This is a genomic window from Olleya sp. AS48, from assembly GCF_038900355.1.
GTDB lineage: Bacteria > Bacteroidota > Bacteroidia > Flavobacteriales > Flavobacteriaceae > Olleya.
The window spans coordinates 115,344-205,976 of the sequence record NZ_JBBMRD010000007.1; the positions used below are offsets into that span (position 1 = coordinate 115,344).

A 90,633-nucleotide genomic window follows, 5' to 3' on the forward strand; every position below is an offset into this window, starting at 1 on the left:
TGCAAGATGTTTTTTAAAAACTGAGCTTTAATGTCTTTTGGCATATCATCGTCATCATCCATTAATAGTTCGGTTGCAGCTCTAATACCTGTAATTGGAGTTTTAAGCTCATGTGCAACTGTATCTAAAAACTCGTCTTTTTGTTTGTCTTTGCTAATTAATTCTTGATTTGCATCTTTTAATTTTGAAGACAGTTGAGACAATTCGTTAGATTTTTCTAGAAGTACCTTGTTGCTAACAATGTTTTCTTTAGACTCTTCCAAAATCTTCAATACTTCTACTAAGCTAATTTGTTCTTCTTTTACAACGCTGGCAATTAATATTTTAGCTGAAGCCGAACCAATACTTCCTGTTAACAGTTTTTCTGAAAAATTAATTAATCTTGCATCTGCCAATTGGGTGTCTTGAGGCAACTTATATTTTGTGAAGAAAATGTTTAATGCTCGAGTGGCTCTTTTTTCACCTAAAAAACGAATTAATACATTTTTAATATCTGCGACATGTGCTTCACCTTTCCAGACCAAAGCACTATCCTGAAGTGTTGTAAAATTATTACTATCCACAAACATCTCAGCATAATTACGTTCTCTATAATTTCCTTTAGACGTTAATGAAAACACCAAGTAACTCATAATATTAAATGTCATACTCCAGAAAAACGCATGTGCTGGTGGACTTAAAAAATCGATACCAAATAAAGCATAAGGTTTTAAAGCTGAAATACCGAATAAACCTAACTGAGTAAAATCATCCGTACCTGTATACGCTTGTAATGTAAACGGTAAGACTAAAGTATAAATTGCTATAAAAAAACCAAGAAGTATACCTGTAATTGCTGCTTTAGATGCTCCTCTATTCCAATATAATCCTATAAAAAATGAAGGTGCTAACTGTGATATTATTACAAATGAAATTAACCCTATGGAGTACAACGATAATTCTTTTGAAAAAGAAACATAAAAGAAATAAGCCGAAATTATAATAGTAAAAATAGAAATACGACGAATGTTCTTAATGTATTTGGAATTTCGTTCCGGTTGATTTTTAATAAACTTATCTAAAAAACCATAAGGAATAATCAAGTTGTTACTCACCATTGTAGACAATGCCAAGGTTGATACAATAACCATTGATATTACAGCCGAAAAACCACCTAAAAAAACTAGTGTTGCTAGAAAAGAATTTCCGTTTTCTAATGGTATTAACAGTGAGTAATACTCTGCATTTTGAGTATCACCAAAAGTTAATTTTCCTGCCCAAGCAATAAAAACAACAAACAGATTAAATAACAATAAATACAATGGAAACAGCCAAATCGCTTTTTTAAGATGTTTTTCTCTATTGTTTTCTAAAACTGAAACCTGAAATTGTCTTGGTAATAAAAATATAGCCATAAAGGATAAGCCTATCAAGAAAAACCAATTAAAACCATCTTCTATTCCACTAAGTGTGGTGAGCTGTTTAAAGTTTTCGGTTACTGAAATTTTCTCGTAAATATCTGTTGTTCCATCAAATAGATAAAACGTGACATAAACACCGATTGCTAAAAAGAAGACTAGTTTTAAAACCGACTCAAAAGCTACTGTAGCAATAATACCTTTATGTTTTTCGGAAGCATCCGCATTTTGAGTCCCAAAAAAAGTAGCGAATATTGCTAATAATAAAGCGACGTAAAAAGTAGAATCGTCAATTACTGCGGTTGATACATAACTGGTATCATCAGACATGATTTCAAACGTTTCTGAAACTGCTTTTAATTGTAGTGAAATGTATGGCAAGGTTCCGAATAAGCAAATAATAGTTACTAAAGCACCAAGAAATCGACTATTACCATAACGTAATGAAATAAAATCTGCAATAGATGATATTTTATGTTGTTTAGAAATCCTAATAATCTTTCTAAGCACTACAATCCACAAAGGTGCTGCTATAACAGGTCCTAAATAAATTGGTAAAAAATTGATTCCTGAATTTGCTGCGATACCAACACTTCCGTAATACGTCCATGCCGAACAATAGACTGCTAATGATAACGTATACACATAGGGATTATTAACCCATTTGCTCTGTCGTTTTTTTTCAGCAAGAAAAGCAATGTAAAATAACACTGCTAAATAGATGATAATTATGGCTATTAATGCGTAATTATTCATAGTGACGTTTTAATACGATATATGAAATAACAATAGATACTAACCAAATTGAAAATATTGAAAAATATAAGGTTGGGATTCCAAAAAGGGCACCTTCAAAATTGAAAACTAAAATAAACGGAATATTAAAAATTAAACACAATGCTATTGATAATACCACTAGCTTTTGTTCGTGTCTTTTTTTCATTTGGTTAATTGGTTTTGCTTTCCGCGAAAGCGAAAAAATTATGATGTTACTAATATAAGAAAATCAGCACTACAATTTGTAATGCTGACTTTCTAACTAACTAAATTAAAATTAAGCTCAATATATTTTCGCTTTCGCGGAAAAATACTCAGACAGAACTCAACATTTTAATGATCTTGAGCTTCTCCAGCTCCTGAAGGGATTCTAATACTTTCAACCATATCTTGTACATCTTGAGGTGGTGCAGGTGTTAATCTAGAAACCACTAATGATATTACTACATTTACACACATTGCAATTGTACCAAATCCTTCTGGAGATGTATCAAACCACCAATCTGCACTTGTACCACCACCAAACATATTTAGTTTAAATTTCATCATATAAAATAGCATTAAAACAATACCTACAACCATACCGGAAATGGCACCTTGACTATTCATACGTTTATCAAATATTCCTAAAATAATAGCAGGAAAAAAGGAGGCTGCTGCAAGACCAAATGCCAGCGCGACGACTGCAGCTACAAAGCCTGGCGGATTAATACCAAAGTAACCTGCAATTAAAATAGCTATAAAAATAGCTATTCTAGCCACTTTTAATTCGTCTTTATCAGAAATATCTGGTTTTAATTGCTTTTTAACTAAATCATGAGACACAGATGTAGAAATTACCAGTAATAATCCTGCTGCTGTAGATAATGCTGCTGCCAAACCTCCTGCTGCCACTAAACCAATAACCCAATTAGGCAGGTTTGCAATCTCTGGGTTTGCCAATACCATAATATCTCTATCTACATATAGCTCGTTTGAAGCATCACTTACATTAGCTACTATACGCTCTCCACTTGCGCCTCGTGCATCTGTATATTCTGGTTTTTTACCTGATAAAGCATCTCCAGCAACATATTGAATTTTTCCATCTCCATTTTTATCAGACCATGCTATCAATCCTGTATTCTCCCAATTTTTAAACCATTCTGGGATTTCTTTATATTCTTTATTACTAACCGTTTCTATTAAATTAGTTCTAGAAAACACTGCAATTGCAGGTGCTGTAGTATATAAAATAGCGATTAAAAATAATGCATAACCTGCAGATTTACGTGCATCTTTTACTTTTGGTACTGTAAAAAAACGCACAATTACGTGTGGTAATCCTGCAGTACCTGTCATTAATGCCAGTGTAATTGCAAACACATCCCAAGTAGATTTTGTTCCGCTGGTGTATTCGTTAAAACCTAGTTGTGTGTGTAAAGTGTCTAATTTATCTAATAAAAATGCACCACCTTCTACCTTACTTCCCATACCTATTTGCGGAATAATATTTCCGGTCATTTGCATTGATATAAAAAAGGCAGGCACCATAAAAGCAAATATTAACACACAATATTGTGCGACTTGTGTATAGGTTATACCTTTCATTCCTCCTAATAAAGCAAAGGTTAAAACCACTGCCATACCAATAGCAACTCCAATATTAATATCCACTTGTAAAAACTGAGAAAATACAATACCAACACCTCGCATTTGTCCTGCAACGTAAGTAAATGATACAATTAATGCACAAATTACCGCTACCGTTCTTGCTGTGTTTGAGTAATATCTATCTCCAATAAAATCTGGCACTGTAAACTTACCAAACTTACGCAAATATGGTGCTAATAATAAAGCTAAAAGCACATATCCACCTGTCCAACCCATTAAGTAAACAGAACCATCATAACCTGAAAAGGAAATAATACCAGCCATACTAATAAAAGAGGCTGCACTCATCCAATCGGCTGCTGTTGCCATACCATTTGCTAACGGAGAAACACCTCCACCAGCAACATAAAATTCTTTAGTTGAGCCTGCTCTTGCCCAAATTGCGATTCCAAAATATAAGGCAAAAGTAAGTCCTACTAATAACCATGTCCAAAATTGTACACTCATAATATTATAGTTTTAAGTTATTAGTTTAGACTACTCGTCAAAACCGTATTTTTTATCTAGTTTATTCATTAATCTTACATACACGAAAATTAAAATTACGAATACATAAATGGATCCTTGTTGGGCAAACCAAAAGCCTAGTTTAAAGCCTCCTAGTCTAAATTGGTCTAATTCTTCTCTAAATAAAATGCCACATCCAAAGGACACTACAAACCATATGACAAGCAATATTGCTAGGTATTTAATGTTTTCTTTCCAGTACGCTGACGCGTGTTTTTGTTTATCACTCATAGTTGTTAGTTTTTATAGATAAATCATTGCTTGAAGCGAAATAGTATTTGCATCTAATGCTCCAAATTCTTGATTTGTATATTCTAAAGTTAATTTTGAATTATGTCCACTCATATACGCATTTACACCAATACCTAAAGTAGATCTATTATCACTTACAGCATCATAACTATGTGTACCGTAACTTACATAAGGTTGAAACCTTGTTTTTGCAACATCACCTTTAAATACATAACCAACATGACCGTAAATCATGCTTCCTGTACCATAAGCACTGTATAAATAATCTTTACCATAATCACTGTTTTGATATACTGCATAAGCAGTAATTGCGCTTCCGTTATCACCAAGAGGCGCATCATAAAAAGCATCTACTGCAAAGATGGAAACATCCTCACCTTCTAAGTTAGGTGTTAATGCTGTACCTGTGTCTATTACTGATCCTTTTGGATGCAAGAAAAACCCTGCTCCGACATTAAAAATCTTTTTTCCGCCTAAATAACTTCCCACTTTATAAGGCAGAAAATTAGACTCTTGATCTAAGAAATTATAATCAAAATAACCTGCATATGTTTTACCTGCATCTTTAGAACCTAAAGTAGCACGACCATTATAAACTGCTTCGCCACCTGCAACAGCAGTACGCGCATCTAACGATGATACAGAAGCATCATTAATAGCTACGCGATATTGAAGTTTATCAAATTTACCTTTTGCAAAAACACCCAAATGACGTGCAAATTGATCTGACAAGCCAATAGTTGCCCATGATTGTCGGTTGTTATCCAAGGTCATCATGTTAAGCGTGCTTTGATTATTTAATCTAGAAATCCCATTAAAATAGTGTAAACCTCCACCAACTGTATGGTCTTTGCCTAAATTGTATTGTGCCCAAACATCATGAAAAAAGAGTTGAGAACCATCTCCTTTTCCAGTAGGACTTAATGTAGAACTTGTTAAACTGTTTAATCCGAAGTGTGTTACGATTAAAAAGTCTTTATTAATTTGTGCAAACATTAAAATACGAGCACGACGCAAATTAAAATTTAATTTACTGTTCTCGTTTCCGTTAGCATCAAAAGTGTCATCTGTGTTATAATTAGCTTGGACTTGCGCCCAAGAAATAAGCCGAAGATATTTAGAACCATCTTCGTTAAACTTAAACTTAAGACCTCCATCGTAATCGGGAGAGCCTTGAGCTGTCATTAATTGAAAGGACATTAAAAAGAGTCCTACCAATAATACGGTTGTTTTTTTCATTGTTTTAAGGATTAATTAGTAGTTAATTGGTTTTGTGTGCACTACTAAGCTCTTAAAAACAATGTGTTAACAAAAAATTAATATATTTTTTTGTTAATTTATTATACTAATCTTTAAAGCGTTCCCATTTAATCAACATGAATTTATCTCCTAACTCAGTAACTACAACGCCTGCACCTTTTATATTTTTTGAATCACTAAAATAAATAGCTAACTCTGATGCGTTTAAAATCTTATATGTTGGGTGGTAATTGGAATTGTATGGGCGTTTTATGTTGTACTTTTTTACCCAATTCATGATGCTTACATGAGAAATTCCTAAAATGCGTTCAATTTCCCGATAGGTTAAGCCTTCTAAGTATAACTGTAACGATTTATTAACGTAGTAGTCGTCTATCTTCTTACCTATTTTATTAACAGAGAAGAAATAGTTACATTTTTTGCACTTATAACGTTGCCTATCATTAACAATTCCGCTTTTAATGTAATGGTCTGATCCACAATTTGGGCACAAATCTACTGTCATATATATTAATTTAGCATAAATATATCAATTTAGCAATATAATATACACGCATTCGTTAATTATTTAAATATTACCCATAAAAAAAGCTTTAAAATAGCGAATAACACTAATTTTTAAAGCTTAAAATATTAAAATGATAATAGAACTAATTTACAGTATTACTTATTAAAAAACGCGTCTTCAGTTTTAGTTAATAATCTTGAATGAATTAAAAATCGTAAACCTAACGGAATCTCCAAAGAGAAACTAGCTCCTCGACCTTCTGTTATATCCACCGTTAAATGCGTGTGTTTCCAATATTCAAATTGGTCTTGATTCATATAAAAATTAACACCATTTAAAGTTCCTAAAAGGATATCGCTTTCATCTAAATACAAATCGCCTTTTTCGAATAACATAGGTGCAGAACCATCACAACAGCCTCCACTTTGATGAAAAATTAAATCACCATGTTTTGTTTTCAATTGTTCTAATACTTTTGCTGCCTCTTCTGTGATTACTACTCTTTCCATAATTTAAAGTTATTAAAAAAGGCTGAATTATAATATAAATCAGCCTTTATGCTATTAATTTATTTCTACTAAAAGAAACCTAATTTGTTTTTATCGTAAGAGATTAACATATTTTTAGTTTGACGATAGTAATTAAGCATCATCACATGGTTTTCTCTACCAAATCCAGATTTTTTATAACCTCCAAATGGTGCATGTGCTGGGTAGGCGTGGTAACAATTTACCCAAACACGACCAGCTTTAATCGCTCTTGGTATTTGGTATAATTGGTGTGCATCTCTAGTCCACACTCCTGCTCCCAGCCCATAAAGTGTATCGTTAGCAATTTCTATTGCTTCTGCTTCATCTTTAAATTTTGTAACGCAAGCTACAGGACCAAAAATTTCTTCTTGAAAAACTCTCATTTTATTATGTCCTTCTAAAATAGTTGGCTGAATATAAAATCCATTTGCCAAATCTCCTTCTAATTTTTTGGCGTCACCTCCTGTTAATACTTTTGCTCCTTCGTCTTTACCAATTTTAAAATAAGATTGTATTTTTTGGTATTGATCGTTAGATGCTTGTGCACCAACCATTGTATTAACATCGTAAGGATTATCTTGTACAATTGCATTTGTGCGCTCAATAACACGCTCCATAAACGCATCATAAATATCTTCTTGTACTAAAATTCTAGAAGGACAAGTACAAACTTCACCTTGATTAAAGGCAAACAAAACTGCACCTTCAATAGCTTTGTCTAAATACGCATCGTCTGCGTCCATTACAGAATTAAAAAATACATTTGGTGATTTACCTCCTAATTCCATAGTTACAGGGTTTAAGTTTTTAGAGGCGTATTGCATAATTAATTGACCTGTTGTGGTTTCTCCTGTAAAAGCAACCTTATCTACTTTAGGGCTTGATGCTAAAGGTTTACCAGCTTCTGGTCCAAAACCATGTACAATATTTACAACTCCTGGAGGAAATACATCTGCAATTTTCTCCATTAATAAAGTTGCAGAAGATGGTGTTTGTTCGGCTGGTTTTAAAACCACACAGTTACCAGTTACTAAAGCTGGAGGTAACTTCCAGGATAGCATTAATAATGGAAAGTTCCATGGTATAATTTGTCCAACCACACCTAATGGTTCTTTAATATTCATGGATAGTGTGTGTTGGTCTAACTCGGTTGCACTTCCTTCTTCCGATCTAATACACGCTGCAAAATAACGCCAATGGTCTGCTGCCAAAGGTATGTCTGCATTTAAAGTTTCTCTTATTGGTTTTCCGTTATCGCAAGTTTCAACTAAAGCAAATTCTTCTAAATTGGCTTCAATAATATCTGCTACTTTATTTAACATAGTTGCTCTTTCTGTAGCTGAAGTATTTCCCCAAGCTTCTTTTGCTGCATTAGCTGCATCCAAAGCCATTTCGACATCTTCTTTTTGAGATCTTGGATATTTAGCAATTAAACTATTATCTATTGGAGACGTGTTTTCAAAATATTGACCATCTAACGGTTCTACAAATTTTCCGTTTATAAAATTGCCATATTTCTCTTTAAATTCAGGTTTAGAATAACTCATATAATTTCATGTTAAATTAGTAAATAGATAATTTATTAGTTTAAAAAATAGATTATCTTTAGTTTTGATAAAGTTATTTTATCATATTCTAATTTAATTGAACAGAATTATCATAATCTTGAACATATCTATTATTAACAAATTTATGTTCAAATTTTATTGTAGTATTGAATATGCAGTCCTTATTAAATAACCATAAAAGCAACAGAAAACTGACCACTTTAGTGGAAAACAGAACAACGTATAATGCAGATTATGCCGAGCTTAATATTTTTGAAACTCACGCCTTCGCGGAAAAAGTCTCGTTGACGTTTAACTTCCCGATTATTGCAAGTATGCTAACTGGACAGAAAATTATGCATTTAGATGGTTTTGAAGCTTTTGATTTTTTTCCAGGTGAATCTGTAGTGATGCCAACCAATAAAGAAATGATAATTGATTTTCCGATTGCCACAAAAGAACAACCAACACAATGTTTAGCCTTAGGTATTGATGCTTTTAAAATTAATGAGGTTGTAGAAAAATTTAACCAACAAGTGGCTATTGAAAATGAAAATAATAGTTGGGATTTAAATGAAACCACTTCGCATTTAATAAACAATACAGATGTTAATCATTTAATTGAAAGACTAACCTACACGTTTACTAACAACAACAAATCTAAAGATGTTTTATTAGATTTAATGATACAAGAATTGATTGTTAGGCTACTTCAAACTAAAGCAAAATCTTTAATTATAAACGATCCTAATCAGATTTTTAACGATACTAGAATTGGAACGGTTATTAAATTTATTAAAGACAATTTAACCAATAAAGATATCAGCGTAGACTTATTGGCAAAAAAAGCATACATGAGTACGTCTCACTTCCATAAACAGTTTAAAAACACCTTAGGCATCTCTCCTATTGATTATATAAATTCAGAAAAAATTAAATTTTCTAAAAAACTGATTAAAGAATCTAAAGATTTTAGAATGTCCGAAATTGCATTTAAATCTGGATTTAATAACACCAGTTATTTTAACCGACAGTTTAAAAAAATGGAACTAATGACGCCACAGCAATTTAAGGCTTCAGTAAATAAAATCTAAATGTTTAAGTATATAAAAACCTAGGATGTATTGAATACTATCCTAGGTGAATTTTTAATTTCATAGTTCGTATTAATTAATAAAATATGAGTATATAAATTCTCTACTTTAATAAATAACTAGATTTTGTTTTAGTTTTGGATATTGTAAGAATTTAATTTTTTTATCATCACTGGTGTAGATGAACTAGCATAAACACAAGTTTGTTGTACCAACCCTACCCCTTCGGAATAATGAATTTTACTAACACCATCAAGTGTAGTACCATCTTCAGTTACAATATAATTTTGCATCTCAATACAATTAAAACTTCCTGTGTTAGAGTTAATTATTACTGGTTCCTCAATTGTTTTTCTGTATAAATTTAAGGACGTATTATCACTATTAACTAAATGCTCTGAAAATTCGTTATTAACAAAAAGAACATCGTTATTATCATTAATTAAAGTTCCGTCTACTTCTCGTAAATAGTCAATTTCTTCACCATTTTGAAGATAAAATAAATTAAAACCATCTACTCCACTTGTAGTTGTTTTAATCTTAAAGTATTGCTGTCCAGAAACCTCTTCTGTATCCTCTATGATAACATTTTGGACAATTAAAGTTTCATCGTAATCTTCTGTATCTGAGTTATACTTATAAAATTTATATGTATAAGAATTACCTACTGTTAGTCCGTAAAAATTAAGTTCTAGATTATTCTCTTGAACATCATCTGATGTAGAACAAGAAAAAATAAGTGTAAAAAAGCATGTACATAATAGCAAACGTTTCATAAAATTTAATTTTGGTTAAAGTTAGAAAGTAGTTTTGCTTTATATGCGTATTAATCTTGTGGTTATAAAAGTTAAAACGTAATTTATATTTATTTATTTTAATTTGTAATCTAAATCTCTTTCATCCTTTTAAAATATGATTTAGCTTCTTTTAAAACTTTAGGAGCCAATATTAAAGTTGCTGTCATAGTTGGAATTGCCATTAAAGCAAAAACACCATCAATCAAATTAATCATTAGCGCAAGTGATGTTGTTGCTCCGAGAATTATACTTAAAATGTAAAAATAGTTGTAATAATGTTTGTGTTTATCTCCTATTAAAAACGATAGACATTTTCCGCCATAATAGGCATAAGAAAACAATGATGACACACTAAATATTACAATACAAAGCAATAGTAAATAGCGTCCAAAAGTTGGCATTGCTGCTCCAAAAGCATTAGCTGTTAGGCTAACACCATTAGCTTCTGTAGTTTGCCAAACACCTGTTACTAAAATTGCCAAAGCAGTAAGCGTACAAACTATTAAAGTATCTATTGCTGGTCCTAACATAGCAACTAAACCTTCACGAATAGGCTCGTTGGTTTTTGCAGCTCCATGTGCTAAAGGTGCTGTACCTATACCAGCTTCGTTTGAAAATGCTCCACGTCGGATTCCTAAAACTATCAATCCTCCTAAAAGACCTCCTAAAAAGGCGTCTCCTTTATAATTTTCTGCTGCAAAAGCATCTGTAAATATTAATTTAAAATAAGTTGGCACGACTTCCGCATTAGCGAACAAAATAATAAGTATCAACACAAAATATAACAACACCATACTTGGTACTAATTTGGATGCAACTTTACTTATTCGGTTTAAACCGCCTAAAATTACGATAGATGTTATGATTACTAAAATCACACCAATAATTAAATTAGAGGTAAAATCTACTGTAATTCCATTGGGTTTTAATACAATATCATTTATTGCTTGCGTTAATTGGTTAACGTTAAATACTGGTAATGCTCCAATTAAACCACAAAAACTAAATAAAATTGCTAATGGCTTCCAGTGTTTACCAAGACCTTCCATTATAAAATACATTGGACCACCTTGTGTATTACCTGCACTGTCTTTACCTCTGTACATTATGGCTAAACTAGAGGTGAAAAATTTGGTAGACATACCTACAACTGCACTAATCCACATCCAAAATACTGCTCCTGGTCCTCCAATTGAGATGGCTACTGCAACGCCTGCAATATTTCCCATACCAATGGTAGATGACAATGCTGTGGTTAAGGCTTGAAAATGTGTGATTTCGCCTTCGTCATCCTGATTATCATACTTACCACGTAATATTTGTATGGCATGACCTAAATATCTAAACGGTAAAAACTTAGACAAAATTAGCAGGTATAATCCACCTCCAATTAATAAAATTAGTAGTGGTAAACCCCAAACAAAAGAGGCAAAATCTGCTATAAAGTCATTTATTTTATCATACATATAACTACAAAGTTTTAGACTTTAAATATAACTATTATCTTTACAACCCTAACAAAAATACCATTTGAAACCAACCAGACTTTTTTTTCTTGATGCTGTCAGAGCTTTTGCTATACTAATGATGTTACAAGGTCATTTTATAGACTCGCTTTTAAACCCAATTTATCGGGACACTTCCAATACTATTTATAATATTTGGGCTTATTTTAGAGGGATTACAGCTCCAACCTTTTTTACCATTACAGGTTTAGTATTTGTATTTTTATTATTAAAAGCTAAAGAAAAAGGTACAGAACAAGAGCGAATTAAAAAAGGAATAAATCGAGGCTTACTGCTAATTGTACTAGGTTATGCCTTGCGCTTTTCGTTTATTAGTTTAATGTATGGGCAAGTTAACATGAATTTTTTACAAGTAGATGTCTTACAATGCATAGGTTTATCCTTATTAATTTTAATTTTTTTATTTAAAATAAGTTTTAAAAATGAATGGGTTTTAGCCGCATTATTTTTAATAATAGGCTTTAGTATTTTTGTATCAGAGCCATTATACCGAACCTTAAAAATTGAAAACGCTCCAATATTATTCTCTAATTACTTGAGCATACAACATGGATCGGTATTTACTATAATCCCATGGTTTGGCTACGTTGCTTTTGGTGGTTTTATTGCTGTACTATTTGCTAAATTTGGACATAAAAACAACTACAAACCTATTAAAATTGCTGCCTTTTTAATTATTGGTGTGTTTATGATTTATTATTCTAGTCCAACTTTAAAACTACTAGATAACCTATTTAATTTACCTTTATTTACCAGAAGTGCTAACTACAATTATTTGTTTAGTAGACTTGGAAATGTATTAGTAATCTTTGGGATATTTTACACTTTTGAAACTTATCTTAAACAAGCTATAATTACTAAAATTGGACAGAAAACGTTGTCTATTTATGTGATTCATTTTATGATTATTTATGGTAGTTTTACAGGTTTAAGCTTAAAACACTTTTTTTATAAAAGTTTAAATCCAACCCAAGCTATCCTTGGTGCTATTGTTTTTATGGTGGTTGTGTGCTTTATTTCTTTTTATTATGTGCAAACTAATACCTATTTGTATCATAAGATTCGTAAGCTTTATTTAAAGCTTAAAAACTAAAAAAATGTTAAAAGTTTTTTTATTACTAACCAATCGTTTAGTTTTGTCCTGTAATTAGAAGTTACCGTTTACACGGAAATTAAAAATGGCAAGAACAAAACAATATAACGAAACTGAAGTAGTCGAAAAAGCAATGCATCTTTTTTGGAAAAATGGCTATGAAACTACTTCTATGCAAATGCTTGAGAAAGAAATGGGCATCAACAAGTTTTCAATATATTCTAGTTTTGGTAATAAACATGGTTTGTTTCTGGAAAGTTTAAAGCTATACCGTTCTAATGTCAGTCAGGTTTTGGATAAACTTAAAAAAGGAACACAAGGCGTTGAAGATATTAAACAATTTTTTTACGACTCTGTAAGTTCTAGTTTTAAAAGCGACAACATTAAAGGTTGTTTTGTGACTAATACTTATAATGAGTTTTCTGAAAAAGAAGATGAATGCATTCAGAAGCAAATGAATAGTTTTATGGATAGCTTAAAATCCATTATTATTCAAAAACTTAAGTTGGATACTTCAAAAAACGAAGAAACTATAGCAAAACAAGCTAACTATTTATTACTAGCTAAACACGGGTTAGCAGCAGCATCTAGAGTTAACACAAAAGAAGAAATTGAGGATTATATAGAAATGGTCTTCAAAAATTTATAAACATTTTTTTTACACAATAACTAAACGAACGTTTAGAAAAGATTAACAGAATATTAAAATAAAAACAAAAATTTATGACAACTTTAAAAATTCACAACATCGAAACTGCTCCAGAAGGTAGCAAAGCTTTATTAGAAAACTCTCAAAAAGCATACGGAATGATTCCTGGTTTACATGGTGTTTTAGCAGCTTCTCCTGAATTATTAAAAGCATACCAAGAGTTACACCAATTATTTACAGAAACATCTTTTAATAACGACGAGCTTACTGTGGTATGGCAAACCATTAACGTAGAACATGCTTGTCATTACTGTGTGCCAGCACATACAGGTATTGCTAAAATGATGAAAGTTGATGATGCAATTATTGACGCTTTACGTAATGAAACGCCTCTTGCAGATGCAAAATTAGAAGCACTACGTACTCTAACATTATCTATAACACGTAATCGTGGAAATGTGTCGCAAGCAGATTTAGAAGCTTTTTACGCAGCTGGATATGGTGAGCAACAAGTATTAGAAATAATTTTAGGATTATCTCAAAAAGTAATTAGTAATTACACAAACCACATTGCAAATACACCTGTTGATGAGGCTTTTCAAAAATTTGCTTGGTCAAAAAAATAATCTAGTTTTAAAATTAAAAAACTATAGGTTGATTAATAACTGTAAACCTTCCTCCTTTTTTGAGGAAGGTTTATTAATTTTATAAAAAACAGAATATGATAAAAGTATCCGTAATGTATCCAAACAGTAAAGATGTACAGTTTGATGCAGACTATTATAAAAACACGCACTTACCAATGGTGTCAAAATTAGTTGGTAGCGCTTTAAAAGATTTAGAATTAGACTTAGGCATAGCTAGCAGAGTTCCTGGAGAACTTGCGCCTTACGTAGCTATTGCGCATTTAAAGTTTGACAGTGTGAAGGCTTTTCAAGAGTCCTTTGGACCTCATGCAGAAACTTTTGCTGCAGATGTAAAAAATTATACTAATATTCAGGCTGAACTTCAAATTAGTGAACTAATAACATTTTAATTATGGCAAATAAATTAAAAATAGATATCGTATCTGACGTTGTATGTCCTTGGTGTACCATTGGATACAAGCGTTTAGAAAAAGCAATAAAAGAACTTGGTGTTGAAGATCAATTAGAAATTGAATGGCAGCCATTTGAATTAAATCCAAATATGCCAGCCGAAGGTCAAAATGTTATTGAACATATAGCCGAAAAGTATGGTTCTACATTAGACCAACAAAGAGAATCGCAACAAATGATGACTGATGCTGGTGAAGAACTAGGGTTTAAATTCGATTATTTTGATGAGATGCGAATGGCTAACACCTTTGATGCTCATGTTTTATTAGAATATGCTAAAGACTTCGGAAAGCAAACCGAATTAAAAATGACTTTAACTAAAGCCTTTTTTAGCGATAGAAAAGATGTATCTAAAAGAGATGTTTTAAAAGAAGCCCTTTTAGAAGTTGGTTTAAATGCAGATAAAGCTTTAGCGAAATTAGATAGCGATGAAGCAAAATTGGAAGTAAGAAACAAACAAAACTATTGGAAAAACATGGGTGTAAATTCTGTGCCAACTATTGTTTTTAATCGTAAAAGTGCAGTAACAGGAGCACAACCTGTAGATACTTTTAAACAAGTATTAACGGAGTTAATTGCTGAACAATAAGCGGTTTAATTTTATATTTTTTTAAAAGAAACATATGAGTTCAAATAATAAAGGTGACTTAGATGTATTGTTAGATGAAGTCCGTCAAGCAAGTGCATCTAAATTTACAGACGAAAAGAAAAAAATATATGCAGATGGAATTTCTAGTGTAGCAAACTCTGGAGTATTAGATTCTGCTTTAAAAGTTGGAGACAAAGCGCATAATTTCACTTTAAAAAATGCCTTAAACGAATCGGTTACTTTATACAACGAATTAAAAAACGGACCAGTAGTTTTAACATGGTACAGAGGTGGTTGGTGTCCATATTGCAATATTACTTTGCACGCTTTACAAGAAAAATTACCTGAATTTAAAAAAGAAGGTGCTACACTTTTGGCTTTGACTCCAGAATTGCCAGATAATTCTTTAAGTACTTCAGAAAAAAACAATCTTGAATTTACCGTTTTAAGTGATTTAGAAAACACTATTGGTAAAGCATATGGTGTGGTTTACACTCTAACAGATGATGTTGCTACTATTTATAACGCTGGTTTTGGACTAAACAAAGTTAATGGAGATATTAGTAATACCTTACCTTTAGCTGCAACTTATGTTATAGATACCAACGGAATAATTACTTATGCCTTTTTAGACGCAGATTATACACAGCGTGCAGAACCATCGGAAATATTATCAGCTTTAAAACAATTGAAATAAAAAACGACACTAATGACAACTAAACCTAAAGTATTATTCTTTGATGTAAACGAAACACTTTTAGATCTAACCGTAATGAAAAAACAGGTTGGAGATGCTTTAGGCGGTAAATCCGATTTATTGTCTTTATGGTTTACTACAATGTTACAGTATTCATTAGTGGTATCTGCAAGTGGACAATATAAACCGTTTGGACACATTGGTGCTGCTGCTTTACAAATGGTTGCAGCCAATAATAACATTGTAATTTCTGAAGAAGAAGCTAGAGATATTGTTGTAAAATCGATGCAAAATTTACCGCCTCATCCGGAAGTAAAAGACGCTTTAAACACGTTAAAAACTGAAGGTTTTACTCTTGTAGCTTTAACCAATTCTAACGATGAAAGCCTTAAAATTAAAATTGAAAATGCTGGTTTGACCCAATATTTTGATGATTTGTTAAGTATTGAATCGGTTGGAAAATTTAAACCTTTTAATGATGTTTATAATTGGGCTTCTAATAAAATGAACATAAAACCAGAAGACTGTATGCTTATTGCTGCGCATGGTTGGGATGTTGCTGGTGCACTTTGGGCTGGTTGGCGTGCTGCTTTTGTTGGTAGGCCAGGACAACAGACATTTCCGTTAGCACCAAAAACGGAGATTAATGAAAGTGATTTACAAAAAGTAGCAGATATTTTGGTGACTTATAAGTAGTGATTTTTAAAACCAACTATAAATTAACATTTTGAACGTAGATTTTACAACTATTGAATACTTAAAACACGGAAATAAGAAACAGAAAATTGCGTATTTAGACTTAAAAAAACATACTGTTTTAGACAAGTTATTACCTTTTAATCCCATTTTAACAGGCACTATACCAATTGATATAGATATACCTAATAGTGATTTAGATATTATTTGCGAGTGTAAAAACCATGATACCTTTCCTTTATTTTTAAAACAGCAATTTTCAGGATATCAAGACTTTAAAGTCTACCAAACCATACAAAATACAATACCGTCAACCATTGCTACTTTCAAAACTGATCAGTTTTTATATGAAATTTTTGGTCAAGCTATTCCTTCAAAACAACAAAATGCATACAGACATATGCTTATTGAAAATGAAATTTTAAAACAAAAAGGACATCAGTTTAAAAAAGATATCATTTCGTTAAAATTAAAAGGTTTTAAAACCGAACCTGCTTTTGCTAAACTACTTGGTTTAAAAGGCAATCCATACTTAGCTTTACTAGCGTTGGAAGATAAGTATCTTAAAAATTAATTCAACTATTTTATAAATAAAAGAGCTTGCAATTGCAAGCTCTTTTATTATTTCAAAAATAAATTATATTTTATTTTAAATATGCTAAAACATTAGCTTCAATACGTTCTTGAATGTTTGACACATCTGCTTTTACAAATGGTTCTCCCATAATATTCTCGTATAATTCAATATAACGTTCTGATACGGTTTCAATATAGTCGTCAGACATAACTGGTACAGTTTGTCCCTCTAAACCTTGAAAATTATTAGCAATTAACCACTGTCTTACAAACTCTTTAGACAATTGTTTTTGTGCTTCGTTATTATCTTGACGGTCTTGATAGCCTTCAGCATAAAAATATCGCGAAGAATCTGGTGTATGGATTTCGTCAATTAAAACAATTTTCCCATCCTTAGTTTTACCAAATTCATATTTAGTATCCACCAAAATTAAGCCACGTGAAGCAGCTATTTCTGTCCCTCTTTTAAATAATTTACGCGTATAGTCTTCTAAAACAATGTAGTCTGCTTCGCTAACTATTCCTTTTTTAAGGATGTCTTCTCTTGAGATATCTTCGTCATGATCACCCATTTCTGCTTTAGTTGCAGGCGTAATAATAGGCTCCGGAAACTTATCGTTTTCCTTCATCCCTTCTGGCATTACAACACCACAAAGCATGCGTTTTCCAGCTTTATACTCACGCGCTGCATGACCAGACATGTAACCACGTATAACCATTTCTACTTTAAAAGGCTCGCATAAATGTCCAACCGCAACGTTTGGATCTGGAGTTGCTGTTAACCAATTTGGCACAACATCTTCGGTAGCTTTCATCATGCTAGTGGCAATCTGATTAAGGATTTGTCCTTTATATGGGATTCCTTTTGGCATAACCACATCAAAAGCGCTTAAACGGTCTGTTGCAATCATTACCAATTCTTCATCATTAATATTGTAAACTGCTCTTACTTTTCCTTTGTATAGACTTTTTTGATTAGGAAATTTAAAATTAGTGTCTATAATAGTATTACTCATTAGTTGTATTGTTGTTGTTGTTGTTGTTGTTGTTGTTGTTGTTGTTGTTGTAATATAAATTTACTCTCTGTTTTCAATGTTTTTATAAGCTTCGATAATTTTTTTGACTAGTTTATGTCTAACAACATCCTTGTCATCCAGAAAAATCATTCCTACACCTTCTACTCCTTTTAAAATAAGTAAAGCTTCTTTTAAACCAGAAATAGTACGACGAGGCAAATCAATTTGACCTGGATCACCTGTTAATAAAAATTTAGCGCTTTTACCCATTCTGGTTAAAAACATCTTCATTTGTGCATGCGTTGTATTTTGACCTTCATCTAAAATAACAAAAGCATGATCTAATGTACGACCACGCATAAATGCTAAAGGTGCAATTTGTATGGTACCATTTTCAATATACTGCGCTAATTTTTCCGCAGGAATCATATCTCTTAATGCGTCATATAATGGTTGCATATAAGGATCTAATTTTTCTTTTAAATCTCCAGGTAAAAAACCTAGATTTTCACCTGCTTCCACTGCTGGACGTGTCAAAATAATACGTTTTACCTCTTTATTTTTTAATGCTTTAACTGCTAACGCTACTCCTGTATACGTTTTACCTGTTCCTGCTGGTCCAATAGCAAATACCATATCGTTTTTACGCATTAGCTCGACCATTTTACGTTGGTTAGCAGTAATAGCCTTAATAGGTTTACCATTGGCACCATGTACTAAGACTTCGCCACTTTTTTCAGAAGTGCTGTAATCATCACTACTTTGGCTAGTTAAAACACGCTCGATTACATTTTCGTCTAATTTATTGTATTTAGAAAAATGCTTTAATAGCATGGTCATTCTGCGATCAAACTCATCCAATAATTCTTCGTCTCCAAAAGCCTTAATGGTATTTCCTCTAGCTACAATCTTGAGTTTTGGAAAGTATTTTTTTAGTAGCGTAATATTCTCATTTCCGGTTCCAAAAAACTCTTTTGGAGAGATCTCCTGTAGTTCAATAATTATTTCGTTCAAAAGCGCTGATTTATTAAATTAATCTGTACAATTTTATTAGTTTTGTGTATCTAACAAATTTACACATTTTTTGTGTGTTCTAGGTTAAAAAAATATCAACAATAATTCATGCCAATTATAACGCTTACCACAGATTTTGGAGAGAAAGATCACTTTGCTGGCGCAATAAAAGGCGCTATTTACAGCGAATTGCCAGAAGTTAAAATTGTTGATATCTCTCATAGTATCTCTCCTTTTAATATTGCTGAGGCAGCCTATATTATACAAAATGCCTATAGTAGTTTTCCTAAAGGTACAATCCATGTCATTGGTATTGACTCCGAAATTAATCCAGAAAACAAGCATATTGCGGTAGAGTTAGACGATCATTACTTTATCTGTGCCAATAACGGAATTATGAGCATGATAGCTAATGAGATTGCACATTCTAAATTAGTAGAAATTAATATACATGATAAAATAGAAACCAGTTTTCCTGTTTTAGATGTCTTTGTAAAAGTAGCATGCCACATAGCACGTGGTGGAACATTAGAAGTTATAGGCAAAGCTATTGATAAAATAAAACCAATTAAAAATCTAGTGCCTTACGTTAATGAGGAGCAAACGCAAATAATTGGCAGCATAATCTACATTGACAATTATGGTAATGTCGTTACTAATATTAGAAAAAACTTTTTTGAAACGCTGCAAAAAGGACGTTCTTACGAAGTGTCTGCAAGAAATTATAAGTTCAAAAAAATACAATCCAAATATAGCGATATTGTTAACTTTGACACACCAGAAGACAAACGTAATGACGAAGGACGTGGTTTAGTCGTCTTTAACAGTTCCAACTATCTAGAAATAGCCATATATAAAAGTAATAACCAAACGGTTGGTAGTGCAAGTAGCCTAATGGGATTAGGACTGCGAGATACAGTAACCATTAATTTTTTTAAATAAATAAAAGTATCGCTTTCGCGGAAACTCATTAAAACCCAAGTCATGTTTGTAAGAATTGTTAAATTAAGTTTTGCCGAAGAAAATATAGCCACCTTTTTAGCTAATTTTGAAACCGTAAAATTTAAAATAAGAAACTTTAAAGGCAACCAATTGTTAGAATTGTATCAGGACAAAACCAATCCCAATATATTTTTTACTTACAGTTATTGGGATAATGAAAGTGATTTAGAAAACTATCGCAATTCAGACCTTTTTAAAGGCGTTTGGGCTAAAACTAAACCACTGTTTAATGCAAAACCAGAAGCTTGGAGTGTTGACAAATTAGCTTCGTTAAAATAAATTATAAATAACATTAATAAATAAAGCATGCTAGCCATACTTAAAAAAGAAATAAACTCATTTTTTGCTTCGCCAATAGGCTACTTAGTTATTGCTATATTTTTATTATTAAACGGTCTTTTTTTATGGGTATTTAAAGGCGAGTTTAATATCCTTGATAACGGATTTGCAGATCTGTCAACGTTTTTTTTATTGGCACCATGGATTTTAATATTCTTAATTCCAGCGGTTACCATGCGTAGTTTTAGCGACGAGAAAAAACAAGGCACTTTAGAGCTACTTTTAACTAAACCAATAACCACATTACAATTAGTATTAGGTAAATATTTTGGAGCCTTATTACTAATAATAATAGCGCTAATACCAACGCTATTATACGTTTATACCGTTTATCAATTAGGTAACCCATTAGGTAATTTAGATTTTGGAAGCACATTAGGATCCTATTTTGGCTTACTATTTTTAGTAGCAGCCTATACTGCAATTGGTATTTTTGCATCAACCATATCAGACAATCAAATAGTTGCTTTTATAATTGCTGTGTTTTTATGTCTATTTTTTTATATTGGTTTTGAAGGCATTGCAGATGTAATATCTAGTAATACTGTGGAGCAATTGGGTATGAATGCACATTATAAAAGTATGAGTCGCGGTGTTCTGGATACTAGAGACCTAATATACTTTTTAAGTATTACTATTTTGTTTATTGCGCTAACCAAATTCAACATTAAAAAACAATAGTATGGTAATTACACCCATTTTAATAATATCGTTTATAGTTGTATTTATCTTAGCATGGCTATTTATAAAAACCATTGGAGACAATAAATGGATAAGCTTATTACTTACAGTAATAGCAACACCTCTACTCTATTTTTACTTATTTTATCCAATAGTTAATATCTTTTCTAGTTACCATCACCAAAAACATTTTAATGCTGATAATTGGGCTGAATACCCAGAACTTAGGTTTGAAATGATGGATCAATTAAATGATAATAACCAATTAATTGGCAAAACTAAAGCTGAAATTAAAACAGATTTTGGTACAGCAGAATGGTATGGTTGGGATGATAGTATTAAAGCCAACTCTAAAGATCAATGGAATTATAATATGGGCTTTAAACCTGGTGCTTTTACTAAAGACCAAGAATGTATTGAACTTCAATTTAAAAACGATACTGTTGTTGCAGTAAAAACCTATCAACTTGAGAAAAAATTTGAATAAGTCTATCAAAAATATCGCATTTGTAGTTATTGGGTTAATTGTAATTAATGTAATAGCCAATACTTTTTATAAACGATTTGATTTAACGACAGATCAACGCTACACTTTAAATCCTTCGGTTTTAACCATATTAGAAAAGGTAGAATCTCCTATTTTGGTTGATGTATTTTTAGAAGGTGATGATTTTCCTTCAGAATTTAGAAAATTACAATCTGAAACCAGACAATTATTAGAAGAGTTAGTGGCTTATAATAATAACATTAGTTTCAATTTTATAAATCCAATAGAGGACGAAGCTACTAGAGATCAAAATATCCAGCAATTAAATGCAAGAGGGTTAACACCAATGCAATTAAACGTTCAAGAAAACGGAAAAACTAGTCAAGCTGTTATTTTTCCATGGGCTTTGGCAAGTTATAATGATCAAACGGTAAAAATCCCGTTAGTAAAAAACACCCTTGGAGCGACTCAACAACAATTAGTTAATAATTCTGTACAACAATTGGAATATGCTTTTGCAGATGGTATTAGCAAATTAGTTAATCCTAAACGACGTAAAATAGCAGTTTTAAAAGGTAATGGACAGCTAGAAAACAAATACATTGCAGACTATATTAAAAGTATAAGAGACTATTATTTTATTGCTCCATTTACATTAGATAGCGTTTCTAATTACGCAGAAAGTACTCTAAAAAAATTACAGGAATACGATTTAATTATTTCGGCTAAGCCAACAGAAGCATTTTCAGAAAAAGAAAAATTTGTTTTAGATCAGTATACCATGAATGGTGGTAAAAGCCTATGGTTACTAGAGCAAGTTGCAATGGATAAAGATAGTCTTTATAACGATTATGGTAAAAATATTGCTATCCCTTTAGATTTAAATTTAACCGATTTTTTCTTTAAATATGGTATACGTATTAATCCACTTATAGTAAGCTCTATGTACTCTGCACCTATAACTTTAGCGTCAGGAGAAGGTAGTGATAGTCAATTTCAAAGCTATCCTTGGACCTATTCGCCTTTAGCAAAAGGAAACAGCAATCATCCTATTGTCAATAATTTAGATTTCTTAAAATTTGATTTTGCCAATCCTATGGATACTATTAAAAGTAGTACCAAAAAAACAATATTGCTCCAAACTGCGCCTTTAACTAAATTAGAAGGCACGCCTCGCGAAATCAGCTTGGATATGGTCAATAATAAGTTAGAGCCTAAAACCTTTAATAAAGGTCCACAAACATTAGCTGTGTTACTAGAAGGCACCTTTACGTCGGCATATAATAACCGAGTAAAACCTTTTGCTATTTCAAACTCTAAAAACAGCAGTATACCAACCAAAATGGTAGTCATATCTGATGGTGACGTCATTAAAAACGAAGTTGGAAGATTAGGTCCCGAAGAACTAGGTTTTGACAAATACACAGGACAAACCTTTGGTAATAAAGAATTTTTGTCAAATGTGGCTAATTATCTTTTAGATGACACAGGACTTATAAACATTAGATCCAAAGAAATTGCAGTTGCCTTTTTAAATCCTGAAAAAATTACAGAAGAAAAAACAAAATGGCAACTACTAAACCTCTTATTACCATTGGTTTTATTAGGTGTTTTTGGTTTAATATTTAACTACCTTCGTAAGAAAAAATATGCCAAGTAAGTGTTAATAAGTTTGTTTCTTATTTTAACACATTAGCAATATATTTGTAAGACAAATTATTAATAGTATTAATTTACACATATAGATGAAATTTATCGTATCAAGCACATACTTACTAAAACAATTACAGGTTTTAGGAGGTGTAATTAACAGTTCAAATACATTACCTATTTTAGATAATTTTTTATTTGAATTAAATGAATCTAAATTAACTGTATCTGCAAGCGATTTAGAAACAACCATGTCTGCTGTTTTAGATGTAGATAGTGACAATGAAGGAAGCGTAGCTATTCCTGCACGTTTACTTTTAGATACTTTAAAAACATTTCCAGAACAACCATTAACGTTTGTTATTGAAGAAAATAATACCGTTGAAATTAGCTCAAATCATGGTAAATATGCTTTAGCTTATGCAGACGGAAACGAGTTTCCAAAAGCCATTAGCCTAGAGGATCCAAGCAGTACAAAAATGCCAGGTCATATTTTAGCAACAGCTATTAACAAAACTATTTTTGCAGCAGGAAATGACGATTTAAGACCTGTTATGAGTGGTGTATTCTTTCAGTTTTCTACTGAAGGTTTAACCTTTGTTGCTACAGATGCTCATAAATTAGTTAAATACTCTAGAGAAGATGTTAAAGCCTCTCAGGTAGCTGAGTTTATTATGCCTAAAAAGCCTTTAAACTTATTAAAAGGAATACTTGGTGCAAGTGACGAGGAAATTACTATTGAATATAATGACTCTAACGCTAAGTTTACTTTTGAAAACACAATATTAATCTGTCGTTTAATTGACGGTAAATATCCTAATTACGAAGCGGTAATACCAAAAGAAAATCCAAACAAACTAACAATAGACAGAACACAGTTTTTAAACTCTGTACGTCGTGTTAGTATTTTCTCTAACAAAACAACACACCAAATTAGATTAAAAATTGCTGGAGCAGAATTAAATATATCTGCAGAAGATATTGACTACTCTAACAAAGCAGAAGAACGTTTGACTTGTGATTATCAAGGAGACGACATGCAAATTGGTTTTAACTCTCGTTTTTTAACAGAGATGTTAAACAACTTAGGATCTAACGACGTACAATTAGAGCTAAGCATGCCTAACAGAGCAGGTATCTTAACGCCTATTGATGATTTAGAGGTTGGAGAACAAGTAACTATGTTAGTGATGCCTGTAATGTTAAACAGCTAATAACTTAAACCTATATCATAAAAAAAGCAACTCTATTGAGTTGCTTTTTTTGTTATAATAAATATTATATTCCCTTAATTTTAATACTTTTACAACGCAATAATCTAAGTTACCCTCAATATTAAATAACTTAGCAATTGATTAAACAATTAATCTAGAATATGAAGTACAGTTTTAAATTATTCTTTTTATTAATAACTAGTATCGCTCTATTATCTTGTAATAATAATGACGATGCTTCTAACGTAAATAATACCACTACCAATCCCATTATTGGTGATTGGCTTCGCGAAGATGCTACTGACTCTTTTGAATATCACATTCACTTTGAAAGTGAAAACTTTGGTAAAATAGTAACTATGGTAATAACAGAGGACAATGTAATATCAAGTGCAAATCCTTTTGAATGGACTATTCATAATGAAATACTTACTATTATTGATAATGAAGATTTTGAGCATAACACGACCGTAGAATATACTGATGAAGGTCATCTAAAAATTGAAGGTTTTTCTGACTTAGAATTTACAAAACAATAATTCTAAACACCTTTCATGTAATCACATAACAAAAAACGCAACCCTTACAGGTTGCGTTTTTCTTCTTTATCAATGTAATGTAAACTAACTAATAAAATTAAAAGATAAAGGGTAATGCGGTTCTTCGCCATTACTAACCTTAATGGCATTTATTACTGGGTAAATTATAGATACTAATCCTAAAACAAACCAGCCTAATAGTCCTAAACCAAAAAGTAAAATTAAAGGTACACATACAATATATAAAACCACTATACTTAATTGAAAGTTAACAATGGTTTTACCATGAGCGTCCATTTGATATATTTTATCTTTTTGTGTTAACCATATTATTAGTGGTAAAATTAAGCTACCACAACCTATAATTAAAGACACTAATTGACTTAAATGGGTTAATACTAATAACTGTCTGTCTGTTTTCATTTTTACTTTAATTCGCTTTAAGATTTATACTTATATGACGTATAATTTGTAAAAATGTTACAGATTTTAAAAATAAAATGTAATTAATGTGGTAATTTATCTTTTAATACACCATATAAAAACGTCCCTAAAGCAGCAGATAAAAACACTATAACTATAGGCAAATAACCTGCACCTACCAGTACAAATATAGGTCCTGGACATGCGCCAACTAATGCCCAACCTAACCCGAAAATAATACCTCCAAGCAAGTATTTAGAAAACGATTTTTCTTTTGGTTCTATTATAATTGGATGACAATCAAACGATTTTACGTTATACCTTTTAATAATCTGAACAAACAAAATTCCAAAAGCTAAAGCAGTACCTATAATTCCGTACATATGAAACGCTTCAAAACGGAACATCTCATAAATTCTAAACCATGAAGCAGCTTCAGATTTAAACATAATAATTCCGAAGAAAAACCCAATTAATATAAAAAGTATTTGTTTCATCATTAAAAAATTAAAGGGAATAATAAATGTACCATTACTAATCCTCCTACAAAGAACCCAATAACAGCAATTAACGACGGTAATTGTAAATTACTTAATCCAGAAATAGCATGACCAGACGTACAACCTCCTGCGTAACGTGCTCCAAATCCAACTAAAAGTCCACCAATAACTAAAATTACGATAGTTTTTATATCGCTTAAAGCGGAAATTGAAAATAGCTCGACAGGTAAGTATTGGTTTTCAGTCGAAATATTTATACTAGACAACGATGCTTTTGTAGCATCACTAATGGCAAGCATATCTGCAGCAGATAAATAATGAGATGCCACAAAACCACCAAGCATTGCTCCAAAAACAACCAGTAGGTTCCATTGGTCAGACTTCCAATCAAATCTAAAAAAAGCACTAGCTTTTCCTGCTCCACAAGCAGCACAAAATGTTCTTAAATTTGAAGACATTCCAAATCGCTTTCCCATTAATAATAAAATTAGCATTGTTAGTGCTATCAAAAAACCAGAGACAAACCAATGCCAAGGTTGAAATAAAAAATCCATAAATTAAATTTGCGCAAAAATACGTGCTACAAATCAATTTATGGACTTTTAGTCTACTAATTTTATAGGAATTAACCTATTATAAAACTAATGCTATTTAACGCTACAACCTGCGCTTTCTTTCCTCACACCTAACTTTACTAATATAGTTTCTAACAAACACCATTTTGTAAAAGCTGATTGTATTAAGTTTACGCCAATAAATACAGTAAACCACATCCATTTTGGGCTTACATAAACCGAAAGCACCACACTTAATAATACCATCACACCAACAATTACTCTAAAATATGTATTCAACATTTTTCTTCTTTTTTAAAATTTAATACTTAATATTCAAGTCATTCTGAACCTATTTCAGAACCTATTTATTCACAACTCAACTTTCTTTTTATTACCCAATCTTATCTGCAAACCGCTCGTCATTCTGAATTCATTTCAGAATCTCATTATTAACAACACAGAATCCCATTATTTATAGTTCTTCTTCTCTATCATATAATAAACAAGAGGTACAACCAGTAAAGTCAATACTGTAGACACAATAGTCCCTCCCATTAATGATATTGCCAATCCTTGAAAAATCGGATCAAACAGGATCACAAATGCTCCAATAACAACCGTTCCTGCTGTTAATAAAATTGGTGTTGTACGCACTGCTCCTGCTTCAATACATGCTTCTTTAAGAGGTACACCTTCCGCTGTTCTTAAATTTATAAAGTCAATAAGTAAAACTGAATTCCTAACCATAATTCCTGCTAACGCAATCATACCAATAAAAGAAGTTGCTGTAAAGAATGCTCCCATAATCCAGTGACCTAAAATAATTCCGATTAACGATAATGGTATTGCCACCATCATAACAATTGGTGCTTTAAAGTTTTGAAACCAGCCTACAATCAAAATGTATATTAAGATAATGGCTCCTAAAAAGGCAATACCTAAATCTCTAAAAACTTCCAAAGTAATTTGCCATTCTCCATCCCATTTTACAGTATAATTGTCTTCAAAGTCTGGCTGACCTAAATACATTTCGTTTAACTCGTAGCCTTTTGGCAACGGAATCTCTTTTAACTTTTCTTCCATTCCAAGAATAGCATACGCAGGACTTTCTAATTCTCCAGCCATATCTGCCATAACATAAACGACACGTTTTTGATTTTTACGGTAAATGCTTTTTGCTGCTATGGTTTCGGTAATAGTTACCAAATCTGCAATAGGCACCATATTACCTTGTTTAGATTTCACCTTTAATTGCGAAATATCAGTAATTGTAGATTTTTCTTTTTCATCCAAAGCCAATATCAAACCTACTTGGGTAACCGCATCTTCATCATATAAATTAGTGATAGCTCTATTTGACAATGCCATATTCATGGTATACGCAATTTGTTGTGGTGCAACACCATACAACATGGCTTTTTCTTTATTAATATCAAATTGATATTCGGTTTGATCCGCTTCCACCATCCAATCAATATCCACCACATCTGTTGTGTTTTTTAAAATCTCTTGAACACCATTTGCTATTTTAATTTGCTCATTATAATCAGGTCCATACACTTCTGCAACAATCGTTGACAATACTGGAGGTCCTGGTGGCACTTCTACCAATTTAATATTGGCATTATACTTTGCAGCAATTTTTTGAATGTCTGGACGCATTAATTTAGCAATACCGTGACTTTGAATATCACGTTCGCCTTTATCAATTAAATTTACCTGTATATCTGCCATATTAGATCCACCACGTAAATCGTAATGACGTACCAAACCGTTAAACGTAATTGGTGCAGATGTACCCACGTAATTTTGATAATTAACCACTTCTGGTCGTGTTGACAAGTATTGCGACACTTCTTGTGCTACAACTCCTGTACGTTCTAGTGTGGTACCTTCAGGCATATCAATAACCACCTGAAACTCATTCTTGTTATCAAAAGGTAACATTTTTACAGCAACCGATTTGGTAAAAAACAACACCATTGTTAACATTAAACCCATAAAAGTCAATCCTAAAAACAACCAACGTTTGCTCTTACTTTCTAATAAAGGACGTTCAAACTTGTTGTAAACCTTATAAATAAGTGTGTCTTCAACTGGTTTTTCCGGTTTCTCTTCTGCGCCTTTTTCATCTTTTTCTCTTAAGAAAATATAACCTAAATATGGTGTAATAGTTAAAGCTACAAATAAGGATAATATCATAGCAATGGATGCTCCTATTGGCATTGGTGCCATATATGGACCCATTAATCCTGATACAAAAGCCATAGGTAAAACTGATGCTATTACAGTAAATGTTGCTAAAATGGTTGGGTTTCCAATTTCATTTATTGCATACAAAGCAGCCTCTTTAAATGGCAAACGTTTCATCTTAAAATGTCGGTGCATATTTTCGGCAATAATAATGGAATCATCCACCACAATTCCTGTTACAAATACTAACGCGAATAAGGTAATTCGGTTTAGCGTGTAATCCATCATGTAGTAACTTAGTAAGGTCAATGCAAACGTAATTGGAACCGATAAAAACACGACCAATCCACCACGCCAACCCATGGCTAACATCACAACAAGTGTAACCGCAAAGATAGATCCAATAAGGTGCCATAGTAATTCTGACACTTTATGAGACGCTGTTTCACCATAATTTCTAGTAATTTCTACATGTACATCATCCGGAATTAAAGTGCTACGTAAGTGATCTACTTTATCAATTATCACATCTGCAATTTTCATGGCATCTGCACCTTTACGTTTAGCAACAGAAATAGTTACTGCAGGATATTCCGATTTATAATCTGCCGATTTTACACTTCCTTTTCCGTAACCTAAACTCACATAATTTTGTGGTACTTCTGGTCCATCAATAATTTTAGCGACTTGCTTTAAATAAATAGGCTGATTTTGTTGCACACCAACCACCAGATTTTCAACATCAGTAACCGAAGCTAAAAATTTACCTGTATTTACTAAAAACTCAGTATCATTCTTATCAAAACTACCAGCACTTAATTGGCTGTTATTTGCTTTAATCATTTCCGAAACCGACAAGAAATCTAAACCACTTGCAGCCAATTTATCTTTATCTAAAACCACACGTAATTGACGATCTCTACCACCAATTTTATGCGTTATAGCCACATCGTTTATCTTCTTAATTTCAGCTTCCAACTCTTGAGCCATCTGGTTTAACTGGTAATCGTCATAATTTTCGCTCCACAACGTTAAACCTAACATTGGCACATCATCAATCGCACGCGTTTTTACTAATGGAAACGTAACACCTTCAGGCATTTGGTCCATATGCTTGTTAATTTCGTTGTATAATTTTACGAAACTACGCTCAATATCTTCGCCAACATAAAACTGTACGATGACCATTCCTTGCTCTTTCATGGACGTAGAATACACATATTCTACACCTTTAATATTCGAAATTAATTGCTCTAAAGGTTTTATTACACGCGACTCCACTTCGGTAGGACTTGCTCCAGGATACCCCACAAAAATGTCTGCCATAGGCACATCAATTTGCGGTTCTTCTTCACGCGGAATTAAAAACGAACTGTACACACCAACTACCATAAATACAATCATTAAAAGCACTGTAAGCTTCGACTGCATAAAGACTTTGGCAATTTTACCTGCGATTCCTTCTTTCATTTGAATTTTTATTTTGGGCGTTTTAACAGGCTATCCGTTGCAATCTTTTTACTTGTTCTCGATACAAATTTGCTTAGGCAAATTCACTCGAACTGACGTAAAAAGGATTTCCACTTCTATCCTTAACGCGACTTATTAGTTATTGAATTGAAATTTTAGCGCCATTAAATAATTTCCCTTCAGCAGAAACAATGTATGCTTCGTCTGCATTTAAACCAGATAGCACTTCCACTTGATCTCCAAAAGTTCTACCTAAACGCAACCATCGTAATAATGCTGTATTGCTTTGGCTTACTGTATAAACTCCAGATAATTGTCCGTTTGTGACAATAGCTTCAGTAGGTATTAAAACCATTGATGACGTTGCTTTTCTCTCTACAGGAAATTGCACTGTTGTAAACATGCCTGATAAAATATTAGCCCCTGTTTTATATAAATCAATTTTTACTAAATACTGTCCTCCAGTATTTTTGGCTGATGTACTTACTTCTTTTACTTTTCCTTTTAAAGTTTTATTAATCGATTTAACCAAAACATCTACTGTAGTTCCTGATTTAATCTCTGAAATTTCAGTTTCTGGTACCATTGCCATCACTTCAAAATTTCCAGGTGTTTCTATACTTATTAATGGCACACCAGGATTTGCCATATTACCAGCTTCTACATTTTTACTAGTTACGGTTCCGCTAAAAGGTGCAGTAATATTACTGTAAGCAAACTGTGCGTTAATCTCGTTTTTCATTTGATTGGCACCTTCCACTCTAGCCTTAGCCATTTCGTAATTTGCAGTCATATCATCCATTTCTTTTTGAGAGGCACTATTGTCTGCAAATAAGTTATTAAAACGGTTGTAATCTTTTTGCGCATTATTTAAAGCTGCATTAGCTTCTGTAATTCCTGCATTAACCTGAGCTCTTTTAGCTTGTAAATCGCTATTATTAATAGAGACTAATAATTGTCCTTTACGTACTTTATCGCCAACGTTGACATGTACTTTATTAACATAACCCATCATTCTAGTGCTTAAATCTGCACTATTTGTAGCTTGAATTTTTCCGCTAACCGATAAAAAAGGACTATTGGTATTTGCTGCAACCTGACTAGTTTTTACACTAATTTCTGGTGAATTATCTACCACTGGTTTTTTGTCTTCGCTACCACAACTGGCTACAAATAGCGCTATAGAAAGTGTAAGGATTGTATATATTTTTTTCATGGTTATTATTTTTTATTTAAGACACTTCGACTGCGCTTAGTGTGACATTTTTATAATTAAGAACTCTTGGAAATCAATCTTGATTCTTGGTTCTATATTCTTGTATCTTTTTTATTCTTTAGTTAAAAATTGTAAATATGCTTGTGTGTAATTGTATTCAAAAATGGTTTGGTAATATTCCAATTGCTTTTGTGCATATTGCGTTTCGGCAATTAATAAATCAGACGTTTTTTCTAGACCTTCTTTAAATCTGTTAGTTCTAATACGTAAAGATTCTTCTGACTGTTGCAATGCTAAAGTTGTTAATTTCAACTTATTATCAGCATCTATAAAGGCGCGTTTAGCTTTGTTTAATTCTAAATTACTTTTAGATACATATTGCTTGTATTCTAATTTAGATTTTTCGAATTCTGATTTACTTTTTTGAGCTTTACCAATACGTTTAGACCCTTGAAATATATCCCAACTTAATTGTGCTCCGAAAAGGTACCCATTAGCACTTCCTTGGAAAATTTGATCGTCATACAACTCATAACTTCCAAACGCATTTAGACGTGGTAAAAAAGCCATTTTATCAGCTTTATTTATCGCTTCATAAGCATTGGTTGCTAATTGCATGGCTTTAATGTCAGAACGATTTTCTGAAACCTTTTTATCGTCCAAAGTAAACGTTGCAATGGACAATTCATCACTTGGCATATACACAACATAAGTATCATCATTCATTAAAAAAGACAAATAATTAGACGCATTTTGCACATTACTTTTAGCTGTTTGTAATTGATTTTGAACTTCAGTCACACGTACTTCAACATTCAGCACATCTGCACGTTGTAAATACCCTTGTTTAAAACTGTCCTCTGCTAATTTTTTATTAGCATTTGCTGCTTCTAATGCTTTTTCTAACACGTCTACCGCTTTATAGGCTAATTGTAATTGCATGTAAGCTTTATCCACTTCAAAAGCTAAGTAATCTTGCGTGCGTTTTGTCTTTAAAGACATGGCTTCCATTTTTGACTTAGCAGCTTTACGTTGGTAAATACCATCCAAATTAATTAATGGTTGCTGAATTTCGAATTTAGTAGCATAGTTTTCAATCTGCGAAGGATCATTTAATAACGCAGGATTAAAATCGTTTGAGCTTAAAATCTCCTGATTTAATTTAGAACCAAAAGCCATTAAAGGGTTAGTCGTCGCCATTGCAGTGTGACTTGCTGTAATGTTTGGCAAAAACACTGCATTGGTTTGTCGGTAATCTGCTTTGGCTGCATTAAAATCTTGTTCAGAAATTTTTATACTAGTATTATTCTCAGATACCTTTGACAAAACATCAGATTTTGCAATTGGAACCACTTGTTGCGCATGAACCGAAAGTGTTAACCCTAACAGTAATAATGGTATATAAATGTGTTTTTTCATCAATAATTAATTTACAATACAAATGTACATTACATAAATAGCTTGGTCGGTAACATAAGTTACCAAGCAAAATGCAACATAAAACCGAAGTCTTGTTATAAATAAATTAGTATCTCTTACTTTTGCATGCTATATGGATTCATTAACACAAATAGTATTAGGAGCAGCTGTAGGAGAAGCTGTTTTAGGTAGAAAAGTTGGAAACAAGGCCATGCTTTATGGTGCTATTGCAGGAACCATTCCGGATTTAGATGTTTTAGCCTCTTTTTTTACGGACAATGTTACAGCACTTTATGTACATCGTGGGTTTACGCACTCTATTGTGTTTTCTGTGCTGTTTGCCCCTATTTTAGCTTGGATTGTCACGAGATACGAAACCTATAAAAACTTTAAAAACTGGACTTGGCTATTCTTTTTAGCTTTTGTAACTCATCCTATATTAGATGCACACACCACTTGGGGAACACAACTGTTTTGGCCTTTTGATTTACGATTAGCTTTTAAAAACATATTTGTAGTTGACCCTTTGTACACAGTCCCTTTTCTGATATTTTTAATTTTAGCGATGCGTCAAAAACGGACCACTGCAAAACGACGATTTTATAACAATATGGGATTAATAATAAGTACGACGTACTTAGCCATTACGCTACTTTTAAAATGGGCAGCTTACACAAAATTTGAATCTGCTTTAAAAGAACAAAACATTGCTTATTTAGATATTGACACTAGACCATCTGCATTAAACACGATACTTTGGAGTGCTAATGTGCAAACTAATGATGCTTATTTATTGGGGAATTATTCGTTTTTTGACAGCCAACCTATCACTTTTGAAAGCTATCCAAAAAACCACGACTTACTAGGTAGTCTTGTTGAAGATAAAAGTGTAAAGCAAATGATTACCATTACGGAAGGTTGGTACACAATTACTAAAACAGAAAACACCCTTTATTTTAACGATTTACGTTTTGGATTATTAAGTTTAAAACCAAAATCAGACAGTTTTGTTTTTAAATACAAATTAGACGTTGATCCTTCTGGTAAAGTTTCATTTATTGAAGCTCCAAAAGATTCTAATGACGGTAAAAAGCTGTTATCAGAACTTTGGCAACGTGTGAAAGGGAATTAATTTCGGTTTAAAACCACTATTTAATTTCATCTAGACTAATTATTAAATACTATTAATTTCTTTAGAATTTGAGAATGGAAATCTTTCAAATTTTGAATACCTTGTAAACTAAACTTATAAATTTATGGACATTACTGCAGCATATACGGATCTATATCAAATTACAATGGCGCAAGTCTATTTTGTTACTAAACCAAATGGTAAAGCTGTATTTGACTATTATTACCGTCGTAATCCTTTTGATAATGGGTATGCCATATTTGCAGGATTGGAAGATGTTTTAGATATATTGGAGTCGCTTAAATTCTCAGAGTCTGATATTTCTTATTTAAAGCAAAAAGGATTTGAGAACGAGTTTTTAGAGTATTTGAAAAACTTTAGCTTTAAAGGAAGTATTCGTTCTAGTAAAGAAGGTGATGTTGTTTTTCCTAACCGTCCCATTTTACAGGTTGAAGCCAATATTATAGAAGCACAAATTATAGAAACCCTTTTACTAAATATTCTTAATTTTCAAACCTTAATTGCAACTAAAGCCAGCAGAATACGCTATAGTGCAAAAGATGCCATTTTATTAGATATGGGATTACGTCGCGCACATGCTACAGGTGGTTATTATGCGTCTAGAGCTGCTGCTATTGGAGGTTTTGATAGTACTAGTAATGTGAAAGCTGCAGAAGATTACAACATCGCATCTACAGGAACAATGGCACATTCGTTTATCCAAAGTTATGATAATGAATTAGACGCATTTCGTGATTTTGCGCAAGTACGACCTAAAAACTGTGTGCTTTTAATTGATACTTATAATACCCTAAAATTAGGACTTCCAAATGCGATTACAGTTGCCAAAGAAATGGAAGAAAAAGGTGAGAAACTTTTTGGAATCCGATTGGACAGTGGTGATTTAGCCTATTTATCTAAAAAAGCGAGAGCCATTTTGGATGCTGCTGATTTAAGTTATGTGAAAATTGTAGTCTCTAATCAGTTAGATGAATATGTTATAAAAAGTTTAAAAGAACAACAGGCACCTATTGACGTTTTTGGTGTAGGTACTAATTTGGTTACAGGACGACCAGACGCTGCGTTAGATGGTGTATATAAATTATCTGAATACAATGGTGACCCAAGAATTAAACTCTCTGAAAACATTATAAAAGTATCACTACCGTTTAAAAAACAAGTGTATCGCATGATTGATAACGATGGACAATTTTATGGTGCAGATGCTGTCGCGATTTATACCGAAGGTGAGATTGATCAAATGGAACACCCTTTTGATATTACCAAGCAAATAAATATTAAGGCGTTAAAAAAAGAGCCATTATTAGAGCTAGTAATGGAAGATGGTAAGCGTGTAATACCTGCAAGAACGGTTAACGAAATTGCTGAATATTCGCAATCGCGTTTAGCTCAACTTCCGGATGAATATAAACGTTTTCAAAATCCGCATACCTATAAAATTGGATTAAGTAGTCAACTTAAAAAGGAACGAAATGATCTAATTAACAAACATAAAAACTAAAGTAACACTGCAGATGGTTAGATAAATCAGAGTCTAATTTATTAAAAAATAGTCAAACTATGAAAACACTTTTAGTCATTGATGTACAAAACGATTTTATTCCTGGAGGATCACTTCCTGTTCCCAACGGTAATAATATTGTACATGTAATAAATAGCATACAAGATAAATTCGACTTGATTGTAGCTACACAAGATTGGCACCCAAAAGCGCATTCTAGCTTTGCTGTAAATCACGAAGGGAAATCTGATTTTGAGAGTATTGATTGGCGTGGACAAATGCAAACCTTGTGGCCAGAACATTGTGTACAAGGCAGTAAAGGAGCCGAATTACATCCAGAATTAGACATTACAAAATACGAAGCTATTTTTAGAAAAGGAACCGATATTAATATTGATAGTTATAGCGCCTTTTATGACAACAACCATTTAAAAGCAACAGGATTAACAGGTTATCTAAAAGAAAAGGAGGTCACAAAACTCTATTTTTGTGGTCTAGCATCTGATATTTGTGTTTACTTTTCTATTCGCGATGCTATTCAAGAAGGTTTTGAATGCTATTTTATTGAAGATGCTTCTAAACCTTTAGATCTAGAAGCATTTGAAATTATTAAAATTAAGATGGTTGCTATGGGTGTGCATATTATAACTTCAGAATCTATTTAAAAGAGACCAGCTATTACTTCTGATTAGCTTCTGGTACCTCCATGTCCTCCTGCTACCACGACCATTATTTTTATACTTAAATAAATGAATTTAAAAAACTGAATGATTGGATTCATCATTTTAAATCTTTGATATTTTGATATTCTTTCTGTCATTTTGATACTTATTAAATTCTTGTAAAATTTTCATGAGATTGTGAATACTTCTTTTGATCTTTCAGAATGAGCAATATTCAGCAATTAAAAAATTGGCCACTCCAACTATTCTAGAATCAACCTGTTTTAATTTGATTCCTATTCCGGAATCAACCTGTTTTAATTTGATTCCTATTCCGGAATCAACCTGTTTTAATTTGATTCCTATACTGGAATCAACCTGTTTTAATTTGATTCCTATTCCGGAATCAACCTGTTTTAATTTGATTCCTATTCCGGAATCAACCACCAAAAAGGTTTCATTTTTGCTTTATAGATAAACGCATAATGCAACGCTAGTTTTAACCAATGTCCTGCTAAACCAATTTCTCCAAAGGTTTTTCCTAATTGTCTACCTTGTGTTTTTGGATATTTTTCGTAGTCAGGAACAATAGGATACGTGGTAATACTAACACCACTTCCCTTTGTCATACCATAACCAGCGGAAGCAATACAAGCTGCCCCCATGTTACCCATAGATCCTTTATGATTTAACGATTCTTTTCCTGTTTTTATAGAGTCAATAATATTATCTGCGACCAATTTGGCAGTAATACCAGAGGGCATTCCAGTACGTGGAGGTGCTGGCGAAATAACTGTTCCGTTTTTGCTAGTTCTTGGCTTAGAAATGGCGTGTGGAGGCGCAAATGCAATTCCTGGAGCAAAAATATTTTTATAACTTGGGTTTTGATACGTTTCTGGCCAATCTTTTACAGACCATTCTTCGTATGGTTTTGTTGTATAATCCGCATCTACAATCATAAACCCTTTAAATAGTTTTTCTGTGATGTCGTTTTCATTTTTATCAAAAGCTTTAAAACCATGACCAGAAAATGATGGAATTAACATTGCAAAATCATAAGTTTCAGTCTTATATTCTCCTTCCAAGTTTTCATAATGTGCAATGCCATCTTCAATTTTGTTTACACCTGCTCCCAATATCCACTTGATGCCTCTATCTTCAAAAATCATTTCGACCATTTCATGAGATTTCATGGTTATGCTTCCGTAGCTTAACAACATACCATCCATCCCAAAATCGCCTAATTGGTATTCGTTAGAAATCCAAGTGACTTCTGCCATATTGCGTACATTGTGCTTACGCAACTCCTGTTCTACATTTAAAATATACTCAAACGCAGCACCTTGGCAAGTTGATTTTGCGTGACCTGTACCAATCAATATTTTAGCTTTTTTACCAGCTTTCATTTGCTGAATAACTTCATTTAAACCTTCCCAAGCATGGTCTGCATGTGTATAAGTACAAACAGAATAGGTTTTATTTTGTCCAGGAATTAAGCCTTCTGTCGCTTCAAAATTTAATTTTGGTCCAGTAGCATTAATTAAATAATCGTAAGTTATTTTTTCTTGTTGACCTTTATTAGCTCCTGCGACATACTCTGATAAAACATATGGTTTATCCTCATTTTTATCGCCTTCAGGAAAAAACGAAATTGCTTTAGCTTGTTTATAACCTATTCCTTTCTTTTTGTATAAAGGTGCTAATGGGAATAAGATTTTTTTTGATTTCATTCTACCAATTCCAACCCAAATATTGGAAGGAATCCATTGGTAATTACTGTTAGGAGATACCACAATAACTTCGTGATCTTTAGATAGTTTTCTTCTTATATGAGAAGCTGCTACATGACCAGAAATTCCGGCTCCTAAAATGACGATTTTAGACATAATCTGTGAATTTTTAATAAAGATATTATATACTTAAAACCTGCACAGCTACTTATGTTACATAACTAGTAACTAGTATCGTCCAATTTTACTTTACCATGAAAAGTTTTATATAAAAACAAGAAATAACCAGCTAATAATGGTGCTCCAATAGCCACAATAGTTAACATAATACCCAGTGACTTTTGCGAAGACGCTGCATTGTATATAGTTACGCTGTATTTAGGGTCTATAGTCGAAGGTAATAATACTGGATATAATTGAAAAGCAACTAACATTAATAAAAAAGCCATAGTTAAAGATGAAAAAACTAAAGCATTAGCATATTTTTTCTTAGACACTAATCTAGGTACATTAGCTACCGCTAAAAAAGCTAGAATAGGTAATGCAAAAAACACAGGGTTTTCTTTAAATTTATCTGTAACTCCGTGTAAAAAAGTCAAAGTATATAATGATGTTACTGCAAAACTTATTATAAAGAAAATCATTCCTTTTTTTAGCAAAAACGTTAATCTAGCATGCAAACGACCTTCCGTTTTTAGTAATAAAAAAATTGCACCTTGTGTCATAAAAATAGATAATGTTGTAAATCCAACCATAATAGCATAAGGACTTAAAAATGAGAAGAAAACACCACCTTGATAGGTCAAGTTTTCTCCTAATTCAAAACCTTGCAAAACATTACCTAAGACAACACCTAATAAAAAAGCTATTAACGTGTTGGAAACAAAATAAATAATATCCCATGTTTTTCGCCACCAAGTCATGTCTTCAGCACTTCTAAATTTTATTGCAGAAGATCTTAACACTAATAGCATTAAAAATAACATGAAAGGAATATACATGGCGGACAACATCGTAGCATACATAACCGGAAAACCAGCAAATAATGCGCCTCCACCAATAATTAACCAGACTTGATTTGCATCCCATAATGGACCAATTGCATTAATTGCAATACGACGACTTAAGTCTTTTTTTAAAAATAAATGCCATGCTCCTGCGCCATAATCGAAGCCTTCTAAGATGGCGTAACCAGAAAATAATAAACCCACAACTAAATACCAAAGTGTTGGATAATCTATACCTAATATTGTTTCCATAATTTTGTATTAAACGTATTTTAAAAATTCATCTGGGTTTTTAGCTTCATCATAAGGACCATGCTTTATCTTTTTATTTACAGAATAAAGGAATAATAAAAACAATATAGTATAGACTACTAAAAATAAAATTAAAGAGAATAAAATTTGATTAGAAGACACTTCTTGCGAAAATCCTTCGTTAGTTCTTAAATGTCCATAAACAATCCATGGTTGACGTCCCATCTCTGCAGCAAACCATCCGACTTGATTTGCTATTTGTGGCAGTAAGACTGAAAATGCAAAGATTTTTAATAACCATCGTTTTTTAAATAAAGTTCCTTTCCACCATAAAAACGAAGCATACAATGTTAATCCAATTAAAAACATACCAATAGAAATCATAATGTGATAAAATTGAAACACTGCATTTACTTGACCTGGTCTATCCTCTTCTGGAAAAGCATTTAATCCAGTAATTGGAGCTTCAAAATCTTGATGTACCAAAAAAGACAAACCTCCTGGTATACCAATACCTGTCACTTCTTGCGTTTTATCATTTACCCAACCAAACAAGTATAAATCAGCAGGTGCAGATTTGTCATAATGCCCTTCCATTGCTGCTAATTTTGCTGGCTGATTTACAGCCACACCATCTGCCGAACTATGCCCTGAAAGTAATTGAGTTAATGATATAATAGTTGCCAAACCTAAAGCAATTTTAAATGCTTTTTTTGAAATTTCAACATATCGACCTTTAAGTAAATAGTAAGCATGCACACTTAAAACTAAAAACGCACCTGCTAAAAATGCACCTTGCCAAACATGAATAATCCTATCTACACTAGAAGGATTAAAAACCATTGCCCAAAAATCTGTCACTTCTGCTCTAGCATTAAATCCTTCGCCAACTATATGATAACCAGCTGGTGTTTGTTGCCAACTATTAGCTACAACAATCCAAACTGCCGAAAACATGGAACCAAGAAAAACACCAATTGTAGATATAAAATGTACTCTAGGAGATACACGATTCCATCCAAAAATTAACACTCCCAAAAAGGCACTTTCTAATCCAAATGCAAATAAACCTTCGGCTGCTAAAGCGCTTCCAAAAATATCACCAACATATCTTGAATATACTGCCCAATTGGTACCAAACTCAAACTCCATAATAATACCAGTTGCGACACCAATACCAAAAGTTATAGCAAAGATTTTTAACCAAAAGCGAGTTAATACTTCATAATGCTTATTTCCTGTTTTAAGATATAGTCCTTCCATAATAACCATGATCAAACCTATACCAATACTTAATGGAGGATAGATATAATGAAAGGCAATGGTGAAGGCAAATTGAATTCTGGCTAAAATTTCGGTATCCATAGCTTATTTATTTTAATACAAAAATACGACACAACGCTTAATTATTATGTAACTTATATTACAAAAAAGAGCCTTAATAAAAGGCTCTTTTTAAATGTAATTGACTTACTTTTTTAAGATTGAATCCAATACTAAATCTTTATCTAATTTTTTAGTACAGAAAAACCAGTCTTTACAATCTAGATCTTCTGTTGAAGTCATTCTTTCTTCAGCAACACCACAAGAACCTGCTGGTGATACAATAACATCATCTCCAGGATTCCAATCTGCAGGAGTAGCTACATTAAACTTGTCTGAGGTTTGCATAGCTATTAATGCTCTGTAAAGCTCATCAAAGTTACGTCCTAAGCTTAATGGATAATAAATGATAGCTCTAACAGTTTCATTTGGATCTACAAAAAAGACTGCTCTAACCGCTTGCGTTTTACTTTCTCCTGGTTGAATCATTCCGTATTTTTTAGCAACTTCCATGGAGATATCTTCTATTAAAGGAAACTTAACTTCAATGTTTTTCATTCCGTTAAATTCAATTTTATCTTTAATGGTTCTTAACCAAGCAATATGACTGTACAGACCGTCAATAGACAATCCTATTAAACTACAATTTGCTTTTTCAAATTTTTCTTCTAAATGCGCAAATGTCATAAACTCAGATGTGCAAACTGGTGTGAAATCCGCTGGATGACTAAATAGTATAGACCATTTTCCTTTATAATCCGATGGGTAATTAATATCTCCTTGAGTTGTTACTGCTTTAAATTCTGGTGCTTTGTCACCAATTCTTGGCATTGCAAAAACCTCTTGTTGTGTTATTTCTAATGTGTTCATAGTAAATATATTTTAATTTATTGATACTGTAAAATTACTTTAGAAGGCTGTGGCTATGTGTAACATTTGTCACTTAAACAATATCTTAAGCTTATATTAAAATAAGATTTAGCTATCAACTAAAATCTGCTGTAATGTAACAAATGTCACCTTTTATGACACACTGTTATTTTATTTTTACACTAATGAAAATGAGTACTTATATATTCACTTTAAGTGTAACCACTCTTATACTATTTAATAGTACAAGAGTCTCCTTAACTTATGCCTATTATAAACTAGATCCTATAGGTTTTATTGAAGCTTTATGTGTTAATAAAGATAAACCTGAGTTACAATGTAATGGTAAATGTCATTTAAAAAAGGTTTCAAAATCATTAGATAAAGAGCAAAATACATCAGAAAATATAGTCGATTTTAAAGAGCTTCTTTTATTTACGCTAACCACAGAAAAATTAGCATTCAAACACAAAAACGATCTAAAAAAACAAAATACTTCGATTTACAAAAACCTGTATTCGTTTAGCAGTATTAACGATTGTTTCCATCCTCCACAGGTATAATTTATCTTTTAGTATAGGTAGTTGATCTACCCCAAACACAGAAGTTAAATATAATACTACTATAAATGAAAAAAATATATAGTGTGCTTTTATGCATGCTAATTACAGCTATGTCTTTTAGTCAAGATCAAAACGAAACTAAAAAAGACACTACAAATCAAAAAGTACACAAATTAGACGAAGTTATTGTTACTGGAAAATTAAACACAGATCCTGTATTAACAATTGTTTCTAATAATTATGAAAAAGACATTGTACAACCTAAAAACGTTGCTGATTTGTTTAACAACATCAATGGGTTTTCGGTAATTAAAAGAGGTAACTATGCTATAGACCCATCTTTTAGAGCATCTCAATATGAGCAATTAAACATCCAATATGATGGTGGTACCAAAGCAATGCATGCTTGTCCAAATAGAATGGATCCCATTACAACACATATTATTCCTGAAGAAATTTCTAAAATTGAAATTATAAAAGGACCTTATACTGTGCGTTATGGTGCTACATTTGGAGGTGTTGTTAATCTAGTAACACAAAAACCAGATTATGAAGATTATGGCATACACGGAAAAGTATCTGGTGGTTATGAAAGCAACGGAAGCTCATTAGTCAATTTAGCACAATTACAATACATTCAAGAAAAATATGATATTGTAGCTAATGCTGGTTACAGAGATTTTGGAAATTATGAAGACGGTAATGGAACAGAAATCCCCTCGTCCTTTAAAAGTACAGATTACGGCATCAAATTAGGGTATAATTTTACTGAAGACCAACGTTTACAAGCACATTGGAGACAGTCTTTTGGTCGTGATGTCTTACACGCAGCTTTACCAATGGATACTGACTTTGATAACAGCAGTATTTTATCTTTAGACTATAAATTGGATAACATTGGTAACGTCCTTAAATCTTTTACTGCAAAAGGATATTATAGCTATGTTGATCACTTAATGACAAACAATAACAGACCGTCCTTTATGATGATGGAAGCGTCGTCTGCGGTAGATGCAACAACTATTGGTGGTAAATTAGAATTAAATTGGAAACCGCTTGAAAAACTAAATATCTTTTCTGGACTAGATGCTATGCATGTTGCTAGAGATGGTGGCAGAACTAGAATTATTAAAATTATGAATGGGAATATGCTAGCTACTCCAATAACGTTTAACGATAAGGTTTGGCAAGATTCGTACATTACAGATTTGGGTGTTTTTACAGAAGCTAAGTATTCAATTAACCCTAAAACCATTATTACAGCAGGTTTACGTTATGACAATGTAACTTCAGACATACAAGATCCAGAAGCCGATTTTGAAGCTTTATACGACTTAAAAAAACGAACAGAACACAATGTTAGCGGAACCATTTCAATTAAAAAAAGAGTAACCAATAATTTTACACTGGAAGCTGCTTATGGACGTGGTGTGCGATCTGCCAATATGATTGAGCGTTTTATTAACCATTTTACTGTTGGTCAAGACCCTTATGAATATGTAGGAAATCCTAATTTAAAATCTGAAGTAAATAATCAATTTGAAATTGGCTTTAAAGGAAAACAACCATTAAAAAATGGATTTAATAGCTTTAAATACGAAACATCATTTTATTATTCGTTTTTTGAAAACTATATTGTTGGTGTTATTGATCCAACATTAACAAGAAAGTTTAATCCTACTTCAGACCCAACCAATGTAAAAGTATTTAAAAATATAAATGAAGCTTATAAAACGGGGTTTGAAGCTATGGCTGAAATCGATTTTTTAGACGATTATTACTTCAAAACTGAATTTGCTTATGTCTATGCTAAAAACAAAGATTTAGCAGAGTCATTGCCTTTAACGCCTCCTTTTAATACCAAATTAGTTTTAGGATTTCAGAAAGAAAAATTTTGGGGAAATGCACAATATAACATCGTATCCAAACAAGATAATATTTCTAGAAGTTTTGGAGAAACCGAAACGGATGGTTATCAAACTTTAGACATCCGTTTTGGCGTTAAACCCGTTAAGAATATTACTTTAGGTGTTGCTGTAATTAATGCTTTAGATGAAGCTTATAATAATCATTTAAACTTCTCTTTTACTAATCAAGAAGATTTTGGACGTACACCAATAACAGAGCCTGGACGTAACTTTTCTGCGTTTTTACAGTATAAGTTTTAAAACTAAAAAAGTGTAGATAAAAAAGAAGGAGCCCATTTAATATGTGCTCCTTCTTTTTATTTAAATATAACTAGACCTTATCTTTCTTTTGCTTCGTCATCTTTTCTGTCACTACTAGACATTGATTTTACTAAAAAACCAATAAGCAGTAAACAAATTACTGCAAAAATAGCAATCATTACTACTCCGTTACTCCAACTATATAATGCGATGTTTTGAGAAATCATAATTTTAAAATTTTAGTGTTTATCGTAAAACACAAATTTACTGTTGTTGGTTAATATTTAATATGACAATTATCAGTTTTAAATAAGCTTTCTAATTTTTATATTTTTTGGATAATAAAAAACAATTCTCTTCCGGCTCTTGGCTTTATGGAGTTATACGAAGCATCCATTATCTTAATATCAAAATAAGGTATAAAATAGCCTAAATACTCCTTTTTACTACCTCCAAAAGGTGGATGTGTTGTATTTAAAGTCGCATCAAACAATAAACCTGCAACTTTACCATCTACATTTAAAATGTCTGAAGCTTTTTTAGCATAATCAGCTCTCAAGCTAGGATTAATAGCACAAAAAAAAGTTTGCTCTATAATTAGATCAAACGTCTGATCTAAATCAAAAAAATTATTTAAAATTAAATTTGATGACGGAAAATCGGGCACTCTATTTTTTAAATTATCTAAAGCGGTTTGAGATAAATCGACTACATATACATTTTTAAAACCTTTATCAAAAAGGTATTCTGCCTCATAACTATTACCACCACCAGGAATTAAAATTTTTAAATCCAAATTGGTTAACTGATCAAAATAAGCTTTTAATGGTGGAGAAATAGTACCTAAATCCCAACCAATATCATTAGATTGGTATCTATTATCCCAAAAATTTGCGCTTAAGTCCATTAGTACGTTGCAGTAATAACATCAATTAATTCGTTTTTTTGTAGCACGCCAGATTGTCTCCAAACTTGTTTACCTTTTTTGAATAACAATAACGTTGGCACACCTCTAACTTGATATTTAGATGCTAGTTCTTGATTTTTATCTACATCAATTTTAATAATAGACACACGGTCTTTTAAATTATCTTTTACGTCTTTTAAAATAGGACTCATAGTTTTACAAGGTCCACACCACTCTGCATAAAAATCCACCAAAACTGGTGAATCTTGATTAATTATTTCTGAAAATTTACTCATTTTATTTTTATTTATTTATCAAAAACAATAGTCCAAATACCTCTTACTTGATTTATATTATAACCTGTAGCTTTATCTTCAGGATATAATTTAGCAAGCCTAGTTAACGTAGGTTTTTCAATATCCTGATTAGGTTTACCATGACATTGCAAGCACATTGCATTGGTTGTAATTGGATAATATACTTGTACTTTATCGTCTAATAAATCAACTATTGGTTGAGGTTCTTTATTATTTTTAATATCGTTTTTAAAAGAATTAATATACGTCAATTCTTTTTTATTTGCTAAATTATTTTGATTTCTTGGTTTATCAGACACCCTTTTAATAGAGGCATTATGTACCACTGACATACTATCTGTTAACGGATAGGCCTTTTCATTACAAAACGCTAAAGCACCCAAAGTTCCTTTTTTTTGGATAGAACCCATTAGATTTTTTCCTAATACCGCTTTTGTTGCTAATGCATACTTTAGGCCACGTTCCGCATAAGGTAAATCATGATAGTTTATTTCTGCTTGTTGTTGCTTAGTCTCTTCTTGTTGGCTTTTTCCAAACCCTTTACCATGTCCTTTTTCTTCATTATAATGCTTTTCAAACCAGTCAGGTTGATCAATATTATAATCAAACATATAATCTGCTATTTTAGCAATTGTCTCTTCTGGAAATGATTGTTTTGGCATAACACCAAAACGTTTTACTGCTCCAAACATTTTTGCATCTTGTGCATTTGGATTTTTAATCCATGATTGCATATTTTCTACAAATTGTGCTTTTGTAGTGTTTTCATCAATGTAATGCCTTTTAATAGCAACCATTGGTGGTCCAATCCTATCCGACTGACTTGCAGATGGACTGTGACACGTATAGCAGTTAATTTCCATTAACTTTTTTCCTGGATGCTTATTGGCTTCCATTTGTAAATCAAAAGCAGAAAGCTTTTTATTGTTGGTATTATTACAGCTCAATATAAGCAAGCTTAAAGCAATAAGTAGATAGGATTTTTTCATAATCTATTTTTTTATTTTGAAAGCTTGCCAGTAGCACAACTTACAAAAGATTTAGCTTTGGACACCAAGTTATTATCATCATCTACTGATGGATAACCTAATGTTTTAAGGCGTTCTTTTACTGCTATAACTTCCGCTTGATTATTATGACTAAATGCTACTACACTATTGTCAACATCTATTGAAATCTCTGAGATATTTTCTAGTTCTGCTAATTTTGTAGTTATGGTGTTTGCACAACCACCACATTTTAAATTTTGTACTGTTATTGAAGTGTTCATTTATAATATTATTTTAAATTTTGGTAAAATATGTTCGCTAAAATGCTGGGTTCATTTTTAATATAAGTTTGAGGTTTTGTAAAACTATTTCGCCGTAAGGCAAACTTTTATATTAATAGATAAAGTTACCACAATATATATACCTAAACGGTAACTAATGTTACACAAAAAAAGCGCGTATTACAATAATGCAATACGCGCTTTTACTAATAAAATTAATTATAATATTATTTTAATGTTGTAGGACAAACAAAATCTGTTCTTGGTATATCTGTTTTTTTAATGGCACCATAACCACCTGCTACATCTATTAAATTGTGGATACCTCTGCTTTTTAATATTGATGCTGCAATTACAGATCTGTAACCACCAGCACAATGAATATAAAACGGTTTATCTTCTGGAAACTCGTTTAAATGACTATTAATATTATCTAACGCAGTATGTTTAGCTCCATCGACATGTTCGGCAGTAAATTCGCCATCTTTTCTAACATCAAAAATCACGTCTTTATTGTCTTCGTATCGTTTTGCAAACTCTTCTGCAGAGATTGATGTTAAGGTGTCGTAGTCCATTCCTGCGCTTTTCCAAGCCTCAAAACTACCGTCTAAATACCCAATTACATTATCAAATCCAACACGTGACAAACGTGTGATTACCTCTTCTTCTCTTCCTTCTGGAATGACCAATAAAATTGGTTGACTAACATCTGCAATTAATGCACCAACCCAAGGAGCAAATCCACCATCAATACCAATAAATATAGAACGTGGAATATGTCCTTTTACAAATTCTGATTGATTACGTACGTCTAAAACAATAGCTTCAGTCTCGTTAGCTGCTGCTTCAAAAGCCTTTGGTGTTAATGGTTTTTGAGATTTAGTCATTACTTTATCAAAGCTTTCATAACCTTTAATATTCATCATAACGTTTTGAGGAAAGTACGCTGGTGGCTCTGATAAACCATCTAATAATTCAGCAATAAATTCGTCTTTAGTCATGTCTGCACGTAAAGCGTAATTGACTTTTTTCTGATTTCCTAAAGTATCTGTAGTTTCTTTACTCATGTTTTTTCCACAAGCAGAACCTGCACCATGATTAGGATACACTATTAAGTCGTCACTTAATGGCATTATCTTATTACGAAGTGAATCGAATAAATAACCTGCCAGTTTTTCTTGTGTTAAATCCGAAGCTATTTTTTGTGCTAAATCAGGACGACCAACATCGCCTATAAAAAGCGTATCTCCTGTAACTATACCATGTTCTTTACCATTTTGATCAATAACAAGGTATGTTGTACTCTCCATTGTATGTCCTGGAGTGTGGATAGCTTTAATCTTGTAGTCTCCAACTTCAAATACTTGACCATCTGTTGCAATTAATGCATCATAAGAAGGTTTAGCAGTAGGTCCAAATACGATTTGAGCACCTGTTTTTTCTTTTAAATCCAAATGTCCAGACACAAAATCTGCATGAAAATGAGTTTCAAAAATGTACTTTATTTTTGCGTTGTCTTTTTGTGCTCTTTTAATGTATGGTTGCACTTCCCTTAATGGATCGATAATTGCTGCTTCTCCATTACTTTCTATATAATATGCTGCATGTGCTAAGCAACCTGTATAAATCTGCTCTATCTTCATTTTCAATTCTATTTTATATTTTGGTAAAATGTGTTCGCCTTGATGGCTCGGTTCATTTTCAATTCTATTTTTTTTTACTAAAAGAAATTCGCCGTAAGGCTAAAAAATCTTATTTAATTATTCAAATTTACTAATGTTTTTAAATTTTTATAGCAACTTAAGTTACATAATTAAAAAACTAACTCTTTTAATATAATATAAATGGACATTACCAATACAAACCATCCAAAACTTTTTTTAAGTTTTTTACTAGAAATATATTTAGAAAAATAGCCTCCTACTAAAATACCAATTATTGTTAGAGCGGTAAATGATAATAGAAATACCCAATCAATATCTAGGGTTTGCATATCTCCAGAAAAACCTATTAGCGAGTTTATTGCGACTATAATTAGGGATGTACCTACTGCTTTTTTCATGTCTAATCCAGCCCACAATACTAGTGCTGGAACATATAAAAATCCTCCTCCTGCACCAATTAATCCTGTAATAACACCAATTATCACACCTTGCATAAATGTCTTATAATAAGGTTGTGAGGTCGCTGTTGATTTTGTGTTTTGTTTAGTTTTAATCATTGAAAAAGCTGCCAAAAACATGATTATTGCAAAAAATATCATGATGGCCATATCCTTGGTCAAACTAAATGTGCCAATAGATAGTATAGTTTCTGGTATTGCTGGTACTACAAAACGTCTAGAAATATAAACAGCAATAAATGATGGAAATGAAAACGCTAAACCTGTTTTAAAATCTACTAATCCTTCGCGATGTTTTTGAAAAACACCAACTAATGACGACGATCCAACGACAAACAAGGAATATGCTGTAGCAATAACTGGATTATAAGCCAAAAAATAAACTAATAATGGAACAGTTAAAATAGATCCACCTCCTCCAATTAGTCCTAATACTGCTCCAATTAAAAAAGCTGCTAAATATGTTATTACTTGTATAAAATCCATAATTTAATAATCTTATACAAACTTAAAGTTTATATAGGAGATGGTTTGTAACAGTTGTTACGCTTATAAATCTAAAACCTTAATGTTGTTTCTGTGCAATTCAATTTTACCATCAATTTCAAGTGTTTTTAGTAATCTTGAAATTACTACACGCGACGTATGCAAATCTCTAGCAATTTGTTGATGTGTTACATGGATTAACTCGTTATGATTAACCATTGCTTTGTCTTTTAGGTATTTAAATAAACGCTCGTCCATTTTTAAAAAAGCAATAGTGTCTATAGCTTCTAGCAACTCTGACATACGATTATGATAACTTTGTAAGACAAATTTTTGCCAAGTCTTATATTTACCTAACCACTCTTCCATTTTAGCAACAGGTATCATAATTAACTTGGTATCTGTTTCTGCTATGGCTCTGATTTCGCTTTTAGAATTTCCTAAACAACAAGATAATGTCATTGCACACGTATCTCCTTGCTCGATAAAATAAAGGATTAATTCATCGCCATCTTCATCTTCTCTTAAAATTTTAATCGCTCCACTAACTAAAAGTGGCATTGTTTTTATATAGTCACCAATTTCAATTAATTTAAATCCTTCAGGAATATCTTTATAAGTACCAACATTATTAATTTCTTGAATTAATTCATCTTCAAATAAATATCCGTAATGCTGTTGTAACTCTTCTAACATGGTTTGTTTTTTTCAATTGTAAAGTTAACTAATTTGAATTAATTTAACTTTGTTTTGGTTGTTGAAAACATAACGACAACATATTATATAACTCAGGATGCTTTTGTTTGAATAACTTAGGACGTTCAAAAAAATACTCGGAAGCTACAGCAAAAAACTCGGCTTGACTTGTACCTCCATACTTTCTAATATCAGAAGTATCGTTATTAATGTTTTCCATTTCGGTATGCATTAACTCTAACCAAGGTTGTATATATTCTTTGCCTAAAAAATACTCAGGTACACCATCCGTTTCTCCATCCATTTTATCCAGTAAATGGACAAATTCATGGACAGGTGTATTATGCTTATCTGTTTTATTATTAAAGGCTAAACGAATTGCTTTTTTGGATAAAATCATTTGTTTTTCATACCTACCTGTACCTACCATCCCTAAAATTTTTCTGTTTTTATCGATATCAGAAAATTGCAAATCTTCATTAAAACTGTCTGGATAGACTACAATACCTGATAGATTATTATAACTCCATTCTTTAAATCCAAAAACAGGAATAATAGCACTAGACGCGATTAGTAACTTATCAGTTTCATCAATTGTAGTATTTACACCATCAATATTTATTTCGGTTAAAAAAAGCGCTATCCGTTTTTTAAACACGTCTTGATTTGCTTTAGATAACTTTTTATAAAATAAAACCTTTTCTAATAGTATGGCGTGCCAATGTTTTGGAATTTGTTTTACTGTCCTTGGCCTCATTAGCACAAAAGCGTAAACTATAAACCCAATAAAAATTATAAAAACAATGGTGTAAATCATATTTTAAAAGTGTTATCGCAAAATATTGTAATTATAATAGACTAAAAAATATATCTATGGTAAAAAACCACATATTAAGTATCTTCGCAAAAAACAAAATGTATGTTAAAAGCTGTGTTATTTGATATGGATGGTGTTATTGTTGACACTGAACCTTTACATAAAAAAGCCTACTTTAAAATGTTTGATCATTTTAAAATTGAAGTGTCAGAGACGTTGTACGAGTCTACTACAGGACAATCTACAATTAATGTTTGTAAACGTATGTGTGACCTATTTAAACTAGACAATGCGCCTGAGGAGTTAGTGCAATATAAACGTGATATATTTGTAAATCTTTTTCATAGTGATCCAAGTCTACAACTTATTGATGGTGTGTTGGATATAATACAAGACTATCATAGTAATGGATTAACCTTAGTTTTAGCTTCTTCGGCATCTATGCTAACTATAAATAATGTTTTTAAACGTTTTGATTTAGACCAATATTTTAAAGCTAAAATAAGTGGTGCAGATTTAAAAGCCTCAAAACCACATCCCGAAATATTTGAAAAAGCAGCACAATTAGCTGGTCATTTACAACAACACTGTATAGTTATTGAAGACTCTACCAATGGTATTAAAGCTGCAAAAGCTGCGGGAAGCTATTGTATTGGTTATGATAGTTTTCATTCTAAAAACCAAGATTATACACAAGCAGATTTAGTTGTTTCTCACTTTAAGGACATACAGTATAACAAAATATACAATATTCTAAACTAAAACTAAAGCTTTACGACCAGTATGACATATGTCATATTTTAAAAGGCACAAGCCCATTAACTTTGACTTATCAAATAGTTAAAATATGTGCTTGTCTTTAGTTAATAAATATAATGTTGCTGGACCTAGATATACTAGTTATCCTACTGTTCCTTATTGGGATTTAGATACTTTTTCATTAAAAGAATGGAAACTAAGCCTTAAAAAAGCTTTTGACGAAAGCAACAGTACTGAAGGTATTAGCTTATACATACACTTACCTTTTTGCGAAAGTCTTTGTACGTTTTGCGGTTGTAATAAACGTATCACTAAACGTCATGATGTAGAGTTACCTTATATAAATGCAGTTTTAAAAGAATGGCAATTATACTGTGATTTATTAGGCGATAAACCTGTAATTAAAGAGTTGCACCTTGGTGGTGGAACACCTACTTTTTTTGATTCTGAAAATTTAAAAATTTTAATCAATGGTATTAAATACAAAGCTAAACTAGCAGATGATTATGAGTTTAGTTTTGAAGGTCACCCTAACAATACCACAAAAACACATTTACAAACGTTATTTGATTTAGGATTTAGACGTGTCAGTTTTGGAGTGCAAGACTATAACCCTATTGTACAAAAAGCCATACACAGATTTCAACCCTTTGAAAATGTAAAAAAAGTTACAGAATTAGCTAGAACAATAGGTTACACCTCTATTGGCCATGACATTATATTTGGTTTACCTTTTCAAACGGAAGCACATGTAGAAGACACCATTAAAAAAACAAAACAATTATTGCCAGATCGTATTGCTTTTTATAGTTACGCACATGTCCCTTGGATAAAAGGAAATGGACAAAGAGGCTATAAAGACAGTGATTTACCAACACCAAGTATAAAACAAAACCAATATCAATTAGGTAAAAAACTATTAGCACAAGCAGGATATCATGATATTGGAATGGATCATTTTGCACTTAAAACAGATGGTTTGTATCAAGCAAGTCAAACCGAAACTATGCATCGCAACTTTATGGGTTATACAGCCTCAAAAACTAAAGTGATGATAGGTTTAGGTGTCTCATCTATTAGTGACAGTTGGTATGCTTTTGCACAAAACGTAAAAGGTATTGAAGAATATTATCATTTAATTGAAAACAACAGTATTCCTGTTTTTAGAGGACACATCTTATCATCTGAAGATTTAATTATTAGACAGCACATTTTAAATTTAATGTGCCACTTTAAAACCAATTGGATGGCTAATAATTTATATTTTGAAGACATACCAGAAGTCCTATTAAAGCTTAAAGAAATGCAAGACGATGGTTTATTAAACATAGAATTAAATCAAATTTTTATTACAGAAAAAGGAAAACCGTTTGTTAGAAATATATGTATGGCTTTTGATTTGCTTTTACAGCGAAACAAACCAGAAACGCAATTATTTTCCATGACCATTTAGACTGTTAATTAATTTATAAAAGCTCGATAATTACCAACACAATCGATAACTTTAAAACATAAAACACAACCTTTAAAACTATCAATATGAAAAAAATAATAGTACCAGTAGACTTCTCTGAACATTCAAAATATGCTTTAGAATCAGCAGCTATATTGGCAAAAAAATATAATGCAGAAATATTTGCATTACACATGTTAGAAATTTCTGAAACCATCTTAACCCAAGGTGAAGCTGATATCCAATCAGAAACTATTTTCTTTTTAAAATTAGCCGAAAATAGATTTACAGAATTTTTAGATCAAGACTTTTTAAAAGATGTAAAAGTAACACCTGTAGTTAAACACTTTAAAGTTTTTAGTGAAGTAAACGATGTCGCTAAAGAGCATAATGCAGACTTAATAGTTATGGGTTCTCATGGTAGTAGTGGTTTAAAAGAAATTTTTGTGGGCTCAAATACAGAAAAGGTAGTACGTCACGCAGAAATACCTGTACTGGTTGTTAAAAACAAACCAACAACTTTAAGTTTTGATAATGTAGTATTTGCTTCAGATTTTTCTGACGGAACAGTCACTCCATATTTAAATGCTTCTAAGTTATTTGAAACATTAGGTTCAAACTTACATTTAGTATATATCAATACTCCAGGAGATAACTTTAGTAGCACCTCTGAAATGGAAAAAACGGTTGCTAACTTTTTACAAAAAGCAGATGGTAATTTAGATAAATTATCAGAAGTACAGTTTATATCTGATTACTCAGTAGAAAAAGGAGTCTTAAATTATGCAAATGTTTCTGGTGCAGACGCTATAGCTGTTGCTACACATGGTCGTACTGGATTTACACACTTTTTATCAGGAAGTATCTCTGAAGACATTGCAAATCATGCTGCATTGCCTGTAGTCACTTTCCGTATTAAATAATTTTTTTTTAGTTAGTTATATTAAGGGTATTAAAATGAATTATCATTTTAATACCCTTTTTTTGTAAAACTAATATATATCATATCCTATAAGATTTATATCAAATATCTTTAAGTAAACCTAAAACTTAAGGATATGAAACATATCTTACTACCTACTGATTTTTCTGATAATGCATGGAGTGCTATAGTTTACGCTGTAAAATTGTATAAATACGAAGTTTGTACATTTTACTTATTACATGCTAATCCGTTAACTGCCTCTTCCCTATCCAATTTGTCAGATGTATATTTAAAAAACACCATACAGCAGTGTAAACGACAACTAGAAGAAGTTAAAGACCAAATAGAATCTAGTGATGCAAATGCTAATCACAGCTTTGAGACTGTTCTAAAATTAATTGATTTACAAGTTGCAGTAAAAGCACATATTGCAGAAAACCCAATAGACTTAATTATTATGGGTACAAAAGGTACTTCAAGAAACAAACAACTGTTTTTTGGTAGTAATACAACGCGATTAGTTAACACTATTAAAGTATGCCCAATTTTAATTATACCTGATCAATATGATTATAAACCCTTAAAACAAATTGTTTTCTCTACAGATTTAAATAGGTTTTATACCGATTTAGAAATTAAAACTATCAATGATTTTACTTACGACAACAATGCCACCTTAAGGGTTGTAAACATTCAGGTTAATGATAACTTGGCACCTTTACAACAATATAATTTATCCATATTAAAAAAAGGACTTCAAGGTTTTAAAACGCATTACCATTCAGTACCCAATTACAACAAAAAAGCTGAGATCATAAATACATTTATACAAGATTTAAATATCGACTTACTTATTATGGTCAATTATAAGCACAGTATAATGGAACGGTTTTTAAACGAACCTGTTATAAAAAAAATAGGTTTTAATCCCTCTATCCCTTTTTTAGTTATTCCAGATAACCAATAAAATATGACAACACAGGACCTTTACATAAAAAAATCATCCGGAGAACACGTTAAGTTTTCTATAGATAAACTTAAAAATTCTTTAATAAAATCTGGAGCAGATAAAGCATTAGCCCAAAAAATCACATCAAATGTTAGAGATGAGTTATACCAAGGGATTTCTACTAAAGAAATTTACAATCGTGCTTTTGCTATGCTTAAGGCGACCAAAAGTCACTTGGCCTCTAAATACAAATTAAAAAAAGCTATTTATGAGTTAGGCCCTACGGGATTTCCGTTTGAACGTTATGTAGCAGCCATTTTAGAAGCCTCAGGTTATACAACTAAAGTTGGCGAGATTATTAATGGAAAATGTGTGAAGCATGAGGTCGATATTTTGGCAACAAAAGCCAATAATACTGTACTTGTCGAGTGCAAATTTCATGGTGAGGCTGGATTAAATTGCAATGTCAAAATACCGTTGTATATCTATTCTAGATTTCAGGATATTCAGCTTAACTGGAATATCAAATATCACTCAAACACAACTATGACACAAGGTTGGGTAGTCACAAACACAAGATTTACAGAGGATGCAAAAACATATGGTAATTGTATTGGGTTACACTTATTAAGTTGGGATTACCCTTTAAATAATGGGTTAAAAGAGCGTATCGATCAATTAAAACTTTACCCTATTACAACATCCACATTACTAACTAAAAGAGAAAAACAGTTTTTATTAAACAGAGAGGTTGTCCTTTGCAAAGATTTATTAAATGACGCCTTTTATTTAGATCATTTAGGCGTCTCTGAAATTCGTAAAAAAAGAATTTTAAACGAAATTAAGTTACTATGTAATACCAAATAAAGCTATGAATAATCACGTTAACATTACCTTTTTAGGAGGAGCAAAAACAGTAACTGGATCCAAATATTTAATTGAAGCTTTTAATACTTCAATATTAATAGATTGTGGATTGTTTCAAGGCTTAAAAGATTTACGCCTTTTAAATTGGCAACCACTGCCAATAGATGTAGCTTCCATACAAACTATATTATTAACTCATGGACATCTAGACCATGTTGGTTATTTACCTAGACTAATAAAACAAGGGTTTAAAGGCACTATAATTGGTACTGCTCCAACTTTGGCTATAGCCGAAATTATTTTAAAAGATAGCGCAAAAATAAACGAAGAAGAAGCCAAAAAGGCTAATGCAGAAAACTACACTAAACATAATCCAGCATTACCTTTTTATACGCAAAAAGAAGTAGAACAAATTGTGGCCAAATTTGAAGTACAAACCCAAGACAAATGGATTAATATTAATAATCACATATCCTATAGATTTAATTATAATGGTCATATAATAGGTTCAACATTTATAGAATTGGATATTGATGGAAAACGTTTTGTATTTTCTGGAGACATTGGTAGAACAAATGATTATTTACTTAGCGACCCAAAACGTCCTGATAATGCAGACTATTTATTTATAGAAAGTACTTATGGAGATAAACTACATCCTAAAGAGGCTATTGAAGAAAAACTAACTGACATAATCAAACAAACCATAAACGATAGAGGCAATTTAATTATCCCAAGTTTTGCGGTAGAACGTTTACAGATGCTAATGTTTATTTTATTTAAATTATATCAAAAAAATAAAATTCCAAACATTCCAATATTTGTAGATAGCCCAATGGGAAACAATGTGTTAGAGGTTTTTAAAAAATTTCCAAAATGGCATAAATTGTCAGCATCAGATTATGAGGCTATGTGTAATCATATTAATATTATTACCTCTTATGCAGATACCTGGAAAACCATAGATGATCCACGCTCTAAAATAATTATAGCAGGAAGTGGTATGGTAACTGGAGGACGTGTATTAACTTATTTGCAACAATTAATAGATCATGATAACACAACCATTTTACTGGTAGGTTACCAAGCAGAAGGTACCAGAGGACGCTTATTAAAAGAAGGCACACATGAGGTTAAATTTTATGGTAAATACTACCCTGTTAAAGCAAAAGTAAAACATATTGATAGTTTGTCTGCTCATGCAGATCAATCAGGTTTATTGGATTGGCTAAGTGCTATTAAAAATACACCAAAAGCCATTTATTTAGTCCATGGAGAGGCTACTGCACAACAAGCCTTTCATGTTAAATTAAAAACTGTTTATGGATGGGACAGCTATTGTCCAGCGTTAAATGAAGTGATTAAAATTAAATTGTAAGCTGTTAGTTATATGATAAATATCATAGTTTAAGACTAACAATATAAGTACCTTTAATTATAGAAAATAATAACTGAGTAGTAAAAGATTGCAATAATTAATACCACGACACGCTATTAATCAACAACAAAAATTATTTTTTTGTTAAACGGTTTACTAAGTCAAAGTAATACCAAAAAGTGGTACATAAAGTTGTAATCAATAAACAGGAAGTTGACAATGTTATACTTCCTGTTTTTTTTTAAAACAATAATTAAATTATGAAATCAGAAAAGAAAACCAAAATTGTAGAATGGTATAGTGCTGAAAGAATGCATAACATGTCCAAAACATGGTTATCAGAACTTAACTTTATAAAGGATGAACAAATCTTTTTAGAAGAATTACTAACCGATTATACACATAAAATAATTGAGGCAGAAATATTAGATAGAGCCAAAATAGTAACCACTGCTTTACTAAGAACCACCAGAGGTAATCAACTACTTATTAATGACTTAACAAAGCACGAAAAAGAACTAAGTTTAATGGTGGACGGTAAGGATGAAATTGAAAAAGAAGAACAATATAAAGAAGACCATAGAACGTTAACTAAGACATTGAGTTCTTTTTTTTACGACTATAAAGCGGTTAAATTTGAGGTTTTTGAATTGGTAAAAAGACTAATGAAAACAGACAAAGACGAACACTTATTAAATAAATAATATGAAAAAAACACTACTTATATTATTACTTATATCTCTATATGCATGTGATAGCACGCAATTAAGAGAGCGTTGGATTAGTCCAGACGCCAGCGATTACACATTACAAAAAGTTTTTATTGTGGCATTATCAAATAATCAAACTGCTAAATCACAATTTGAAAAAAAACTACAAAAACAATTAGTCGCTAGAGGGATTGATGCTTCTGTTAGCTTAGATAAGTTTGACGCAGATTTTTTAGAATCAGAAAAAACTGACGCAGAATTAAAAGTGTTAGAAAATCAATTAATTGAGGAAGGTTTTGATGCTGTAATTTTTACTAAAGTAGCTGGAATAAAAAACAAAATTCAATACAAGAAAGACTATTCTAATTTTGATAAAAATCACAAAAAATTTAATGACGATTTTTTAATGTATCAAGATCAGGTTTTTAATCCGGATGCTTATAAAGAATATCAGGTTTATAATGCCGAAACGTCCGTGTATTGCCTATGTCCTACAAAAGACCGCACACTAATATGGAAAGGATATATAGACATTGTAGATCCAGAAAACATTGACCAAACAGTAAATGATTACTCTAAACTATTAACATTAGTCTTAGAAAACGATGGTATTATTCCTGAAATAGAATAAATACTTTTTAAACACACGCCTATTATTAATCGTGTAGTACAAATAAAGGAACACTAGCTATTTTACTATGTTTTGTTATTGGAGATCCCATAAACAAACGTTCTAAAAAGCTAGTTTTTTGTATTATAAACACTTCAAAGTCTATGGTGTTAGTTTGCAAATAAGTATCCACTACATGATGCATAGGTACACTAACAACTTGATGGTAAATAAAATTATTTGTGTGTAATAGTTCGTTTAATAATTTTAAATCTTCTTGGTCTGAAGTTGCAGTTTCGGTTATTCTTAAAATATGATATTTACTTGTACTCTTGTCCACTAAGTTCACGATTTGTTGTACTCTTTTTTCGTTTAAAATATCCTTATCATCTAACGGAAGTAAAACTGTTTCTGGTTTAGAAAACTTGAAATGTTTAGGCACAACTAATGTTGGACAAGATACATTACGTATAACATGTAATGTATGACTTCCAAAAACAACCTCATCTGCTCCAGTCACACCATTTGTTCCCATTACGACTAAATCTATAGCGTTTTGTGTGATTATTTGATTGACTGCATCTGTAAACACATCATAATCTATATGAGTTAAAAATGCATGTCTATCGTTTTTATATTTTAAATGAAGTGCTGTAGCTAAATCCTCTAAATCTTCTTTAGGTGACTTTACTATGGAAGCATATAAGTTGGCATTACCAGTAGTCATTAAATCTGCAGATGTAAATGCTGATGCTTTATGTATATATACTAAATGAAACTGTACAGTTTTAGATTTTAGTAATTGTAATGTATAATCTATAGCATTTTTTGAGCTTTCTGAAAAGTCCGTAAGTAATAAAACATTCTGCATTATAAAACTGATTTTAAATTAATTAGCGTATTGTAATTTACAAAATAATAGTAAATATTATTTATGAATTTAAGTTTAAGTTGGCTTGGCTTTATTTCCGCGAAAGCGATAAATTTAAACGTTTTATTAATGGCAATCAATTGCACTATTAACCATCTGTACCACTGGACTTGGAGAGATATATGGAATACCTAATCCTAGTCCACGCAAAATAAATAAAGCGCCAATTACTATTACAAATACTGGAATTGCTTTTTGAATGCGTTGTTTTACTTGTGCGTTTAAAAATTTACCCAAATAAATTGCTGTAGTCATTAATGGGATGGTACCTAAACCAAAAAAAGCCATATACAAACTGCCTTGCCAAGCATTACCTGCAGCTATGGCTCCAAAAACTGCCATATATACTAAACCACATGGTAAAAAACCATTTAAAAATCCTATGGTTAAAAAGGTGTCTGCTGTTTTCTTTTTTAAGGCTTGACCCATTTGTTTTTTTACAAAGCCAACTGCTTTATAAATAGGCTTAACTATATAATTTTGTCCTAATTTTTTATATGGAAAAAGGATTACTACTATCATTAAAACTCCTATTACGATAGATAGTTTTTGTTGTAATCCAAAAATATATAAGCTTTTACCAATGACACCAAATATTAAACCAATGATGCTATAAGCTAATATACGTCCAAAATGATAAGCCGTAATTTGAGTTATTTTTTTAAAAGAATTACTTCTATCTACAGGCAGCATAAAAGCAATAGGACCACACATACCAACGCAGTGAAAACTTCCTAATAAACCAAATATGAGCGCTGTAATTAACATTAATACAAGACGTCTTGTTTATACATGTAATTTGTACCTTTGTAATTCCAATCTATTTTAATGTTCCAACGACCATCTAACATACGTTTGTCAGGTATGAGCAAATTGTGATTAGACAACAAAATTGTGGTTTCGAAGTCTAGTTGTTTGTTAGATGGTCTATATAGGAACACTTTACCTTTAATATTACTGAAGTCTAACTCTGAAGGAAAACTAATTAGCATACCTTCTGGTGTTTTTTTCCAGGTTATTTTAGAGTCAAGCTCTTTAGATTTTTTCTCTTTATTAATATCATTTTGATACTCTAATTCTTGTTTGTAGTAATTATCATTAACCAAATCATGATCCAGATTTTTATCTGTATTCATGGCTATAACAAAATACATTATAAAGCTTATAAATAGTATAAATGCTATAACTACTCCTGTTCCCCAATTTAATTTCATTTTCTAATCTGTTTAATTATAGCTTCTAGGTCCTAAGAAGTTAACTGTTGTAGTTTCGATTAATTTTGTACCACTATACACCTCAATGGTTAGCTTAGTTTTATCCTCTTTTAAAGCACTTTGATCAAGCTCTATAAATAAAGTTCCTTCAGCCAAACCTTGTGCTGGTACTAAAAAGCTATTATCCGTAGAGACTAACTTAATGGTTCCTTTATACTTTTTAAGTTTAAAGTTTACATTATCAATAGCCTGAGTTGTTTTATTTACAAGTTTATAGGTAAAAACATTACTTATTATATTATCAGCTTTGTGCTCGAATAATTGACCTGGCAGCCTTAAAACACGTGCTTCTACATCGTTTCGTAACTGTAACATTGCAATTAAAACACCTGTTAATATAAATAAGACAACAACATAGGCTTTAAGTCTTAATGTAAATTTAAAAGGTTCTTTCTTTTCAATATTATTTTCACTTGCATAACGTATAAGTCCTTTAGGCAAGCCTACTTTTTCCATTATATCATCACACTCGTCTATACAAGCTGTACAATTTACACACTCTAATTGTGTACCGTTTCTAATATCAATTCCTGTTGGACACACATGTACACATTGCATACAATCGATACAATCTCCATGACCAAGCGCTTCTCTATCTTCGTTTTTTCTAAACTTTTTACGTCCATTCTCACCTTCTCCACGTTTATGGTCATAGGCAACAATAATAGATTGATTGTCTAATAATACACCTTGTAAACGTCCATAAGGACAAGCGATTATACAAACTTGCTCTCTAAACCAAGAAAATACAAAGTAAAATAATCCTGTAAAAATTAGCAACGGAAATAAAGTACTTAAATGCTTAAATGGTCCTTCTGTTATGTAATTTAACAGCTTATCACTACCTATTAAATAAGCTAAAAAGACATTAGCTATTAAAAAGGAAATGATAACAAAAATGGTATGTTTTAAAATACGTTTTCTGATTTTTTCTGGTGTCCATTTGGTTCTTTTTAATTTCATTTGAGCACCTCTATCACCATCAATCCAGTATTCGATACGTCTAAACACCATTTCTAAAAAAATGGTTTGTGGACAAATCCATCCACAAAATATACGACCAAATGCAACTGTAAATACAGTAATGAAGATAACACCAATAATCATTGAGATTACAAATAGGTGAAAATCTTGAGGCCAAAACGGAAAACCAAAAATATTAAAACGTCTTTCTAATACATTAAATAGTAAAAACTGGTTACCATTAATTTTAACAAATGGAGCAGCAAATAAAAAGGCTAAAAGAATATAACTTACTATTTTCCTATAATCATAAAACTTTCCGCTTGGCTTTTTTGGAAATACCCAAGCACGTTTACCGTCTTCGTTTATAGTTGCTATTGAGTCTCTAAAACTCTCGTTATCTGGAGCTTCCATTGTATATGTATTAATTGTTCATTGAAACAGATTTCTCTACTTCTAAAACGTCTGTATCTTTAATTTCTGCTGGTATTTGCAAATCTTCTGCACCTTCTGGTTGCCAAAGATCACCTTCTGCCTCTTTAGGATTAGCAGGAGTTGTACCTTGTAAAGACAACACATAACTTGCTACTTGTGCCATTTCTAATGGTTTTAAATCTTTTTTCCAAGACACCATACCTTTACCAGAACGTCCACCTTCAGAGATTGTCTGGAATACATTTTTTATGCTTCCACCCAAAATCCAATGCTTATCTGTTAGATTTGGTCCAATTCCTCCTCCACCATCTGCCATGTGACAAGCGATACAGTTTTCTGTAAATATTTTTTTACCGTTTTGTAAGTCTAAAGCATCTGTTAATAGTACTACTGAATTAACATCCACTAGGTTTTTAGCAGTTTTTTTGTATGCTTCAATTTCAATTTTTGCTTGTGCATACTCATTATCCAACTCTTCATATTGTGTGTCTGATGATCCTGTAACATGAAAATTAAACAAGTAGATTACAGCAAATACCATAGATGCGTACCATGAGTATAACCACCATGGTGGTAAGTTATTATCTAGCTCTTTAATACCATCGTAGTTATGGTCTAAAATAATTTCGTGCTCTTCCTCGATTGGTTTTTCACCACCTTTAAGTTTAGCATAAACAGCCTTTAACTTAGTAAATTGAGGGACTTTAGTTTGACTAGCTAAATAGCGTTGTTTACCTGCTTCATCTAAACTTTGAAATAGTACGTTTTCAATAGAGCCTACAATCCCTTCTATTGCAATTAGTATCACTAATACTAGTAATAAAAATAACATGATTATTGGATACTCTAAAAAAGCTGGTTTGTCTCCTGAGTCTACAAAAAACTCTACTAATCCAAAAATAATAAAGAATACAGCTGGTACTCTGACGTATGATGGAATTAAATGTCTCATAATTCGGTTTCGTTTTGGTTATCTAAGTCTAATGGTAAATTACTTACAGTGGTGATGTAGTCTTTTTTAGCGGTAATTACCCACCAAAAAAGGACTACAAAAAAACCAAAGAATATAAGTAATGAAAATATTGGATATATCTCTACACCTGCAATACTGTCTAAATGATTTTTTACAAATTTTAACATGGCGTTCTATTTTTGTACTGTTGTTTCTTCTACTGTGTCTACTTTTATATCTGTACCTAAACGTTGTAAGTAAGCTATAACAGCTACAATTTCACGATTGCGCATTTCAACAAAATCTGCTCCTCCGTTTTTCTTGCTATCTTCATAAGCTTTTGCAAAATCAGGATCACTATAAAGATTTTTTTCAATTTGCGTTCCTTGTTCTAACATTTGCGCTTGTGCATTTGCAATATCTTCTTCTGTATATGGTACACCTAGTTTTACCATAACTTCCATCTTAGCCTCAATTTGAGACTTATCTAAAGTATTATCAATTAGCCATTTGTAAGCTGGCATAATAGAACCTGAAGAGGTACTTTGTGGATCATACATATGGTTAAAGTGCCAGTTATCGTTATACTTACCACCTACTCGATGTAAATCTGGACCTGTACGCTTACTTCCCCATAAAAATGGATGGTCATATACAAACTCTCCTGCTTTACTATATTCTCCGTATCGCTCTACTTCACTTCTAAATGGTCTAACCATTTGTGAGTGGCATCCAACACAACCTTCACGTATATATATATCACGACCTTCTAACTCTAATGGAGAGTATGGTTTAACACTACTAATAGTTGGTATATTAGATTTAACCATAATTGTTGGTACAATTTGCACAATCCCTCCAATTAAAATAGCGATAGTTGCTCCAATAGTCAATCTTATTGGCTTACGCTCTAACCATGTGTGCCATCCTTCTCCAGATACACGTTTTTTAGATACACGTTGTAACGCAGCAGCTTCTGCTAATTCATCCTCAACAACACTACCTTTTCTAATAGTTGCAATAACGTTAAATACTAAGATTAACATTCCTGTTAAGTATAGCGTACCACCTATTGCACGCATCCAATACATTGGTATAATCTCTGATACAGTTTCTAAAAAGTTACCATATTTTAAATTTCCATCAGGATTAAACTGCTTCCACATACTAGCTTGTGTAAAACCTGCTACATACATTGGTAAGGCATACATAATAATACCTAAAGTACCAATCCAAAAATGAAGATTTGCTAATGGTAACGAGTATAATTTAGTTTTAAATAATTTTGGCACTAAATAGTATATCATACCAAAAGTTAAAAACCCATTCCACGCTAATGCACCAACGTGCACGTGTGCAATAATCCAATCTGTAAAGTGTGCAATTGCATTTACATTTTTAAGCGATAACATTGGTCCTTCAAATGTTGCCATACCATAACCAGTAATTGCAACAACCATAAATTTAAGTACTGGATCAACACGTACTTTATCCCAAGCACCACGAAGGGTTAATAATCCATTTATCATTCCTCCCCAAGAAGGCATTAATAACATTACAGAAAATGCAACTCCTAAATTTTGAGCCCATTCTGGTAAAGCTGTGTATAATAAATGGTGTGGTCCAGCCCAAATATAAATAAAGATTAACGACCAAAAGTGTACAATAGATAGTCTGTATGAATACACAGGTCTATTAGCAGCTTTAGGTACAAAGTAATACATCAAACCTAAAAAAGGTGTTGTTAAGAAAAAGGCAACCGCATTATGTCCATACCACCATTGTACTAAAGCATCTTGTACACCTGCGTAAACCGAGTAACTTTTCATACCAGTTAAACTAACAGGTAACTCTAAACTATTAAAAATATGTAGTACTGCAACAGTTACAAACGTAGCGATGTAAAACCAGATAGCAACATATAAGTGACGTTGACGACGCTTTAACATTGTACCAATAAGGTTTGCACCAAAAGCTACCCAAATTAAGGCAATAGCAATATCAAAAGGCCATTCTAACTCGGCATATTCTTTAGATGTCGAGTAACCTAAAGGTAACGTAATGGCTGCTCCAACAATTATTAATTGCCATCCCCAAAAATTAATATTACTTAACAGGTCGCTAAACATTCTAGCTTTAAGTAAACGTTGTGTCGAGTAATACACTCCTGCAAATATAGCGTTACCCACAAACGCGAAAATCACCGCATTGGTGTGTAATGGTCTTAAACGACCAAAGCTAAGCCATGAAATCCCATCTGTCATATTTGGGAATAAAAACATAAACGCTAAAAGGAGTCCTACAAGCATACCAACAACTCCCCAGAGTATAGTAGCGTAAAGAAACTTTTTAACAATCTTGTTATCGTAATAAAATTGCTGCATTTCCATAATTAATTGTGATTAGTCTTATTTTTGATTTTAGTTTTTTTTATTGTTTTGACTGGCGTTTTAACCAATTCGTCTTCAAAAAGCATTCTTACAGATGGTGTGTAACCATCATCAAATTGTCCATTTTTAACAGCCATTATAAACGCTGTAAAAAACACAATCGCGATAATTATGCTTACTGTTAGTAAAATATATATAACACTCATACCTATTAGAAGTTATGCTACAAAAGTAATTTAGTAGGCTTGTTTAAAAGATGACATTTATCATGTTTAACCAAGTTTTGAAGCTAAATTTAAAATTTTTTTAAGATTTTCTTAAGATTTTTTTTCGCTTTCGCGAAAAACTTGCAACACGTAATTAAATTTAGCAAAAAATTGAAATAAACTCTACTTTATTTTACGTCCAATCCAATTGGTTGCAAGTGTTGTAAATATGACTATACTAATCGAGCTTAAAGGCATTAAAATAGCTGCAATTACAGGAGCTAGCTGTCCTGTTACTGCAAAATACAAACCAATAACATTGTAGAATAATGATAATAAAAAACTCCATTTTATAATCTTTATAGCACTTTTAGAAGCCTTTATATATTGATACAATTGGTTAAACTTTGTAGCATCCAATATAGCATCACAAGCAGGAGAAAACACATTAACGTTTTCTGAAATTGCTATTCCAACATTACTTTGTGCCAAAGCACCAGCATCGTTTAAACCGTCTCCAACCATCAATACTTTTGCACCTTCTGATTGATGGTATTTAATATACTCTAACTTATCATCTGGCTTCTGATTGAATAGCATTTTTGTTTTAGCAGGCAGAAGCTTTTTAAGGTTTTCTAATTCACCTTCATTATCTCCAGACAAGATCACTAAGTCAAAGTGCTTTTTAAGTTTGTTAAACAACTTAGACAAGCCTTTACGGTAACTATTATAAAATGTATATTTTCCTTTGTAACCTTTATTTGTACTAATATGTACTGCAGTATTTAAAACTGTACTATCGTTGTTAAAACCTACAAATTTAGCCGAACCAATTTTTATATTTTGGGTCGCATGAGACGCCTCAATACCTTGCCCTAAATGTTCTTCAAAATAATCTAAGGTTACAATATCATTATCTTTTAAAATATCATACAACCCTCTACTTAAAGGATGGTTTGAGCCTCTTAAGGTATTTTTTAATAATACTTCCTCATCTAAACTTAATGGCACACCTTCATATTTTGCATCACTTTTTTTATTAGACGTAATGGTTCCTGTTTTATCAAAAATAACAGTATCGATATGTGCTAATTGTTCTAAAACAGAAGCGTTTTTAAGATAAAATTTCTTTTTTCCAAAAATGCGTAACAAATTACCAAAAGTAAAAGGAGCTGCTAAAGCAATTGCACATGGACAAGCTATAATTAATACTGCTGTAAAGACATTTAAAGCTTTACTGCTATCCGCAAACATCCAATATGCTGTAGCTATAAAGGCAATACTTAAAACAGCAATTGTAAAACGTTTACTAATCGCATTGGTTAGGGTTGTAAAACCATCCTCTTTATTTTTACTAAAAACATCGTTACTCCATAATTGTGTCAGGTAACTTTGTTCTACAGATTTTATGGCCTCCATTTCTATGACACCAGAGGTTTGTTTACCACCAGCAAATAACTTGTCACCAGAAATTTTCTTAACCGTTTCAGACTCACCTGTTACAAAGCTGTAATCTATTCTTGCGTTCCCATTAATTAATATACCATCGACAGGAATTAACTCGTGATTTCTAATTAATAATCGATCGCCTTTTTTTATGTCATATACCTGAACTGGCACTTCTTCATTATTAAAAATTTTAGTAACCGCTATTGGAAAATACGACTTGTAATCGCGCTCAAAAGACAAAAACGAATAGGTTTTTTGCTGAAAAAACTTTCCTAATAATAAAAAGAACACTAATCCTGTTAAACTATCAAAAAAACCAGAACCTATGTCAAAAACAATTTCGGCAGTACTTCTTAAAAACAAAACAACAACACCTAAGGCAATAGGAATATCTATGTTTAATATTCTAGTTTTTATGGCTTTAAAAGCTGAAATAAAATAATCTTGAGCTGCATAAAACACAACTGGTAATGAAAAAGCAAACATAATCCATCTAAAGACATGCTTATATTGCTCCAACCAAAACTCGTTTACCTCAAAATATTCAGGAAATGATAAAAACATCACATTTCCAAAAGCAAAACCTGCAACGCCTAATTTATAAATTAAACTACGATTGACGTTTTCTTGTCCTGTTTTATAATCGTCCAAACTAATGTAAGGCTCATACCCAACAGAGCTTAATAGAAGGACCAATTGTTTAAGCGAAAAAGCTGTGGTGTTATAAGAAACTCGTACTGTTTTTTTACCAAAACTGACTTGAGATAAAGAAATTGCTGGATTAAGTTTATTAAGATTTTCTAAAATCCATATACACGAACTACAATGAATATGCGGAATATAAAGTGTAGCTATTTGAGTTTTACCGTCGTCAAACTCGACTAACTTTTCTATAATTTTATCTTGCGATAAAAAATCATACTTCCCTTCTATCTCCTTTGGTATTGCTCCTGGAGACGATTGCAAGTCGTAGTAACACGTTAAGTCGCTTTCCGACAGTATTTCATAAACTGTTTTACAACCTTGACAACAAAAGGGTTTATCCTCTATTAGTATTGTTGTATCTGTACAATTATCGCCACAATGATAACATACTTTTGATTCCATAATTTGCTCTTTTACCTGTAACAAAGGTTACACTTTGACATCAATTATTATATGATATTTGTCATATCAGGTATTGTATACTTTTGGTATACTGCAACAAAATTAGGTATGAGTAAATGTGAACAATGTATTGTCAGGCAATTTAATAGTTTAAACACACTAACTAGAGATGAATTGGTGCGAGTATCTGCTTGCAAAACTGGACGAATAGTAAAAAAAGGTGAAATAATTTTTAGAGAAGGCGAAGCTTTAAATGGTATATATTGCATTAGAGAAGGCGTTTGTAAACTTACTAAATTAAGTGAAAATGGTAAAGATCAAGTCGTAAAGCTATCTGTAAAAGGTGGTATGATGGGACAACGCTCCTTGGTTAGTAATGAAAGTTCAAACTTAACTGCTGTTGCCTTAAATGATATGCAAATTTGTTTTATTCCTAAACAAGAGATATTAGAGGATTTACAGAAAAACATAAGTTTTTCGATGGATCTTTTAAAACGAATGGCTCAGGATTTAAGAGATGCAGATGATAGTCTTGTGGATATGGCCCAAAAAACAGTAAAGCAACGTTTAGCAGAAACTTTATTGTACGTAAAAAACAAATTTGATAATGATGGAGATGGTTATTTAGCCTTAACGCTATCTAGAGATGATTATGCTAGTATTGTTGGTACAGCAACAGAAAGTGCTATTAGGATTTTGTCTCAATTTAAAAAGGAAGGTATAATTAGTACTAAAGGAAAACAAATCAAAATTGAAGATGAACAAGCCCTAAAACGTGTGGAGTAATTTTTATTATTTACTTAAAATTAATACTTAAATACGAATTTACTCTTGTTTTAAACAATGGATTTTCTTTATATTTACAATTCAAATTTTATATATGAAAAGACTTACACTACTTCCGATTTTATTATTTTCTTTTTTATACGTTAATGCACAAGATGAAGTTTTTGGCTTTATGCACAAAGAGCTTTTTATTGAGGGTAACATCCAATATTCTTCTATAGATAATCAAACAACCCAAAATAAAATTACAACGTTGGGACTAAATCCAAAAGTAGGTTATTTTATACTTGATGAGCTAGCTTTAGGTATTCAGGGATCTTATCAATTAGAGACTAACACAACAACACTTCCTGATCCAGATCCAGACACTAATACTGATGTTGTTAGAAAGGTGGAAACTACCTATTATTCTCCAGGAATATTTGCACGTTACTACTTTTTACAACTAGGAAAACGTTTTTTTACATACGGAGAATTAGGTGGTAATTACGGAATGAAAAAGCGATTTGTAGATGTTAATGGTGACATAGATAATGAAGTAAAAACTAATGTTATAGACGCCAATTTGAATTTAGGTCTAAATTACTTTGTTAACGATAAAATAATCATCTCATTCTCATTAGCAGATGTTGTGTCCTACACATCGGAAAAAATAGATGCTGATGATGCCAAACCTATAAACACGCTAAATGCAAATATAAACGTACTTAACAACTTTTTTCAAACTGCACAGTTTGGTGTTATGTTTATCCTAAACTAAGGCTTACAGGTTAAAAAATTAAAAATCCGTTTAAATCTAATATTAGATTTAAACGGATTTTATTTTTAATAATATTTATTAATTGTACAACATTTTGACCAAACAATGAAAATCCGAATTTTAACGACATTATTTATAGTTTTTATAAGTTGCAAAAATGTGACTAAAAATGAACAGGCTCAAATTGCAATTGATTCTACTGAATCAAAAATTGAAGTCGATGAAAAACAAAAGGAATATTCAATAAGTAACGGAATTTGGATAAGTACTATTGATTCATTATCAACTGTTGAGATTAAAGATAACAAGTGGATTTTTAAATACGCAAATGAAGAAACAGATTCAGATGATATTTATGATTATCTGATTACTGAAAGTGTTTTTAATGAGGACAATTCAATAATTGGTGGAGGCTTAGTATTATCTCATAAATCTGATACGTTGAAGTATGGAATTGATTATATATCTGATAAAAACATGACTCTGATATATTTACCAAGAGGCAATTTTCATCAATATCAGAAAAAATAAAAAACGTTGTACAACAATAAGCATAATTAATTGCTTGTTTATAGCCTGCTTACAAACATTCCTGAGGAATATTCTATTTATTTTTTAACTTAGAACCTAAATCTTTCAACTAACTATAGACAATGACGATATACTAGATTACTACAGTTCTAATTTTTTTTTGCTTCCTCATAAAATTGAAGGCACTTTTTTTCAAATTCAAAATTTATATCATCACTAAAACAATATAAAAAGGTATCTGTAAATATCAATTGTTTTGTTATGGTTGGTAACTTTCTTAATTTACCGTTATAGACATCATAAAAATCACCTATATACGTATTAGATTTTAAATCAACACTTGATTTTCCACTACCGTTTTTAACTAGATCTCCATACGTATGCCTATCTAAATCATAATCTGTACGATAGATTTTAATGAGCTGCATTTTTTTTACATTGTTGTTGTATTCAAACTCATTTATCCAACCAGAGCGACCATAATCATTCCAAAACTGGAATCCGTTTTTAGTTTCCACCAAAGTGTTTCCAAAATTTAGACTTCTAATTTTTAAGCTTTCTATTTTTTTATAATTGTTTGAAGACAACACGCATATTAGCTTATCTAAGTCACTGTCTATGTAAACAGTGTCCATTTTTTTGTCTCCATCAAAATCTTTAGTTATTTGCCTAGTCGACTGTGCAAGTGTTATATTAAAAACGATAAATGGTATTATGACTACTAACTGTTTCATTATATCAAACTTTAATTAAAAGTTATTATTTAAAACAAATAATCATGTATAAATGAAACTACTAAAACAATAGCAATTAAAATAGACAACCGTATAACATTTATTGACACGTTATTAGCTTTTTTTAAGTAGATATTTACCAGAATAAAAGGAATAAAACTTATGACGCCAACCCTTAATCCTACTAGAAAAATGACTAGTTGTTTTGCAAATTTTACAGATTTTGAATCTAGGGTTTGAAAATATCTAAATAAGATAGAAATAGTAATACTGATTAACAACCAAAATAAAAGGTTTACGTATTTATTTTTAAACATTGTAATTAATTTTTAAAACCTGGATTTATACCTGAACCAAAACTATCCCTTAATGCTTGTTCTACTTCTGGAAATAGTTTTGTGTGGCTTAAACTGTGTGCATTAATAGCTAAATAAACTAAAGAGCCTGGTTTAACCTCAAGTTTACTATTAGCAAGATCTTTGTCAGTTACTAAGTTTTTATTGTATTTATTAATTAAACTACGATAGCTTTTAAAATTACTCATAGCTAGTTTTAATGCTGTATCCAATGCTCCAAAATTAATAATAGCCAAAGTATTTAAGGTATCTATAACGGTATCTAATTTTCCTAAATAATTTGGAGTCATCAGTTGACTTAAAAGACGCATTGCAACTTCTCTAATATCGTTTTTATTGTTTTTAACTGCATCTTCAATACCATTGATAAATGAATCGTAATCTGATTGTTTATTTTTAGAATGATATGGATCTTGTGTATATATTGGAATGTCTACAATTTCAAATTTATTATTGACCTGCTTTTTAGGAGACCATGATGTATCATCTATCCTATCCACGATACCAGATTCGTCCGTCTGAGATATACTATTTAATAATCCTAATAAATAACTACTATCCTCATTTTTATCTATATCTAATAAAACATTAATAATTCCTAAAATACCAATTAAATCGATGTCATCAAAAAATTCTGAACGACCATAACCTCCATCTCTATTGTTTTGATTTCTTTCAAACACACTACCTTGTGTACTTGCCCAATTAAAAAGTTGCCTTAAATGACCTAGTAATTCTACTTTTTGAGGAGCAAAAATTGTTGTTGTTTCTAGACAATTGACTTTATTTATTAAAACAGTTAAAACTTGCTCAATACCATCTAATAAAATTGTGGCTTGTTGCCAAAGAAAAGGACCTTCTGTATGATTATTAATTACAAGATCTGACAAATGATCAAACGCAGAAAAGTTAGTTTCTTCAATTCTTTCCAATCCATCTTTAAAATCTTCTTTATTAAAATCTGCAAGTAAAATTTCAAGATTCTTTAAAGAAAAATCTGCAACAAAACGTTGCGTAATATCATATTTGTTATGAACATTAATTATTTTACAATCTGGATGCAAGTTTTTTGCATTTAGCTGATGTTGTTCTTTAAAAAAAGGAGTGGAAAGATAGGTTATAGATTTTACTTTCCATTTTTCCGGAAAACTACCATCGTTTGCTATCACGTTAGTGTATTCGTTTATTACATTTCCACCATGAGAGTGTCCGATAAAATGAAAATATACATCTTCATTTTTCCAATTAGGATATAGTCTATATATTAAATCTAAAAGCCTATTAGCACCTGTAGTTCTATCTGTATTATTATTATCACCAGACCAGCTAAAAAACTCGTCCTCAATATGTAAATCATGAAATTGTGGCTTTAAATCTTTTACACTTGCTCTAAGGTTTTTTAAATCTTCCTTTTCACTTCTCCAGTAATCCCTATTAGCTTGATGGTTTTCTGCGGTCGAATTTACAGGGTCTGTAGTTCCTGCCACAAACATTACAACGTCTTTTGGGCTGATTATATTTATTGAAGCTGATTTAGTTACTCCGTCTTCAAACGCTATTTTAAAAGTATTTTGTCCCATATTAATTTTGCGTTGATTGTTGAATAACTTCTAGTTGAATTTTTTCTGAATCACTAGAAATTATGTAATCCTTGATGGTATCGTTATGTAATACTTGCCCATTATACTTAAAATCGTGAGATTTATCATCTAAACTAATAGTCATAGCATCTCCTATCCTATTAGAAGTTTCGATATTTAAAACAATTATATCGCCTATTTTATAGCTTTCAAGCTCCTGACCATCTGTATTAGTTATGTTGTAACTTGTTACTTTTTTCTCTTTTTCTTCTCGTTTTGTTTCGTCAATATTTACAAATGGATTGTTTGGGTTCCAGGTTTCTTCATGTAAAAGACCTCTCATTTTAATGATTCCCCAACCAATTGAAATATTCATATGCATTGGACTTGCTCCTGAAGCATCAAAATGTTCTGAAAGTCTTAATACATATGCATTAGCAAATTCTATTTTAAATAACGTACTTAATCCATCTCGTTTATAAAACACTATTTCTCCTTTTATACTGCTAGTAGGAGAAAACATGTTATGATATAAAAAACTATCGTCTTTGGTGGATTCCAAACTAAATTCTAGTTGCTTACCTAACGGTTTGGTAGTTGGTTTACCATTAACATCTGCAAGTCTAGAAAACACCTGTTTTGCATTAAGAATGTTTCTTACTTCGTCATTTATAAACAATTTTGCTAAAAAACTCATACATTATATTTTAATCTAATAAAAAGCTTCTTCTACTCTTAACCTCTGGATTATCAACCACCTCTTCTTTTACAAAAATATTAGAGTCTGATTTTTTACCTATGTAGTCTAACTCGTTTAATTTTTTAAATAATGATAGCATTAATCTTGTAAATGAAGATACTTTATATAAGGCTGCATTAACATCTGTATGCACATACTCTAAATCTATCATATCTATAAGTACGTTTTCAAATGCGCCTTGGTTTAAATCACACCAGTCTGTAAGATAGTTTAAAAGATCTTCTTTACCTGTTCCAACATATACATCTAAACTACTTTTGATTGTTCTAGCTAAGCTTACTTGCTTAGTAATCATGTTAATTGGTGGATTATTTTTATCTTCTAATCTAAAGTTTGAAATATTATCATTTAGGTATTGTAATGTTCTTTGAGACAAATGCAATACCATATGTGCTAAATCATTAGTTTGTTTTTTTTGATATATTTTTTGAATAATATGCATGGAATAGGATTCCATTTGATTTAAAAATGCACCTAATTCTGAATATGTAAATTTTAAATCGCCATGACTTTGTACTGAGCTACAAGGTGGAATAAAATCTTCCGATAACACTGGTTTGTCATCTACCAAAACAATTTTACCAATGGTTAAATGATAAAGCCCTAACTCTTTTTTTGAGGTTTCGGATTTAGGCAAAACATCTATTGTATACTCTGGTAAAGTATTTGGATGACGTGGTGGCTCCTCTTCTGGATCGGCATTACCTACAGGAATTGTTTTAAAAGGATTAACCTTTATTACCACAAACCACTCTGTGTCATTTTCGCTTAAAGTATATTGGTGTTTTAATACATAACCTGATTGTTCAAGCAAGGCTTTGGTTTGATTAGTAATATTAATTTGATAACCACCTAAAGTTACAGCAACACACTTGTTTACAACAACCTCTATAGTATCTTGACCATCTAAAGATATTATTACATCTATGGCATTATCGGCATCATTATAATTTGGCAATAAACCGTAATTATTAGGTGTAATATTTAATTTAACTGCATTATTTATTGTTGAAATAAGTGCATTTTCAGACTCAATAAAATGATTTTTATTAATTTTCATTCCATCAATCCAATTGACTCTATAATTATTTTCTGACATAGAACTCATATATTATTTTTAAAAGATACCAAATTTTCTATGGTTAATAGTTACTGTCTTTATGCAGTTAGACCCTTTATCTCTATAAACTGTTAAATCTCTAATTTTTAAATTTTTTCCTTTTATAGTTTCACAAAACACTAAAAATGTTGTTGTTTTTCCGTTAACTACTATGGATTTGTTTATTTCACCACATAAATATTCTGAAAAAGCATTAGCGTTTAGTTTTTCTTCAGATATAAGCATTATTTTATTTCTAAAATCGCCATCACTTATAAAAGGTACCGCTTTAGGTTTTGTTTTAGATGCGTTATCTTCTTCTTTATTTTTATTTATTTCATCTAAGGGCTTACGCTTTGTTACTCTAGGCGTTTTGGTGTTGGTGACTATTCCTTCAATCTTGCTGGTTTCGTCTTCTGTAGGTAAAACGTTAATTTTCTTTTTAGAAATATGTTTCATATCGCCATTTACTACCAATGACACAGTATACAATCCAGGCTCTTTGTACTTATATTCTGCTCGTCTACTAGTAGAATTTGCATTTCCAGTTTCACCAAAGTACCATTCCCAAGTCGAGGCATTATCTGTCTCGTCTTGAACCGTTATTGTTTCTCCAAAATCAATTGTACTAGGTAATTTAAATTTAGGAAGTTTAGTGGAATCAATAACAAATAATTTTTCATTAATTGTTATTACTTCCAATTTTTCGCAAATATTATTAACCAATAAGCTAACTGTATATTCTCCTGGTTTATTATAAATATGAAGTGGTTCTTTACTTGTGGATACTTCCGAGTCGTCTCCAAATTTCCACTCCCAACTATTTGCGTTGTCAGTATAATCTGCAAATTTTATTAATTCGCCTTGTCTTAACTCTTTAGACAGCACTCTAAAATCCACCTCTTCGCAAGGCTTGTATTTTGTATATCTAAAAGCAAAAACAGATGCCGAAATTAAAAATACTACGATAAACAGACGGATTACGGTCTTGTCTAAATGTTTTGATATTGTTGGTTGACTACTCATGTCTACTTTAAAAAATTATAATTTATTGTCTTAAACTATTTGTTTTATTTGTGTTTGACTAAATTGACTTTATTCTAACATTTTTATTTTGTAAGGAAAAATACTAACTGAGTGCTTTTCTAAATATAATAATAAATTATTATTAATAACGTCCCATTCATTAGCTTCTGTATGCACGTCTGTATTTGGAGTTATTTCTATGTTTATACATTGCAATAATCCTTTATTTAAGGCTATATCTGTGGTATAACCTTTAGTTACACTTACTGCTTTTATTTTATCATTATACATTTCATAACATAACGCTTTAACGTCTTCTTTAGATACTATACGATCTCTGGACAATAACGACCTCCTGTAAGCATTTAAACGCTCATTCATACTTAAATCATTTTTCCCACCATGACTTGTAGTAAGCAGCATACTACTTTTTTGTCTTATACCTATACCGTTATAAACACTTAAATCGCTTCCTGATTTTATATTATTACCATCTTTACCATTGGTTGTCCAATAATCTACCAATAAAGTCTCCTTCTTTTTAAACGGTTTTAAAGTAATGTAAGTTGTTTCTGTTATTTGGTGTGACAGCTCTGATACTTTATTTTCTAATAATGAAATTAATTGATTTAGTGTCTTTAAATTTTTAAATAAAAAGTCATTATTATAAAATGAAAAGGATGCACTTTCATCTTTTAACAACTCTATCAAATGTGCAATGTATTCTTTTGCTTTTTTATTGTCTAATTTACCAATATTATCTGTTCTTACAGAAAATGTTCCTTTATCAGTATTGGAATCGTCTTTACTATTAGCCTTATACTTAACATTGTTGGTATTAGTTATTGATTTTAAATCTAAAAATAAGTCTTCCGTTTTTATTGGGATTATATCAATAAACTCCTTCATTTGATACGTAAAGCTATTTATTTTTCGGTTAATAGCTGGTACTGCATTGCAAGTACAGTATAAAGTTTCTAACATTTTATTACTAACAACTCTTGGAAATACAATTTTAATCCATCGTACCTCCTCTTCAAGTTTAATTTTATTAGTTTTTATTAATGTATCCAGCTCTGTAAAAGAGGACTCCATAGCAGTCATACCATTTAAGGGTTCTTTAACCGTTATGTAATGTTTGCTATAATTATTTCTTACCAACTCCTCTATATTATGTGTTTTATCAGAGGTTTTATTAAAGATACTGTTAAGCTTTAATTCGTTAGTTTTTTCGCTATTAAATAATCCTTGATTTGTTTTAATTTTAAAATCATTTACATACCATTCTGTATTTTTTAAATGATGATAAAACACCTTATCTAGCTTAGTATCTTGTTGTTCAAAATAAAATGAAACATCCTCTAAGGACAACTCTTTTTCTGGTGAAGTTACACCTAGATAAATAGTAGATTCTGGCAAAGCAGCATGATTACCTGCATTAAAAATAGGTAATAATTGTTTGCTTGAAGTTATTTCAGAAATCTTACCACCTGTTGCAATATATTTTACATCTGCATTAATAAGATTAAAATCTTGGACTGGAGAAAAATAAATGTCTTTAAAGTTTTCTGACACATTTTTGTAAGACACTTTCTTTTTAAAATTAAATAAATAATTAGGGTTAATTTTTAAAATTGGCTCTGTTGGTTTAGTATGTAAAATAGCGTGAGATGGTCTAGCTCCAAAAATATATTCTGGAGTCATTAACTGAATTATCTTTTCGGTAATTCGTGTTTGAGATTGATCTATATCACTAGATAATTTTTCAATTTCAGCAGCGCATGCTGTTATTAAAAGTGATACTATTGGATCAAAAGACATGTCAATTTCGTTTGCAGGCACACCCCAAAGTGTAGCTGCACGCTTTAACATTCTATTTTTTATTTCTTCTTTACTATTTTCTTTCATTCTTTTGGATAAAAATGTGTTTTAGTAAGATAAAGGTCCAATGTAAAAATATTCCTTGTACATAAAATCTTCATTTGTCTTTTTAACTTTTCCTATAATCTTTAATGACACCTTCTTTTTAACAATACTACTCTCTTTTTGCGTAATTTCTTCTTGTTTTATACTTACATCAATATAAACATTGGTTAAACGCTTTTCATGATTTTTAAGCGACTCCAATAAAGAGTCTGATATGACACTTTTAATTTTATTAACACTTGACAAATTATCAAAATCAACATTCCAAATAGAGCAACCAAACGTGTCATCAAACGTACACTCACCAAAATAAGATGTGGTTAGTAAATGAATGCTATGAGAAATAGACTCCTTAATACTACATTTATCATGGGCTTTATTTACCATCAATCTTTTAGTGTCAAAGGGTAGTGAAAAGTAATTGCTATTCATTTTAAAAGTATTTAATCCCAAAAATACATAAATAAATTATGCAAACTAAAACCGATTAAGGGTCATTTGTTGCACTTTATCAATTATTAATTAAAATTGCTCGATATTATAATTTTTAAAACTAATATTTTTTATATTTTAGTGTTATCAAAAAAAATAAATTTTATGAATAGATTACAATTCTCCTGTTTAATAGCATTTTTAGGTTTTATTTCTTTGGCAACGTCTCAAAATTTTAATTTTGAAAGTCTAGTTGTTGAAAAAGACAGCCATGTACCTGTTGATAATGCAACAGTAACTATTGAAAACACTGATTTAATTGTAAAAACAAACGCGGACGGAAACTTTAAATTTACACGTTCCATCCCTATTGGTGATCATGTAGTTACCGTTACTAAAGAAGGATTTGAAACAATATATTTTTTAATAAAATCCGAAGAAAACAAGCAAATTTTAATAGACAAGGTAGAGCTTGAAACAACCAAAGAAGAAGCAAAAAGAAGAAATAGACAAGCTAAAATAGACTATAAAATAGCCAAAGAGCTAGAACGAGAAAAAAAAGCTAAAGAAAAGCTTTTAGCAAAACAAGAAAGAAAATTACAGAAAAAAAACTCTGTCGAAGTTGTATATTACGATACAACTAAATTAGCACCTGCAGCAAAACCTGCTGAGGAGGACGTTGTAACTATATCTGAAGCTCAAATAAAATATGCTAAACTACTTGATGTTGAAGTTGAGAAATTAACCAATAAAGAGTTATATGAATTTATCGATGAATGGGAAGGAACACCATATTTATTAGGTGGTGAAACCAAAGATGGTATCGACTGCTCCTCTTTTACGCAATTATTAAATGTAAAAGCATTTGATAGATATATTGAAAGAACTGCAGAAAAACAATACGAGTCTAAAAATACCGATAAATTTACAGGTAAAGAATATTTAAAAGAAGGCGATTTAATTTTCTTTGTCGGTCTTGGTACTGACTCAGACGATATAGCTCCAACAATCTCTCATGTAGGTGTCTATTTACATAATAATAAATTTGTACACGCAACTAGCAGTAGCAGAACGGAAGGTAAAAGCGGAGTTAAAATTAGTGACTTAACAGATAAATACTGGAAAATAAGATATTACGAAAGTGGCAGAAGAATTAATAACTAATCTTACTTACTACTAATTATATTGGAAACAGAACTTAAATCTATCTTTGAAGAGTTAATCACAACTTACCATAATCTAAAAGCAGAGATTATTGTTACTGAAATTAATAAAAACAAAAAAGATAAAGTTGATTTTTTAATTGAAAACAAAAGTTCTTTTTCTAGACCATACAGAAGAGACATATTAAAAGTTAATAAATCCGAAGATGCAGAACATTTTATTCTAGATTTATCTAGAAACGGAATTTATGATAGCTTACCAGAGTCTTTTTTTCATATAGAAAAATTAAGTGATCGTAATAAATCTTTTTCTTTTAAGCGTCAACAATATAAAGAAGAAGAAAAAAATGCAAGACTTTTTTTTAGTCCTATTGAAAACGAGTTTTTTAATCAAAGATTAAATATTGAAGAAAACGAAAGACGCATTTTAGATGAATTTTATAATTTAGAGGATGAGTTTTTAATAAAATTCTGGAACATAAATCAAGACATACCTAAAGAATACCAATTAAAACTCATTAAATTATTACCTTATAGTGCTGTTATATCTGGAGATTTAGAACTAACAAAACGAAGTTTAGAAAAAATAATAAAACAAAACGTAACATTTAAAATAGCATATAAAAACCAGTCTCTAGAAACACAATCAGAAACAAATAAACTTGGAGTTAATTTAGTTACGCAATCTAAAAATTCTGACGTTTTACAACCCTTTTTGGAAGTTACAATAGGACCTTTGAAGGACAGTGATACAGATGTATTTGTAAATAATAATGGAGTTAATCAATTTTTAAACTCCTTTTATAGTTATTTCATACCTTTAGAGCTAGATGTGGTAACAAAAATTATCACAAACAACGATAAAGGATTTGTTTTAAGTAAAAAACAAACCTCTATAATGGGATATTCAACCAGTATTTAGAAAATAAAAATGGGATCATTTAGTAGTATAGTTAATGGAGATGCTTTTAAACTAAGCTTAATCTTTTTTATAGTAGGATCACTAATCATGATATTAGTGACCAAATTACGAGCAGTATTTACACAAAATAAAAAGAAAGCCATTTTATATGCAATCTTTACATTAATAACGTTTGCATTAGTAGGATTAGTAAGTTCCAGTAAAGTATTAAATGATACACCACTAAGTAGCTATATAGGCATACAATTATTATTTGTAGCATTAGGCGGTTTACACCTATATATTATAAACACCTATTTTGAAGACCTAATAGAAGATAAATCCTCATTTTTTCCACCATTTTTATTTAGTATAGCAATACTTTGCATAGGTTTAATTGCTTTTTTTAACGTTGTAAATAAATTTAGAGAACCTTTTAAGTTTTTATACTTAGCCTCTTCCCTAACCTTTATAATACCGTTTTTAATATACAAACTTTATCACTTTGCAATCTTAATACCAGTTCCAATTTATCAAAAATGGTTGTATCCATTACACGAAAACATAAAAGATCCCACAGCTAAAGAGCTTAAAGATCCACTAGTGATTAGTTTTGAATTTAAAAAACAAGAACATCGTAGTGATATAACTAATTTTAGGGTAAAAGCACCAGAAGCAATGGAATTTGGAAAATTATTTTACTTTTTTATCAATGACTATAACGAAAGACATCCCGAAAGTAAAATCAACTTTTTAAACGAAATAGAAAACGAACCGCAAGGATGGATATTTTATTTCAAACCTAATTGGTGGAGCGGATTAAAGCACATTAACTTTAATAAAACAATCTCTGGAAACAACATTAAAGAAGATAATGTTATCATTTGTCAACGTGTTGATAATGAATAGTATTTATATCTAACAACACACTTAAACCTCTGTTTTGTGTATTTGGTCTAAAAAATCGAATTAAATTTGTCAGCCTTTTAAGTAATAAGTAATTTAGGGGTAAGCCAATAATGGTCTTTTAAATATTTATTATTAATTAAAATTTACAAATTATGTCTTTTAAAGCAAAATTAAAAGTAGGAGGAAAAGAGTACAACGTCTTAAGCTGTTCTTATGAACTACATCAAGAAACAGATGCTACTGGAAGACCTTCGTCTATTACAAGAGGTGGGAAAATCAGATTAGTGGTAGAGTCAACTGCAGACACAAGTCTATCAGACTGGATGTTTAACAACTTTGAGCGTAGAGATGGTTCTATCGTATTCTTAAAAAGAGATACAGAAGCAACTGCTAAGGAGTTAAAATTTCAAGAAGGTTACATGGTTAAATATCATGAAAATTTTGATGCTACAGGTAAAAATCCTATGGCAGAATCTTTTGTAATTTCTGCTAAAGGAATTGCAATTGGAAATGGAGAACACGTAAATGATTGGGTATAATTAATACCTGATTTTTTTTACATATAATATTACAAAGGAAGTGTTCTCAACACTTCCTTTGTTGTTTAATCCATTAAAACTTTATACCAATGTCATTTTTATCAAAATTAACAATTGATGATGAAACCATGAATGTTTTAAAATGCTCCTTTGCTTTTGAGCAAGGTGCAGATTTTACAGGAAGACCATCACAAAGACCTAGAGGAGGGCAAATAACAATCCTTATAGAATCAACTAACAAAACAGACTTTTTAGAATGGATGATATCATCCAACATGACAAAAAGTGGAGAAATTATTTTTTATAAAAGAGACAACCTCTCAAGTCTTAAAACTGTAAAATTTAAAGACGCCTATTGTCTTAATTACATTGAAGATTTTGATGCAGTTAGTGATGAACCACTTAAAACGCATATTGTAATTTCGGCTAAAGAAATCTCTATAAAAGACACTACCTTTAAAAATAACTGGCCTGATAAAGTATAAAACAATTACTTATGGGAAAGCAGAAAACAAAATTAGAGATAAAAGCAGAATTAGCCAAAGAGTTTGACGTCCATGTAAGTGCTTATGGTGGTTATGCAAATGACGAAAGTGAAAAGCCAATAGTAGATATTATAGAAAAAGTTGCAGCAAATACGAAACTAAAACCCTCATATCTATTTACTATTGCTGTAGGAGAAGGTCTAGGCTTACTATATTTAGATTTAGCTACTAACTACAAAAACAATAAGCTTGTAACAGACAAGCAAATAAATGGCTTTCAAGTATTGGGTCTAGATTTTTTTAGTTCGCCTAAAGAATATCCTAGATTTAAAAAATATCTGCCTAATGATTATAATATTCATGATGAGTATGAACCATACATGGCTGAGAGAAATGAAAGATACGGTAAAGAAATTGTGCCAAGTGCTAAATTTAAAGATTTAGAAAGTGCAATCGAGGGTATTGGAGCTGTACTTGCTCATCGAAGAGATTTATTCCATATAAATTATAAAAAATTTGGATATAAAAACCCTACCGAAGATGAAGAAGCTTACTGGTCTTATTATTTTTACCAAGCGGAAGGAGATGCTAAAAGATTATTAGAAGACAATGGTGGCTTAGATATATTTTTCCTAAAAAGCACCAGTAGATCTACTATACATGTAAAAGCTCTAGAGAGAGTAGCTTCATGGAGATATTTATTGCATTATAACATTTTTACAAGCTAAGCTTATGAAAAATATACTTTTACTTTTCATTTTAATAAGTTTTTTTTCTTGTAAAAAGAAAGAGCAACAAAGTAAAACACAGGTTAAAAATATAAAAGACACTACGTATTGTAATTATTTAAAAAACCCAATTATCAATAGTGACAGTATCTCTTTATATAATAAACATTACAAGAGCATCATTAAAACTTATAGCTTGTTTAATGAAAAAATAATTGATTCATCAAAAGAAAAAATAGAAATATGTTATCATAACGAAGTAAATATTATTTTCTTACAAAAACAAGATACTGTATTTAACATCAACATAAATGCACCTTTTCTAATAGAAAAATATAAATCTTTTTATGACGAGTATGAAAACATATCAAAGAAAGATATTTATAATGATTTATCAATTATAAAACCTATTGAAAGTTTAAAGTTAGATTCTGTAATCCTATCAGGAGCTCGCACAAATCATGTTTATTTTACTTGTTATTCTTCTGATTATAAATCTAACGAAAATTACAAAATTGATATTGGAGTAGATTATTTAAAAGATATAGGATCTAATTTTATTACAAATCAGTTAGAGAAAATTAATTAAAATATTAAATAAGATTAATCTAATAAAACTTAGTTGATTTATGAAAAGGTTTATTTTAATATTATTAATTTTTATTAGCGCTTGTTCTAAAAATGTTAAAGAAACAAACTGTGATAATTTAGAAAGTATAGATAAAACTGAAGTATTAAACATCAATGATAAATTACCAGGTTTTTATCCTTTAGGTAATAATAAACTATCATTTTCAGACTTAAAAAAAGAAAAAATAGCTGTTTTTTTTAAATCAGAAAATGATGATATTAAAGTAGGTTATAATCAAGAAATTGATAATGCTATTTGGCAAGAATTGAAAAATAATAAAGTTGATATAATTGTTATTTCTGATTTAAAAATAGCAGGCATTTATGGGATCTTTACTGAAGAAAACAAGATTAATAATAATATTTTATTGATAGCAGACAATAATAAAATTATTAATAAAATATACAAAAACGTCTGTGTTAATAATATTGCAAATATTATTAACAATAATTAAAAACCTATGTTACTGCCTTAACGATAGTGAAGACAAAGGTTTTACTGAACAATCTGGGAAAATCATAATATTGAATTATGAGAATGGAACATTTGTTAACTCAAATAATTAAAAATCATGGCACTACAAACCACAACAACCCTATTTATAGGTGGACTAGAAATACCAGTATTTAAAAGAATAACGTTGCATCAACAAATAGATGCACATCATATGCTAGAGTTGGTTTGTCGTATGGATGTGTTAGAAGATTTATCCTTATCGCTTGGCGAGTCTAGTAAAAACTTTTTAGGCGAAACACTGACCATACAAACCCGATCATTAGATGCTTTTGGTGGTTATAAAGAATTAGAATTTAAAGGCGTTGTCACACAAGTAAAAACCATAAAAGGTCATGAAGCAAGCTCTGGAGACAGTGTCGTGATTAAAGCTCAAAGTCCAAGTTTTCTTGCAGATGATGGTCCACATTACGCCTCGCACAACGACGTCTCTTTGTCTGAAATTATTGAAAAAACATTTAACGACTATGACAAGTCTAAACTAGAAGTCCTAGTGCAACCAAAAAACAACCCTACCCTACACTACTCTGTACAACACAATGAAAGTGCTTATGATTATGCCAGCAGACTAGCAGCACAATATGGCGAATGGTTTTATTACAATGGATCGCAATTAGTATTTGGGACGCCAGACACTAAAGAATTAGCCCTTACCTATGGTTTTGATTTAAAAGAATACCACCTAAGCCTATTACCACAATCACATAACTATAAGTATTTTTCTAACGACTATCTATTAAACGAAGTACATGAAAAAGACGCAAAAGAAGTCACCTCTGGTGCTAATGGATATAGTGGGTTTGTTTCTAATAAAGCAAATTCTATTTTTAATAAAGAAACCAAAATATGGCACAACCTATATAACGATCCTAAAGCTAAACAGCGTTTAGACAGCAGCATTGAAGCACAAAAAAAAGCAATCGAGATTAAACAAGTAAAACTTAATGGTGTAAGCGATAATCCTGGTGTCACTTTAGGAAGCATTGTAACTGTAGAAGGTGCCAACTATAGAATTACCAACATAACACATACCAATAACGAAAACGGAGACTATCAAAACCGTTTTGAAGCTATAACTGCAGATTTTGATGCCTATCCAAACACCAATATCAATGCTTATCCAAAAAGCGAAACACAAACTGCTATTGTTATGGAAAACGCAGATCCAGAAGGATTAGGCAGAATCCGCGTACAATTCCCTTGGCAAAAAATAACTGGAGAAATGACTCCTTGGATCCGTATTGTAACACCACATGCAGGAGGAGATAAAGGCTTTCATTTTATACCAGAAACTGGAGAAGAAGTCTTGGTAGGTTTTGAAGGTGGAAATGCAGAACATCCATACATGATGGGTAGTTTATATAATGGTTCAGGAAAAGCTGGAGCATTTCAAAATAGCTCAAACGCAATAAAAGCGATACAAACAAGAAGCGGAAATAAAATAATATTGAATGATGATTCTGGTAGTATTGATATAGTAGATTCTAATGGAAGTTGTATTAAAATGGATGGAGCAGGTAATATATCAATTACAGCGTCTAAAAAAATAAAAATGCTAGCTCAAGATATAGAGTTTATTGCTAGACATAATTTATCAGCAATAGCAGGTAACATTGCTACATTAAGTGCAAGACCAGGTGATGGTGGAGGTGAAGGTCAAGTAATAGTCAGTGCTGAAAAAGATCTTAATATCGAAAGCAAAACTACCAATGCATCTATAAATACTAAAGAAAAATTTGAAATAAAATCTAAATCTATTGATATTACTGCAGAAAATGATTTAAAATTAAATGGAGGGCAAATGGCAGATTTTGTTGCTTCAATTATAAAAATTAATAGTTAAAATGGGAAAACCAGCCGCAAGATTAACTTTAGATACAGCAGGCCATACTGGACCAATAACTATTGGAAGCCCTAATGTTTTAATAGGAGGTGCGCCTGCAGCTAGAAAAGGTGACGCTTTTATATGTACACATCCTCAACATGGTGGATCTGGTATAATTGCTGAAGGCTCTAAATCTGTTTTTATTAATGGTATGCCTGCTTCAAGAATGGGAGACAAAACAGATTGTGCTGGCACACCAAAACCACCTCCTGTAATTAGTGGAGCTGCTAATGATGATGTATATTTTGCAACTATTGCAAGTAATACAAATGAAGATGGTACAGTAAAAACTTCTCGACCTGATAATGCTAAAGCTAAAGCATTTTATGCTGAAGCTAGAAGACAAGATAAAACTGGTGATGGAAGCTATGATTACGTTTCTGCAGAAGCAGAAGTTGTAGATTTTACTTTACAAGGGATGTATACAACTGAAGGTGACCATGATATTATAGGTGGAGGAATGGGAATGGAATTTCTTAAAGCACAAGGTGGTGCTGGAGCTTATGGAAGTAATGGAATGTATGGTGCTGAAGCAAATGCTTCAGCTGCTATGGCTAAAGGTAATGTAAATATGTCTTTAGGAGATTCTGACATTATAAGAGCAGATGGAAAAGCTTCTGGAGAAGTTTTAAGTGCCGAAGCTAAAGCAAATGCAGAACTATATACAGGAGGAACAGAAAACAGATATGGATTTAGCGCTGGAGCTGGTGCAGAAGCACAATTAGTTAAAGGAGAAGTTGAAGGAGGTATTTCAAACCCTTTATTTGATATTTCTGGTAAAGTTGGTGGTTCAGCAGGTGCTGTTGGTGCAGCAGGTGATGCTTTAGGTTACGTAGATACAGATGATGGTTTTTTAAGACTAAAAATAGGTGGTAAATTGGCTCTGCTTCTAGGATTAGAATTTGATTTAGATATAAAATTAAAATGGGATTGGTTATTTGATGATGATGAAAAACCAAAAGATAAACCTCTACCCATTTCATTAGCAGGAACAATATTAACTGGAAGCCCTAAAGTGTTAATTGGAGGATAATATGAAAAATATTGCATTTATTATTAGTATTATTATACTAATAGTTATTTTTTTAAAAAAAGAAAAAATCAGCAAAAAAATATTAATAACTTCATTAATATTCTATTTCTTAATATCTACATTCTTTTTTATTTTAAAAAAAACAGGTATCTTGTCTAATCATCAATGGTTAATAGCTGTATATGTAAGTATTATCTGTATTATTGCTTATATATTAGTATTATTTATTGCTAAACTAATAATTAATAAACTATTAAAATTTCAAATAGAAAAAGGAAAAAAATCACATCCTTTTATTACAAAATTTATAAAAAATAAATCATTAATACATTCAATATATTGTTTAGTATTCTTGATAAGTATAAGTATGGGTTTATATGCTATTTGGTTTAAATCTATTAACTAATGAGATATTTTACTTTAATAAAAACAATATTATTTACATTATGTATAATTTCATGTAATATGAGTACAAAAAAAGAAATAACAGAAAAAATGGAACTAGATTTCCCAATTAAATATACTGATACACTTAATTCTAAAATGAAAACTTCATTTTGGAAATGCAATGATGATTCTCATATAAATAGTGCGCTTCATTATTATCTTCAAATCCCAAACAATGTTAAACCCACAAGTTTAATAGAAAAAAATATTGCAGGTATAAACTATATAAAAGAAATAGCTAGTTATAGAAGAATAGATGAAAATCCTTACTTAGAGATACAAGTTGTTTATGAAAAACTAAATCATGAAATAAACCCAAGTGATTGGCTAAAAAATTTACTAAAAATAACAAAAGAAACAATAATAGATAAACGAGAATTAAAAGGTAATGCAGGAATTTACTTAGACGCATTGTCTAGTAAAATAATGCCTAATGGCGAAACTGTCATTTCTAGAACTACATCTCAAAAAAATTATGACCCATCAACAAAAACTGCTGTTATAGTATCTGTTAAAGTAAGCTGTGCATTGAAAGATTATCCTAGTTTAGCTGAAGAAATTATGGCAATCGCTACTGGTTGGGATTTTATTAATAAGTCTAAATATCAATTAGCAGAAGATTTAAAAATTTTTGATGAAGAAAAGACTAAAGATTTAACATTTTATTACCCTGTATCTTGGGGATTTGGAAAGTTTATTGCTTCTAAAGGAAATCCTGAAAGGTTTGCTATTTTTAATAAAAATGACAGAAATGTTTCAAAAGGAGCTATTAATATTTTTATTGATGAAGATGAAAATGATGAAAAAAAATTATTTGAAAAAATTCTAAAAAGGTTCAATAATAATGACGTAAAAGTTAATATTACTGAATTAAAAGAAGTTTTCAACTCTAATGAATACATAGAAAAACAATGGAACTCTAAAGGAAAAATAGACCAAAAAGATAGTCTTCGTGACGGAGAAATTTCAATACATGTTTTAAAAATAAAAAAAGCACTTATTTTATTGGAAATGGTTGGAGTAAACAAAGAATATGACTATTATGAATCTGCTAGAAATACAAGAGCACTACAGCTTATAATACAAACATTAAAAACATCAGAAAAAGTTAGTAGTCCGGTTGTAACATTAAAAGAAGAAGAAAATTCAACTACTAAGAAAAAGAAGAAAGGTTTTTTTGATTTTCTTAGTTAATTATTTTTTAATACAGTGAAATAGGTTATAATCTCTATTTTTCTTTTTTTATACTTACTGACCGTAATAAAAATGAGTCTAAATAAGTTAAAACAACTTGATTTGTGTAAGTTCTAATCAAGAATCTCAAAGTTTAATAAACTGTATAAAAAAAGCTACAAAAGCAATATCAGTAAAGCTAGCAAATCCAAATGCAAAAGAAAAAAATTATCATGGATTATTTGACATGGGTAAAATTTTACATATGAAACAAGATTCTTTTTCTGACGCACATATTATAAGGAATACAGAAAGATATATAACAAATATCCAGTCTTATATTAACAAAGATTCATATAAGTATAGAGAGTTTGATGCTATCGATCCTAAAGATGAAACATGGTCACAAAGAAACGGTCCAAGAAAGGAACTTGCTATTGCAGCACAACAGGACTTAATTAGTGGTAATGGTACAATAACTGCTAAAATTCCAATTTAATGAAGCATAAACAAGAAACAAATTTAATTACAAAAATTGGTTTTAGTATGTTTTTATTATTCTTTGGTCTGATTGTTTTATTTATTTTAATATCCTTATTTTCAAGCACTTTAAATTTTAAAACCTCATTTTTATTTTATTTAGTTCCTCTTGTTTTATATTATATATATTTAAAGTTTTTTGTGAAAGAATATTACAAAAATTTAGCTCTCAAAAAAACATCTGGTCTAAAAGAGTTTAAATTAAAAATTGATAAAATAGTAACCGACAAAGTAATAAAGAAAAAATTTACTTTTTACGGACAAGGTGCTCAACTAAACGAATATTATTTTACTTTTTTTAATAATGAACTATCTAAAAACATAACTGTAAGTACTATTAAAAAAAAACCTTCATATTTTAATTTGAATTTAAACACTTGGAAAAATAGTTACATAATTATTTATTTAGATGAGACAAGTTTAAATGACTCAAATTATAAATTTAATGAAAGATTAAAAATGAGCAGTATTAAATCATATCGTTTTTTCAAATCTCCATATAATTTAGAAGATCAATATTTATATAATTTAATTGAAGACATTTCTGACAAGAATTTAATTCAAGGATTATTATTAGTTTTTGTTCCAATACTAATTACACTATACTCTATTTATTTTATCGCTAAACATTTTTATTAAATTTAAATCAATTTAATCATGAAATCATTTCTAACTTCTACTTTTCTTTTTTTAATGCTTTTAACTAGTTGTACAGAAAATCAATCTGTATCAGTTGAAACAGCAAAAACAGCTTGTATCTGTGTAAGTTCTAATCAAGATTCTGAAGGTGTAAGAAACTGTATTAAAGAAGCTATAAAAGCCAATAAACAAAATTTAGAAGTTTTTTATAAAGACAACAATATACCAGTAATTGATAATAATGGTCAGATTAATGCATTTTACACACAACTAGTTATGATGGCAATGCTTGAAACAGAATGTCCTGAATTAGCTCTTGGAAAGTAGAATTCTTGAATTTTGAAGTTACCAACTAAAGATAAATTTAAAACTTTGATGCCATAATACCCTGTAAACTTAGAGTATGAAAAAAGTCTAAAATTTAAGTAAAAGAGTAATTGATGATATTGTAAAATACTTTTATATTAACGACAAAGTCAACTATTTCTCAATTTTACAAACGAACTAACAGAATATCTTTGTGTCTCTTATCTATTTTCAATAATAAAGTAATAACTAAGTAATATGATAATTCTTCAAAAAAAACATTTAACGACTATGACAAGTCTAAACTAGAAGTCCTAGTACAACCAAAAAACAACCCTACCCTACACTACTCTGTACAACACAATGAAAGTGCTTATGATTATGCCAGCAGACTAGCAGCACAATATGGCGAATGGTTTTATTACAATGGATCGCAATTAGTATTTGGAACACCTGACAACAAGGAACTAGCACTTACCTATGGTTTTGATTTAAAAGAATACCACTTAAGCCTTTTACCACAATCTCATAACTACAAATATTTTTCTAACGATTATTTATTAGATCAAATACACGAAAAAGAT

The 90,633-nt window shown here is 31.1% G+C and carries 96 protein-coding genes (1 of these 96 cut by a window edge); 47 read left to right on the forward strand and 49 right to left on the reverse strand.

The features are described from left to right. The 8 genes from WNY60_RS10190 to WNY60_RS10225 form a co-directional block, all read right to left on the reverse strand. A protein-coding gene (locus WNY60_RS10190) for a sensor histidine kinase (protein WP_342862299.1) crosses the window boundary here: on the reverse strand, positions 1 to 2,153 show its 5' portion. 538 nt of this gene lie to the left of the window's left edge; only the first 2,153 of its 2,691 coding nucleotides appear in the window; its start codon is at positions 2,151 to 2,153; the stop codon falls past the left edge of the window. Continuing rightward, on the reverse strand, positions 2,146 to 2,340 hold the full coding sequence (locus tag WNY60_RS10195; protein ID WP_145001462.1) for a hypothetical protein: 195 nt from the start codon (positions 2,338 to 2,340) through the stop codon (positions 2,146 to 2,148). Before WNY60_RS10195 ends, WNY60_RS10190 begins: the two co-directional genes overlap by 8 nt. A 167-nt stretch (positions 2,341 to 2,507) precedes the next feature. Then, the gene (locus WNY60_RS10200; protein WP_342862300.1) at positions 2,508 to 4,274 is read right to left on the reverse strand and encodes a sodium:solute symporter family protein; all 1,767 of its coding nucleotides are present in this window, start codon (positions 4,272 to 4,274) and stop codon (positions 2,508 to 2,510) included. A 30-nt stretch (positions 4,275 to 4,304) separates the two neighbouring features. After that, positions 4,305 to 4,565, reverse strand: a complete 261-nt coding sequence (locus tag WNY60_RS10205; protein WP_090838695.1) for a DUF4212 domain-containing protein — start codon at positions 4,563 to 4,565, stop codon at positions 4,305 to 4,307. 12 nt (positions 4,566 to 4,577) lie between these two features. Continuing rightward, a complete protein-coding gene (locus tag WNY60_RS10210; protein ID WP_342862301.1) occupies positions 4,578 to 5,825 on the reverse strand; it encodes a hypothetical protein in 1,248 nt (415 codons plus the stop codon). A 106-nt stretch (positions 5,826 to 5,931) separates the two neighbouring features. Next, the gene (locus WNY60_RS10215; RefSeq protein WP_145001459.1) at positions 5,932 to 6,351 is read right to left on the reverse strand and encodes a helix-turn-helix domain-containing protein; all 420 of its coding nucleotides are present in this window, start codon (positions 6,349 to 6,351) and stop codon (positions 5,932 to 5,934) included. A gap of 158 nt (positions 6,352 to 6,509) precedes the next feature. Next, a complete protein-coding gene (locus tag WNY60_RS10220; protein WP_145001458.1) occupies positions 6,510 to 6,863 on the reverse strand; it encodes a DUF779 domain-containing protein in 354 nt (117 codons plus the stop codon). Positions 6,864 to 6,931: 68 nt separating this feature from the next. After that, positions 6,932 to 8,431: an aldehyde dehydrogenase family protein gene (locus WNY60_RS10225; RefSeq protein ID WP_342862302.1), complete on the reverse strand. Its 1,500-nt coding sequence runs from the start codon at positions 8,429 to 8,431 to the stop codon at positions 6,932 to 6,934. Positions 8,432 to 8,604: 173 nt separating this feature from the next. On the opposite strand from WNY60_RS10225, the gene WNY60_RS10230 reads away from it, so the two are divergent. After that, positions 8,605 to 9,525 carry an AraC family transcriptional regulator gene (locus WNY60_RS10230; protein WP_342862303.1) on the forward strand — a complete coding sequence of 307 codons (921 nt, stop codon included), beginning with the start codon at positions 8,605 to 8,607 and terminating at the stop codon, positions 9,523 to 9,525. A 131-nt stretch (positions 9,526 to 9,656) separates the two neighbouring features. Here WNY60_RS10230 and WNY60_RS10235 read toward each other — a convergent pair whose 3' ends face one another. Together WNY60_RS10235 and WNY60_RS10240 are read right to left on the reverse strand one after the other, a co-directional pair. Beyond that, a complete protein-coding gene (locus WNY60_RS10235; RefSeq protein ID WP_342862304.1) occupies positions 9,657 to 10,301 on the reverse strand; it encodes a hypothetical protein in 645 nt (214 codons plus the stop codon). Between the two features lie 110 nt (positions 10,302 to 10,411). Continuing rightward, positions 10,412 to 11,788, reverse strand: a complete 1,377-nt coding sequence (locus WNY60_RS10240) for an alanine/glycine:cation symporter family protein (RefSeq protein WP_342862305.1) — start codon at positions 11,786 to 11,788, stop codon at positions 10,412 to 10,414. Positions 11,789 to 11,852: 64 nt separating this feature from the next. Here WNY60_RS10240 and WNY60_RS10245 point away from each other — a divergent pair, with 64 nt between their 5' ends. The 8 genes from WNY60_RS10245 (at position 11,853) to WNY60_RS10280 (ending at position 17,243) form a co-directional block, all read left to right on the forward strand. Beyond that, positions 11,853 to 12,941 (forward strand): heparan-alpha-glucosaminide N-acetyltransferase domain-containing protein, encoded by a 1,089-nt coding sequence (locus WNY60_RS10245; protein WP_339809497.1) that lies wholly within the window; start codon positions 11,853 to 11,855, stop codon positions 12,939 to 12,941. Between the two features lie 85 nt (positions 12,942 to 13,026). After that, entirely contained in the window at positions 13,027 to 13,590 is a 564-nt protein-coding gene (locus tag WNY60_RS10250; protein WP_339809496.1) for a TetR/AcrR family transcriptional regulator, read from the forward strand. A 74-nt stretch (positions 13,591 to 13,664) separates the two neighbouring features. Then, entirely contained in the window at positions 13,665 to 14,216 is a 552-nt protein-coding gene (locus WNY60_RS10255) for a carboxymuconolactone decarboxylase family protein (RefSeq protein WP_145001451.1), read from the forward strand. Positions 14,217 to 14,311: 95 nt separating this feature from the next. Next, the gene (locus WNY60_RS10260; protein WP_342862307.1) at positions 14,312 to 14,626 is read left to right on the forward strand and encodes an EthD family reductase; all 315 of its coding nucleotides are present in this window, start codon (positions 14,312 to 14,314) and stop codon (positions 14,624 to 14,626) included. Positions 14,627 to 14,628: 2 nt separating this feature from the next. Continuing rightward, the gene (locus WNY60_RS10265; protein WP_342862308.1) at positions 14,629 to 15,276 is read left to right on the forward strand and encodes a DsbA family oxidoreductase; all 648 of its coding nucleotides are present in this window, start codon (positions 14,629 to 14,631) and stop codon (positions 15,274 to 15,276) included. Between the two features lie 34 nt (positions 15,277 to 15,310). After that, entirely contained in the window at positions 15,311 to 15,973 is a 663-nt protein-coding gene (locus WNY60_RS10270) for a peroxiredoxin-like family protein (protein WP_339809493.1), read from the forward strand. A 12-nt stretch (positions 15,974 to 15,985) separates the two neighbouring features. After that, positions 15,986 to 16,669 (forward strand): haloacid dehalogenase type II, encoded by a 684-nt coding sequence (locus WNY60_RS10275; RefSeq protein ID WP_339809492.1) that lies wholly within the window; start codon positions 15,986 to 15,988, stop codon positions 16,667 to 16,669. Between the two features lie 31 nt (positions 16,670 to 16,700). Further along, positions 16,701 to 17,243: a DUF4269 domain-containing protein gene (locus WNY60_RS10280; RefSeq protein ID WP_342862309.1), complete on the forward strand. Its 543-nt coding sequence runs from the start codon at positions 16,701 to 16,703 to the stop codon at positions 17,241 to 17,243. Between the two features lie 70 nt (positions 17,244 to 17,313). On the opposite strand, the gene WNY60_RS10285 is transcribed toward WNY60_RS10280, so the two are convergent. Both WNY60_RS10285 and WNY60_RS10290 read right to left on the reverse strand, forming a co-directional pair. Next, complete coding sequence (locus WNY60_RS10285; RefSeq protein ID WP_145001445.1) at positions 17,314 to 18,261, reverse strand: phosphoribosylaminoimidazolesuccinocarboxamide synthase; 948 nt, start codon at positions 18,259 to 18,261, stop codon at positions 17,314 to 17,316. Between the two features lie 60 nt (positions 18,262 to 18,321). Next, positions 18,322 to 19,275 carry a PhoH family protein gene (locus WNY60_RS10290; RefSeq protein ID WP_145001444.1) on the reverse strand — a complete coding sequence of 318 codons (954 nt, stop codon included), beginning with the start codon at positions 19,273 to 19,275 and terminating at the stop codon, positions 18,322 to 18,324. Positions 19,276 to 19,383: 108 nt separating this feature from the next. Here WNY60_RS10290 and WNY60_RS10295 point away from each other — a divergent pair, with 108 nt between their 5' ends. The 7 genes from WNY60_RS10295 (at position 19,384) to WNY60_RS10325 (ending at position 25,187) form a co-directional block, all read left to right on the forward strand. Further along, positions 19,384 to 20,217 carry an SAM-dependent chlorinase/fluorinase gene (locus WNY60_RS10295; RefSeq protein WP_342862310.1) on the forward strand — a complete coding sequence of 278 codons (834 nt, stop codon included), beginning with the start codon at positions 19,384 to 19,386 and terminating at the stop codon, positions 20,215 to 20,217. 42 nt (positions 20,218 to 20,259) lie between these two features. Then, positions 20,260 to 20,556 carry an antibiotic biosynthesis monooxygenase family protein gene (locus tag WNY60_RS10300; RefSeq protein ID WP_292949160.1) on the forward strand — a complete coding sequence of 99 codons (297 nt, stop codon included), beginning with the start codon at positions 20,260 to 20,262 and terminating at the stop codon, positions 20,554 to 20,556. A 27-nt stretch (positions 20,557 to 20,583) separates the two neighbouring features. After that, entirely contained in the window at positions 20,584 to 21,297 is a 714-nt protein-coding gene (gene gldF / locus WNY60_RS10305; protein WP_342862311.1) for a gliding motility-associated ABC transporter permease subunit GldF, read from the forward strand. 1 nt (position 21,298) lies between these two features. Further along, the gene (locus WNY60_RS10310; protein WP_342862313.1) at positions 21,299 to 21,784 is read left to right on the forward strand and encodes a hypothetical protein; all 486 of its coding nucleotides are present in this window, start codon (positions 21,299 to 21,301) and stop codon (positions 21,782 to 21,784) included. After that, on the forward strand, positions 21,765 to 23,444 hold the full coding sequence (gene gldG, locus WNY60_RS10315) for a gliding motility-associated ABC transporter substrate-binding protein GldG (RefSeq protein WP_342862314.1): 1,680 nt from the start codon (positions 21,765 to 21,767) through the stop codon (positions 23,442 to 23,444). The genes WNY60_RS10310 and gldG overlap by 20 nt, the downstream gene beginning before the upstream one ends. 85 nt (positions 23,445 to 23,529) lie before the next feature. After that, positions 23,530 to 24,648: a DNA polymerase III subunit beta gene (gene dnaN / locus WNY60_RS10320; RefSeq protein ID WP_028283060.1), complete on the forward strand. Its 1,119-nt coding sequence runs from the start codon at positions 23,530 to 23,532 to the stop codon at positions 24,646 to 24,648. Between the two features lie 161 nt (positions 24,649 to 24,809). Beyond that, positions 24,810 to 25,187, forward strand: a complete 378-nt coding sequence (locus WNY60_RS10325; RefSeq protein ID WP_145001439.1) for a hypothetical protein — start codon at positions 24,810 to 24,812, stop codon at positions 25,185 to 25,187. Between the two features lie 84 nt (positions 25,188 to 25,271). Here WNY60_RS10325 and WNY60_RS10330 read toward each other — a convergent pair whose 3' ends face one another. The 7 genes from WNY60_RS10330 to WNY60_RS10360 form a co-directional block, all read right to left on the reverse strand. After that, positions 25,272 to 25,610, reverse strand: coding sequence for a DUF4870 domain-containing protein (locus WNY60_RS10330; protein ID WP_145001438.1), 339 nt, complete (start codon positions 25,608 to 25,610; stop codon positions 25,272 to 25,274). An 83-nt stretch (positions 25,611 to 25,693) separates the two neighbouring features. Then, entirely contained in the window at positions 25,694 to 26,107 is a 414-nt protein-coding gene (locus WNY60_RS10335) for a DUF6691 family protein (RefSeq protein WP_342862315.1), read from the reverse strand. A 2-nt stretch (positions 26,108 to 26,109) separates the two neighbouring features. Continuing rightward, on the reverse strand, positions 26,110 to 26,664 hold the full coding sequence (locus tag WNY60_RS10340) for a YeeE/YedE thiosulfate transporter family protein (protein ID WP_342862316.1): 555 nt from the start codon (positions 26,662 to 26,664) through the stop codon (positions 26,110 to 26,112). Between the two features lie 93 nt (positions 26,665 to 26,757). Then, a complete protein-coding gene (locus WNY60_RS10345) occupies positions 26,758 to 26,967 on the reverse strand; it encodes a DUF2892 domain-containing protein (RefSeq protein ID WP_116822969.1) in 210 nt (69 codons plus the stop codon). A gap of 168 nt (positions 26,968 to 27,135) precedes the next feature. Then, positions 27,136 to 30,330 (reverse strand): efflux RND transporter permease subunit, encoded by a 3,195-nt coding sequence (locus tag WNY60_RS10350; RefSeq protein WP_342862318.1) that lies wholly within the window; start codon positions 30,328 to 30,330, stop codon positions 27,136 to 27,138. A 139-nt stretch (positions 30,331 to 30,469) separates the two neighbouring features. Further along, positions 30,470 to 31,546 carry an efflux RND transporter periplasmic adaptor subunit gene (locus WNY60_RS10355; RefSeq protein WP_342862319.1) on the reverse strand — a complete coding sequence of 359 codons (1,077 nt, stop codon included), beginning with the start codon at positions 31,544 to 31,546 and terminating at the stop codon, positions 30,470 to 30,472. A 111-nt stretch (positions 31,547 to 31,657) separates the two neighbouring features. Next, a complete protein-coding gene (locus WNY60_RS10360) occupies positions 31,658 to 32,965 on the reverse strand; it encodes a TolC family protein (protein ID WP_342862320.1) in 1,308 nt (435 codons plus the stop codon). Positions 32,966 to 33,098: 133 nt separating this feature from the next. Here WNY60_RS10360 and WNY60_RS10365 point away from each other — a divergent pair, with 133 nt between their 5' ends. The 3 genes from WNY60_RS10365 (at position 33,099) to pncA (ending at position 36,284) form a co-directional block, all read left to right on the forward strand. Beyond that, positions 33,099 to 34,097: a metal-dependent hydrolase gene (locus tag WNY60_RS10365; protein ID WP_342862321.1), complete on the forward strand. Its 999-nt coding sequence runs from the start codon at positions 33,099 to 33,101 to the stop codon at positions 34,095 to 34,097. Positions 34,098 to 34,221: 124 nt separating this feature from the next. Continuing rightward, positions 34,222 to 35,619 carry a nicotinate phosphoribosyltransferase gene (locus tag WNY60_RS10370; protein WP_342862322.1) on the forward strand — a complete coding sequence of 466 codons (1,398 nt, stop codon included), beginning with the start codon at positions 34,222 to 34,224 and terminating at the stop codon, positions 35,617 to 35,619. Between the two features lie 59 nt (positions 35,620 to 35,678). Further along, complete coding sequence (gene pncA, locus WNY60_RS10375; protein WP_342862323.1) at positions 35,679 to 36,284, forward strand: bifunctional nicotinamidase/pyrazinamidase; 606 nt, start codon at positions 35,679 to 35,681, stop codon at positions 36,282 to 36,284. 23 nt (positions 36,285 to 36,307) lie between these two features. On the opposite strand, the gene WNY60_RS10380 is transcribed toward pncA, so the two are convergent. The 5 genes from WNY60_RS10380 to WNY60_RS10400 form a co-directional block, all read right to left on the reverse strand. After that, positions 36,308 to 36,439 carry a hypothetical protein gene (locus WNY60_RS10380; RefSeq protein ID WP_261375294.1) on the reverse strand — a complete coding sequence of 44 codons (132 nt, stop codon included), beginning with the start codon at positions 36,437 to 36,439 and terminating at the stop codon, positions 36,308 to 36,310. A 270-nt stretch (positions 36,440 to 36,709) separates the two neighbouring features. Continuing rightward, entirely contained in the window at positions 36,710 to 38,167 is a 1,458-nt protein-coding gene (locus WNY60_RS10385) for an FAD/NAD(P)-binding oxidoreductase (protein ID WP_342862324.1), read from the reverse strand. Positions 38,168 to 38,232: 65 nt separating this feature from the next. Next, the gene (gene cydB, locus WNY60_RS10390) at positions 38,233 to 39,270 is read right to left on the reverse strand and encodes a cytochrome d ubiquinol oxidase subunit II (protein WP_342862325.1); all 1,038 of its coding nucleotides are present in this window, start codon (positions 39,268 to 39,270) and stop codon (positions 38,233 to 38,235) included. Positions 39,271 to 39,279: 9 nt separating this feature from the next. Then, positions 39,280 to 40,635 carry a cytochrome ubiquinol oxidase subunit I gene (locus WNY60_RS10395; protein WP_342862327.1) on the reverse strand — a complete coding sequence of 452 codons (1,356 nt, stop codon included), beginning with the start codon at positions 40,633 to 40,635 and terminating at the stop codon, positions 39,280 to 39,282. 105 nt (positions 40,636 to 40,740) lie between these two features. After that, positions 40,741 to 41,463: a peroxiredoxin gene (locus WNY60_RS10400; protein WP_342862328.1), complete on the reverse strand. Its 723-nt coding sequence runs from the start codon at positions 41,461 to 41,463 to the stop codon at positions 40,741 to 40,743. A gap of 191 nt (positions 41,464 to 41,654) precedes the next feature. Here WNY60_RS10400 and WNY60_RS10405 point away from each other — a divergent pair, with 191 nt between their 5' ends. Further along, entirely contained in the window at positions 41,655 to 42,026 is a 372-nt protein-coding gene (locus tag WNY60_RS10405; protein ID WP_051419274.1) for a hypothetical protein, read from the forward strand. A 65-nt stretch (positions 42,027 to 42,091) separates the two neighbouring features. After that, the gene (locus WNY60_RS10410; protein WP_342862329.1) at positions 42,092 to 44,194 is read left to right on the forward strand and encodes a TonB-dependent receptor; all 2,103 of its coding nucleotides are present in this window, start codon (positions 42,092 to 42,094) and stop codon (positions 44,192 to 44,194) included. Between the two features lie 77 nt (positions 44,195 to 44,271). Here WNY60_RS10410 and WNY60_RS10415 read toward each other — a convergent pair whose 3' ends face one another. From WNY60_RS10415 to WNY60_RS10455, 9 genes are all read right to left on the reverse strand, one after another. Beyond that, on the reverse strand, positions 44,272 to 44,421 hold the full coding sequence (locus tag WNY60_RS10415; protein WP_186439176.1) for a hypothetical protein: 150 nt from the start codon (positions 44,419 to 44,421) through the stop codon (positions 44,272 to 44,274). 98 nt (positions 44,422 to 44,519) lie between these two features. Beyond that, positions 44,520 to 45,101: a methyltransferase domain-containing protein gene (locus tag WNY60_RS10420; RefSeq protein ID WP_342862330.1), complete on the reverse strand. Its 582-nt coding sequence runs from the start codon at positions 45,099 to 45,101 to the stop codon at positions 44,520 to 44,522. Further along, the gene (gene trxA, locus WNY60_RS10425; RefSeq protein WP_145001409.1) at positions 45,101 to 45,397 is read right to left on the reverse strand and encodes a thioredoxin; all 297 of its coding nucleotides are present in this window, start codon (positions 45,395 to 45,397) and stop codon (positions 45,101 to 45,103) included. The genes WNY60_RS10420 and trxA overlap by 1 nt, the downstream gene beginning before the upstream one ends. A gap of 11 nt (positions 45,398 to 45,408) precedes the next feature. Further along, complete coding sequence (locus WNY60_RS10430) at positions 45,409 to 46,407, reverse strand: DUF3365 domain-containing protein (RefSeq protein WP_342862331.1); 999 nt, start codon at positions 46,405 to 46,407, stop codon at positions 45,409 to 45,411. Between the two features lie 11 nt (positions 46,408 to 46,418). Then, positions 46,419 to 46,688: a heavy-metal-associated domain-containing protein gene (locus WNY60_RS10435; protein WP_342862332.1), complete on the reverse strand. Its 270-nt coding sequence runs from the start codon at positions 46,686 to 46,688 to the stop codon at positions 46,419 to 46,421. Between the two features lie 227 nt (positions 46,689 to 46,915). Continuing rightward, on the reverse strand, positions 46,916 to 48,331 hold the full coding sequence (locus WNY60_RS10440) for an MBL fold metallo-hydrolase (RefSeq protein ID WP_342862333.1): 1,416 nt from the start codon (positions 48,329 to 48,331) through the stop codon (positions 46,916 to 46,918). A gap of 170 nt (positions 48,332 to 48,501) precedes the next feature. Further along, complete coding sequence (locus WNY60_RS10445) at positions 48,502 to 49,296, reverse strand: sulfite exporter TauE/SafE family protein (protein WP_145001401.1); 795 nt, start codon at positions 49,294 to 49,296, stop codon at positions 48,502 to 48,504. 63 nt (positions 49,297 to 49,359) lie between these two features. Then, positions 49,360 to 49,992: a Crp/Fnr family transcriptional regulator gene (locus tag WNY60_RS10450; RefSeq protein WP_145001399.1), complete on the reverse strand. Its 633-nt coding sequence runs from the start codon at positions 49,990 to 49,992 to the stop codon at positions 49,360 to 49,362. A 43-nt stretch (positions 49,993 to 50,035) separates the two neighbouring features. Further along, positions 50,036 to 50,749: a M90 family metallopeptidase gene (locus WNY60_RS10455; RefSeq protein WP_342862335.1), complete on the reverse strand. Its 714-nt coding sequence runs from the start codon at positions 50,747 to 50,749 to the stop codon at positions 50,036 to 50,038. Between the two features lie 162 nt (positions 50,750 to 50,911). Between WNY60_RS10455 and WNY60_RS10460 the strand changes: the two genes are divergently transcribed. The 8 genes from WNY60_RS10460 to WNY60_RS10495 all read left to right on the forward strand — a co-directional run bounded on the left by WNY60_RS10460 (position 50,912) and on the right by WNY60_RS10495 (position 58,481). Then, on the forward strand, positions 50,912 to 51,571 hold the full coding sequence (locus tag WNY60_RS10460; protein ID WP_145001395.1) for an HAD-IA family hydrolase: 660 nt from the start codon (positions 50,912 to 50,914) through the stop codon (positions 51,569 to 51,571). Positions 51,572 to 51,656: 85 nt separating this feature from the next. Further along, the gene (gene hemN, locus WNY60_RS10465) at positions 51,657 to 53,021 is read left to right on the forward strand and encodes an oxygen-independent coproporphyrinogen III oxidase (RefSeq protein WP_145001393.1); all 1,365 of its coding nucleotides are present in this window, start codon (positions 51,657 to 51,659) and stop codon (positions 53,019 to 53,021) included. An 86-nt stretch (positions 53,022 to 53,107) separates the two neighbouring features. Next, positions 53,108 to 53,944, forward strand: a complete 837-nt coding sequence (locus tag WNY60_RS10470) for a universal stress protein (RefSeq protein ID WP_145001391.1) — start codon at positions 53,108 to 53,110, stop codon at positions 53,942 to 53,944. Positions 53,945 to 54,079: 135 nt separating this feature from the next. After that, positions 54,080 to 54,913, forward strand: coding sequence for a universal stress protein (locus WNY60_RS10475; protein WP_342862336.1), 834 nt, complete (start codon positions 54,080 to 54,082; stop codon positions 54,911 to 54,913). A 3-nt stretch (positions 54,914 to 54,916) separates the two neighbouring features. Continuing rightward, positions 54,917 to 55,762: an ATP cone domain-containing protein gene (locus WNY60_RS10480; protein WP_145001387.1), complete on the forward strand. Its 846-nt coding sequence runs from the start codon at positions 54,917 to 54,919 to the stop codon at positions 55,760 to 55,762. Between the two features lie 4 nt (positions 55,763 to 55,766). Beyond that, positions 55,767 to 57,140 carry an MBL fold metallo-hydrolase gene (locus WNY60_RS10485; RefSeq protein WP_145001385.1) on the forward strand — a complete coding sequence of 458 codons (1,374 nt, stop codon included), beginning with the start codon at positions 55,767 to 55,769 and terminating at the stop codon, positions 57,138 to 57,140. 260 nt (positions 57,141 to 57,400) lie between these two features. Then, complete coding sequence (locus tag WNY60_RS10490; RefSeq protein WP_145001383.1) at positions 57,401 to 57,844, forward strand: hypothetical protein; 444 nt, start codon at positions 57,401 to 57,403, stop codon at positions 57,842 to 57,844. A 1-nt stretch (position 57,845) separates the two neighbouring features. Next, positions 57,846 to 58,481: a hypothetical protein gene (locus WNY60_RS10495; protein WP_145001381.1), complete on the forward strand. Its 636-nt coding sequence runs from the start codon at positions 57,846 to 57,848 to the stop codon at positions 58,479 to 58,481. Between the two features lie 25 nt (positions 58,482 to 58,506). Here the strand turns inward: WNY60_RS10495 and WNY60_RS10500 are convergent, their stop codons facing one another. The 9 genes from WNY60_RS10500 to WNY60_RS10540 all read right to left on the reverse strand — a co-directional run bounded on the left by WNY60_RS10500 (position 58,507) and on the right by WNY60_RS10540 (position 68,167). After that, positions 58,507 to 59,331 (reverse strand): universal stress protein, encoded by an 825-nt coding sequence (locus tag WNY60_RS10500; RefSeq protein ID WP_342862337.1) that lies wholly within the window; start codon positions 59,329 to 59,331, stop codon positions 58,507 to 58,509. Positions 59,332 to 59,457: 126 nt separating this feature from the next. Continuing rightward, the gene (locus WNY60_RS10505; RefSeq protein ID WP_339809370.1) at positions 59,458 to 60,159 is read right to left on the reverse strand and encodes a sulfite exporter TauE/SafE family protein; all 702 of its coding nucleotides are present in this window, start codon (positions 60,157 to 60,159) and stop codon (positions 59,458 to 59,460) included. Continuing rightward, the gene (locus WNY60_RS10510) at positions 60,159 to 60,605 is read right to left on the reverse strand and encodes a FixH family protein (RefSeq protein ID WP_145001374.1); all 447 of its coding nucleotides are present in this window, start codon (positions 60,603 to 60,605) and stop codon (positions 60,159 to 60,161) included. Before WNY60_RS10510 ends, WNY60_RS10505 begins: the two co-directional genes overlap by 1 nt. A gap of 12 nt (positions 60,606 to 60,617) precedes the next feature. Further along, positions 60,618 to 62,042 carry a cytochrome c oxidase accessory protein CcoG gene (ccoG, locus tag WNY60_RS10515; RefSeq protein WP_342862338.1) on the reverse strand — a complete coding sequence of 475 codons (1,425 nt, stop codon included), beginning with the start codon at positions 62,040 to 62,042 and terminating at the stop codon, positions 60,618 to 60,620. 10 nt (positions 62,043 to 62,052) lie between these two features. Beyond that, complete coding sequence (locus WNY60_RS10520; RefSeq protein WP_342862339.1) at positions 62,053 to 63,015, reverse strand: cbb3-type cytochrome c oxidase N-terminal domain-containing protein; 963 nt, start codon at positions 63,013 to 63,015, stop codon at positions 62,053 to 62,055. Next, positions 63,012 to 63,203, reverse strand: coding sequence for a CcoQ/FixQ family Cbb3-type cytochrome c oxidase assembly chaperone (locus tag WNY60_RS10525; RefSeq protein ID WP_145001367.1), 192 nt, complete (start codon positions 63,201 to 63,203; stop codon positions 63,012 to 63,014). The genes WNY60_RS10520 and WNY60_RS10525 overlap by 4 nt, the downstream gene beginning before the upstream one ends. 6 nt (positions 63,204 to 63,209) lie before the next feature. Continuing rightward, positions 63,210 to 65,405: a cytochrome-c oxidase, cbb3-type subunit I gene (gene ccoN, locus WNY60_RS10530; protein ID WP_342862340.1), complete on the reverse strand. Its 2,196-nt coding sequence runs from the start codon at positions 65,403 to 65,405 to the stop codon at positions 63,210 to 63,212. Between the two features lie 2 nt (positions 65,406 to 65,407). Further along, positions 65,408 to 65,611 (reverse strand): cbb3-type cytochrome oxidase assembly protein CcoS, encoded by a 204-nt coding sequence (gene ccoS, locus WNY60_RS10535; RefSeq protein ID WP_145001363.1) that lies wholly within the window; start codon positions 65,609 to 65,611, stop codon positions 65,408 to 65,410. A 183-nt stretch (positions 65,612 to 65,794) separates the two neighbouring features. Then, complete coding sequence (locus WNY60_RS10540) at positions 65,795 to 68,167, reverse strand: heavy metal translocating P-type ATPase metal-binding domain-containing protein (RefSeq protein ID WP_342862341.1); 2,373 nt, start codon at positions 68,165 to 68,167, stop codon at positions 65,795 to 65,797. 51 nt (positions 68,168 to 68,218) lie between these two features. Here WNY60_RS10540 and WNY60_RS10545 point away from each other — a divergent pair, with 51 nt between their 5' ends. The 3 genes from WNY60_RS10545 to WNY60_RS10555 all read left to right on the forward strand — a co-directional run bounded on the left by WNY60_RS10545 (position 68,219) and on the right by WNY60_RS10555 (position 70,244). Beyond that, entirely contained in the window at positions 68,219 to 68,953 is a 735-nt protein-coding gene (locus tag WNY60_RS10545; RefSeq protein ID WP_342862342.1) for a Crp/Fnr family transcriptional regulator, read from the forward strand. Between the two features lie 94 nt (positions 68,954 to 69,047). Beyond that, a complete protein-coding gene (locus WNY60_RS10550) occupies positions 69,048 to 69,713 on the forward strand; it encodes an outer membrane beta-barrel protein (protein WP_339809363.1) in 666 nt (221 codons plus the stop codon). A 105-nt stretch (positions 69,714 to 69,818) separates the two neighbouring features. Continuing rightward, positions 69,819 to 70,244: a hypothetical protein gene (locus tag WNY60_RS10555; RefSeq protein WP_342862343.1), complete on the forward strand. Its 426-nt coding sequence runs from the start codon at positions 69,819 to 69,821 to the stop codon at positions 70,242 to 70,244. Between the two features lie 149 nt (positions 70,245 to 70,393). Here the strand turns inward: WNY60_RS10555 and WNY60_RS10560 are convergent, their stop codons facing one another. From WNY60_RS10560 to WNY60_RS10590, 7 genes are all read right to left on the reverse strand, one after another. After that, on the reverse strand, positions 70,394 to 70,978 hold the full coding sequence (locus WNY60_RS10560; RefSeq protein WP_342862344.1) for a hypothetical protein: 585 nt from the start codon (positions 70,976 to 70,978) through the stop codon (positions 70,394 to 70,396). Positions 70,979 to 71,300: 322 nt separating this feature from the next. After that, positions 71,301 to 72,914, reverse strand: coding sequence for a hypothetical protein (locus WNY60_RS10565; protein ID WP_342862345.1), 1,614 nt, complete (start codon positions 72,912 to 72,914; stop codon positions 71,301 to 71,303). A gap of 1 nt (position 72,915) precedes the next feature. Then, the gene (gene tssD / locus WNY60_RS10570; protein ID WP_342862346.1) at positions 72,916 to 73,611 is read right to left on the reverse strand and encodes a type VI secretion system tube protein TssD; all 696 of its coding nucleotides are present in this window, start codon (positions 73,609 to 73,611) and stop codon (positions 72,916 to 72,918) included. 10 nt (positions 73,612 to 73,621) lie between these two features. Next, positions 73,622 to 74,782, reverse strand: coding sequence for a hypothetical protein (locus WNY60_RS10575; RefSeq protein ID WP_341588305.1), 1,161 nt, complete (start codon positions 74,780 to 74,782; stop codon positions 73,622 to 73,624). Positions 74,783 to 74,791: 9 nt separating this feature from the next. Then, the gene (locus tag WNY60_RS10580; RefSeq protein WP_342862347.1) at positions 74,792 to 75,799 is read right to left on the reverse strand and encodes a PKD domain-containing protein; all 1,008 of its coding nucleotides are present in this window, start codon (positions 75,797 to 75,799) and stop codon (positions 74,792 to 74,794) included. 69 nt (positions 75,800 to 75,868) lie between these two features. After that, complete coding sequence (locus WNY60_RS10585) at positions 75,869 to 77,707, reverse strand: type VI secretion system baseplate subunit TssF (protein WP_342862348.1); 1,839 nt, start codon at positions 77,705 to 77,707, stop codon at positions 75,869 to 75,871. Between the two features lie 21 nt (positions 77,708 to 77,728). Beyond that, positions 77,729 to 78,157: a GPW/gp25 family protein gene (locus tag WNY60_RS10590; protein ID WP_339809352.1), complete on the reverse strand. Its 429-nt coding sequence runs from the start codon at positions 78,155 to 78,157 to the stop codon at positions 77,729 to 77,731. A 165-nt stretch (positions 78,158 to 78,322) separates the two neighbouring features. Here WNY60_RS10590 and WNY60_RS10595 point away from each other — a divergent pair, with 165 nt between their 5' ends. From WNY60_RS10595 to WNY60_RS10665, 15 genes are all read left to right on the forward strand, one after another. Continuing rightward, positions 78,323 to 79,321, forward strand: coding sequence for an NlpC/P60 family protein (locus WNY60_RS10595; RefSeq protein ID WP_342862349.1), 999 nt, complete (start codon positions 78,323 to 78,325; stop codon positions 79,319 to 79,321). Positions 79,322 to 79,342: 21 nt separating this feature from the next. Beyond that, positions 79,343 to 80,242, forward strand: coding sequence for a hypothetical protein (locus WNY60_RS10600; RefSeq protein ID WP_339809350.1), 900 nt, complete (start codon positions 79,343 to 79,345; stop codon positions 80,240 to 80,242). Positions 80,243 to 80,251: 9 nt separating this feature from the next. Then, the gene (locus WNY60_RS10605) at positions 80,252 to 81,130 is read left to right on the forward strand and encodes a TssN family type VI secretion system protein (protein WP_339809349.1); all 879 of its coding nucleotides are present in this window, start codon (positions 80,252 to 80,254) and stop codon (positions 81,128 to 81,130) included. 152 nt (positions 81,131 to 81,282) lie between these two features. After that, positions 81,283 to 81,669, forward strand: coding sequence for a type VI secretion system tube protein TssD (gene tssD, locus WNY60_RS10610; protein WP_339809348.1), 387 nt, complete (start codon positions 81,283 to 81,285; stop codon positions 81,667 to 81,669). A gap of 89 nt (positions 81,670 to 81,758) precedes the next feature. After that, positions 81,759 to 82,154, forward strand: coding sequence for a type VI secretion system tube protein TssD (gene tssD / locus WNY60_RS10615; RefSeq protein ID WP_342862350.1), 396 nt, complete (start codon positions 81,759 to 81,761; stop codon positions 82,152 to 82,154). Between the two features lie 11 nt (positions 82,155 to 82,165). After that, entirely contained in the window at positions 82,166 to 82,882 is a 717-nt protein-coding gene (locus WNY60_RS10620) for a hypothetical protein (RefSeq protein ID WP_339809344.1), read from the forward strand. A 4-nt stretch (positions 82,883 to 82,886) separates the two neighbouring features. Continuing rightward, entirely contained in the window at positions 82,887 to 83,471 is a 585-nt protein-coding gene (locus tag WNY60_RS10625) for a hypothetical protein (protein ID WP_339809342.1), read from the forward strand. Positions 83,472 to 83,511: 40 nt separating this feature from the next. Continuing rightward, positions 83,512 to 83,967: a hypothetical protein gene (locus WNY60_RS10630; protein WP_339809340.1), complete on the forward strand. Its 456-nt coding sequence runs from the start codon at positions 83,512 to 83,514 to the stop codon at positions 83,965 to 83,967. Positions 83,968 to 84,084: 117 nt separating this feature from the next. Further along, a complete protein-coding gene (locus tag WNY60_RS10635; protein WP_342862351.1) occupies positions 84,085 to 85,869 on the forward strand; it encodes a phage baseplate assembly protein V in 1,785 nt (594 codons plus the stop codon). A gap of 1 nt (position 85,870) precedes the next feature. After that, a complete protein-coding gene (locus WNY60_RS10640) occupies positions 85,871 to 86,944 on the forward strand; it encodes a PAAR domain-containing protein (protein ID WP_339809689.1) in 1,074 nt (357 codons plus the stop codon). A 1-nt stretch (position 86,945) separates the two neighbouring features. Next, positions 86,946 to 87,350, forward strand: coding sequence for a hypothetical protein (locus tag WNY60_RS10645; protein ID WP_339809690.1), 405 nt, complete (start codon positions 86,946 to 86,948; stop codon positions 87,348 to 87,350). A gap of 59 nt (positions 87,351 to 87,409) precedes the next feature. Then, complete coding sequence (locus WNY60_RS10650; protein ID WP_339809692.1) at positions 87,410 to 88,585, forward strand: hypothetical protein; 1,176 nt, start codon at positions 87,410 to 87,412, stop codon at positions 88,583 to 88,585. A gap of 97 nt (positions 88,586 to 88,682) precedes the next feature. Continuing rightward, positions 88,683 to 89,063 carry a hypothetical protein gene (locus WNY60_RS10655; RefSeq protein ID WP_342862352.1) on the forward strand — a complete coding sequence of 127 codons (381 nt, stop codon included), beginning with the start codon at positions 88,683 to 88,685 and terminating at the stop codon, positions 89,061 to 89,063. After that, positions 89,063 to 89,743 carry a hypothetical protein gene (locus WNY60_RS10660; RefSeq protein ID WP_342862353.1) on the forward strand — a complete coding sequence of 227 codons (681 nt, stop codon included), beginning with the start codon at positions 89,063 to 89,065 and terminating at the stop codon, positions 89,741 to 89,743. Before WNY60_RS10655 ends, WNY60_RS10660 begins: the two co-directional genes overlap by 1 nt. 18 nt (positions 89,744 to 89,761) lie before the next feature. Beyond that, positions 89,762 to 90,070, forward strand: a complete 309-nt coding sequence (locus WNY60_RS10665; RefSeq protein WP_342862354.1) for a hypothetical protein — start codon at positions 89,762 to 89,764, stop codon at positions 90,068 to 90,070. Positions 90,071 to 90,633: the final 563 nt, after the last annotated feature.

Coding starts and splice junctions, on each gene's coding strand:
- WNY60_RS10195 (WP_145001462.1), bottom strand. CDS start 2,340: ATGAAAAAAAGACACGAACAAAAGCTAGTGGTATTATCAATAGCATTG.
- WNY60_RS10200 (WP_342862300.1), bottom strand. CDS start 4,274: ATGAGTGTACAATTTTGGACATGGTTATTAGTAGGACTTACTTTTGCC.
- WNY60_RS10205 (WP_090838695.1), bottom strand. CDS start 4,565: ATGAGTGATAAACAAAAACACGCGTCAGCGTACTGGAAAGAAAACATT.
- WNY60_RS10210 (WP_342862301.1), bottom strand. CDS start 5,825: ATGAAAAAAACAACCGTATTATTGGTAGGACTCTTTTTAATGTCCTTT.
- WNY60_RS10215 (WP_145001459.1), bottom strand. CDS start 6,351: ATGACAGTAGATTTGTGCCCAAATTGTGGATCAGACCATTACATTAAA.
- WNY60_RS10220 (WP_145001458.1), bottom strand. CDS start 6,863: ATGGAAAGAGTAGTAATCACAGAAGAGGCAGCAAAAGTATTAGAACAA.
- WNY60_RS10225 (WP_342862302.1), bottom strand. CDS start 8,431: ATGAGTTATTCTAAACCTGAATTTAAAGAGAAATATGGCAATTTTATA.
- WNY60_RS10230 (WP_342862303.1), top strand. CDS start 8,605: ATGCAGTCCTTATTAAATAACCATAAAAGCAACAGAAAACTGACCACT.
- WNY60_RS10235 (WP_342862304.1), bottom strand. CDS start 10,301: ATGAAACGTTTGCTATTATGTACATGCTTTTTTACACTTATTTTTTCT.
- WNY60_RS10240 (WP_342862305.1), bottom strand. CDS start 11,788: ATGTATGATAAAATAAATGACTTTATAGCAGATTTTGCCTCTTTTGTT.
- WNY60_RS10250 (WP_339809496.1), top strand. CDS start 13,027: ATGGCAAGAACAAAACAATATAACGAAACTGAAGTAGTCGAAAAAGCA.
- WNY60_RS10255 (WP_145001451.1), top strand. CDS start 13,665: ATGACAACTTTAAAAATTCACAACATCGAAACTGCTCCAGAAGGTAGC.
- WNY60_RS10260 (WP_342862307.1), top strand. CDS start 14,312: ATGATAAAAGTATCCGTAATGTATCCAAACAGTAAAGATGTACAGTTT.
- WNY60_RS10265 (WP_342862308.1), top strand. CDS start 14,629: ATGGCAAATAAATTAAAAATAGATATCGTATCTGACGTTGTATGTCCT.
- WNY60_RS10270 (WP_339809493.1), top strand. CDS start 15,311: ATGAGTTCAAATAATAAAGGTGACTTAGATGTATTGTTAGATGAAGTC.
- WNY60_RS10275 (WP_339809492.1), top strand. CDS start 15,986: ATGACAACTAAACCTAAAGTATTATTCTTTGATGTAAACGAAACACTT.
- WNY60_RS10285 (WP_145001445.1), bottom strand. CDS start 18,261: ATGAGTAATACTATTATAGACACTAATTTTAAATTTCCTAATCAAAAA.
- WNY60_RS10295 (WP_342862310.1), top strand. CDS start 19,384: ATGCCAATTATAACGCTTACCACAGATTTTGGAGAGAAAGATCACTTT.
- WNY60_RS10300 (WP_292949160.1), top strand. CDS start 20,260: ATGTTTGTAAGAATTGTTAAATTAAGTTTTGCCGAAGAAAATATAGCC.
- gldF (WP_342862311.1), top strand. CDS start 20,584: ATGCTAGCCATACTTAAAAAAGAAATAAACTCATTTTTTGCTTCGCCA.
- WNY60_RS10310 (WP_342862313.1), top strand. CDS start 21,299: ATGGTAATTACACCCATTTTAATAATATCGTTTATAGTTGTATTTATC.
- dnaN (WP_028283060.1), top strand. CDS start 23,530: ATGAAATTTATCGTATCAAGCACATACTTACTAAAACAATTACAGGTT.
- WNY60_RS10325 (WP_145001439.1), top strand. CDS start 24,810: ATGAAGTACAGTTTTAAATTATTCTTTTTATTAATAACTAGTATCGCT.
- WNY60_RS10330 (WP_145001438.1), bottom strand. CDS start 25,610: ATGAAAACAGACAGACAGTTATTAGTATTAACCCATTTAAGTCAATTA.
- WNY60_RS10335 (WP_342862315.1), bottom strand. CDS start 26,107: ATGAAACAAATACTTTTTATATTAATTGGGTTTTTCTTCGGAATTATT.
- WNY60_RS10340 (WP_342862316.1), bottom strand. CDS start 26,664: ATGGATTTTTTATTTCAACCTTGGCATTGGTTTGTCTCTGGTTTTTTG.
- WNY60_RS10345 (WP_116822969.1), bottom strand. CDS start 26,967: ATGTTGAATACATATTTTAGAGTAATTGTTGGTGTGATGGTATTATTA.
- WNY60_RS10350 (WP_342862318.1), bottom strand. CDS start 30,330: ATGAAAGAAGGAATCGCAGGTAAAATTGCCAAAGTCTTTATGCAGTCG.
- WNY60_RS10355 (WP_342862319.1), bottom strand. CDS start 31,546: ATGAAAAAAATATATACAATCCTTACACTTTCTATAGCGCTATTTGTA.
- WNY60_RS10360 (WP_342862320.1), bottom strand. CDS start 32,965: ATGAAAAAACACATTTATATACCATTATTACTGTTAGGGTTAACACTT.
- WNY60_RS10365 (WP_342862321.1), top strand. CDS start 33,099: ATGGATTCATTAACACAAATAGTATTAGGAGCAGCTGTAGGAGAAGCT.
- WNY60_RS10370 (WP_342862322.1), top strand. CDS start 34,222: ATGGACATTACTGCAGCATATACGGATCTATATCAAATTACAATGGCG.
- pncA (WP_342862323.1), top strand. CDS start 35,679: ATGAAAACACTTTTAGTCATTGATGTACAAAACGATTTTATTCCTGGA.
- WNY60_RS10380 (WP_261375294.1), bottom strand. CDS start 36,439: ATGACAGAAAGAATATCAAAATATCAAAGATTTAAAATGATGAATCCA.
- WNY60_RS10385 (WP_342862324.1), bottom strand. CDS start 38,167: ATGTCTAAAATCGTCATTTTAGGAGCCGGAATTTCTGGTCATGTAGCA.
- cydB (WP_342862325.1), bottom strand. CDS start 39,270: ATGGAAACAATATTAGGTATAGATTATCCAACACTTTGGTATTTAGTT.
- WNY60_RS10395 (WP_342862327.1), bottom strand. CDS start 40,635: ATGGATACCGAAATTTTAGCCAGAATTCAATTTGCCTTCACCATTGCC.
- WNY60_RS10400 (WP_342862328.1), bottom strand. CDS start 41,463: ATGAACACATTAGAAATAACACAACAAGAGGTTTTTGCAATGCCAAGA.
- WNY60_RS10405 (WP_051419274.1), top strand. CDS start 41,655: ATGAGTACTTATATATTCACTTTAAGTGTAACCACTCTTATACTATTT.
- WNY60_RS10410 (WP_342862329.1), top strand. CDS start 42,092: ATGAAAAAAATATATAGTGTGCTTTTATGCATGCTAATTACAGCTATG.
- WNY60_RS10415 (WP_186439176.1), bottom strand. CDS start 44,421: ATGATTTCTCAAAACATCGCATTATATAGTTGGAGTAACGGAGTAGTA.
- WNY60_RS10420 (WP_342862330.1), bottom strand. CDS start 45,101: ATGGACTTAAGCGCAAATTTTTGGGATAATAGATACCAATCTAATGAT.
- trxA (WP_145001409.1), bottom strand. CDS start 45,397: ATGAGTAAATTTTCAGAAATAATTAATCAAGATTCACCAGTTTTGGTG.
- WNY60_RS10430 (WP_342862331.1), bottom strand. CDS start 46,407: ATGAAAAAATCCTATCTACTTATTGCTTTAAGCTTGCTTATATTGAGC.
- WNY60_RS10435 (WP_342862332.1), bottom strand. CDS start 46,688: ATGAACACTTCAATAACAGTACAAAATTTAAAATGTGGTGGTTGTGCA.
- WNY60_RS10440 (WP_342862333.1), bottom strand. CDS start 48,331: ATGAAGATAGAGCAGATTTATACAGGTTGCTTAGCACATGCAGCATAT.
- WNY60_RS10445 (WP_145001401.1), bottom strand. CDS start 49,296: ATGGATTTTATACAAGTAATAACATATTTAGCAGCTTTTTTAATTGGA.
- WNY60_RS10450 (WP_145001399.1), bottom strand. CDS start 49,992: ATGTTAGAAGAGTTACAACAGCATTACGGATATTTATTTGAAGATGAA.
- WNY60_RS10455 (WP_342862335.1), bottom strand. CDS start 50,749: ATGAGGCCAAGGACAGTAAAACAAATTCCAAAACATTGGCACGCCATA.
- WNY60_RS10460 (WP_145001395.1), top strand. CDS start 50,912: ATGTTAAAAGCTGTGTTATTTGATATGGATGGTGTTATTGTTGACACT.
- hemN (WP_145001393.1), top strand. CDS start 51,657: ATGTGCTTGTCTTTAGTTAATAAATATAATGTTGCTGGACCTAGATAT.
- WNY60_RS10470 (WP_145001391.1), top strand. CDS start 53,108: ATGAAAAAAATAATAGTACCAGTAGACTTCTCTGAACATTCAAAATAT.
- WNY60_RS10475 (WP_342862336.1), top strand. CDS start 54,080: ATGAAACATATCTTACTACCTACTGATTTTTCTGATAATGCATGGAGT.
- WNY60_RS10480 (WP_145001387.1), top strand. CDS start 54,917: ATGACAACACAGGACCTTTACATAAAAAAATCATCCGGAGAACACGTT.
- WNY60_RS10485 (WP_145001385.1), top strand. CDS start 55,767: ATGAATAATCACGTTAACATTACCTTTTTAGGAGGAGCAAAAACAGTA.
- WNY60_RS10490 (WP_145001383.1), top strand. CDS start 57,401: ATGAAATCAGAAAAGAAAACCAAAATTGTAGAATGGTATAGTGCTGAA.
- WNY60_RS10495 (WP_145001381.1), top strand. CDS start 57,846: ATGAAAAAAACACTACTTATATTATTACTTATATCTCTATATGCATGT.
- WNY60_RS10500 (WP_342862337.1), bottom strand. CDS start 59,331: ATGCAGAATGTTTTATTACTTACGGACTTTTCAGAAAGCTCAAAAAAT.
- WNY60_RS10505 (WP_339809370.1), bottom strand. CDS start 60,159: ATGTTAATTACAGCGCTCATATTTGGTTTATTAGGAAGTTTTCACTGC.
- WNY60_RS10510 (WP_145001374.1), bottom strand. CDS start 60,605: ATGAAATTAAATTGGGGAACAGGAGTAGTTATAGCATTTATACTATTT.
- ccoG (WP_342862338.1), bottom strand. CDS start 62,042: ATGGAAGCTCCAGATAACGAGAGTTTTAGAGACTCAATAGCAACTATA.
- WNY60_RS10520 (WP_342862339.1), bottom strand. CDS start 63,015: ATGAGACATTTAATTCCATCATACGTCAGAGTACCAGCTGTATTCTTT.
- WNY60_RS10525 (WP_145001367.1), bottom strand. CDS start 63,203: ATGTTAAAATTTGTAAAAAATCATTTAGACAGTATTGCAGGTGTAGAG.
- ccoN (WP_342862340.1), bottom strand. CDS start 65,405: ATGGAAATGCAGCAATTTTATTACGATAACAAGATTGTTAAAAAGTTT.
- ccoS (WP_145001363.1), bottom strand. CDS start 65,611: ATGAGTGTTATATATATTTTACTAACAGTAAGCATAATTATCGCGATT.
- WNY60_RS10540 (WP_342862341.1), bottom strand. CDS start 68,167: ATGGAATCAAAAGTATGTTATCATTGTGGCGATAATTGTACAGATACA.
- WNY60_RS10545 (WP_342862342.1), top strand. CDS start 68,219: ATGATATTTGTCATATCAGGTATTGTATACTTTTGGTATACTGCAACA.
- WNY60_RS10550 (WP_339809363.1), top strand. CDS start 69,048: ATGAAAAGACTTACACTACTTCCGATTTTATTATTTTCTTTTTTATAC.
- WNY60_RS10555 (WP_342862343.1), top strand. CDS start 69,819: ATGAAAATCCGAATTTTAACGACATTATTTATAGTTTTTATAAGTTGC.
- WNY60_RS10560 (WP_342862344.1), bottom strand. CDS start 70,978: ATGAAACAGTTAGTAGTCATAATACCATTTATCGTTTTTAATATAACA.
- WNY60_RS10565 (WP_342862345.1), bottom strand. CDS start 72,914: ATGGGACAAAATACTTTTAAAATAGCGTTTGAAGACGGAGTAACTAAA.
- tssD (WP_342862346.1), bottom strand. CDS start 73,611: ATGAGTTTTTTAGCAAAATTGTTTATAAATGACGAAGTAAGAAACATT.
- WNY60_RS10575 (WP_341588305.1), bottom strand. CDS start 74,782: ATGAGTTCTATGTCAGAAAATAATTATAGAGTCAATTGGATTGATGGA.
- WNY60_RS10580 (WP_342862347.1), bottom strand. CDS start 75,799: ATGAGTAGTCAACCAACAATATCAAAACATTTAGACAAGACCGTAATC.
- WNY60_RS10585 (WP_342862348.1), bottom strand. CDS start 77,707: ATGAAAGAAAATAGTAAAGAAGAAATAAAAAATAGAATGTTAAAGCGT.
- WNY60_RS10590 (WP_339809352.1), bottom strand. CDS start 78,157: ATGAATAGCAATTACTTTTCACTACCCTTTGACACTAAAAGATTGATG.
- WNY60_RS10595 (WP_342862349.1), top strand. CDS start 78,323: ATGAATAGATTACAATTCTCCTGTTTAATAGCATTTTTAGGTTTTATT.
- WNY60_RS10605 (WP_339809349.1), top strand. CDS start 80,252: ATGGGATCATTTAGTAGTATAGTTAATGGAGATGCTTTTAAACTAAGC.
- tssD (WP_339809348.1), top strand. CDS start 81,283: ATGTCTTTTAAAGCAAAATTAAAAGTAGGAGGAAAAGAGTACAACGTC.
- tssD (WP_342862350.1), top strand. CDS start 81,759: ATGTCATTTTTATCAAAATTAACAATTGATGATGAAACCATGAATGTT.
- WNY60_RS10620 (WP_339809344.1), top strand. CDS start 82,166: ATGGGAAAGCAGAAAACAAAATTAGAGATAAAAGCAGAATTAGCCAAA.
- WNY60_RS10625 (WP_339809342.1), top strand. CDS start 82,887: ATGAAAAATATACTTTTACTTTTCATTTTAATAAGTTTTTTTTCTTGT.
- WNY60_RS10630 (WP_339809340.1), top strand. CDS start 83,512: ATGAAAAGGTTTATTTTAATATTATTAATTTTTATTAGCGCTTGTTCT.
- WNY60_RS10635 (WP_342862351.1), top strand. CDS start 84,085: ATGGCACTACAAACCACAACAACCCTATTTATAGGTGGACTAGAAATA.
- WNY60_RS10640 (WP_339809689.1), top strand. CDS start 85,871: ATGGGAAAACCAGCCGCAAGATTAACTTTAGATACAGCAGGCCATACT.
- WNY60_RS10645 (WP_339809690.1), top strand. CDS start 86,946: ATGAAAAATATTGCATTTATTATTAGTATTATTATACTAATAGTTATT.
- WNY60_RS10650 (WP_339809692.1), top strand. CDS start 87,410: ATGAGTACAAAAAAAGAAATAACAGAAAAAATGGAACTAGATTTCCCA.
- WNY60_RS10660 (WP_342862353.1), top strand. CDS start 89,063: ATGAAGCATAAACAAGAAACAAATTTAATTACAAAAATTGGTTTTAGT.
- WNY60_RS10665 (WP_342862354.1), top strand. CDS start 89,762: ATGAAATCATTTCTAACTTCTACTTTTCTTTTTTTAATGCTTTTAACT.